General features: G+C 62.6%; 111 protein-coding genes and 3 pseudogenes (2 of these 114 only partly in view). 41 read left to right on the top strand and 73 right to left on the bottom strand.

Annotation, left to right across the window (positions count from 1 at the left end; all coding sequences use genetic code 11):
* Both ACSQ20_RS01035 and ACSQ20_RS01030 read left to right on the top strand, forming a co-directional pair.
* Positions 1–568, top strand: the 3' portion of a protein-coding gene (locus ACSQ20_RS01035; RefSeq protein WP_436016630.1) for an exonuclease. Its footprint begins 77 nt before the window's first position; only the last 568 of its 645 coding nucleotides appear in the window; its start codon lies beyond the left edge, outside the window; the stop codon is at positions 566–568.
* A gap of 89 nt (positions 569–657) precedes the next feature.
* On the top strand, positions 658–1,116 hold the full coding sequence (locus tag ACSQ20_RS01030) for an Lrp/AsnC family transcriptional regulator (RefSeq protein ID WP_121281195.1): 459 nt from the start codon (positions 658–660) through the stop codon (positions 1,114–1,116).
* A gap of 51 nt (positions 1,117–1,167) precedes the next feature.
* Here ACSQ20_RS01030 and ACSQ20_RS01025 read toward each other — a convergent pair whose 3' ends face one another.
* The 3 genes from ACSQ20_RS01025 to ACSQ20_RS01015 form a co-directional block, all read right to left on the bottom strand.
* Positions 1,168–2,364, bottom strand: a complete 1,197-nt coding sequence (locus ACSQ20_RS01025; protein WP_436016628.1) for a cation diffusion facilitator family transporter — start codon at positions 2,362–2,364, stop codon at positions 1,168–1,170.
* A gap of 307 nt (positions 2,365–2,671) precedes the next feature.
* On the bottom strand, positions 2,672–2,965 hold the full coding sequence (locus tag ACSQ20_RS01020) for an H-NS histone family protein (protein ID WP_436022824.1): 294 nt from the start codon (positions 2,963–2,965) through the stop codon (positions 2,672–2,674).
* A gap of 394 nt (positions 2,966–3,359) precedes the next feature.
* Positions 3,360–4,025: a HugZ family protein gene (locus ACSQ20_RS01015; RefSeq protein ID WP_436016626.1), complete on the bottom strand. Its 666-nt coding sequence runs from the start codon at positions 4,023–4,025 to the stop codon at positions 3,360–3,362.
* A gap of 182 nt (positions 4,026–4,207) precedes the next feature.
* Here ACSQ20_RS01015 and ACSQ20_RS01010 point away from each other — a divergent pair, with 182 nt between their 5' ends.
* Complete coding sequence (locus ACSQ20_RS01010; RefSeq protein WP_436016624.1) at positions 4,208–5,416, top strand: MFS transporter; 1,209 nt, start codon at positions 4,208–4,210, stop codon at positions 5,414–5,416.
* Between the two features lie 142 nt (positions 5,417–5,558).
* On the opposite strand, the gene ACSQ20_RS01005 is transcribed toward ACSQ20_RS01010, so the two are convergent.
* Positions 5,559–6,704 carry a branched-chain amino acid ABC transporter substrate-binding protein gene (locus ACSQ20_RS01005; protein ID WP_436016622.1) on the bottom strand — a complete coding sequence of 382 codons (1,146 nt, stop codon included), beginning with the start codon at positions 6,702–6,704 and terminating at the stop codon, positions 5,559–5,561.
* Positions 6,705–7,208: 504 nt separating this feature from the next.
* On the bottom strand, positions 7,209–8,315 hold the full coding sequence (locus ACSQ20_RS01000; protein WP_436016620.1) for an NAD(P)H-dependent flavin oxidoreductase: 1,107 nt from the start codon (positions 8,313–8,315) through the stop codon (positions 7,209–7,211).
* Positions 8,316–8,503: 188 nt separating this feature from the next.
* Between ACSQ20_RS01000 and ACSQ20_RS00995 the strand changes: the two genes are divergently transcribed.
* Positions 8,504–9,199 (top strand): dienelactone hydrolase family protein, encoded by a 696-nt coding sequence (locus ACSQ20_RS00995; protein ID WP_436022822.1) that lies wholly within the window; start codon positions 8,504–8,506, stop codon positions 9,197–9,199.
* Positions 9,200–9,269: 70 nt separating this feature from the next.
* On the opposite strand, the gene ACSQ20_RS00990 is transcribed toward ACSQ20_RS00995, so the two are convergent.
* From ACSQ20_RS00990 to ACSQ20_RS00980, 3 genes are all read right to left on the bottom strand, one after another.
* Complete coding sequence (locus ACSQ20_RS00990) at positions 9,270–9,581, bottom strand: high-potential iron-sulfur protein (protein ID WP_436016618.1); 312 nt, start codon at positions 9,579–9,581, stop codon at positions 9,270–9,272.
* 96 nt (positions 9,582–9,677) lie between these two features.
* The gene (locus tag ACSQ20_RS00985) at positions 9,678–10,922 is read right to left on the bottom strand and encodes an NAD(P)/FAD-dependent oxidoreductase (protein ID WP_436022820.1); all 1,245 of its coding nucleotides are present in this window, start codon (positions 10,920–10,922) and stop codon (positions 9,678–9,680) included.
* Between the two features lie 65 nt (positions 10,923–10,987).
* Positions 10,988–11,965: an AAA family ATPase gene (locus tag ACSQ20_RS00980; RefSeq protein WP_436016616.1), complete on the bottom strand. Its 978-nt coding sequence runs from the start codon at positions 11,963–11,965 to the stop codon at positions 10,988–10,990.
* A gap of 280 nt (positions 11,966–12,245) precedes the next feature.
* Between ACSQ20_RS00980 and ACSQ20_RS00975 the strand changes: the two genes are divergently transcribed.
* The 9 genes from ACSQ20_RS00975 (at position 12,246) to ACSQ20_RS00935 (ending at position 20,261) form a co-directional block, all read left to right on the top strand.
* The gene (locus tag ACSQ20_RS00975; protein ID WP_436016614.1) at positions 12,246–12,767 is read left to right on the top strand and encodes a hypothetical protein; all 522 of its coding nucleotides are present in this window, start codon (positions 12,246–12,248) and stop codon (positions 12,765–12,767) included.
* A 28-nt stretch (positions 12,768–12,795) separates the two neighbouring features.
* Positions 12,796–13,602: an endonuclease/exonuclease/phosphatase family protein gene (locus tag ACSQ20_RS00970; RefSeq protein ID WP_436016612.1), complete on the top strand. Its 807-nt coding sequence runs from the start codon at positions 12,796–12,798 to the stop codon at positions 13,600–13,602.
* 78 nt (positions 13,603–13,680) lie between these two features.
* Entirely contained in the window at positions 13,681–14,325 is a 645-nt protein-coding gene (locus tag ACSQ20_RS00965; RefSeq protein WP_436022818.1) for a LysE family translocator, read from the top strand.
* Positions 14,326–14,557: 232 nt separating this feature from the next.
* A complete protein-coding gene (locus tag ACSQ20_RS00960; protein ID WP_436016610.1) occupies positions 14,558–15,328 on the top strand; it encodes a ferredoxin--NADP reductase in 771 nt (256 codons plus the stop codon).
* Positions 15,329–15,819: 491 nt separating this feature from the next.
* The gene (locus ACSQ20_RS00955) at positions 15,820–16,629 is read left to right on the top strand and encodes a sensor histidine kinase (RefSeq protein WP_436016608.1); all 810 of its coding nucleotides are present in this window, start codon (positions 15,820–15,822) and stop codon (positions 16,627–16,629) included.
* A gap of 3 nt (positions 16,630–16,632) precedes the next feature.
* On the top strand, positions 16,633–17,328 hold the full coding sequence (gene rqpR / locus ACSQ20_RS00950) for a response regulator transcription factor RqpR (RefSeq protein WP_436016606.1): 696 nt from the start codon (positions 16,633–16,635) through the stop codon (positions 17,326–17,328).
* 128 nt (positions 17,329–17,456) lie between these two features.
* Positions 17,457–18,854, top strand: a complete 1,398-nt coding sequence (locus tag ACSQ20_RS00945) for an amino acid permease (protein WP_436016604.1) — start codon at positions 17,457–17,459, stop codon at positions 18,852–18,854.
* A gap of 127 nt (positions 18,855–18,981) precedes the next feature.
* Positions 18,982–19,512, top strand: coding sequence for a CoxG family protein (locus ACSQ20_RS00940; protein WP_436016602.1), 531 nt, complete (start codon positions 18,982–18,984; stop codon positions 19,510–19,512).
* 176 nt (positions 19,513–19,688) lie between these two features.
* Entirely contained in the window at positions 19,689–20,261 is a 573-nt protein-coding gene (locus ACSQ20_RS00935; RefSeq protein WP_436016601.1) for a hypothetical protein, read from the top strand.
* A gap of 17 nt (positions 20,262–20,278) precedes the next feature.
* Here ACSQ20_RS00935 and ACSQ20_RS00930 read toward each other — a convergent pair whose 3' ends face one another.
* The 5 genes from ACSQ20_RS00930 to fliE all read right to left on the bottom strand — a co-directional run bounded on the left by ACSQ20_RS00930 (position 20,279) and on the right by fliE (position 23,591).
* Positions 20,279–20,680 carry an EscU/YscU/HrcU family type III secretion system export apparatus switch protein gene (locus ACSQ20_RS00930; protein ID WP_436016599.1) on the bottom strand — a complete coding sequence of 134 codons (402 nt, stop codon included), beginning with the start codon at positions 20,678–20,680 and terminating at the stop codon, positions 20,279–20,281.
* Positions 20,677–22,248: a flagellar hook-length control protein FliK gene (gene fliK / locus ACSQ20_RS00925; RefSeq protein ID WP_436016597.1), complete on the bottom strand. Its 1,572-nt coding sequence runs from the start codon at positions 22,246–22,248 to the stop codon at positions 20,677–20,679. Before fliK ends, ACSQ20_RS00930 begins: the two co-directional genes overlap by 4 nt.
* A gap of 94 nt (positions 22,249–22,342) precedes the next feature.
* On the bottom strand, positions 22,343–22,672 hold the full coding sequence (locus ACSQ20_RS00920; RefSeq protein ID WP_436016595.1) for a flagellar protein FliT: 330 nt from the start codon (positions 22,670–22,672) through the stop codon (positions 22,343–22,345).
* Positions 22,669–23,103 (bottom strand): flagellar export chaperone FliS, encoded by a 435-nt coding sequence (fliS, locus tag ACSQ20_RS00915; RefSeq protein WP_436016593.1) that lies wholly within the window; start codon positions 23,101–23,103, stop codon positions 22,669–22,671. Before fliS ends, ACSQ20_RS00920 begins: the two co-directional genes overlap by 4 nt.
* A 134-nt stretch (positions 23,104–23,237) precedes the next feature.
* On the bottom strand, positions 23,238–23,591 hold the full coding sequence (gene fliE, locus ACSQ20_RS00910) for a flagellar hook-basal body complex protein FliE (protein ID WP_436016591.1): 354 nt from the start codon (positions 23,589–23,591) through the stop codon (positions 23,238–23,240).
* 301 nt (positions 23,592–23,892) lie between these two features.
* Here fliE and fliF point away from each other — a divergent pair, with 301 nt between their 5' ends.
* The 14 genes from fliF (at position 23,893) to ACSQ20_RS00840 (ending at position 37,118) form a co-directional block, all read left to right on the top strand.
* Positions 23,893–25,704 (top strand): flagellar basal-body MS-ring/collar protein FliF, encoded by a 1,812-nt coding sequence (gene fliF / locus ACSQ20_RS00905; protein ID WP_436016589.1) that lies wholly within the window; start codon positions 23,893–23,895, stop codon positions 25,702–25,704.
* The gene (gene fliG, locus ACSQ20_RS00900; protein ID WP_436016587.1) at positions 25,694–26,689 is read left to right on the top strand and encodes a flagellar motor switch protein FliG; all 996 of its coding nucleotides are present in this window, start codon (positions 25,694–25,696) and stop codon (positions 26,687–26,689) included. The genes fliF and fliG overlap by 11 nt, the downstream gene beginning before the upstream one ends.
* Positions 26,676–27,350, top strand: coding sequence for a flagellar assembly protein FliH (gene fliH, locus ACSQ20_RS00895; protein ID WP_436016585.1), 675 nt, complete (start codon positions 26,676–26,678; stop codon positions 27,348–27,350). Before fliG ends, fliH begins: the two co-directional genes overlap by 14 nt.
* A complete protein-coding gene (gene fliI, locus ACSQ20_RS00890; protein ID WP_436016583.1) occupies positions 27,344–28,936 on the top strand; it encodes a flagellar protein export ATPase FliI in 1,593 nt (530 codons plus the stop codon). The genes fliH and fliI overlap by 7 nt, the downstream gene beginning before the upstream one ends.
* A gap of 36 nt (positions 28,937–28,972) precedes the next feature.
* Complete coding sequence (fliJ, locus tag ACSQ20_RS00885; RefSeq protein ID WP_436016581.1) at positions 28,973–29,425, top strand: flagellar export protein FliJ; 453 nt, start codon at positions 28,973–28,975, stop codon at positions 29,423–29,425.
* A gap of 121 nt (positions 29,426–29,546) precedes the next feature.
* Positions 29,547–31,070 carry a flagellar hook-length control protein FliK gene (locus tag ACSQ20_RS00880; RefSeq protein ID WP_436016579.1) on the top strand — a complete coding sequence of 508 codons (1,524 nt, stop codon included), beginning with the start codon at positions 29,547–29,549 and terminating at the stop codon, positions 31,068–31,070.
* Positions 31,071–31,337: 267 nt separating this feature from the next.
* Positions 31,338–31,838: a flagellar basal body-associated protein FliL gene (gene fliL, locus ACSQ20_RS00875; protein WP_436016577.1), complete on the top strand. Its 501-nt coding sequence runs from the start codon at positions 31,338–31,340 to the stop codon at positions 31,836–31,838.
* 102 nt (positions 31,839–31,940) lie between these two features.
* A complete protein-coding gene (gene fliM / locus ACSQ20_RS00870) occupies positions 31,941–32,939 on the top strand; it encodes a flagellar motor switch protein FliM (RefSeq protein ID WP_436016575.1) in 999 nt (332 codons plus the stop codon).
* Positions 32,932–33,411 (top strand): flagellar motor switch protein FliN, encoded by a 480-nt coding sequence (fliN, locus tag ACSQ20_RS00865; protein ID WP_436016573.1) that lies wholly within the window; start codon positions 32,932–32,934, stop codon positions 33,409–33,411. Before fliM ends, fliN begins: the two co-directional genes overlap by 8 nt.
* Positions 33,408–34,007 (top strand): flagellar biosynthetic protein FliO, encoded by a 600-nt coding sequence (fliO, locus tag ACSQ20_RS00860; RefSeq protein ID WP_436016571.1) that lies wholly within the window; start codon positions 33,408–33,410, stop codon positions 34,005–34,007. Before fliN ends, fliO begins: the two co-directional genes overlap by 4 nt.
* Positions 34,008–34,781 carry a flagellar type III secretion system pore protein FliP gene (gene fliP / locus ACSQ20_RS00855; RefSeq protein ID WP_436016569.1) on the top strand — a complete coding sequence of 258 codons (774 nt, stop codon included), beginning with the start codon at positions 34,008–34,010 and terminating at the stop codon, positions 34,779–34,781. It abuts the gene before it with no gap.
* Between the two features lie 16 nt (positions 34,782–34,797).
* On the top strand, positions 34,798–35,067 hold the full coding sequence (gene fliQ / locus ACSQ20_RS00850) for a flagellar biosynthesis protein FliQ (RefSeq protein ID WP_436016567.1): 270 nt from the start codon (positions 34,798–34,800) through the stop codon (positions 35,065–35,067).
* A 34-nt stretch (positions 35,068–35,101) separates the two neighbouring features.
* On the top strand, positions 35,102–35,884 hold the full coding sequence (gene fliR / locus ACSQ20_RS00845; protein ID WP_436016565.1) for a flagellar biosynthetic protein FliR: 783 nt from the start codon (positions 35,102–35,104) through the stop codon (positions 35,882–35,884).
* 334 nt (positions 35,885–36,218) lie between these two features.
* Positions 36,219–37,118 carry a hypothetical protein gene (locus tag ACSQ20_RS00840; protein WP_436016563.1) on the top strand — a complete coding sequence of 300 codons (900 nt, stop codon included), beginning with the start codon at positions 36,219–36,221 and terminating at the stop codon, positions 37,116–37,118.
* A 123-nt stretch (positions 37,119–37,241) separates the two neighbouring features.
* Here the strand turns inward: ACSQ20_RS00840 and ACSQ20_RS00835 are convergent.
* A pseudogene (locus ACSQ20_RS00835) lies at positions 37,242–37,561 on the bottom strand (CoA transferase); the annotation flags it as partial.
* A gap of 315 nt (positions 37,562–37,876) precedes the next feature.
* Here ACSQ20_RS00835 and ACSQ20_RS00830 point away from each other — a divergent pair.
* Complete coding sequence (locus ACSQ20_RS00830) at positions 37,877–38,857, top strand: hypothetical protein (protein WP_436016561.1); 981 nt, start codon at positions 37,877–37,879, stop codon at positions 38,855–38,857.
* 168 nt (positions 38,858–39,025) lie between these two features.
* Here the strand turns inward: ACSQ20_RS00830 and ACSQ20_RS00825 are convergent, their stop codons facing one another.
* Complete coding sequence (locus ACSQ20_RS00825; protein WP_436022816.1) at positions 39,026–39,259, bottom strand: type II toxin-antitoxin system Phd/YefM family antitoxin; 234 nt, start codon at positions 39,257–39,259, stop codon at positions 39,026–39,028.
* A gap of 235 nt (positions 39,260–39,494) precedes the next feature.
* On the opposite strand from ACSQ20_RS00825, the gene ACSQ20_RS00820 reads away from it, so the two are divergent.
* On the top strand, positions 39,495–41,144 hold the full coding sequence (locus tag ACSQ20_RS00820) for a hypothetical protein (RefSeq protein ID WP_436016559.1): 1,650 nt from the start codon (positions 39,495–39,497) through the stop codon (positions 41,142–41,144).
* Between the two features lie 134 nt (positions 41,145–41,278).
* Here ACSQ20_RS00820 and flgL read toward each other — a convergent pair whose 3' ends face one another.
* The 12 genes from flgL to ACSQ20_RS00760 all read right to left on the bottom strand — a co-directional run bounded on the left by flgL (position 41,279) and on the right by ACSQ20_RS00760 (position 53,356).
* Positions 41,279–42,514, bottom strand: a complete 1,236-nt coding sequence (flgL, locus tag ACSQ20_RS00815) for a flagellar hook-associated protein FlgL (protein WP_436016557.1) — start codon at positions 42,512–42,514, stop codon at positions 41,279–41,281.
* Positions 42,515–42,525: 11 nt separating this feature from the next.
* Positions 42,526–44,496: a flagellar hook-associated protein FlgK gene (flgK, locus tag ACSQ20_RS00810; protein ID WP_436016555.1), complete on the bottom strand. Its 1,971-nt coding sequence runs from the start codon at positions 44,494–44,496 to the stop codon at positions 42,526–42,528.
* Positions 44,497–44,666: 170 nt separating this feature from the next.
* The gene (locus tag ACSQ20_RS00805) at positions 44,667–45,425 is read right to left on the bottom strand and encodes a flagellar brake protein (RefSeq protein ID WP_436016553.1); all 759 of its coding nucleotides are present in this window, start codon (positions 45,423–45,425) and stop codon (positions 44,667–44,669) included.
* 256 nt (positions 45,426–45,681) lie between these two features.
* Positions 45,682–46,683: a flagellar assembly peptidoglycan hydrolase FlgJ gene (gene flgJ, locus ACSQ20_RS00800; protein ID WP_436016551.1), complete on the bottom strand. Its 1,002-nt coding sequence runs from the start codon at positions 46,681–46,683 to the stop codon at positions 45,682–45,684.
* 35 nt (positions 46,684–46,718) lie between these two features.
* Positions 46,719–47,822, bottom strand: a complete 1,104-nt coding sequence (locus tag ACSQ20_RS00795; protein ID WP_436022814.1) for a flagellar basal body P-ring protein FlgI — start codon at positions 47,820–47,822, stop codon at positions 46,719–46,721.
* A gap of 71 nt (positions 47,823–47,893) precedes the next feature.
* Positions 47,894–48,619, bottom strand: coding sequence for a flagellar basal body L-ring protein FlgH (flgH, locus tag ACSQ20_RS00790; protein WP_436016549.1), 726 nt, complete (start codon positions 48,617–48,619; stop codon positions 47,894–47,896).
* 50 nt (positions 48,620–48,669) lie between these two features.
* Positions 48,670–49,458: a flagellar basal-body rod protein FlgG gene (flgG, locus tag ACSQ20_RS00785; RefSeq protein ID WP_436016547.1), complete on the bottom strand. Its 789-nt coding sequence runs from the start codon at positions 49,456–49,458 to the stop codon at positions 48,670–48,672.
* Positions 49,459–49,513: 55 nt separating this feature from the next.
* Positions 49,514–50,272 carry a flagellar basal-body rod protein FlgF gene (flgF, locus tag ACSQ20_RS00780; protein ID WP_436016545.1) on the bottom strand — a complete coding sequence of 253 codons (759 nt, stop codon included), beginning with the start codon at positions 50,270–50,272 and terminating at the stop codon, positions 49,514–49,516.
* A 42-nt stretch (positions 50,273–50,314) separates the two neighbouring features.
* Entirely contained in the window at positions 50,315–51,553 is a 1,239-nt protein-coding gene (gene flgE, locus ACSQ20_RS00775; protein ID WP_436016543.1) for a flagellar hook protein FlgE, read from the bottom strand.
* A gap of 46 nt (positions 51,554–51,599) precedes the next feature.
* Positions 51,600–52,337 (bottom strand): flagellar hook assembly protein FlgD, encoded by a 738-nt coding sequence (locus ACSQ20_RS00770; protein WP_436016541.1) that lies wholly within the window; start codon positions 52,335–52,337, stop codon positions 51,600–51,602.
* A gap of 11 nt (positions 52,338–52,348) precedes the next feature.
* A complete protein-coding gene (gene flgC, locus ACSQ20_RS00765) occupies positions 52,349–52,771 on the bottom strand; it encodes a flagellar basal body rod protein FlgC (protein WP_436016539.1) in 423 nt (140 codons plus the stop codon).
* A gap of 72 nt (positions 52,772–52,843) precedes the next feature.
* Positions 52,844–53,356, bottom strand: coding sequence for a flagellar basal body protein (locus ACSQ20_RS00760; RefSeq protein ID WP_436016537.1), 513 nt, complete (start codon positions 53,354–53,356; stop codon positions 52,844–52,846).
* Positions 53,357–53,624: 268 nt separating this feature from the next.
* On the opposite strand from ACSQ20_RS00760, the gene flgA reads away from it, so the two are divergent.
* From flgA to ACSQ20_RS00745, 3 genes are all read left to right on the top strand, one after another.
* Entirely contained in the window at positions 53,625–54,806 is a 1,182-nt protein-coding gene (flgA, locus tag ACSQ20_RS00755; protein ID WP_436016535.1) for a flagellar basal body P-ring formation chaperone FlgA, read from the top strand.
* Between the two features lie 119 nt (positions 54,807–54,925).
* The gene (gene flgM / locus ACSQ20_RS00750; protein ID WP_436016533.1) at positions 54,926–55,282 is read left to right on the top strand and encodes a flagellar biosynthesis anti-sigma factor FlgM; all 357 of its coding nucleotides are present in this window, start codon (positions 54,926–54,928) and stop codon (positions 55,280–55,282) included.
* Between the two features lie 76 nt (positions 55,283–55,358).
* Complete coding sequence (locus ACSQ20_RS00745) at positions 55,359–55,799, top strand: flagella synthesis protein FlgN (protein WP_436016531.1); 441 nt, start codon at positions 55,359–55,361, stop codon at positions 55,797–55,799.
* Between the two features lie 160 nt (positions 55,800–55,959).
* On the opposite strand, the gene ACSQ20_RS00740 is transcribed toward ACSQ20_RS00745, so the two are convergent.
* The 13 genes and pseudogenes from ACSQ20_RS00740 to flhB form a co-directional block, all read right to left on the bottom strand.
* A complete protein-coding gene (locus ACSQ20_RS00740) occupies positions 55,960–56,169 on the bottom strand; it encodes a type II toxin-antitoxin system Phd/YefM family antitoxin (protein WP_436022812.1) in 210 nt (69 codons plus the stop codon).
* A 33-nt stretch (positions 56,170–56,202) separates the two neighbouring features.
* Positions 56,203–56,751: pseudogene (locus ACSQ20_RS00735) on the bottom strand (cysteine hydrolase family protein); the annotation flags it as partial.
* A gap of 3 nt (positions 56,752–56,754) precedes the next feature.
* A complete protein-coding gene (locus tag ACSQ20_RS00730; RefSeq protein WP_436016529.1) occupies positions 56,755–57,147 on the bottom strand; it encodes a VOC family protein in 393 nt (130 codons plus the stop codon).
* 41 nt (positions 57,148–57,188) lie between these two features.
* Positions 57,189–57,392, bottom strand: a complete 204-nt coding sequence (locus ACSQ20_RS00725; RefSeq protein WP_436016527.1) for a helix-turn-helix domain-containing protein — start codon at positions 57,390–57,392, stop codon at positions 57,189–57,191.
* 184 nt (positions 57,393–57,576) lie between these two features.
* Positions 57,577–58,701 carry an NAD(P)/FAD-dependent oxidoreductase gene (locus ACSQ20_RS00720; protein ID WP_436016525.1) on the bottom strand — a complete coding sequence of 375 codons (1,125 nt, stop codon included), beginning with the start codon at positions 58,699–58,701 and terminating at the stop codon, positions 57,577–57,579.
* A 6-nt stretch (positions 58,702–58,707) separates the two neighbouring features.
* Positions 58,708–60,498 carry a LodA/GoxA family CTQ-dependent oxidase gene (locus tag ACSQ20_RS00715; RefSeq protein ID WP_436016523.1) on the bottom strand — a complete coding sequence of 597 codons (1,791 nt, stop codon included), beginning with the start codon at positions 60,496–60,498 and terminating at the stop codon, positions 58,708–58,710.
* Positions 60,499–60,546: 48 nt separating this feature from the next.
* Complete coding sequence (locus tag ACSQ20_RS00710) at positions 60,547–61,752, bottom strand: ferritin-like domain-containing protein (protein ID WP_436016521.1); 1,206 nt, start codon at positions 61,750–61,752, stop codon at positions 60,547–60,549.
* 203 nt (positions 61,753–61,955) lie between these two features.
* Positions 61,956–62,315, bottom strand: a complete 360-nt coding sequence (locus ACSQ20_RS00705) for a hypothetical protein (protein ID WP_436016519.1) — start codon at positions 62,313–62,315, stop codon at positions 61,956–61,958.
* A 140-nt stretch (positions 62,316–62,455) separates the two neighbouring features.
* Positions 62,456–63,184, bottom strand: coding sequence for an RNA polymerase sigma factor FliA (locus ACSQ20_RS00700; protein WP_436016517.1), 729 nt, complete (start codon positions 63,182–63,184; stop codon positions 62,456–62,458).
* A gap of 31 nt (positions 63,185–63,215) precedes the next feature.
* On the bottom strand, positions 63,216–64,094 hold the full coding sequence (locus tag ACSQ20_RS00695; RefSeq protein WP_436022810.1) for a MinD/ParA family protein: 879 nt from the start codon (positions 64,092–64,094) through the stop codon (positions 63,216–63,218).
* The gene (flhF, locus tag ACSQ20_RS00690) at positions 64,087–65,970 is read right to left on the bottom strand and encodes a flagellar biosynthesis protein FlhF (protein WP_436016515.1); all 1,884 of its coding nucleotides are present in this window, start codon (positions 65,968–65,970) and stop codon (positions 64,087–64,089) included. The genes ACSQ20_RS00695 and flhF overlap by 8 nt, the downstream gene beginning before the upstream one ends.
* A complete protein-coding gene (flhA, locus tag ACSQ20_RS00685; RefSeq protein ID WP_436016513.1) occupies positions 65,967–68,072 on the bottom strand; it encodes a flagellar biosynthesis protein FlhA in 2,106 nt (701 codons plus the stop codon). The genes flhF and flhA overlap by 4 nt, the downstream gene beginning before the upstream one ends.
* The gene (gene flhB, locus ACSQ20_RS00680) at positions 68,069–69,292 is read right to left on the bottom strand and encodes a flagellar biosynthesis protein FlhB (protein ID WP_436016511.1); all 1,224 of its coding nucleotides are present in this window, start codon (positions 69,290–69,292) and stop codon (positions 68,069–68,071) included. Before flhB ends, flhA begins: the two co-directional genes overlap by 4 nt.
* Positions 69,293–69,520: 228 nt before the next feature.
* Between flhB and ACSQ20_RS00675 the strand changes: the two genes are divergently transcribed.
* Complete coding sequence (locus ACSQ20_RS00675) at positions 69,521–69,856, top strand: helix-turn-helix domain-containing protein (protein ID WP_436022808.1); 336 nt, start codon at positions 69,521–69,523, stop codon at positions 69,854–69,856.
* A 96-nt stretch (positions 69,857–69,952) separates the two neighbouring features.
* Here ACSQ20_RS00675 and ACSQ20_RS00670 read toward each other — a convergent pair whose 3' ends face one another.
* From ACSQ20_RS00670 to flhD, 16 genes and pseudogenes are all read right to left on the bottom strand, one after another.
* Entirely contained in the window at positions 69,953–70,252 is a 300-nt protein-coding gene (locus ACSQ20_RS00670) for a HigA family addiction module antitoxin (RefSeq protein ID WP_436016509.1), read from the bottom strand.
* A gap of 163 nt (positions 70,253–70,415) precedes the next feature.
* Positions 70,416–71,636, bottom strand: a complete 1,221-nt coding sequence (locus ACSQ20_RS00665; protein ID WP_436016507.1) for a DUF3443 domain-containing protein — start codon at positions 71,634–71,636, stop codon at positions 70,416–70,418.
* 30 nt (positions 71,637–71,666) lie between these two features.
* A complete protein-coding gene (locus ACSQ20_RS00660) occupies positions 71,667–72,215 on the bottom strand; it encodes a DUF2844 domain-containing protein (protein ID WP_436016505.1) in 549 nt (182 codons plus the stop codon).
* A gap of 272 nt (positions 72,216–72,487) precedes the next feature.
* Entirely contained in the window at positions 72,488–73,198 is a 711-nt protein-coding gene (gene cheZ, locus ACSQ20_RS00655; protein WP_436016503.1) for a protein phosphatase CheZ, read from the bottom strand.
* 2 nt (positions 73,199–73,200) lie between these two features.
* On the bottom strand, positions 73,201–73,596 hold the full coding sequence (gene cheY / locus ACSQ20_RS00650) for a chemotaxis response regulator CheY (RefSeq protein ID WP_436016501.1): 396 nt from the start codon (positions 73,594–73,596) through the stop codon (positions 73,201–73,203).
* Between the two features lie 57 nt (positions 73,597–73,653).
* Entirely contained in the window at positions 73,654–74,739 is a 1,086-nt protein-coding gene (locus ACSQ20_RS00645) for a protein-glutamate methylesterase/protein-glutamine glutaminase (RefSeq protein ID WP_436016499.1), read from the bottom strand.
* Between the two features lie 5 nt (positions 74,740–74,744).
* A complete protein-coding gene (gene cheD, locus ACSQ20_RS00640) occupies positions 74,745–75,521 on the bottom strand; it encodes a chemoreceptor glutamine deamidase CheD (RefSeq protein WP_436016497.1) in 777 nt (258 codons plus the stop codon).
* Positions 75,518–76,495 (bottom strand): CheR family methyltransferase, encoded by a 978-nt coding sequence (locus ACSQ20_RS00635; RefSeq protein WP_436016495.1) that lies wholly within the window; start codon positions 76,493–76,495, stop codon positions 75,518–75,520. Before ACSQ20_RS00635 ends, cheD begins: the two co-directional genes overlap by 4 nt.
* 214 nt (positions 76,496–76,709) lie before the next feature.
* On the bottom strand, positions 76,710–78,650 hold the full coding sequence (locus ACSQ20_RS00630) for a methyl-accepting chemotaxis protein (protein ID WP_436016493.1): 1,941 nt from the start codon (positions 78,648–78,650) through the stop codon (positions 76,710–76,712).
* Positions 78,651–78,736: 86 nt separating this feature from the next.
* Positions 78,737–79,267 (bottom strand): chemotaxis protein CheW, encoded by a 531-nt coding sequence (cheW, locus tag ACSQ20_RS00625; RefSeq protein WP_436016491.1) that lies wholly within the window; start codon positions 79,265–79,267, stop codon positions 78,737–78,739.
* 33 nt (positions 79,268–79,300) lie between these two features.
* A complete protein-coding gene (cheA, locus tag ACSQ20_RS00620; protein ID WP_436016489.1) occupies positions 79,301–81,505 on the bottom strand; it encodes a chemotaxis protein CheA in 2,205 nt (734 codons plus the stop codon).
* A 73-nt stretch (positions 81,506–81,578) separates the two neighbouring features.
* Complete coding sequence (locus ACSQ20_RS00615) at positions 81,579–81,959, bottom strand: response regulator (protein WP_436016487.1); 381 nt, start codon at positions 81,957–81,959, stop codon at positions 81,579–81,581.
* A 37-nt stretch (positions 81,960–81,996) separates the two neighbouring features.
* Complete coding sequence (motB, locus tag ACSQ20_RS00610; RefSeq protein WP_436016485.1) at positions 81,997–82,995, bottom strand: flagellar motor protein MotB; 999 nt, start codon at positions 82,993–82,995, stop codon at positions 81,997–81,999.
* A 19-nt stretch (positions 82,996–83,014) separates the two neighbouring features.
* The gene (gene motA / locus ACSQ20_RS00605) at positions 83,015–83,875 is read right to left on the bottom strand and encodes a flagellar motor stator protein MotA (RefSeq protein WP_436016483.1); all 861 of its coding nucleotides are present in this window, start codon (positions 83,873–83,875) and stop codon (positions 83,015–83,017) included.
* A gap of 151 nt (positions 83,876–84,026) precedes the next feature.
* Positions 84,027–84,470: pseudogene (gene flhC / locus ACSQ20_RS00600) on the bottom strand (flagellar transcriptional regulator FlhC); the annotation flags it as partial.
* Positions 84,471–84,540: 70 nt separating this feature from the next.
* Complete coding sequence (flhD, locus tag ACSQ20_RS00595; RefSeq protein WP_436022806.1) at positions 84,541–84,861, bottom strand: flagellar transcriptional regulator FlhD; 321 nt, start codon at positions 84,859–84,861, stop codon at positions 84,541–84,543.
* 539 nt (positions 84,862–85,400) lie between these two features.
* On the opposite strand from flhD, the gene ACSQ20_RS00590 reads away from it, so the two are divergent.
* On the top strand, positions 85,401–86,468 hold the full coding sequence (locus ACSQ20_RS00590; protein WP_436016481.1) for a glycosyltransferase family 4 protein: 1,068 nt from the start codon (positions 85,401–85,403) through the stop codon (positions 86,466–86,468).
* Positions 86,469–86,565: 97 nt separating this feature from the next.
* Here the strand turns inward: ACSQ20_RS00590 and ACSQ20_RS00585 are convergent, their stop codons facing one another.
* The 3 genes from ACSQ20_RS00585 to ACSQ20_RS00575 all read right to left on the bottom strand — a co-directional run bounded on the left by ACSQ20_RS00585 (position 86,566) and on the right by ACSQ20_RS00575 (position 88,859).
* The gene (locus ACSQ20_RS00585) at positions 86,566–86,865 is read right to left on the bottom strand and encodes an H-NS histone family protein (protein ID WP_436022804.1); all 300 of its coding nucleotides are present in this window, start codon (positions 86,863–86,865) and stop codon (positions 86,566–86,568) included.
* Positions 86,866–87,076: 211 nt separating this feature from the next.
* On the bottom strand, positions 87,077–87,898 hold the full coding sequence (locus ACSQ20_RS00580) for a Cof-type HAD-IIB family hydrolase (protein WP_436016479.1): 822 nt from the start codon (positions 87,896–87,898) through the stop codon (positions 87,077–87,079).
* Positions 87,899–87,962: 64 nt separating this feature from the next.
* Entirely contained in the window at positions 87,963–88,859 is an 897-nt protein-coding gene (locus tag ACSQ20_RS00575) for a BadF/BadG/BcrA/BcrD ATPase family protein (protein ID WP_436016477.1), read from the bottom strand.
* Between the two features lie 309 nt (positions 88,860–89,168).
* Between ACSQ20_RS00575 and ACSQ20_RS00570 the strand changes: the two genes are divergently transcribed.
* The 3 genes from ACSQ20_RS00570 to ACSQ20_RS00560 all read left to right on the top strand — a co-directional run bounded on the left by ACSQ20_RS00570 (position 89,169) and on the right by ACSQ20_RS00560 (position 90,940).
* On the top strand, positions 89,169–89,600 hold the full coding sequence (locus ACSQ20_RS00570; RefSeq protein ID WP_436016475.1) for a DUF29 domain-containing protein: 432 nt from the start codon (positions 89,169–89,171) through the stop codon (positions 89,598–89,600).
* Positions 89,601–89,822: 222 nt separating this feature from the next.
* Entirely contained in the window at positions 89,823–90,455 is a 633-nt protein-coding gene (locus tag ACSQ20_RS00565) for a DNA-3-methyladenine glycosylase I (RefSeq protein ID WP_436016473.1), read from the top strand.
* Positions 90,456–90,511: 56 nt separating this feature from the next.
* Positions 90,512–90,940, top strand: coding sequence for a hypothetical protein (locus ACSQ20_RS00560; protein ID WP_436016471.1), 429 nt, complete (start codon positions 90,512–90,514; stop codon positions 90,938–90,940).
* A gap of 96 nt (positions 90,941–91,036) precedes the next feature.
* Here ACSQ20_RS00560 and rpsU read toward each other — a convergent pair whose 3' ends face one another.
* On the bottom strand, positions 91,037–91,249 hold the full coding sequence (rpsU, locus tag ACSQ20_RS00555) for a 30S ribosomal protein S21 (protein WP_436016469.1): 213 nt from the start codon (positions 91,247–91,249) through the stop codon (positions 91,037–91,039).
* 701 nt (positions 91,250–91,950) lie between these two features.
* Here rpsU and ACSQ20_RS00550 point away from each other — a divergent pair.
* The 4 genes from ACSQ20_RS00550 to ACSQ20_RS00535 all read left to right on the top strand — a co-directional run bounded on the left by ACSQ20_RS00550 (position 91,951) and on the right by ACSQ20_RS00535 (position 95,824).
* The gene (locus ACSQ20_RS00550; RefSeq protein ID WP_436016467.1) at positions 91,951–92,769 is read left to right on the top strand and encodes a flagellin domain-containing protein; all 819 of its coding nucleotides are present in this window, start codon (positions 91,951–91,953) and stop codon (positions 92,767–92,769) included.
* Between the two features lie 211 nt (positions 92,770–92,980).
* Positions 92,981–94,396, top strand: a complete 1,416-nt coding sequence (gene fliD, locus ACSQ20_RS00545) for a flagellar filament capping protein FliD (protein ID WP_436016465.1) — start codon at positions 92,981–92,983, stop codon at positions 94,394–94,396.
* Between the two features lie 42 nt (positions 94,397–94,438).
* Entirely contained in the window at positions 94,439–94,738 is a 300-nt protein-coding gene (gene fliT / locus ACSQ20_RS00540; RefSeq protein WP_436016463.1) for a flagellar protein FliT, read from the top strand.
* Between the two features lie 225 nt (positions 94,739–94,963).
* A complete protein-coding gene (locus tag ACSQ20_RS00535) occupies positions 94,964–95,824 on the top strand; it encodes a hypothetical protein (protein WP_436016461.1) in 861 nt (286 codons plus the stop codon).
* An 18-nt stretch (positions 95,825–95,842) separates the two neighbouring features.
* Here the strand turns inward: ACSQ20_RS00535 and ACSQ20_RS00530 are convergent, their stop codons facing one another.
* The 13 genes from ACSQ20_RS00530 to ACSQ20_RS00470 form a co-directional block, all read right to left on the bottom strand.
* Positions 95,843–97,837 (bottom strand): O-linked N-acetylglucosamine transferase family protein, encoded by a 1,995-nt coding sequence (locus ACSQ20_RS00530; protein WP_436016459.1) that lies wholly within the window; start codon positions 97,835–97,837, stop codon positions 95,843–95,845.
* On the bottom strand, positions 97,834–100,170 hold the full coding sequence (locus tag ACSQ20_RS00525; RefSeq protein WP_436016457.1) for a tetratricopeptide repeat protein: 2,337 nt from the start codon (positions 100,168–100,170) through the stop codon (positions 97,834–97,836). Before ACSQ20_RS00525 ends, ACSQ20_RS00530 begins: the two co-directional genes overlap by 4 nt.
* Complete coding sequence (locus tag ACSQ20_RS00520) at positions 100,167–101,948, bottom strand: O-linked N-acetylglucosamine transferase family protein (RefSeq protein ID WP_436016455.1); 1,782 nt, start codon at positions 101,946–101,948, stop codon at positions 100,167–100,169. The genes ACSQ20_RS00525 and ACSQ20_RS00520 overlap by 4 nt, the downstream gene beginning before the upstream one ends.
* A gap of 16 nt (positions 101,949–101,964) precedes the next feature.
* Entirely contained in the window at positions 101,965–102,648 is a 684-nt protein-coding gene (locus ACSQ20_RS00515) for a glycosyltransferase (RefSeq protein WP_436016453.1), read from the bottom strand.
* Positions 102,649–102,688: 40 nt separating this feature from the next.
* Positions 102,689–103,450 (bottom strand): WbqC family protein, encoded by a 762-nt coding sequence (locus tag ACSQ20_RS00510; protein WP_436016451.1) that lies wholly within the window; start codon positions 103,448–103,450, stop codon positions 102,689–102,691.
* On the bottom strand, positions 103,447–104,592 hold the full coding sequence (locus ACSQ20_RS00505) for a DegT/DnrJ/EryC1/StrS family aminotransferase (protein WP_436016449.1): 1,146 nt from the start codon (positions 104,590–104,592) through the stop codon (positions 103,447–103,449). The genes ACSQ20_RS00510 and ACSQ20_RS00505 overlap by 4 nt, the downstream gene beginning before the upstream one ends.
* A complete protein-coding gene (locus ACSQ20_RS00500; RefSeq protein WP_436016447.1) occupies positions 104,589–105,836 on the bottom strand; it encodes a DegT/DnrJ/EryC1/StrS family aminotransferase in 1,248 nt (415 codons plus the stop codon). Before ACSQ20_RS00500 ends, ACSQ20_RS00505 begins: the two co-directional genes overlap by 4 nt.
* Positions 105,833–106,579, bottom strand: coding sequence for a methyltransferase domain-containing protein (locus ACSQ20_RS00495; protein WP_436016445.1), 747 nt, complete (start codon positions 106,577–106,579; stop codon positions 105,833–105,835). Before ACSQ20_RS00495 ends, ACSQ20_RS00500 begins: the two co-directional genes overlap by 4 nt.
* A gap of 48 nt (positions 106,580–106,627) precedes the next feature.
* A complete protein-coding gene (locus tag ACSQ20_RS00490) occupies positions 106,628–107,854 on the bottom strand; it encodes a DegT/DnrJ/EryC1/StrS family aminotransferase (RefSeq protein ID WP_436016443.1) in 1,227 nt (408 codons plus the stop codon).
* A gap of 37 nt (positions 107,855–107,891) precedes the next feature.
* Positions 107,892–109,598, bottom strand: coding sequence for a glycosyltransferase (locus tag ACSQ20_RS00485; protein WP_436016441.1), 1,707 nt, complete (start codon positions 109,596–109,598; stop codon positions 107,892–107,894).
* 348 nt (positions 109,599–109,946) lie between these two features.
* On the bottom strand, positions 109,947–110,924 hold the full coding sequence (gene motB / locus ACSQ20_RS00480) for a flagellar motor protein MotB (protein ID WP_436016439.1): 978 nt from the start codon (positions 110,922–110,924) through the stop codon (positions 109,947–109,949).
* Between the two features lie 9 nt (positions 110,925–110,933).
* Positions 110,934–111,806, bottom strand: coding sequence for a flagellar motor stator protein MotA (motA, locus tag ACSQ20_RS00475; RefSeq protein ID WP_436016437.1), 873 nt, complete (start codon positions 111,804–111,806; stop codon positions 110,934–110,936).
* Positions 111,807–112,059: 253 nt separating this feature from the next.
* Positions 112,060–112,468: the 3' portion of a LysR family transcriptional regulator gene (locus ACSQ20_RS00470; protein WP_436016435.1), read on the bottom strand. 512 nt of this gene lie beyond the right edge of the window; 409 of the gene's 921 nt are visible here — the last part of the coding sequence; the start codon falls outside the window, past its right edge; the stop codon is at positions 112,060–112,062.

Raw genomic sequence — 112,468 nt, 5'->3', positions numbered from 1 at the left:
CGCCTCCGCCGCCTATACACCGGACAAGCAGCTGATCGGCACGTTTTCGGCGAATCTCGAAACGCTGCCCGGCGCCACAGCGCATCCGGTTCAGGCAGCCTGGTGGAAAACGCAGCGCGAAGCCTGGGCAGCCTGTCGGGCCGATCTGCGCACCCCCGAAGAAGCGCTGCCGGCCTATGTGGACTGGGTGGAGGCGTTACCCGGCAAGCCGGTGTTCGTCGGCATGCCGGCAGGGTTCGATTTCACCTTCATGTTCTGGTACATGATGCGCTTCGCTGGCCGCTGCCCATTTTCATGGTCCGCGCTCGATATCAAGACGCTCGCTTTCGCGATGACGGGCCTGCCGTATCGCAAGTGCATCAAACCGCGCATGCCCAGGCACTGGTTCGACGACCACCCGCATACCCACGTCGCACTCGACGACGCCATCGAGCAAGGCGCCCTTTTTTGCAACATGCTCGCCGACCTGAGGGTTTGGCAGCAAAGCCCAGCGCTCGCGGCGCTCAAAGCGGAAAAAACCGGGCCGGGCGGCCCAGGGCAAAACGACGCCGAGAGCCCACCAAATTAGGTAATCTCCCTCGCTTTTTGCTCATTCGATTGCCTTTTATTTCTCCGGCCACTAGTATTCGTGGATGTAGCGGCCGAACGGAGGCGCGGATGACACTCGATACCTTCTCACAGAAAATCCTGCGCTTGCTGCAGCTCGACGCGCGCCGCTCAGTGCAGGAGATTTCCGATCAAGTGGGCCTTTCGAGTACGCCATGCTGGCGGCGAATCAAGGACATGGAGCAATCGGGAGTCATTCAGCGTTATACGGCGCTGCTCGATCGCGAAAAGCTTGGCCTGCATGTCTGCGCACTCGCCCATATCCATCTCACGCGGCATACAGAAGGCGGCGTCGAACAATTCGAGCGCGAGATTGCCACCTGCCCCGAGGTCACCGAGTGCTACAGCACGACCGGCGAAGCAGACTACATCCTCAAGATCGTCGCCCCCGACATCAAGGCCTACGATGCGTTCCTGCACGAGCGGATTTTCAAGATCCCCGCGGTCGCGCAAGTCAGGACGAGCGTCGTGCTGCGCGAAATCAAGTTCGACACGCAACTGCCGCTTTGAATCGCGGCTCTAAACCGCCGCGCAAGCCGGGCTGCTCGACGAGCGTCACCCTTACGCCGAATGCTTCACGCAGCCCTGCGTTCGTGCCGTTGCCGGATCTACTCTGCGCTGCAATGTGATTCTGCTCGCGCCAAGCCGCGCTTTTAAACTCGTCAGGTCGAGGCGGTTGGCAAGGTCGGCGTCGTGCTCGCGATCAGCCAGCGCATCGGAGGCGAGCGTAATGTCGAGGTCGAGCCCGGTGCTCAAGTAGTGAACGGTGAGCGCCGCGGCGCGCAGGCCGTAACGTGCCAGTTCAGCGTCGACGAGCGCCGCCACGTCGGTGCGCGTCGGCAGAAGCACGCTCGTATGGGCAAGGGCGTCGTTTTCGGGATCGACGTGAATGAGCGCGTCGATGACGCGCTTGTCCGTCAACGCGCGACTACGGGCCGATTCAGCGATGTAATGCCCCTCCGATACGGAGATCAAAGGGTCGACGAGGATGTGCGCGTCGACGAGCGCGAAGTCCCCCATTTTGCGCGTGCGGAGCTCGTGCACGTCACGCACGCCGGGGGTGGCCATCAGCAGCGTCCGGATGTCGGCCGTGGCGGCTTCGTCGAGCGCGCGGTCGGACAAGTCCTGTAAAGCGTTCCAACCGAATACCCACCCCATGCGAGCGACCAGAAAGCCGACGATCGCCGCCGCGATCGGGTCCAGCAAGCGCACGCCAGCCAAGCTGCCGACGATGCCAAGCGCTACTACGAGCGACGAGGCGGCGTCGGAACGCGCGTGCCAGGCGTTGGCAATCAGCATGGCCGAGCGGACGCGTTGCGCCTCGCGCAGCATGTAGCGAAACAGGCTTTCTTTCGAGACGAGGACAAGCAGCGCGACCACGAGCGCGCTGACATGAACCGGCGGAATCGCATTCAAATCGGCCAGGCGCACGCCCGCGCGCCACAGCATTCCGATGCCTACCGCAACGAGCAACGCCCCTAAAAACAGCGAGGCAACGGTTTCATAGCGACCGTGCCCATAATTGTGATCAGCGTCGGGTTTTTCCGCACTCGCGCGATTGGCGAAGAGCACGATGAAATCGGAAATAAGATCAGCGAGCGAATGCACGCCATCAGCCACGAGCGCTTGAGAATGCGCGAAAACCCCGACCGCAATTTGCAGCGCCATCAGGACCAGGTTCAGCGCGACACTCACCAACGTGCTCTTGCGCGCGACGGCCTGTTTTTCGCCGGATTCGGCATTCAATTGTGCATGCATCGGAATGCGGTTCGACAAAGATCGCAGTAAACGGAGATTCTACCAAAGCCGCTCGCTCAAATGCCGCTTCGACGATGGAGAATTCACTTGTAAATCATGCGCTTATGAGAACACAAATTATTCGCGTTTCCCTTGTTTCGAAGCAGCGCGTCCGCCTGACGAAACGCATTGTTTAGCGCTGCGGGGCACGTATGCGAATTTCGTAAGACAAATAAAAAGCCGTGCGACCTTTCGGGGCACGGCTTTTATTGATCGAGGACCCGGGCGGCCGTTGGCGCAGCCCTAACTCTCGGAAATTCAGATTCGCTTATCGTTGGATAAGGAATTCGTCGCGATTTTGACCAGCGATCCAACGCGGCGGTTTACCGCGGCCGGACCAAGTGCTGCCCGTGTTCGGATCGCGGTATTTCGGTGCGACCCCTGCACGCGGACGCCCCACTTTACCTTGCTTGCGACCGCCGAGCTCAGCAAGCGAAATGCCATAATCGGCCATTTTCTGCTTGATTTCGTTCAGTACTTCGGCGTATTCGCGCGCCTTAGCTTCTTCGATCTGCTTCTCCAGCTTTTCGCGTTGCGCGAGAAGTTCCTTGTAAGAAGACATACGTTCCCTTGTGGTTTCGGTAAATGACACCGGTCTGATGCCGTTTGCCATTTGAATACATGGTGCCTCGGATATTTCGGAGCGAGATTAGCACAGAATTCAAGCTATCGAAAAGCCAGAATCAGAAATTTTAAAGTCGGCCTTTCAATTTCTTTCCATCATTGATGCTTCCCAAACGAACTATCGGGATTTACCCAATAGGACTCGCATTTGCATATTGCCCCCGAGATAGTGCGCCTGGCTACTATACCTTTCAGCCGATGAAATTTAGATAAGCAATCTCATAAAAAACTCTCACCGGATGACAGCTTCAGTCGCCGGCGCGGCGCGGAGCGCCAGTCAACTCGCGGAGAACGCGTGTGCTTTGCCCAAGGTTTTCCAATGGGCGAGCGAATCATCTAATCGAATCGCCCTCAATGACATTGGCGAGCGCCACTTCGAGTTCATCGAGTGTGGTTTTGGGCGCATCGAAGATTAGCCGGCGTCGAGTGCCGGCGACTTTCAAATCCGCACCATATCGGTCGATACCGAGCAATTCGAGCGTCGACGAACGTCGTGCGCGTGTATCGAAATACTCAGTCAATGCAATTTCGTCGTCGTCCGCGAGCGGCTCGAGCGGATCGAGGTCGTCGCCGCCGAGCCAGCCCATTGCACCGAAGCCGCCAATAAAACGCAACCGCTGCACTTGCATCGCGCGAAACGAGAAATCACCCAGCGCCAGGTAACGCGCGGCAGCCGGTTGGTAGCGCAAATAGCGCCGCACCAGTGCAGCCGACGCATCGACTGGCAGAAATTGCCCGATCAGCGTCAGACGCTCGCCGTTCAGAACGTCTTCATTCGGCGCATCGACCAGCAGGAAGCCTGCGCGCGCATCGACTTGCAGATTCCGGGTGTGCTCGGCGAGCCGGCTCACGACAATGACGGGGCAATGCCGGGCATCCGGCGCGAACGGCAATGTCGTCGGAAACGGAAAGCCCTCGGGTTCGCGCAGGTGGGTGGCGAGCGTGCCGATCGGTCGACGGTGCAGCAGATGAAGGGCAGCGTGGGCAGAAATATTCATGACATCTCCGTGCTGGGAAGACGGATTCTCCGCGCAGCTATCAGCGAGCGCGCAAATGGTCCGCTAAAATCCTCCATTCGCATTTTCATTTCCGTTTCGCGTTACGTTCATCGTAGTGGCTCATTGCGCGCTACGCCGGGGATTTTCCCGTTCGCCCTCGACAATCCATTTTTCGCCCACTTGTGTCGCAAACGTCCGATCGACCCGTTCTCCCCGCCGCGCACCGCGAGTTGTCATTCGGCGCACGTCAGCGCGCCCGCTACGCCACGATGGTCCTCTTCTTTCTCGTAGGAATGGCCTATGCGTCCTGGGGGGTACACGTTCCCACCGTGCGCGATAAGTTTCATCTCGATGCAGCCTGGCTTTCAGCGGCCCTCTTTGCGCTGACCGGCGGCTCGATCGCCACGATGACCGTCAGCGGCAAGTGGATAGCTCGCGTCGGCACGAGGCGCGCCTGCCTAGTGAGCGGTCTGGCGATGGCGGGCTGCGCCGCGTTGATCTTGATCGTACCCTACTATTGGTTGCTGCTGGTGGTGCTCGCGGCGTTCGGCGGTGCAATGGCCGCGCTCGACGTCGCAATGAACGCCGAGGCAAGCGCAGTCGAGTCGGCGCTTGGCCGCCCGATCATGTCGTCGCTACATGGCATGTTCAGCATCGGCGGTGTGGCGGGCGCCGCAGCCGGCGGCTTGCTGCTGTCGTCGGGCATGACACCGGCATCGCATCTCGCCCTCGCCGCACTCGTCAGCGCGCTGATGCTCTGCGCTGCCTGCCCCTCCGTGTTGCCGCATGTCCCGCACGACGAGCATCCGCACGCGTCCGATTCGCGCGTGAGCCACTGGCGCTCGCCGGCGCTCTGGGCGCTCGGCGCCGTCGCGCTGATTGCACTCGTCGCGGAGGGTGCGATGTACGACTGGGCGGCCGTCTATATGCGCGACGTCGTGGGCGCAACGCCTGCGCTTGCGAGCGCCGGTTACGCCGCGTTTTCGGGGGCGATGGCAGCCGGGCGTTTCGGGGGCGACGCCGTGCGAGCGCGCTTCGGTGCCGCGCAACTCGTTCTCGTCAGCGCGTCGATCGCCTGTGCCGGAATGATCGGCGCACTCGTGCTGCCCTTCACCGGCACCGCATTGATCGGTTTTGCAATGATGGGGCTCGGGCTCGCGAACATGATGCCGGTGCTCTTCGCAGCAGCCATGCGCGTGAAAGGCGTGCACGCAGCGGAGGGGATTGCGCACGTGGCCGGTGTGGCCTATGTGGGTATGCTGCTCGGGCCCGTGATGATCGGCGGCGTTGCACAGCTTACGAGCCTGCCGATTGGCCTTTCGGTCGTGGCGCTCTGCGCCGCGCTGGTCGCCGTGATCGGTCCGAATGTGTTGAAGCGGCTCGGGATTTGACGAGATACCGAATATGCTGCGGCAACAGCTGCAACGGGGGCAACCAACGAAAAAAGGCGCGCAGCCAAGATAGCGTTGCGCGCCTTTTCGCTTGATCGGACCGCCCGGTACGCGCCGCGGTCCGCCAAATGATGAAGCCGGCTTACATGCCGACTTCGTTCAGCAGCGTCTTCTTGCCGTCCTTATAGTGGTACAGCGAGATCACGCCGTGCTTGAGGTCGCCCTTCGAGTCGAACGTCGTCTCGCCGATCACACCCTTATAGTCGGTATTCGGCATCGCAGCGACGATCTTCGCCGGATCGGTCGAGTTCGCACGCTTCATTGCATCGACAATGATGTACACGGCGTCATACGTGAACGGCGCATAGATCTGAATCGGCACGCCAAAACGCTTTTGGAAGTTGGCCTGGAACTTCTTGCCGGCGTCGCCCATCTTCTCGATCGAACGGCCCGCTTCCGAGCACACGACGTTGCCCACAGCGTCACCCGCGAGCGTAGCGAGTTGGTCGGTACAGACACCGTCGCCGGCCAGCACCTTCGCACGCAAGCCAAGCTGCTTGGCTTGCTTGGCGAACGGGCCACCGGTGGCGTCCATGCCGCCGTACATGATCGCGTCGGGGTTTTCGCCCTTGATCTTCGTCAGAATTGCCTTGAAGTCCGTGGCCTTGTCGTTGGTCTGATCGTGCGACATGACATTCAAGCCCAGTACTTTGGCCTGTTTCTCGAATTCATTGGCTAGACCCTGCCCGTATGCCGTCGAATCGTCCACCACAGCCACGCTGTGGATCTTCAGACCGCGCGCGTAGTTCGCAAGCGCCGGACCTTGCTGCGCATCGGTTGCCACGACACGGTACGTCGTCTTGAAACCCTGCTGCGTATAAGCCGGGTTCGTTGCCGATGGCGAGATCTGCACGATGCCCGCATCGCTATAGATCTTCGATGCCGGGATAGACGTGCCCGAGTTCAAGTGGCCCACGACCGCAACGACCTTGTCGTCGACGAGCTTTTGCGCGACCTGCGTCCCCGTACGCGGGTCAGCCGCATCGTCTTGCGCGTCGAGCTGGAGCGTGACCTTCTGACCACCGATCGTCAAACCCTTTGCGTTGATCTCTTCCACGGCCAGGCGCGCGCCATTTTCATTGTCCTTGCCAAGGTGCGCGATCTGCCCCGTCAGCGGTGCAACATGACCGATCTTGACGACCGTGTCCGCCGCCGCGCCCGCTGCCATCGTAGCGAACAACATTGCCGCTGCGCTGATCGGTAACACCTTTTGCATCTTGATTTTCATGTAAGTCTCCAGTTTCGGTCCCAAAAACGGCGTCCCCGCCCGTACCCCCGCCTTCGTCCTGTCCGTGTCGATCGATCCGAGGGGCGCAAACGCCGGATGCATCGTCATGCACTTGGTCTGGCACGCGAACCGGCCAGTTCGTGACGAGCCGCACCTCGTGCTGCGCGCAAGTGTAGGACAACAAATTAAAATTGGGGATTTTTTTGAGAATCGGGATGACTACCAATAGCGCGCCGCCAAGTAATGGCGCGCGGCATTGAAGCCGATGCTCGAAGACGCCCCGCCTGTGCGGGTTTCGAAAGCAGGCGTGCGGTTTATGTACTGTATTTTGTTTCGATCTGCATAACGAGAATATGCGCGCCGAATTGAATGGCGATGGCAAATGGCAAATGACAATGGCCACAATCGGCGCATGTAACCGATATTGCCGAACGACACAATGCAAAACGTCGATACCTTTCATCGAACCGCTTCGATCGGCATCGATTAGGGGGTTTGTTCGGTTTATCCGGCCAGGCTGCCGATACGAAGCGAAGCCGCGCGCCATTCGGCTTCGAGCGCAGCGACGAGGTCGGCCACGCTCAAGCCCGCTCGGCGCGTGCGCCCGAGCGCCGCGGCCTGGCCCGCCCAGAGGGATAAATAATCGCCCTTCCCAGCCAAGCCCGCGACGCGACGTAGTTCCTGCGTCAACGCGTTTTGCACCGGATAAGGCGCGATGCGATCGGGTGTGGCGGCAAGCCGTTCCACCAGTGCGTTGCGTATGCCGCGCGCATAACGGCCGCTGATGGCGCGCGTCACCGTTGTCTCGTTGTCCGCGCAGCGAGCGAGCCGCTCCTTCCATGCCTGCGCGATCGGGTTTTCCGCACAGCTCAGGAAGGCCGTTCCCAACTGGGCAGCCTGCGCGCCGAGTGCGAGCGCGGCGGCAATGCCGCGTCCGTCCATGATGCCGCCGGCCGCGAGCACGGGCACGTCTTCGAGCGCGTCGACGAGTTGCGGCACGAGTGCCATCGTGCCGATTAGCGCGTCTTCGAACGTGCCGATGAAGGTGCCGCGATGCCCGCCCGCTTCGGCGCCCTGCGCGGCGATGGCATCCGCCCCCGCTGCGCGCCAGGCAACGCCTTCGGCGACGTGCGTGGCCGTGCCGATCACATAACTGCCCGCTGCCTTGAGGCGCGCCACGTCCGCCGCGCTGAGCACGTCGAAAGTGAAGCTCGCCACCGGCACGCGTAATGCGACGAGCATGTCGAGTTGCGCGCGAAAGTCGGGGGCGTAGCGATCGAGCGCATGGCCGGGTGGCAAGCCGAGCTCGGCCCGCAACGGATCGATGGCGTCCAACGCTCGCCGCACGGTTGCATCGTCTGGCAAGGCGGGCGGCAACACGAAGAGGTTCACGGCGAACGGCCGCGAGGTGGCCGCACGGATCGCGGCAACATCGACCGCAAGCTGTTCCGGCGCGAGCGCAGCAGCGCCGAGACTGCCGAGCGCGCCGGCGTTGCACGCGGCCGCGACGAGCGCCGGGCTCGTTGCACCCGCCATCGGCGCCTGCACGAGCGGCAGGCGCAAGTCGAAACGTTCGGCAAACGGCGACGGATGGCGCAATGCGTTGATCATGTTCGAACCTTTCCTTATGGATGCTACGGCTACTCTACGCGCGCCCGATGCAGCGGAAAAATGAATAATCGAGATCGTTTCAATTCCGGCTGGAGAACGATCGAGGCGCGCGGCAAGTACTGCAGTGCTTGCCGATCAGTGCCAAACTGTTGAATCCGAAAAGCCTACTCGAAGGGAATCGAATGAACGTGATTTCTCAATGGGTCGAAGTCGAAAGCGACGATGGCCAGCGCTTCGACGGTTACCTCGCGTTGCCCCGACCCGGGCACGGCCCCGGCGTTGTCATTGTCCCGGAGATCTTCGGCGTGAACGGGCATATCCGCTCCGTGGCCGAACAATACGCGCTAGCGGGCTACGTGGCGCTGGCGCCCGACATCTTATGGCGCAGCGAGCGACGCGTCGAACTCGGCTACGAAGGCGCCGATCGAGACAAAGCCTTCGCGCTTTTCAAAAAGACCGATGTCGACCAGACGGTGGCCGACCTAAGCGCCGCCGTGCAGGCGTTGAAACAACGCAAGGAGATGGTCGGCCGCGTCGCCGCGATCGGTTATTGCTTCGGGGGGCGCCTGGCGTACCGGCTGGCCGCCGAGGGCGTGATCGACGCCGCTGTCGCCTACTACGGCGGCGGCATCCAGAACGATCTCGATCAGGCCGATAAGATCAACGTGCCACTCGTGCTCCACTTCGGCGATCGGGACAATTCGATCCCACTCGACGCAGTGCGGATGATCGAAGCGCGTTTGGCCGGAAAACCGAACACCGATCTATACGTTTATCCCGGTGTCGGCCATGGGTTCAATTGCACCGATCGTTCGTCGTACGACCAGCGGGCGTCGGCGCTGGCGCTCGGCCGCACAATGAGCTTTCTCGCACACCACCTGTGACTATGCGCCGCTATGCCGCCGATGCGCTGCGGGCTGCCAGCACGTGCCTGGCAGCCCGCCATGCCGGGCGTTACGCCTTCTTGTTATAGGCGCTGCACCAGCCCTTGCCGTTCACCTGCTTGCCGCCGAACATCGGACACGGGGCGTACGCATCGCTCGCTTTGCCCTGGTAGAAAGAGCAGTTTGTGCATTCCTGGCCCGGGGCGTATTTTGCATACTTCGCCTTGTCGACCTTCGTGGCGTCTTCCTTGTATCCGAGCGCTTGCGCGGTCGGATCGCTTTCCGATACTTTGGGTGCGTCCGCGAGCGCTTCACGCGAGAGCGCAAGCGCCGACGCGGCGCCGAGACTGCTGATCAAAAACGTACGACGAGACTGTTTCATCGGGGGATTCTCCAAGTGTTGTAATGAACCACTTCGGGCGGCTGTTCTTGCGACAGCAGGTGGCAGCATACAACGAAGGCGCGGCGCGATGCCGAGTCAAGCGCAGCCAGCCAACGCGCACACGCGCTGCGCGATGGCGAGCGACGCCGTAAGCCCGGGAGATTCGATGCCGAACAGATTCACCAGCCCGCGCACCCCGTGCGCCGCCGGTCCCTGCAGCAAGAAGTCCGCTGCGCTCTCGCCCGGGCCGGAGAGCTTCGGCCGGATGCCCGCATAGGCCGGCTGCAGTGCGCCGTCGCGCAACGCGGGCCAATACTCGCGGATCGCGGCGTAAAAGCTGTCCGCGCGGCCTGGATCGATGTCGTAGTTGATCGACTCCACCCATTCGACGTCCGGGCCGAAGCGGGCCTGTCCGCCGAGGTCGAGCGTCAGATGCACGCCGAGGCCAGCCTCGTTCGGCATCGGATAAATGAGCCGCGAAAACGGCGCTCGACCTGATATGGTGAAATAGCTGCCGCGCGCAAAATACAGTGGCGGCACATGGCGCGCGTCCAGCCCCTTGATCTTGCGCGCCAGCGCGTTCGCGTAAAGCCCCGCACTGTTGACGACGCATGCCGCGTTGAGCGTGCTGGGCGCCGGCCCGCCCACCTGCACGACGAAGCATCCGCCTGTGGCCTCAACGGCCTGCACCGGCGCGTGAAATGCAATGGACGCCCCGGCGCGCTCGGCATCGCCTTGCAGTGCGAGCAGCAGTTGGTGGCTGTCGACAATGCCCGTTTGCGGCGAAAAAATCGCTTCCACGCATTCGAGCGCAGGCTCGAGCGCCTGGGCCTCGTGCGCGTCGAGCCGCAGCAGATCGAGCACGCCGTTTTCCTTGCCGCGCGCCGCAATCGCGGCGAGTTGCGGCAACTGGTTGCGCGCAGTGGCAACCAATAGCTTGCCGCAGCGCTGATGCGGCACGCCGCGCGCGGCACAGTACTCGTACAGCATCTCGCGCCCGCGCACACAGAGCGTCGCTTTCAGCGAGCCGCGCGGGTAGTAGATGCCGGAGTGGATGACCTCGCTGTTACGCGAACTCGTGCCGGTGCCGATGGCATCGGTCGCCTCGAGCACGATAACTTCGCGGCCACGCTCGGCCAGCGCGCGCGCTACCGCCAGACCGACCACACCCGCGCCGATCACTACGCATTCGATCTGATCCATGTTTGTCGCCGCGGCTCGTGGCCGCGCTTGGTCACCGGTGGAGGTGCTCGGGCCGTACGTCGGCCCGGCACCTGGGATGCACGCCTTGCCAGGCGCCGTGCGGCCGCCTCGTGCAGTGTGTCGATCAGGGCCGAACACTGTGCGCGATGCATAGTGCAAGCGCGATTGTACGACGAGCGGACGGCGTCGATGGACGGCGCAGGCTAAAAGCCGATTGGGCGGCGCCGGCCGCTGCGCTCGAGCCGGATATCGTCGGCGCGAATGGCGTCGCGCCCATCCACGCGCGCCGCGCCGAAGCCGTGCATCAGCGCGCGGCGCATATCGCGAGGCGAGGCCTGCGCGAGCGCATCGAGCGCGTCGTCACCGAGCACCGCCGCAAATCGTTGCCCCCAGCCGTGCGCCGAACGGATCTCGTCATAGATGGCCTGTGCGATACGCCGTGCGCCGTTCGCGTCGGGAGGCGTGATCTCATAGATGCTCATACGGCTGAGAATGGGCTCCGGAATCGCGCGTTCATCGTTGGCCGTGGCCACCCAGATCACCTGAGCCGCGTTGATCGGAATTTCGGCGAATTCGTCGATGAACGATTGCGCCGTCTCGTGTTCGAGCAGCGCATAGAGGGCGCCGAGCGGATCGTATTGCGAATCGCCATTGGCTTTGTCGATTTCGTCGACGACGATGACCGGGTTTGCGTAGCTGCCATTCACCAGCGTTTCGAAGACCTTGCCCGGCTTCGAGTTCTTCCATTGCGACGATGCGCCCGACAGAATCCAGCCGGCTGTCAGCGAACTCATCGCCACATACTGATAAGCCGTGCCGAAGATGCGGGCGAGCGCCTTGGCAAAATGCGTCTTGCCGATGCCCGGATCGCCCAGCAGCAGCATCGGCATCAGCTCGAGCCGATCTTCCGTCTCCATGCACAGCGCAACTTGCCGCCGCACGTCCTCGAGCGGGTCGGCGAAGTTCGGCAAGATATCGATGAGTGCGTCGATCGCCGGCATCCGCGTTGGCTTCACGCAAAAGCGCAGATTGCCGACCTTGAGCATCTTCTCGTACGTTGCGCGCAATGCATCGTTCGCGCTTTCTCCCAATTCGGTCAGCGCAGTTTCGACCTGCTCGAGGTCGTACACCTTGCTGAACGACGCAACTGCAATTTCCTGCTTGACCATGGCTGTTGTCATTGTCCACCTCATTCGTGCGAACGGAGCTCGCCGCCGTCGGTCTTCCCCCCGAACATCAGCGCCCTGAAGGCGGCGCGAGTTTCGCTTGCTGCGTTACAACGATTCCAATTTCAGTGTAGACACGCAAGTTCCGTGCGCAAAGCAAGCAGCCGGGCACCTTTGCTGCTGACAGGCCCCAAGGTGGCTACAGCGCCCCGGGCGAAAGCGCCCCTCGGCATCGTTAGGCGTAAGATGGGCGCTTGTGGTTTTGGGGCAACGAAACCCAAAGGAGACGTTTCGGATGAGAGGCAAAACCGGTCTCGCGGCCTTACTGTGGCTTGTATGGTTGATGTCGTGCGTGCCGCTCGGTGCACAGGCGCAAACGGCTCCCCAAACAGCCGCGGAGCCGCTCACGGTACAGTGGCAACTCGAAGTCGTGCGCGACGGCAAGCCGATCGACACATTCAGCGGCACGACCGCCGTCGGCCAGGCGGTAACGGCCACGCACCATCACGACACCCTCCATGACGTCGGCTGCCAGAACCGGCCGGCGGCGCGCATCGATCTGGCGCGCACGCTGACGATCTCCCCAATCTCGACCGACACGTCCGGCATCATGTTTGCAATCGATGCTCAAGAGACGATCGAGGACGAAGGCCAGCAACGCACCCCCGATGGCTGCACGCTGCCGCCCCAGCCGCGGCGCGTCTCGGCGAACCACCCAGGGCTCATCGTGCCGCCCGGTCAGCGGGCGAGTTGGACGATCGTCGAAGGCCATCCAATGCTCGTCTACCGCGTGCAGGCGAGCTTGGTTTCTCACTGACGATATGACAGAGGCAGAGCTGCGCAGCATGCGAAACCCCGAAGAACTGCTACAAGAAGCCGCTCAAAGCGCGAAAAAAGAGTTCGTCGCGGTGAGCTGGAACCTGCACAAGGGGCGCTCTCCGCTCGGGTTCACCGCCTGGAAGGCGATGCAGCGCTGGGTCGAATCGACCCATGCCGACGCGTATTTCCTGCAAGAGGCGATGGCGCGGCGTATGCCGGGCCCCATGCTCGCGACAAGCTTCGGTGCGCCCGTGCACGAGCCGCTTGCCGATGTCTGGGAATGTCAGGCGACCGAACTCGCCCATGCGCTCGACCTCGACATCGCGCTCGGCCCGAATGTGTTCAAGCCATCCTGGCGCCACGGCAACGCCATTCTTTCGCCGCATCCGCTCGACCTCGGCGGGCGTTGGGACATTTCAGCGCACCGTTTCGAAAAGCGCGGGCTGCTGGTCGCGCGGGCGTCATTCGCTGGCCGCTCGGTCACGCTGCTGTGCGCGCATCTGGCGCTGACGCGCTCCGCGCGGTTGCGGCAGATGAACTGGATCGCCCACTGGATCGCCCGCGAGGCGCCCGATGGCCCGCTCGTACTCGCAGGCGATTTCAACGACTGGCGCAATGACTCCATTCCGCTGTTCGCGGAACACGGCTTGAAAGAAGTGGCGACCGAACTCGGGCAGGCAGCGCGTACGTTTCCGGCGTTCTCGCCCGCGCTTGCGCTCGACAAAATGTTCGTCCGCGGCATGCGGCCCGTCGATTGGATCGCCCCGACGCAAGCCACTGCCTGGCTCTCGGACCATTTGCCCTATGTCGCGCGGCTGCGGCTCGACGATTGAGTGAGCAACGAACCGATACAACCGGTACAGTAGCGCCGATAAGCCCCGCCCCCCAGAGCCGACCGCCCCATGCATTCCATGCATTACGTACCGATCCTGTTGCAGCTCGCCATCATTTATCTCGTCGCGGCAGCCAGCCCCGGCCCCAATTTCTTCATGGTGACGCAGCTTTCGCTGTCGGGGCGGCGCGGGCTCGGCGCGATGTCGGCGCTTGGCGTGGCGACCGCCTCAATGATCTGGGTGACGCTCGCGATGGCCGGGCTCGCGGCACTGCTGCATCGCGTCGAATGGCTCTACGAGACCATCCGCGTGGCCGGCGCCGTCTATCTGGTCTATTTCGGCCTCAAGCTCTTGCGCGCGAGCACGCGCGTCGCCGAGACGGGGGCCGCAAGCGCGGAGCTGCCGGCCGACATGCCCGTTGCACCGAACGCGCTCGCCTATTGGCGAGCCTATCGTTCGGGACTGGTCACATGCCTCACCAACCCGAAATCGTGTGCGTTCTGGACCAGTGTGTTCGCCGCTGTATTTCCGATCCATCCGCCGGTTTGGTTCTATGGCGTCGTACTTGCGCTGATCGGCTCGCTGTCCGCCGGCTGGTACCTCTGCGTGGCGCTGCTCTTCGCGGCCGAGCGTACCCAGCGCGGCTATCGTCGGTTGCGCCGGCCCATCGACGGCCTCTTCGGCGCGGTGCTGGTCGGGCTTGGCGCGAAGCTCGTCGCGTAAGCGCCGAGCGGCACCGCGTACGTCCCTCGTACTTCCCTCCGGGCGCCCGTGATACATGCCGGTATGCGTCGCAGACAATGCGGGCTGCACGCGCTGGCCGCGAGCGCGCTAAAATAGCAGATTCAGCGTCTTACAAGCTGTTTTTTCGCGAAAGCGCATGGCTCTCGCCGCCGAAGGCCGGGGGGTTCGTGCGCAGGTGCGTTCCGCCTTTTCTCGCATTGTCCACGTAGCCATGAGCAACCTTAATCCGCAGACTGTCCTTTCCGTCCACCACTGGACCGACACGCTTTTCAGCTTCACTTGCACGCGCGACGCGTCCTTTCGCTTCGAGAACGGTCAGTTCACGATGGTGGGACTCGAAGTGGACGGCAAACCGCTGATCCGCGCCTACAGCATGGCCAGCGCGAACTACGAGGAAAACCTCGAGTTCCTCAGCATCAAGGTGCAAGACGGTCCGCTCACATCGCGGCTGCAGCATTTGAAGGTGGGCGACCAGGTTTTGATCGGCAAAAAGCCGACCGGCACGCTGATGGCCGACAATCTGTTGCCGGGCAAAACACTCTGGCTGCTTTCCACGGGCACGGGTCTCGCGCCGTTCATGTCGATCATCAAGGACCCGGATGTCTACGACCGCTACGAGAAAATCGTTCTGACGCACACCTGCCGCTTTGTCGACGAACTTGCCTACAAGGACTACATCACCGAGCACCTGCCGGCGCACGAACACATCGGCGAATTGGTGCGCGACAAGCTGATCTACTACCCGACCGTCACGCGCGAATCGTTCCAGAACCGCGGCCGGATCACCGAGCTCATCGATACGAAAAAGCTGTTTGCCGACCTGAACGTGGCGCCTTTTTCGATTGAAAACGACCGCGTGATGCTGTGCGGCAGCCCGCATATGCTGCGCGATACGCGCGAGTTGCTCGACTCCTTGAGCTTCAAGGAAGGCAGTAATAACGAGCCCGGCCACTACGTCGTGGAAAAGGCGTTCGTCGGCTAAACGGTAAAGCCAGTGGTCAGGTTGGTTGTGGTGCGCGCGCGGCTTTTTTGGCAACGCGTGACGCGTCGATTCGATCTGCAAAAGGGAGCGCTCACGGCGCTCCTTTTTTTTGCCCCCTGCCAGCGGCGAAGGTAGCGGTTGTTACATTCAGACGAATCACACGCCCGTTTTATAGTCGGATTTTTTCCTACAACCATCCCACCCCGATTGTCAATTAGTGGTTGAACAACCTGTTGCAACTCCTTTCTGACACTAGATTTTTTAAATTTTGAGATATCATCGGCGCGAACAATCCACGGACTGAAATCGATTTCTGATCGACAAGGGCGATGTTACTAAATGTAAATTTCGTTACTTCGCGCGCCAACGTTTTCATCTGGCGGGGCAGTCTTGACGCGGTTCGCGTCATCAGTCGCTTGAAGGTCTTCGATTACGCGATGCATTAACGTCTGACTAATTAGCACGGGGCGGGGAAAAACATGGACTCGTCGATGATCGTCTCGCTTGACGCAAGCGTGCGAGCTTCCGAGCTGCGCGCCGCGGAACTTGCGCGTTTGCGCGCGCGAGTGCGGGAACTCGCCAGCGAACTCGTGGTGGCCTGCGAAGCGGCTCGCGTGCATTTGGCCCGCGAACTGCATGACGGCGTCGGCGCCGAATTGACGGCGGCACGTTTTGCGCTTGCGGGCCTGCAGCCGAGCGTCGCGGCAGCGGCGAACGCGGGTTCTCACAATGCGTTCGACGTCGCGCAAACCTCGCTCGAGGCCGCCTGCGAAGCGACGCACCGGGTCGTCTCGGAGCTGCATGCGCCGCATTTCGATGGCGGCGTCCTCAGTGCGCTTTCGCAATGGACGCGCGCCTTCACTGAACGCACCGGCTTGCGCACAAGCTTTGTCTGCTCGGCCGACTTGCGGCTCACGCAGGTGTCTCAGGGCGCCGCGCTCGCCATTTTTCGCGTCGCGCAAGAAGCGCTCAGCAACGTCGCCAAGCATGCGGGCGCCGCGTGCGTGGATGTGCGGATTCAAACCGATGCCCGTTACTTGACGCTGATCGTTCGCGATGACGGCCGCGGCATGCGCCGCCGTCATCGTGCGGCGGCTGACGCGCTCAGTGTGGGCTTCGGGCTCGCGGGCATGCGGGCGCGCTGCGAGGCATTCGACGGCAGCTTGCGCATCGTCGCGCATCGTGCCGATGCCGCGGGCACAACGGTGCGGGCGCGCTTCGGCTGGTCGGCGATTCTCGACCTCTACGGCGCGGCTACGAGCGCAGCATCAGGCACGCGCGGCGCCACGGCGGTGAACTAAGGAATGACATTGCGCATCTTGCTCGTGGACGACCATGCGATCGTGCGCCAAGGCGTGCGTCAGTTGTTGCTCAATCACGGCGTGGCGCACGAAGTCGTCGAAGCCGACAGCGGCGTACACGCACTGTCGAGCCTCGATAGCGACCATCCATTTGACGTCGTGCTGCTCGACATTTCGCTACCTGACATGAACGGCGTCGAGGTTCTCAAGCGCATGAAGCGCCGAGCACCACGCACGCCGGTGATGATGTTCTCGATGTTCCGCGAGGACCAGTACGCGGTGCGCTCGCTGAAAGCGGGTGCGGCCGGTTATCTTTCCAAGGCGGTCACCGCGCCGCAAATGATCGAGGCGATCCGCCAAGTGGCGGCCGGCCGCAAATATGTGAGCCCGGCGCTTGCGGAAGCGCTCGCCGATTACGTGTCGTTCGATAGCGACCAATTGCCGCATGAAAAACTCTCGGACCGTGAATATCAGACGCTTTGCCTGCTGGCGTCGGGCAAACGGCTGACCGACATCGCGCATGCACTTTCGCTGTCGGTGAAAACCGTCAGCGTTTATCGCACGCGGCTGCTCGAGAAAATGAAGCTGCGTAATAACGCCGAGTTGACTTTTTACGTGATGAGCAACCGTCTCGTTGATTTCAACCCTGTCATGAATGGCTTGAGTGGCGAGCCGTCCGCTTCGCATGCACCTCTTTAGTGCCCGACTAGCCGAATATTCTAGTTTTTCTGCTTTTGGCGCGTCTCTCCACCAACATCCGCTAGAATGCCAGCCTTCCGCGTGGCCAGCGCGCGCACCTTCCCGGTGCATTCCGGAGACCGCCTTTCATGTCCCTTTTTCGTAAAAAGAATGTCGAGCAGATGATCGCCGGCGCCGAGCAAACCGGCCTCAGAAAGGCGCTCGGCGCGCTCGACCTGACCTTCCTCGGCATCGGCGCCATCATCGGCACCGGCATTTTCGTGCTGACAGGCACCGGTGCCGTCCAGGCCGGCCCCGCGCTAATGGTTTCGTTCGTGATCGCCGCGATCGCCTGTGGGCTCGCGGGCCTTGCCTACGCCGAATTTGCCTCGACCATCCCCGTCGCCGGTTCCATCTATACCTACTCCTACGCGACGCTCGGCGAGCTCGCGGCCTGGATCATCGGCTGGGACCTGATGCTCGAATACGGCCTCGCCACATCGGCCGTTTCCGTCGGGTGGTCCGGCTATCTGCAGTCGCTACTGGCGGGCTTTGGCCTGAAAGTGCCCGTCATACTGAGCGCAGCACCCGGCACCGTGCCTGGCACGTTCACGCTTTTCAATCTGCCGGCCTTCCTGGTCATGATGGTCATCACCACGTTGCTGTCCGTCGGCGTGCGCGAGTCCACGCGGATCAACAACGCGATGGTTGCGATCAAGGTCACCGTGGTGCTCGCCGTCATCGCGGTCGGAGCATTCCACGTCCAACCGGCCAACTGGCACCCGTTCATGACTAACGGCTGGCACGGCGTGTTCGGCGCGGCTGCCGTAATGTTCTTCGCGTTCATCGGCTTCGATTCAGTCTCGTCCGCGGCCGAAGAAGTGAAAGACCCGAAGCGCGATCTACCGATCGGCATCATCGCGTCGCTGGGGGTTTGCGCGGTGCTCTATGTGGCCGTGGCGGCCGTCGTGACGGGCATCGTGCCGTCCGCGCAGTTCGCGGGCGTCTCGCATCCGGTGTCGTACGCGCTGCAAGTCGCAGGCGAAAAATGGGTCGCGGGCTTCATCGACCTCGGCGCGGTGCTCGGCATGCTCACGGTCATCCTCGTGATGAGCTACGGCCAGACCCGCATCATCTTCGCGATGTCGCGCGACGGCCTGTTGCCGAAGTCGCTCTCGAACGTGCATCCGCGCTTCGCCACGCCGTTCAAGACGACCTGGATCGTCGGCCTCTTCTTCGGGTCGATCGGTGCCCTCGTGCCGCTCGACGTACTCGCCGAACTGATCAACATCGGCACGCTTGCGGCCTTTTCGATGGTCTCGATCGCGGTACTCATCCTGCGGCGCACGCACCCCGAGCTGCCCCGCGCATTCCGTTGTCCAGGCGTGCCCGTGCTGCCGATGCTTGCCGTCGCCGCCTGCGTGTTCCTGATGGCGAATCTGCAGTGGATCACCTGGGTCGCATTCCTGGTCTGGCTCGCCATCGGCCTGACGATCTATTTCGGCTATTCGCGCCGTCGCTCGCTGCTTGCGGTCAGCGCGCATTAAGCCTCGCGCGCACGAAGCGAGCAACGTGCGGCAACCGGCTGCGAACCAGCCGCCCGAGCAAAGTTCATAATGGGGGTGTCCGGCGCTTGCCGGTCGCCCCTTCATGACCTTGACGAGGGAGACAGCAATGGAATTAACGCAGAGCTACAAGCTGCCCGTGCCTGCCCAACGCGCGTGGGACGCGCTCACCGATGCGGAGGTGCTTCGCGCATCGATCCCGGGGTGCGAGCAACTTCATGCGGATGGGACGAAGGCGTTCGCGTTCACCGTCAATACGTCGCTCGACGGGGTCAGAGCGCGATTTGCGGGACATGTCCGCATGACCGACGTCGAAGCGCCGCGCGCCTGCACGCTGCGCTTTCAGAACGACGCGGGCAGCGAGGCGGGCGCCCAGTTGCAACTCGAAGCCGACGGCGAGGCTTCGACAACGTTATCCTGCACGGCGCAGGATCAAATGAGCGGCTCGGACGGCTCGCTGCTCAAAGTGGCTGACGCTTTCGTCAAGCGTTTCGCCGCGCGCATGGCGGGCGACGACGCAGGCTCGGCGGGCGATGTTCCGTTGCCACCCGAGCCGTCGGTGCTCCATGCGGCTGTGGCTGAATCGGCGCCCCCCGGCAAAGGCGCGAAATCTTGGAAGGCGTGGGGCGCCAAGTTCTGATCTGATTGCTCACTGATTGTTCACCCGTGCGCGCGAGGTCGTTTGGCGGCACCGCGCGCCGCCAAACCGCCGCTTCTGGCTTCTGTTCGGTTTGTCGGAAATTTCACCTAGAACACGGTTGCTCCCGGCGCTTAACATCGGCGGTTCTTTGAACTACTGCCGTCACGAGACAATCGATGAAATGGGAAAAAGCGATCCTGCTGCTGCTCGACCCCCGTGATCGGATCATCCGATGGGATGCGAATAACTGGAAAAACCGATACCTGATCCCACCGCACTTGTGCTTTTCCACTCAGCCCACGCCGGGCTATACGCCACTGAGCGGCAATTGCCTCGACATCGCGGACGCCGAAACGAAGCTGATCGTTGTCAGTCACGGCAGCCCCTACACCCTGACGATCAACGGACAGCACCGCGGACCCCAAGCACTCGCCGCCTTGTTGCATCGCTACGGGTTGCGCCGCGCCGGGCTGATCGCGCTCAAGGGCTGCCAACTGGGCAAACAAGACTTTCTCGAGGATCTGGTCGCGGAACTAGCCAGCGATGGTGTCCTCGTCGACTGGCTGCTGGCCTACAAGCATTCGTCGATGCAGGTTCCGCTCACGAGCCATGAAGGTGTTGGCGTAGTCGATGCGTTGTTGCGCATGGCGAGCGCAGGCCGCGCGAAGCGGGCTGACGAACGCAGAGTCACGGTGATCAAGGGGCACGTGCACGCCGCGCATCGAGCAGGCTCGCAGCGTTATTGCTGAGCCGCGCGCGGCCTTTGTCAGTCTGGCGCAAGCAGCGGGTATCGCCCGGTGCCGTCATCCGGCCTTGGGTGCGCAGCCTGCACGGGCGGTGTGCGCGGCGCTGCCGCGGGCGCCGACGTTTCCGGTTCGGCGGGTTCCACCGGTTCAGCCGCACCGCTTTCGAGACGGTAAAGCCAAGCCAGCAACTCGGCCACGGCTTGGTAGAGCTGCGGTGGGATCTGCGAATCGAGATCGACCTGCATCAGCAGCGACACCATTTCCGGCGCGCGATGCACGTAGAGTCCGGCTTCCTGCGCGCGCTGGACGATCATGTCGGCGACGAGTCCGTAGCCCTTCGCCACGACACGCGGTGCGCCGTCGGGTGACTTGGCGTCATAGGCAAGCGCTGCGGCACTGTGGCGGCGCGTGCGGCGACTCATGCGCCCTCCCAGTCGAATGGATCGCCCAGCAGACGATCGAGGGGCGACGCCCCGCGCGCCCCGCCCGCGGCCGGCGGCGCCGCACGAGCCGATGCGGTCTCGCCGCCGGCCACGCTTGCCGCTTGGTTCGCTTTGCTGCTGGCATCGGCGTTATTCGCGTTACTCACGTTATCAGGTTCATGCACTTCGTGCGCTTCGGCATCGGCCGCAGCCGCCCGCGCGTACGCAGACGTCGCTGCAACCCCGGCGCCGCCGGCCGGCGTGCCACCGCCGATCTCGCGAATCGACAACCCCGCCAGCTCGATGCCCGCCGCCTGTAAGCGACGTCCAAAGGCGGCACCGCCCGTTGCAAGCCGAGCCGCACCGGTCGGGCTCGCCTGGACGCGGACGATCAGTTGGGTCCCTTTGAGCACAAGATCGGCATCCACGGTGCCAAGCGTCGGCAGGGCCAGCGTCACGCGCGTGCGCCACGCCCGATCATCGGCATCGTCTTGTTCGCCCCGTGGACGACGACGACGGTCCGGTTCCGGTTCGATCATCCAGTCAAGTTTCGCGCCGGGCCACACCTCCCCGGTCCAACGAAATTGCTCCGTTGCAAGCAGATCGAGCTGCTGACGCACCAGCGCAATCGTGGCCGGATGAATGGACGCCGCAATCGACGCAGGCGCCGCCAACGTCTCGCCGGCCCGCGTGCCGGTGCCCGAAGGTCCGCCGCCCGGCCCGTCGTTCTGACCAGCGAAGCCCGGCAGCTGCCGCGCACCCGCGTAGGCGCCGGCATCGGCGCGGGCCTGTGCGGCCAGCGTCGAAGCAAGCGATTGCGCAGCGGCGGCATGAGGCGGCACGAACGAGCCGGCAGCACCCGCGTTCGCCGTCGCACTGCTCCACCCGCTCAATTGCGCATCGGATGACCATGGCGAGCCCGCATCCGACTCGGCCCAATCGAGCGGAAGCTGAACGGCTTGCGCAGCGATGCGGGTTTGCGGCTCGTTGAGGAGCGCTTCGGCGGGATAGCTGCCCCCCAGCCACTGCGCGAGATGCGATTCGTAAAAGAGGCCGGTTTCGGCAACGGTGCGCGCCAACGCAGTAGCGAGTGCGCCGACCGGCAAGCTTGCGGAGGTCGTTGCGGCGGCAGTCGTCGCTGTAGCCGCAGTGCCCGTGGCACGCGCCGCCGCTGCGTCTGCCCGCGCCCCGGTTTCGGGCGGATGGGCCCTGGCCTGGCCGGCGGCCGCCTGAGCGAAGAGCCCGCTTTGCCCCGCCAACGGCGCTTCGATAGCTGGTGGCGCGGGCCAGATCGGCGCCTCGCCGACCACGACCGGCGTTGCCTCGCCGCCAAGCCGGGAAATGGCATCGAGCGTCAGGCCGACTTCGGAGAGCGTAGCTTGCGCGGATGCAGGCGGCGTCGTATCGACAATCGGGGCGGCACCCGCCGGCGCCGCACGCAGGTCGCCCGCTTGCGTCGAGGCGCCGGTTTGCGTCGCGCTCGTGCGGGCGCCCGCCGCGACGTTGTCGATAAGGCTATCGATGCGACTGGCCAGCACGGCGGCGAGCGCGGAGTCGATTCCTGTCATACCGCGTCCTTTACGAGCCCGTCTGATAATCCGAACGGGCGGCGCGCAAAGCGTCGATGGTTAGCGGAAAAAAGCTGAAAAAGCGCACCAACGCCTAGCGCATGCCGAACAATTCCTTGAGCAGATACGCTGGGCGACGCGATGAGAAAAATGCGGACAATCGCGCCATGCTCGGGTTGGCCAAATCGCGAATGGCGGCATCGTCGGCGAGGATCTTGCGAATCAGATCGTACTTGCGCAAACGCTCGTGCTCGTCGAGCGGCACGCCCGGATCGATATCGCGCAGCATGTCGACGAGCGCACGGTACTCCTGTTGCAGCTCGATCAAGTCGTTCCATAACGCCGCACGCGCCGCCGCGAGCATCCGGGCCGATATGGCAGCAATCGCCTCGTAATGCTCGAAATAGTCTGCTTTGACTTTCATCGTTGTACTTCCGGGAGACCTTGGCTTGCAGTTCGGGCCACTTCCGCGCCGATGCCGATCCATGCCTCCTCGAGTGTCGCCAGCAGACCATCCACCTCGACGAGCATCGTATCGCTTTGCTCGATGTTGGCCTGCAAAAGACGCCGGGTCATGTAGCTATAGAGCGCGTCCAGCCGCATAGCGACTTCGCCACCCACTTCCTGGTTCAGCGAGGCCTGCAGCCCGCTGCCGATAATGGCGAGCGCCTTGCTGATCGCTTCGCCGCGAGGGCCGATATTGCCCTGCTGCAAATGCATGCGGGCCTGCGCGATCGCCTGCCGAGCGCCCTGGTAGAGCATCAGGATCAGACGATGCGGATTCGCGCCCATCACCCCTGTCTCGACGCCGACGCGCGCGTACGCGCTCGCTCCAGCGTGTCCTTGGGAAAACATCGGCGCCTCTCCTTTAGTTCAACGGTTGCGGTAATTCCGCGGGCACGCTTCACGCGCCGCACAGATAACGCTGTTATCGGATTAACCGGGAGAAAGCTTTAGACGAATGAGAACGGCTTGACGTCAAACCAACGTCAAACCGACATCTGCATGATCTCGTTGTAGGCCGTGACGAGTTTGTTGCGCACCTGCAAGCCAAATTGGAACCCGACATTGGCCTTTTGCATATCGACCATCACGTCATTGAGCGACACATTCGAGGCGCCCAGCTCGAAGGCCTGCGCTTCGCCGATCGCCTTTTGCTGATCGCCGCTGATCTTGTCGAGCGAGCTCTTGAGCGCGGAAGCGAAACTGCCGACGCCGCCAGCGCCCGCCGCCTGGCCGGACGCAGCCGCGGACAAGGCCGAATTCGCGCCGCCGGCCGCTTCGGCCGCCATCGTCCGCATCTGTTGGAGCGCCGATGCGAGCGGATTGACTGGCACAGTCATGCTGTCTCCATGAAGGAAAAAGAGAAAACGAAAGAGAAAACGTGCCTCGGCCAACCCCTCGCACGCTGCGCAGGACACTACCGATCACGGAAAAGAGCATAGCAGCGGCCCGTTTCGCAAACCCGCGAAACTAGGGGGAAAACCCGGCTCTATTCGACTGATGGCCGCCACTTGCCGCTGGTGATAATCCTCTTCGTGAAAGTGTCCGTCCGCACCCGCTTGCCGTACTTGCCGCATTTACCGGGCACTTACTGTATACGGCGCCGACCGGCCACCCCCGCATCCCGGAGAACCCCGACGCATGGATTCGCAGGCCAATTCTTTGATTAACCCCGACGCTCGCATGAGCCTCGCGGGCGCTCAGCCAGGCGCAGCGGCAGCCGCCGCGTTGCCAGGCTCGGCCGTGGCAGGCGGCGCCGATGCCGGCGGCTTCGCGCAGCGCCTGTCGTCGCTTTCGCAGATGCGCGGCAACCCGCGTGCGCCGCTCATTTTCGCGGTCGCCGTTCTGATTGCCGTCGTCGCCGCGCTGATCCTGTGGACCCGCTCGCCCGATTACCGCGTGCTCTACAGCAATTTGTCCGATCAGGACGGCGGATCCATCGTTGCCGCATTGCAGCAAGCCAACGTTCCGTACAAGCTGTCCGATAGCGGGAGCGCGATCCTCGTGCCGTCGGAACAAGTTGCGGAAGTGCGTTTGCGGCTCGCCTCGCAGGGCCTGCCCAAGAGTGGCTCGGTCGGCATGGAGTTGATGGACCACGAAAAATTCGGCATCAGCCAGTTCGCCGAGCAGATCAACTATCAGCGCGCGCTCGAAGGCGAACTGGAGCGGACCATCCAATCGATCTCCGTCGTGCGTCAGGCGCGTGTGCACCTCGCTATTCCGAAGCCGACCGTGTTCGTGCGCGAACGGGAAGCGCCGTCGGCCTCGGTGCTCGTCAATTTGTATCCGGGCCGTACGCTCGACGAAGGTCAGGTCGCCGCCATCACGCGGATGGTCGCCTCGAGCGTGCCGCAGTTGCCGTTCAAGAACGTCACCGTGGTCGATCAGGACGGCAACCTGCTGACTCAACCGTCGTCGGGCAACGGCCTTGACGCCACGCAACTCAAATATGTCCAGCAGGTCGAGCACAACACGCAGCGACGCATCGACGCGATCCTTGCGCCCCTTTTTGGTGCGGGCAATGCGCATTCGCAAGTGAGCGCTGACATCGATTTCTCACAGACCGAGCAAACGGCCGAAACCTACGGCCCGAACGGCAATCAGCAACAAGCAGCCATTCGCAGCCAGCAAACGAGTTCGGCGACCGAACTGGGCCAACAGGGCGCCGGCGGCGTACCGGGCGCACTGTCGAACACGCCGCCGCAGCCGGCATCTGCACCGATCGTCGCTGCCAGCGGCACGAGCGCGGCGAGCACGGCCGCTCCGCTGTCCGAACGCAAGGACGCGACGACCAATTACGAACTCGACAAGCATATTTCGCACGTCGAACAGGCGATGGGCAGCGTCAAGCGACTGTCGGCGGCGGTCGTCATCAATTACAAGCGCGTGGTCGATGCGAAGGGTCACGTGACGATGCAGCCGATCTCGGCTGACGAGCTTGCGAAGGTCAGCCAGTTGGTGAAGGACGCGATGGGCTACGACGCGAAGCGCGGCGATTCGGTCAACGTCGTGAACAGCACGTTCTCGACCGAGGAAGATCCGCTTGCGAACGTGCCGTGGTGGCGCCAGCCCGACATGATTGCGCTGGCGGTTCAAGTGGCGAAATGGATCGGCATCGGCATCGTGGCGCTCGTGCTCTATCTGACGATGGTCAAGCCCGCGGTGCGGCGCGCCTTTGCGCCGCAGCCGGCGCACGGCGAAGCCGGGGCGACGACGGGCGCCAACGGCATCGGCTCGCCCGACGAGCCAGTCCTGCTCGACGGCATTCCGAATGCGCCGTCGCCGGTCACGAACGCGATCGAGCATAGCGACGAAATGGAAATCAACCTGCTCGCGTTCGAAAACGAGAAGCAGAAATTCGAGCGGAACCTTGATTACGCGCGGACCATCGCCCGCAAGGATCCGAAGATCGTAGCAACCGTTGTCAAGAATTGGGTGTCCGATGAGCGCTGAAGGCGTCAACAAAAGCGCGCTTCTTCTGATGTCGCTCGGCGAAGAAGAAGCCGCTCAGGTATTCAAGTTCCTCGGCCCGCGCGAGGTGCAGAAGATCGGCGCGGCCATGGCGTCGCTCAAGAACGTGACGCGCGAGCAGGTGGAAATCGTGCTGCAGGATTTCGTGAAGGAAGCCGAGCAGCACACGGCCATGTCGCTCGATTCGGGCGACTACATCCGCTCGGTGCTGACGAAGGCGCTCGGCGAGGACAAGGCCGGCGTGCTGATCGACCGCATCTTGCAAGGAAGCGACACGAGCGGCATCGAAGGGCTCAAGTGGATGGATTCGCCCGCCGTGGCCGAACTCATCAAGAACGAGCACCCGCAGATCATCGCGACGATCCTCGTGCATCTGGACCGCGATCAGGCCTCGGAAATTCTCTCGTGCTTCACGGAGCGGCTGCGCAACGACGTCTTGCTGCGTATCGCGACGCTCGACGGTATTCAGCCGCAAGCGCTGCGCGAGCTCGACGATGTGCTCACGGGCCTGCTCTCCGGCAGCGACAACTTGAAGCGCAGCCCGATGGGCGGCATCCGCACGGCGGCCGAAATCCTGAACTTCATGACGAGCGTGCACGAGGAGTCCGTGCTTGAAAACGTCAAGCAATACGATGCGGATCTGGCGCAGAAGATCGTCGACCAAATGTTCGTGTTCGAAAACCTGCTCGATCTCGAAGACCGGGCGATCCAGTTGCTGCTCAAGGAAGTGGAGTCGGAAGCGCTGATCATCTCGCTGAAAGGCGCGCAACCGGCGCTGCGGCAGAAGTTCCTCTCGAACATGTCGCAACGTGCGGCCGAGCTGCTCGCGGAAGACCTCGACGCGCGCGGCCCGGTGCGTGTGTCGGAAGTCGAAACACAGCAACGGCGCATTTTGCAGATTGTGCGCAACCTCGCCGAAAGCGGGCAGATCGTGATCGGCGGAAAGGCGGAAGATGCGTATGTCTAACTCTGGACAACCGGTCAAGGGGCAAGTCTCGGCGTACCAGCGCTGGGAAATGGCTTCGTTCGACCCGCCTCCGCCGCCCGCGCCCGTCGACGACCGCGCACTCGAAGCCGAGCTGCGACGTGTTCGCGACGAGGCTCATGCGCAAGGTTTGGCCTCGGGGCATGTGGCCGGCCAGGCACTCGGCTATCAGGCCGGTTTCGATCAGGGCCACGCGCAAGGCTTCGAAAAAGGCCGTCAGCAGGCGTTGAGCGAAGCAGCCCGGCTCGCGGGGCTCGCCGATGCATTCAAGACGGCGCTCGGCGGCGTCGAGGCGGAGCTGTCCGAGACGCTCGCCGCGCTCGCGCTCGATATCGCCCAGCAAGTGGTCCGCCAGCATATCGCCCATGACCCGGTGGCGCTGGTCGCCTGCGCACGCGAGGTGCTCACCGCCGAGCCCGCGCTGATCGGCGCGCCGCAATTAGTGGTCAACCCGGCCGATTTACCGGTTGTCGAAGCCTATTTGAAGGAAGAACTCGAAGCGCTCGGCTGGCAAGTGCGCACCGATCCGGCCGTCGAGCGCGGCGGCTGCCGCGCGCAGGCAGCGAGCGGGGAAATCGACGCGAACATCGGTACGCGCTGGGAACGGGTCGCGGCCGCGCTCGGCAAAGTGAGCAAATGGTGAAAGAACGAACGGCTGATGCCCTGCGTGCAAGCGGCATGTCACCGCTCGAGGTGGAGCTCGCGCTCGCCTCGTTCGGCCCGGACGAGGCGGCTGAGATAGCGCATGCCGGAGCTGCGGCAGCGCATGGGCATCCGCATGCTCATACGCATGCTAATCAGGCGATCGCCGCCCCGTCGTTGCGGATGCCGCTGCACACGCCTGACCTCGCGCTCGCCGCGAACGAGCATCTCGCCGCCTGGCGTGCCCGCCTGAACGGCCTTGGCCAGCGCAACGCCCTCGCCCGGCCGCTGTCGGCCTGCGGGCGGCTCACGCGCGCGGCGGGGCTCGTGCTCGAAGCCGTCGGGCTGCGTCTCGGCGTCGGCTCGGAATGCATGATCGAGTTGCCGCCGGGCAGCCCGATCGCGATGGCCGAGGCCGAAGTGGTTGGCTTCGCCTCGGACCGCCTGTTTCTGATGCCGACCACCGAAGTTGCCGGCCTGCTGCCCGGCGCACGCGTGTTCCCACGCGAGAGCGTGCCGGGCGCCGATCCGCTCGCGGGCGCCAAGCGTCTGCCCGTGGGCTGGGGCATGCTCGGACGCGTCGTCGATGCATCGGGTCGCCCGCTCGATGGGCTCGGCGAACTCGATTCGAACGCCGACGCGCCGCTGTCGGCACCGTCGATCAACCCGCTGCAACGCGAGCCGATCCAACAGGTGCTCGATGTCGGCGTGCGCGCGATCAACAGCCTGTTGACCGTCGGCCGCGGCCAGCGCATGGGGCTCTTCGCGGGCTCGGGCGTCGGTAAATCGGTGCTGCTGGGGCAAATGGCGCGTTATACGAGCGCGGAAGTCATCGTGATCGGCCTGATCGGCGAGCGGGGCCGCGAAGTGAAGGAGTTCATCGAGCAGATTCTGGGCGAAGACGGACTCGCGCGCTCGGTAGTCGTCGCCGCGCCCGCAGATGTCTCGCCGCTGCTGCGCATGCAAGGCGCGGCATACGCCACGTCGCTGGCCGAATACTTTCGCGATCAAGGCAAGCACGTGCTGCTGCTGATGGACTCGCTCACGCGCTATGCGATGGCGCAGCGCGAAATCGCACTGGCCATCGGCGAGCCACCGGCCACCAAGGGTTATCCGCCATCGGTGTTCGCCAAACTGCCGGCGCTCGTGGAGCGCACGGGCAACGGGCCGGCCGGTGGGGGTTCGATCACGGCGTTCTATACGGTGCTGACCGAGGGCGACGACCAGCAAGATCCGATCGCCGATGCCGCGCGTGCGATTCTCGATGGCCATATCGTGCTGTCGCGTTTGCTCGCGGAAGCAGCACATTACCCGGCGATCGACATCGAAGCATCGATTTCGCGGGCGATGACAGCACTGATCGACGACAAGCATCTGGAACGCGTGCGTGTTTTCAAGCAGATGTTGTCGCGTTATCAGCGCAATCGCGACCTGATTAACGTGGGCGCTTATGCGAGCGGGCGCGATGCGCTGCTGGACCGGGCAATTGCGCTTTATCCGCGCATCGAAGCGTTCTTACAGCAGGGTTTTCGCGAATGCGCACCGTTCGATTCGAGCCTCACGATGCTGGATGCGCTGTTCGAGTAAAGAATCGGAATCAGAGTTGAATCAAGGAGCCACACGATGCCGAAGCATTTCCCGATCAAAACGCTGATCGGTCTCGCGCAAGACGACCTCGATGCTGCGGCCAAGCAGCTCGGACGCGTGCAGCGCGAGCGGGCCGACGTCGAAGCGCAGCTTGCCGCTCTGATCCGTTATCGCGACGAGTATCACGCAAGCTTCTCGAACTCGGCTCAAGCGGGCATGCCCGCCGGAAACTGGCGCAATTTCCAGGCATTCATCGATACGCTCGACTCCGCCATCGACCAGCAGCGGCGGTTGTTGACAACGGCCACCTCGCGCGTGGAGGCAGCCAAGCCGGAATGGATCAGACAAAAACAAAAGCTCGGTTCGTATGAAGTGCTCAAGGCGCGCGGCGACGCGGCCGATGCGCGTGTCGCATCGCGGCACGAGCAGCGCGAAGCCGACGAGCACGCCGCCAAAACACTGCGGATGCGGACCAGCGACGTGAACTGAATGTGAACCGCCGGTTGAAGTCGTCCGGCTGCAGTACCTACTTTGAAACTTATTGAGACGCAGCATCGCGGTTCGATCGATCGATCAATCCATGACGATGTCGCGCAATTTAGAGGCTTACATGTCGCTCTTCTCCTTTATCGGTTCGTCAACGGGCGCGAGCGCCGGCAGCGCTGCCGATGCGCTTCGCCAGCCGGCGAACGCCACCGCGCCGGCGACGCCGTTCGCACAAACGCTGCAAAACAGCATCATCGCGCAACGCCCGCCCGCCAACGTGAACTCGAGCGCCGACGCATCGAAGTCGAAATCGAAGTCGACGAGCGCGGCGGATAGCGCCAGCCAAGCTGCTTCGAACGATGCGGGCGCGTCGAGCAGCACGACCGCTGGCGACGCCGCAAACGAGAGCGCGGACTCGGACACAACTTCAAGCACCGGCACGACGGACGGCACGTCGTCGAGCGCCAAAAGCGGCAACGGCAAACGCGCGGACGGCGCCCGCGACGCTGGACAAAGCGATGCCGCCCAAGGCGCGGGCGCGGCCAGTGCCGCCGACCAAGCCGCCGCCGCAGCTCAAGCTCAAGCTCAAGCTCAGGCACTGGCTCAAGCACAAGCACAAGCAAACGGCGCGCAGCCCAGCGCCGCCGCGAGCGATACCGCCGCGGGCGGCGACCCCGCGCTTGCGGGCGTGTCGGCGACGGGCGGACAGAAGTTGACGACGGCCCAGCCGAAGTCGGTCCGCGCGGCGCTCGAAGCCGCGCTTGCCGCGCAAATGGGGACGCAAGCGGTCGCGGCCACCGCACCGGGCGGCATGGCCGCACTCGGCAATACCGGCAACGCAGCGCTCAGCGGCAACCTGACGAATGGCATCGACGCCCCTGCGCTCGCCTCGAAGGGCCTCGCCGCGCTGACCGGCGACGGCAAGAACGGCAACGCCGCGCTGAACGCCGCGGCGCAACGGGCCAAGGCGATGCAAGGCGGCGCGAACGGCCAGGACGCCACCGCCGCCGCGGCGCAGGCGCTCACCGCGGCAGGCGCTTCGAACCCGGACGCCGCGGCGAGCTTCGCCACGCTGAAAGACACGGCCGACGACGCACGCGCCGCGCTGGCCGCAGCGCAAGCTGCCCAGGCCTCGCAAGCCGCGCAAGCAGCCACCGCAGCGGGCTCGGCGGCCACGACGAATGCGGGATCGACCGTGGCGGCGTCGCTGGCCCCGCAGGTCGGCACACCCGATTGGGAAGATGCGCTGAGCCAGAAGATCGTGTTCTTGTCGAATGCGCACCAGCAAAGCGCCGAACTCACGCTCAATCCGCGCGATCTGGGCCCGCTGCAGGTGGTGCTGCAAGTGGCCGACAATCACGCTCACGCTTTGTTCGTCTCACAGCATCAGCAAGTGCGCGAAGCGGTGGAGGCCGCGCTGCCGAAACTGCGCGACGCGCTCGAAGCGGGTGGCCTGGGCCTGGGCAGCGCAAGCGTCAGCGACGGCTTCGCCCGCCAAGCGGGACAGCAGCAAGGTGACCAGCAAGGCAGCGGCAGCAATAAAGGGCGCGGCAGCCGGTATGGCGCGAGCGACGGCGGCGAGGCCATCGCGACGACAAGCACGATCAACACGCGGCGCACGGTAGGCCTCGTCGACACGTTCGCGTAAGCGCGCGCTACCGACGACGCGCCCTTGCCCCTTATCGCGGTATTGCGCCGCATGCGTTTTGTCCGGGCGCTTTCGCAAGCTCACAGCACCACAGCGAAAACAAGCTACCGGGCGGGCTCGCTCTTTGCTCACACGAAAACCGTATCCGGCGGCGATGCGGTTGCAGCAAACGCACGAGATGGCGTCGAATGTCCCTTCTTTTCGGCTTATCGCGAAAGCCCGCTTTAGCCAACAATCCAACCTACCGAATACACGCAACACATTGCCATGGCCACCACGACCGCAACCCAGCAGCCCACAGTCACGCCCTCCAAGCCGGGCAAATTGAAACGCATGGTGCTGATCGTGCTCATCGCCCTCGTGGCGGCAGGCGCTGCGGCGGGCGGCACGTACTTCTTTCTCGCGAACGGCAAGCATGGCCCGACCAAGCCCGCCGCACCGCCGCCGCCTCCGCCGCCCGTGTTCGCGGCACTTGATCCGATGACGGTAAATCTGCTCTCCGATGACGGCCAGCATTATCTGCGCGTGGGCCTCACGCTCAAGATTGCCGATGAAAAGATGCAGGCGCGTTTGACCGAGCACATGCCGGAGCTGCGCAGCCGCATTTTGTTGGATCTGTCGAACAAGCATCCCGAAGAGCTCTCGACGCTGGAAGGCAAGCGCAGCCTCGCGCAAGAACTCAAAACACTGATCAGCCAGCCCACGGACACAGGCGCACCGCCGGTCCGTGTGGAAGAAGTGCTGTTTACGGAATTCGTGGTCCAGTAGCGCGATGCGTCGTCCGGTCTGCCGCGACGCGAACGCACCGGAGCTCACGAGTCACGCAACCTGAACCGAAACTCATAACCGCAACGAGGCACGAGAAAAGGAATGGGCCACGAAGAGTTCATGTCCCAAGAGGAAGTCGATGCACTCCTCAAGGGCGTAACCGGCGAATCCGATTCGGATGCCGAGCATGGCGACAAGGCGGGCGTTCGCCCATACAACATCGCCACGCAAGAACGCATCGTTCGCGGCCGGATGCCCGGCCTCGAAATCATCAATGAACGGTTCGCGCGTTTGATGCGAATCGGCATCTTCAACTTCATGCGCCGAACGGCCGAGATTTCGGTCGGCCCGGTGAAGGTGCAAAAGTACAGCGAATTCACGCGCAACTTGCCGATTCCGACGAACCTGAACCTGGTTCACATCAAACCGTTGCGTGGCACATCGCTCTTCGTGTTCGACCCGAACCTCGTGTTCTTCGTGGTCGATAACCTGTTCGGCGGCGACGGGCGTTTTCATACGCGGGTCGAAGGGCGCGATTTCACGGTCACCGAACAACGCATCATCGGCAAGCTGTTGAACCTTGTTTTCGACCACTACTCGGCCGCCTGGAAAAGTGTGCGGCCGCTACAGTTCGAATTCATGCGCTCGGAAATGCATACGCAGTTCGCCAACGTCGCGACGCCGAACGAGATCGTCATCGTCACGCAGTTTTCGATCGAATTCGGCCCGACCGGCGGCACGCTGCATATCTGCATGCCGTACTCGATGATCGAACCGATCCGCGACATCCTGTCCTCCCCGATCCAGGGCGAGGCACTCGAAGTCGATCGCCGCTGGGTGCGCGTGCTCTCGCAACAAGTGCAGGCAGCCGAGGTCGAGCTCACCGCCGATCTGGCCGCGATCCCCGTCACGTTCGAGGACATCCTCAACATGCGCGCGGGCGATGTGCTGCCGATCAACATTCCTGAGCATATCGTCGCGAAAGTGGACGGCGTGCCGGTCATGGAATGCGGCTACGGAATTTTCAATGGTCAATACGCGCTGCGCGTACAAAAGATGATCAGCGCGGCAGAAACGATGAAGGAAGGTGGATATGAGTGACCTGAACGTGACGTCCGGTGACGGCGCCCGAGAACTCGAAGCGCAGTTGGCGGCCGCGGCGCAGGCCGAGAAAGCCGCTGCAGCCGCGGACGACGAGACCAGTCTTGACGACTGGGCCAGCGCGCTTGCCGAGCAAAATTCGAACGATACGCCGACGGCCGCTGCTGGCGTATTCCAGCCGCTGTCGAAAGTCGCGCCCGCCACGACGCGCAACGACATCGACATGATCCTCGACATCCCGGTTCAGATGACCGTGGAACTCGGGCGTACCAAGATCGCGATCCGCAACCTGCTGCAACTCGCGCAGGGTTCGGTCGTCGAGCTCGACGGCCTCGCCGGCGAGCCGATGGACGTGCTCGTGAACGGCTGCTTGATTGCGCAGGGCGAAGTGGTGGTCGTCAACGACAAGTTCGGCATCCGGCTGACCGACATCATCACGCCGTCCGAACGCATTCGGAAGCTGAATCGATGAAATCACTCGTGCGTCGGCACAGGGTCCGCGCGGCGGTATCGGCGGGCTTGGCGATCGGTACGGCCGTGCTGGCCGCACCCCTCACCGCAGGCGCCGCCGATCTGAACGCGGTGAATCACGCCGCGCGTATAGCGTCCGGTGTCGGCGCCGGCACGGCTGTGCCCTCGCTGGGCGTCGGCGCGGTGCTGCAAACACTCGTGGGCCTCGCCGTTGTCATCGGCCTCGTATTCGCCTGCGCGTGGCTCGCTCGCCGCTTTGGCTGGCAGCCGTCCGCGCGCGGCAACATCGTAAGAACGATCGGCGGCGTGTCGCTCGGCGGTAAAGAACGCGTGGCCGTCGTGGAGATCGGCGACACCTGGCTCGTGCTGGGCGCCGCGCCCGGCAGTGTCAGGCTGTTGCATACGCTGCCGGCCGGCTCCGTGAGTGTCAGTGTTACCGGCGATGTCAACGCGACGCAGGCGGGTGCTGATGGATCGGGCATCTCCGCCGAAGCCGAAACCGCCGCACAGCAGAGCACGTTCGGCTCGCGGTTTCGCGCCGCGCTTGGCAGTGAGGCCAAAAAGCATTTTTCCCGGCCTTCGGGCGGAGGCAAGTAAATGTCGTTGTGCCGCATTGCGCGGCTCGCGCGCGCTGTCGCGCCCGCGCTGCCGCTTCTCGTATTGATCGTGGCGCCCTCGTCGACGTTCGCGCAAGCGACCGGCTTGCCGGCGTTCACGACCAGCCCTGGCCCGGGCGGCGGCACGACTTATTCGCTGAGCGTGCAGACGATGCTGCTGCTCACGATGCTGTCGTTCCTGCCGGCCATGGTGCTGATGATGACGAGCTTTACGCGCATCATCATCGTGCTGTCGCTGCTGCGTCAGGCGCTCGGCACGAGCACGACGCCGCCGAACCAGGTGCTCGTGGGCCTCGCGCTCTTTCTGACGCTGTTCGTGATGTCGCCCGTACTCGAGCGCGCCTACCAGGACGGCTACAAACCGTTTTCGGACGGCTCGATCCCGATGGAAACGGCTGTGCAGCGCGGTGTCGCGCCGTTCAAGACGTTCATGCTGCGCCAGACACGCGAATCGGATCTGGCGCTCTTCGCCCGCATCTCGCATGCGCCGGCTATGCAAGGCCCGGAGGACGTTCCGCTGCCGCTGCTCGTTCCGGCATTCGTGACGAGCGAACTGAAGACCGGTTTTCAGATCGGCTTCACGATCTTCATTCCGTTTCTGATCATCGACATGGTTGTGGCAAGCGTGCTGATGTCGATGGGGATGATGATGGTGTCGCCGGTCACGATCTCGCTGCCCTTCAAATTGATGCTGTTCGTGCTCGTCGACGGATGGCAGTTGCTGATCGGCTCGCTCGCGCAGAGCTTCGTCTGATCGAGGAATCATTGTCATGACGCCCGAATCCGTCCTTACCCTCGCACATCGCGCGATGTACGTGGCGCTGCTGTTGACCGCGCCGCCGCTGATCGTGTCGCTGGTTGTCGGCTTGCTGGTCAGTTTCTTTCAGGCCGCCACGCAGATCAACGAAGCGACGCTTTCGTTCATTCCGAAGCTCGTGGCCGTGACGGTCACGCTCGTCATTGCTGGCCCGTGGATGCTTTCCATCGCGCTGGACTATATGCGCCAGATGTTCACGAGCATTCCATCGCTGGCCGGATGACGGGCACGCTCTGCGCTGGTCAGGCGTTCTGACGATGTTCACCGTTACTTATGCGCAGTTGAACGCGTGGCTCACGGCCTTTCTCTGGCCGTTCGTGCGCATTGCAGCGCTCGTTGCGACCGCGCCGGCATTCGGCCACACGTCCGTGCCCACGCGCGTCAAGATCGGGTTGGCCGCGTTCGCTACGCTGATCGTCGCGCCGACGCTCGGCGCGATGCCGCAAGCAACCGTTTTCTCGGCTGCGGGCGTGTGGATCATGGTGAATCAGTTCTTGATCGGCGCGGCGCTCGGATTGACGATGCAGCTCGTGTTTACCGCCGTCGAGATGGCCGGTTCGCTGATCGGCTTGCAAATGGGCTTGGGCTTTGCCACGTTTTTTGATCCGAGTTCCAACTCTTCGGCCGAAGTCATCGCGCGTTTTCTGAATACGATTGCTTTGCTCGCTTTTCTTGCGTTCGACGGACACTTGCAAGTCGTCAATGCGTTGATCGCTTCGTTTGAGTCGGTGCCGATCGGTGCGGGCGTGATCGGCGCAACAGGCTTGCGCACGCTCGTGCAGTGGGGCGGCGCGATCTTTTCTGCCGGCTTGTTGCTGGCGTTGCCGGTTGTCATCGCACTGCTCGTCGCCACTCTCTCCCTCGGCATTCTCAACCGCGCGGCACCGCAAATCGGCGTGTTTCAAGTCGGCTTTCCGGTCACGTTGCTCGTCGGGCTGCTGCTCGTTCAGCTGATGCTGCCCAATATGATCCCGTTCTTCTCGCATCTGTTCGATATGGGCGTCGATGCGATGGAGCGCGTGGCGGGATCGATGCGTTGATGCGCGACCAGCGCCTTTCCAGACCCGTCTGATTTCCACATCCTCTTTGTCGAGGCGACGCACACGGCGGTGTGCAAACACGAATCCGGACGCGCCATTGGTGCCGGCGACGACGGCAAAATGAGCCCAACGCGTCTTCTGCCTATCATGCGAGTTCTCTCAACACTTCCTCAATAAATTCATGCGTGCCCTCTTCTTTTCGCATGATGCCGGCGGTGGCAACGTGTTACGAGTCGTCGCCGAGCGCATCAAACGGCGTGGACACACGTGCTTGGGTATAGGCTTCGGGCCGTCGCGCGATATCTGGGCAAGTTCCTGTCGAGAGCATGTCTGCTTGTCGAAGCACACGCTCGCCCAAAAACTCCACCGCCAAATAAAGCGATTTCGCCCAAACATCATTGTCACGGGTACAAGCGTGCGGACCGACGTTGAACAGTTAGCTTGGACAGCCGCACGAGCAGCCGGTGTTCCATCGCTGGCGCTAGTGGATGGTTGGGTCAAGATCCCCGATCGCTTTTTACAGAAAAAACGTAGATCGACCAGACCTACTCGCTATGGCGTGGTCGATTCCGGGATCAAGCGAGTTCTTGTCAGAACATGCAAGGCCGCACCCTCGGATGTCGATATCGTCGGGCATCCGCATTTGGAAAAAATCTCCGCCGATGTCGGCCTCGCCAGGCTGCAACGAAAACGTGCTGCATCGCTGAAGGTCGCATTCTTCTCGACGCCGGCTGAGGACATCGAAGCAGACCACGGCATCGAGGCGATACAGGCCCTACTACCGCATCTGGCCGCGCATGCCCCGCTTGAATTGTTGATCAAGCCACACCCTCGGGAAGCGCTCGATCCGTGGCGGCAATGGCTAGCGCTATTCCGCGTCCAGCAAGATGGCAATTGCATTAACGCTGCCCTGGTCGCCGATAAGCCAACATTCGATATCCTCGTTACCGCTGATGCGGTCATTGGCTTGCCCACATCGGTTCTTGTCGAGGCCGCGTTTGCAGGCATTCCTGTCATGGTGGTCAGCCCGGAATGGTGGCCAAGCCGCAATGTCGTAATCGATCGCTATTTATCCGAGCGCATCGCAAGCAACGCGCAAAGCATTCCGCTCAAGCTGTCCGAGTTGTTCAAATGCATTCGCGCCGATGCGCCAATACACCGAGACGGCAGTGTAAAAAACGCCACGGATCGCGCCGTCAAGGCAATTCAACGTCTGTCAGTCAGACATCGATGAGTGCGGACTCGCGCACGAGCGACAGCGGGCGCGAGTTCGATGCTCCTGGCGAGCCCGGCGCGAAAGCCATCTAGCTTCGGCTCAGAGAAGTTCATGTCGCAGCAAAGACTCTACGAGCATTACGAGCCCGTATTTCGCGAGCTGTCCGACCTTGTAGTTTTCGAGAACCACGCCGCTTTGCGCGGCGAGCTCGCGGACAATTCGTTGCTCGTCGGGCGAGGCGATGTCGACGGTGACCGTGCGCTTGTTGCAATTCGCGCACAGATAGTAAGCGGCCTCGCGCGTGTCCGCGCCGTCGGTGTCTTCGAGTAGGGCGGGCCTCAGTGCCGGATGTCGGCACCTGCGCCGGGCTGCTCGATCTTGATGACATCGGCACCGAAATCCGCGAGCGTTTGCGTCCACCAAGGACCGGCGAGCACGAGGGTATGACTGAGCGCTCCCATGTCGCTCGATGGCTCCTCGAATCAGTCGCCGGCTCGAATAGCCAGCATCGCGAGCATGTTAAGCGCTTTTCGCTGCGTCATGGCGCGCAGGGCCGTGCGGCCTGCCACTAGCTGTCATATCCGCTAGTGCGGCCGTGTCGAGGCGGGTAGAGCCCGGAGCACGAGCAGGTGACCGGTCAAGCGAAGTCTGCGCGATTTCGCGCGTCGGCCGTCCCGATTCAGTGCGCGCCACCCGGACCCACTTCGCATGCAGCCGCGAAGCCCCCCATGATTTGCCCTAAATTTTGAGCCATTCTCGTTACGTCAAACAGGAGCATGTTGATCATGAGTGGTATTCAAGGAGCTACCTCGGGCGCCGGAGGAGTTGATCCGAGGCGCATCGGCGATTTGGCTGACGCTCAGTCAGACGAAACCGGCTCGCTTTCAGACCCATCCCTGCCGCCGGTTCAGCCGGATATAGACTCGCTTCGCACCGGGATGGCGCCCGGCCAGCGTACGGGAGCATCTTTCAAGAGCCCGGTGGATACTACGGACGCGGGGCAAGCAGCCACGACGACAGGTCGACAGAGTCAAGAGCGCCCGATAAGGGAGGAATTGAACAACCTCGTGAGTAGCCTGAAGGACCTGGGCTTTTCGAGCGACCAAATCGACCAAATTGTCGGCAGCCGCGGTAAGACCGAGGATACTCTCGGTATTTTTAGGCGGTTGCAGCAGTTCTGCAATGCCTTACGGATTGACCGCCACCGTACCGATCAACAGGTGCCCGAACAGCTCGGCCTGCTGCCTGCGCAACTCGTCACCCTCGTAAAAGCAGGCGGTGCCGATGCGCTCGATGCGCTAACGAACGCATACTCCGACCAGACGGAGCTGCCCAATGCCGGCGAACTGTGCGGGCTTCTACAAGTGCTCGGGACGATATTCGGCCATTCGTACAAACAACTGGCGAACATCAGTCTCGACAACGCTGATGCGCTGTCCGCGCTGCGTGACGTTCACGAAGAATTAGAGCTTCTAGAGATCTTAGGGACGACAGACATCGGCCACGACAACTCTGAGGCGCTGCAAGAGCAGCGTGATATCGAAGAAAACGAACTCGGGGACCCCCGCATCAATGAGATGCGAAAGCGTACCAATAAGTTGGGCGCACTGGCACACCGCGGTGGCGTCGCCGCACTGAGAACTTTAACGAGCGTAGCTTTGACGGGCCCTTCGCCCTCGCTCCTTCACTTTGACGATTCGCTTGTGCAGGCCCTCCGCGCGACTGGATTGAAGCCGCGTGAAATCGAGCGCCTTTAGCGCCTCGTTGCGGCCGCAAATCCCTCTCGGGCGCGCCGGGTGAGGCAACCATGCTCGACGCTCCGATCAGCACTGCTGATGACCTCGACGCAAGCATTCTGCTTTTCCAGCCGAGATTGCAGACACAACGATTCGCCCACCAAACCAGCGCGTGCGTATCCAGGACGATCACCGTGCAGCTTCCCACTCGATGTCAACGGGCTCTGTTGGGTCGTCGTAACGAACAACGGAGCCGCGCAAAACGTCAAAAGGATTCCGCTCGTTGTTGCGGTACCGCCGGACTTCCAACGTCGGTTTGCCGTGGTCGGTCACGACGACGCTTTCGCCGGATGCCTCAACCTGGCGAAAAAGTTCAAGCGCCTTCGCCTTGAATTCGGACTTCGATACTTGATTGCTTTCCATCTTTACTCCTATGGCCACATGACCATCGTCATTACCCTGGCAAAAGGTGACCATTCATACAAGTCATTTTTAAACTTCCGAGATAGGCCATCGGCGCTTCTGTAGATTGATCGCCTTGCAGGTAGCAACGAGCGCGCAACCAGTGTTTCGGTATCCGGAACCGCGCTTCGCCTTTGGAAAGGCATGCGCCCCGCCCATGCTATGGAATACCGCTTCCATCACGGATGCCAGAAAAATGGACGCACCTCGCATCGGCGCGGGCGGCACAGCTCCCGAGCCCGACCCGACACAATCCCCTAAGACCCCGCCCGCCGATCCCGCCACGCCTCGCACCCAAGACGCTACAGGCGTGCTGGGCGGCCTCAGTCAGCTCGGCTCCAAGGCCGAATCCGGGGAGCCTGGCCGCGCCAGGACGTCGGTCTCATTCGGCAGTAGCGCTCCATCTGCGCAACCCAATGTTTCCCAGAAACAGGTTGACGATCTGATTGATTCCGCCCGCCAGATCGGGGATCTACCGGAAGCCGAGCAGCTGCGGGCGTTCGAACGCGTCTACATTCAGGCTCTGAAGCTGCCCGACCACCAACGCGCCGGGCCGCTGGCCGAACTCGTCGACCAATTTAGCAGGCTGCCGGAAGCCGACATCCAGCACTTGCAGCCGCTATTCCGAATGCTCTTCGATGAGATCCTCAGCCTGCCCGAAAGCCAGCGCGACGGACTGCCGGCCAAGCTGATCCGTAAGATCTGGTCGTTGCCGTTTCCCGGCAAGCCGCGGGAGTTCCAACGCGTCTTCGAGCGGATCATCGACCTACCCGATCACCAGCGCGGCGAGCCGCTGGCTGCGCTCGCGAACCAGATTTACTACTCGCTGGAGGACGTCGACCAACCGGCGATGTACGAGCGCATCTTCGACGAGACCCTCCGCCTGCCCGCCAAACAGCGCAGCGAGCCGCTGGCCGCGGTTGCCTATATGGTCCCGCGCCAAGCCGAAGCCAAGAAGCTGCCGGCGTTCAAGCGCGTCTTCAATGAGATCCTCCGGCTGCCCGATAACCAGCGCAGCCTGCCACTGGCCGCGCTCGCGCGCCAGATCACATGGTTGCCCAAAGCCCAACGGCTACCGGCATTCGAGGACATCTTCGCTCAGCACTTTCGCGTGCCCGACATTCAACGCGGCGAGCTCCTGGCCGAACTCGCCGGCGCGCTCGGGCAACTGCCGGCAGCGGCCATGTCACCGGTTTTCGGGCGCGTCGTCGATCAGACCATCCACCTACCCGACGACCAGCTCGGCAAGCCGCTGGCCGAGCTCGCCCGCCAAGTCAAGTATCTGCCGCCAGTCGTCCAGCTGCCGGCACACGCGCGCCTCATCGATCAGGTCGTCCGCGTGCCCGAGGACCAGCGCAGCGAGCCGCTGGTCGAGCTCGCTTGCGTGGTCGGGTGGCTACCGATAGCTCACCGGCAGCGGGGGTTCGAGCGCATCCTGGATGAGATCCTCCACGGCCCGCCTGACGGCCGGCCGCTGGCCGCGCTGACCAGCCAGATCGGATTGCTGCCGGAAGCCCAGCGGCGGCCGGCGTTCGAGCGCGTCATTGACTCGATCCTCAACCTGAGCGACGACGAGTTGTCGGCGTTCGAAGACTATTACGAAAAGATCCGCTTCGGTCTACCGTCCGAGCGCATCGATCTGTTGGCCGCGCTCGTCAAACGAGTCGCGAAACTGCCGGAAGCCGCCCTGCAGCCGGCGTTCGAGAGGTGCGTCGATTCGGTCGCCCGCTTGCCCACCGATCAACAAGGGCAGTGGCTGCCCGCGCTCCACAAACTCGTCACGGAGTTGCCCGCCGCTCATCAGCAGAAAGCAAGAGCCATGCTGGCGCGCTTCGACACAGCATAGCGATCGCTATGCTGTGTCAGCGATTAGATGATGAAGATGACGGATTCGGTTTCGTATAGGTACGAGCCGAATCTCGCGCCGCGAGTAAGACACCTTCAAGGCGTCAAGTAAGGGGCGCCTAGGGAAGGCCCCGCTCAGTTGATGTACTGAAACAGCGACATCCCCTGAATCTTCACGAAGCTCTGCTGCGCGGCCTGCAACGTATTTTGCGTGAGCTGATACTGGCTAATCGCCGTCACCATATCCACGCTCGTCACATTCGCCAAATCGCTCGACGCTTGCAACGCGTTGTTCTTGGTCGTCGTCTGCAACGCCTGTAATTCCTGCTCGCGCCCACCCACTGACGCCTGTACCACCGTCACGGCCGTCAGCGAATTCTGAAAACGCGTGAGGCCCGTTGCCAGATCGTTCGAAAGCGTCGCTTTAGCCGCATTATTGCCATCAGCCGGCGTTTGCAGTGCGGCGATGATCGAATCGATCGTCGAAAACACGCTGCTGTTGGCCGGGGTCGTTGACGGCGTCACCGAAAACGTGTCGCCAGGGTTAGGCGCGCCTGAAACCGTCACCGTCATGCCCGCGCCAAGCGCAATCGGCGCATTGCCCGCATACGCCGCGGCAGGTGTCGTGGTCGGCGGCACCGCCGTATTGTCCGTCACCGTATAAGTAGGCGCCGCTGCGGTTCCACCGAACGTAATCGTGTAATGGTCGCTATTGGTCGCAACGGTCGGGTCCGTCACCGTCGCCCGTCCGATCGTGCCCGTTCCCGTATTGCTCGACGAGCCCGCCGACACGGGTGCGGTGCCAATCGCCGGCACCGACAAAAACACGTTCGCCCCGCTATCGTTCGTCGCCACCTGACGCGAGTCGGCCACCTGCATTTCGCGAATGCCGTTGTCGCCAACATAATTCACGCCGCCCGACGGATTGTTCGTAAACGGCTGCGTCGAAGCCTGAAAACCCGAAAACAAATAATTCCCGCTGCTGTCGCTCGTATTGGCAAGCGTCAGCAGTTGGTCGCGGTAACCTTGCATCGTCTTCGCAATCGAAACACGATCCGAATCCTGCATGGTGCCGTCGCCGGCCCGCACGATCAGCGAGTTGATGCCCTGCATCACGCTCGTCACGCCGCTTAACGTGGTGTCCTCAAACTGCAACGACGAGAGCGCCGCGCTCTGATTGCTCGTGTACTGCGAAATCGTGGCCGAGGTCATCGTCAACTGCACGGCCTGCGCCGCGTTGAGCGGGTTGTCGGCCGGGGTCTGCAGCAACTGCCCCGTCGAAATCTGCTGATACAGCTGATTGAGCTGGCTTTGCTGGTTGTCCATCGTCTGGACACCCTGGCTGTAAAACTGCGACGTGGAAATACGCATCGTATGAACCTTTATCCGAAGATGCCCATCAGGGTCTGGAACATCGACTCAGCGGTCTGGATTACCTTGCTGTTCGCCTGGTAAAGCTGTTGGAACTGCATCAAGTTCGCCGCTTCCTCGTCGAGATTGACGCCTGACACCGACTGCTGCGAAGCCGAGATCTGCGAGACGAGCGCCGTTTGCGCGGTGTTCGCCGATTTGAGCTGGCTCGCCGCATTGCCGACGTTGTTCACGTAATTCGCGTACGCGCCGGTGAGCGTCGCGGTGCCGTTGCCAAGCGTCGTCTGCGAGATCAGCTTCGACATCGTCAACGCGTTGCGGCCATCGGCGGTGCCAGTGTTCTTCGCAATCGTGAAGGTGTCGCCATTCGCCGGCGCGCCGCTGATCGAGAAGCTGACCGCATTAGGGCCGGCGGTGGAAGGCGTCGTGTTGATCGTGAAAGCGTCGCCCGTCGAATACGGAATCGTCGTCGTGGCGGTAATCGTCGTCGGCGCACCGCCGTTGACCGACACCGTCGAGCCGACTGGCCAACCCGACAATGTGCCCGTCGTGGCGTCGTAAGTCAGCGTCGTCGGTGTGTTCGGCATGTTGTAGCCGGCCGTCACCGTGCCTTGCGTGATCGCACCGGAGCCCGTATTCGATGCCGATGCCGAGGCGAGCACGGGCGAAGCAGCTGCGATTTGCGATGCGTTCGTCGTGGTCAACGCGAAGGTATTGAGCGCGCCGCGTGTCGGCTGGATCGTGAACGAATCGCCGGCATTCATGGTGCCCGCCGCGCTCAGTACGAGACCGCCGATCGTCGCGCTCGGCGCGAGCGATGCGGCCGTGCCGATGGTCGTGCCCGTGGCGCTGTCGGTCAACGTGTATGTCGTGCCGTTGTACGCCAGCGTGTAGTCGCTCGTCGTCGGCTGCCCCGCGTTGACAAACGATGCCGTGAGCGTTGCCGTGCCCGTGTTGTTCAGGTTCGAGTAGACGGCCGGTGCGCCGACGGAGAACAGGTTGCCGCCGGCATTGCCGGACAAGTCGAGCCCGAGCGCGTTTTGTCCGTTCACCTGCGCGGCAAAGCTCGTCGCAATGGCACCGAGCTGCGCTTCGGCCGGGTCGAGCGTCTGGCTGCGAAACGCGAGCAGCCCGCCCACCACACCGCCCGACAAAATCGAGCCCGCCAGATACTGCGTCGTAGGCGAGGCGCCGCCCGGGCTGCCCTTGTAGGTCACCGCGAGTTCGCTCGGGTCACCCGAGGACACCGCCGTGCCAAGCTCGAAGTTCTGGTTGGCGACAACAAGCGGCTGCCCGTTGCTCAAGAAAATGCTGTAGCCGCTCGCGTTTTGCACGACCGAGACGCCGGTTTGCTTCGCGAGATCGGCAACGGCCTGGTCGCGCTGGTCGAGCAACTGATTCGGCGGCTGACCTTGCGAGCTCGCGCTGGCGATCTGGCTGTTCAGATCGGCGATTTGCTTCGAATAGCTGTTGATCTGATTGACCGCCGTCGTCAATTGCTGATTGATCGACTGACGCAACTGATCGTATTGCGAGCCGGCCGCGCTGATTTGAGTCGCAAGCGTTTGCGCGGCGCTCATCGCGCCTTGGCGCGAGGCAAGGCTGCTCGGGTTGTTCGCGACGCCTTGCAGCCCCGTGAAATAGCTGGTGATCGCGGTCGAAATGCCGGCCGTCGGGTTGCCGATCAGGTTGTTCAGCTGCGACGCCATGTTGTAGTTGGTCGTCAGCGCGCTGCTCGCCGATTGCGCGTTGTTGAGCTGCGTCGACAGATACTGGCTGTAGTTGCGCTGAACCGTGACGGTGGCAATACCGCCGCCCGCATAGCCCGAACCGGTGAACTGTCCGTTCGCTTCGGCGTAGACGGGGTTTTCGACGGTGTAGCCCGGCGTCGACGCGTTGCTGATGTTGTTGCTGGTCGTCGTCAGGCCCCACTGCGAGGCGGCGAGCCCCGAGAGACCGATGCTGAAAATGTTGGTGGACATGCGTCTTCCTGAAGGGCGCACAGCAACCATGCTGCCGCCGCGTTGAGGGAACACATGTATATCGGCCGCGCGCGGAAAACTTGAAGGGCAATCGCGCCTCGATTCACCTCGATTTGCATCGAAAATGCGGCACGCCGCCGCCCGCTCGCTCGCGAGCCGCCTAAGCGGGCTTACGCCTTCACGAGCGAGCGCCGCTTCATCTCGAGTTGCGTGATCAGGCGCTGCAGCGTGTTTTCGGCGCTGCCCGGCAGGCAGACAAAGCGCATGCCGAGCTGAAAGCGTCGACCGCCTTTCGGCAGTTCAGTGGCGCGCAGCGAGACGAGTTCGAGATCGAGCGAAAGCGTACCGTAGCCGGTCAGGTTGACTTCGACGTCTTGCAGTGTCGCGCCCATCGGCAGTTCGACCACACGTTCGTCGGTCGTGCGCAGGCCGATGCCGCCCAGCGAGATATCGTGGATCTCAAAGCGAAAAGTATCGCCGTCGGGCAACAAGCCGCGGCAGAAATAAGGGTCGAGAATCGGTGCATCGACGCGGAAATACTCGCGACGCTGCATGTAAAACAGGATTTCGGGGAACGGCGCTTCGAATGCGGCAAGGCCCTCGAAGCGGGTTTCAGTCGGCGTTACTGTGGAGAATTCAACGCGCACGCCTTCGGGTGACGCGCGAAAGGTGCAGCTGGGCGAAGCCAGCATGCCCCGGTTCTGCTCGGCCAGGGCGCCCCAGTCGAAGACGAATGTGCGCTCGCGTACATCGACGTCGAGAATGCGCGTGACCAGCTGCCCGTTCTTGTATTGGACGGTCAGGAAGTCGCCGCGATTGGCGAGGTTACGCAATTGCACACCGATTTCGAGCGCGTTGCGCCGGCCGAAATCATAAGCGGCTTGTGCTGCAGCGTCCTCCGTCGAAGTGCTCGACTGATTGGTTTCCATGGCTTGCCATATGCGTGAAACGCGCGGCGCGATGAAGGCGCCGACACACGTACTTTCGGATCCGTTACAACGAATCCAAACAGGGACTGTCTGATTAGCGGCATCAAACGTGCAAAGTTTAGAGGCATTTCGGAAATATTTTTTTTAACTGCACACCTCAAGCGGCTTCGGCCAGCCGCCATCTGGCAGCCGGCCGGCACCGTCTTCTGCTAACACGCCCCGCGCTTGAATGCGCTCCCCGTGAGCTTTCGCTGCGTCACACCATTTGCTGCATGATGGAAATCAATTTCTTCGCGTAGTGCGGGTCGGTCGCGTAGCCTGCGCGCTGCATGCCGTGGGCAAAACTTGCGGCATCGCGCGAGTGGTTGAGCACCGACGCGTAACGCGGGTTGTTGCGCAACGTATTCGCGTAGTCGGTCATGGCATCCGCGTACGAATCGTAGGCGCGGAATTTTTCGACGACCTTTTGGGGCTTGCCGTTCACGTATTCGGTGGTGACGGTGGACACGGTCTTGCCGGTCCAATCCTTGGTCGCCTTGATGCCGAACACGTTGTGGCTCGTCGTGCCATTCGCATTCTTGATTTCGCTCTTGCCCCAGCCCGATTCGAGCGCGGCCTGGCCGACGATGAAACGCGCCGGGATGCCGGTGGCCGCGCTGGCTGCCTGCGCCGGGCCGGCCATCTTCTCGACGAAGGCGTTGACCTTCGACGAATTGCCGTTGCCGTGCAGCGGCGGCGTCAGCGCGCTGGCCGCCGAGTAGCCCGAACCCTTCGCCAACGCGCCGTTGGCCGATGCATTCGAATAGGCCCGCGCGAGCGCGTTCACCATCGCGGTGTTGCCCTCGCTGCCGATGCCGCCCGCGTTGCCGCTCAACGCGCCGAGCGCATGCGACGTACCGGCCGCTCCCGCTGCCCCGCTGGTGTTGGCCCCCGTCAAACCTGCCGCGCGTGCAAGCTGCTTGGTCAGCGCATCGGCCACGCCGACACCCTTGGCCGACATTTGCTGGGCAAGCTGCTCGTCGAGCATCGACGTGAATTGCGCGCCATCGCGCGAGTCGAGCGGGCCTTCTTGCGGCGTCGCCTCGCGCATGCTCTTGAGCATCATCTGCAAGAACACGGCATCGAACTGCTTGGCGACCGTCTTGAGGCCTTGCTGCGGCGAGGCCGCAGCCTGCGCACGCAGGCTGTCGAAGCCTTGCACGTCGAGCGCGAAGCGCTGCGAGAGATCGCCGGCCGTGTTCTGTACATTCGATTGCATCTTGCCTCCTGGGGACGAGTCGCCGCGGACCCGCCCTAAATAATTTCGAGGTCGGCGCGCAGCGCGCCTGCCGCCTTCATCGCTTGCAGGATCGACATCAGGTCCGCCGGCGTGGCGCCAAGCGTATTGAGCGCCTTGACGACCTCCGCCAGATTCGCACCGGCCGTGACGAGCTTCAACGCGCCGTTGTCCTGCTTGAGTTGGATCTGCGACTGCGGCACCGCCACGGTCGAACCGTTCGAGAACGCATTCGGCTGGCTGACCGCCGTCGTCGTGTTGACGATGACCGACAAGTTGCCATGCGCGACCGCGCAGCTTTGCAGCGTCACCATCTGGTTCATCACGATCGAGCCGGTGCGCGCGTTCAGAATGACCTTCGCCGCGGCCTGCGCCGGACGCACTTCGATGTTCTGCAACTGCGCCATGAACGCGACTTGGGAAGCCGGATCGGTCGGTGCGCGCAATTGAATCGTACGGCCGTCGAGCGGCGTTGCCGTGCCGCTGCCGAACGCGTTGTTGACCGCGGCCACGATGCGCTGCGTTGTGTCATAGTCCATCTCGTTCAGCTCCATTTGCATGGTGCCCGCTTGCGAAACCTGCGTCGGCACCGAGCGCTCGATGATCGCGCCGCCGGTGATACGCCCGGCCGCGAGCTGATTGACCTGCACCTTGCTGCCGTTGGCACTGGCGCCCGCGCCGCCGATCGCGACGTTGCCTTGTGCCAACCCGTAGACCTGGCCGTCCGCGCCCTTGAGCGGCGTAAGCAGCAACGTACCGCCGCGCAGGCTCTTGGCGTTGCCGAGCGACGAAACCGTCACGTCGATCGCCTCGCCGGGGCGGGCAAACGGCGGCAGCGTGGCCGTCACCATCACGGCCGCCACGTTCTTGAGCTGCATGTTCGACGACGACGATCCGCCCGAGCCCGTGCTGTTGAGCGAAATGCCGAGGTTCGCCAGCATGTTCGTCAGCGTTTGCGTCGTGAACGGTGTTTGCATCGTCTGGTCGCCCGTGCCGTCGAGCCCGACCACCAGGCCATAGCCGATCAGCGGGTTATCGCGCACACCTTGAATCTGCACCAAGTCCTTCAGACGTTCGGCATGCGCGGGGGCCGCGCAGAGCATCAGCATGCCAAGCCCCATAACTAAAACGGCGAACGCGGCGAACGAACGGACGCTGGCGACAACGCGCTGAGTGAATACGGTATGCATGATTACCACGGCGCGATGTTCAGGAAAAAGCGTTGTAACCAGCCCATGGTCTCGGCCTCGTTGATGTACCCCTTCGACGAGTACGAGATGCGGGCGTCCGCCACGCGGGTGGAGAGCACACTGTTGTCGCCCGCCACGGTATTCGGATTGACGACGCCCGAGAAGCGCACGAACTCGTTGCCCTGATTGATCAGCATCTGCTTTTCGCCGCTCACGACGAGGTTGCCGTTCGGCAGCACGTTCGTGACCGTCACGGTGATCGTGCCGTTGAACGTGTTCGATGCGTTCGCGCCGCCCGTGCCGGCAAACCCGTTCTTGCCCGATGCGTCGAGGTTCACCTTATTGAAAAGGCCGCTCAGAAAGCCCGCGGTCGGCACCGACAGGTTAGTCGAGCCGCTGCGGTTCGCGTTGGCGCCCGACGACTTCGTGGCGTTGACGTTTTCAGCGATGACGATCGTCAGGATGTCGCCGATATTGCGGGGCCGCTGATCTTCGAAAAGAGGCCGGCCCGCAAAGCCGGCGTTGTAGATCGAGCCCGTCGGCTGCGGCTGCGGCGGCACAGGCGGCATGGCCGTCATCGGCTGTTGCGTGATCGGTTGACGCTGCTCGACATACGCGCAACCGGTGAACGTGCCCGCCAGCACGCCGGCGAGCGCGCCCGCATGAATCAGCGAAAGCGCCGCACGCAGCGTGCGTATGCGAGAGGGATTGGGGCTCGTGCGCAACATCTTCGTCTACCGCCTGTTCTTCAACTAAAACTTCAATCGTCAAGTCGGGCTTAGACCGACATGTTGCTCAAGGTCTGCAGCATCTGGTCCGAAGTCTGGACCGCCTTGCTGTTGATCTCGTATGCGCGCTGCGTCTGAATCATGTTCACGAGTTCCTGCACGACGTTCACGTTCGACGCTTCGATGTAACCCTGGTTGAGCGTGCCAGCGCCGTTCAAGCCCGGTGTCGATACGTTCGCCGCACCCGACGAAGCCGTTTCCATCAACAGGTTCTGGCCTTTCGACTCGAGACCGGCCGGGTTGATGAACGTGGCCAGTTGCAATGTGCCGATCGTCTGGTTCGTCGTCGAGCCCGCCACGGTGATGCTGACAGCGCCGTCGGTACCGACCGTAAACGACGTGGCGTTTTGCGGAATCGTGATCGACGGGACGATCTGATAGCCGCTCGACGTCACGAGTTGCCCTTGCGCGTTCGTCTGCAACGAGCCGTCACGCGTGTAGGCCGTCGTGCCATCGGGCATCTGCACCTGGAAAAAGCCAGCGCCGTTGATGGCGAGATCCTTCGAGTTGCCGGTTTGCTGCAAGCTGCCTTGCGTGTAAAGGCGCTCGGTTGCGACCTGCTCCACGCCTGTGCCGATCTGGCTGCCCGACGGCAACTCGGTTTGCTGTGTCGAGTTCGCGCCGGGCTGACGCAACGTTTGGTAAATCAGATCCTGGAATACGGCGCGCGAGCCCTTGAAACCCGTCGTACTGACGTTCGACAGGTTGTTCGAGATCACGTCCATCTGGGCCTGCTGGGCATTCATGCCCGTGGCGGCGATATAGAGCGAGCGGTTCACGGTAAGACTTCTCCTGAGAATATCGGTCCGGTTACGTCGAAATCGAACGAACCGGTCAGCTGAACTGCAGCAGCTGATTGGCCGTCTGCTCGTTCTGGTCGGCGGTCTGAAGCAGCTTGGTCTGCATCTGGAACTGCCGTGCATTGGTAATCATCGAAACCATCGCCGCAACGGGGTTCACGTTGCTGCCCTCGAGCGCGCCCGAGGCCACGACGACGGTCGGGTCCGGGTCGACCGGTTGGCCGTCGGCCGCACGAAAGAGGCCGTCGTCGCCGCGCTGCATCGATGCCGCAGCCGGGTTCACGAGTTTGAGTTGGTCGATGACGGCCTTGGCCGTCGGGGGGTCGCCCGGCATCAGCGCGGAAATCGTGCCGTCCTTGCCGATCGACACCTCCGCGCCCGGCGGCAGCGCAATCGGCCCGCCGCTCCCGATCACTTGTAAATTGCTCGCCGTCACGAGCTGCCCGTTCTGATCGACGTGCAGATTGCCGGCGCGCGTATACGCCTCTTCGCCACCAGCCGTTTGGACGGCGAGCCAGCCCGGGCCTTGCACGGCGACGTCGAGCGGGTTGCCCGTCTGCGAAATCGGGCCCGGCTGAAAATCGGCGCCGGGCGTCGACGACAGCACAAACGTGCGCGTCGTGTCGGGGTTGATCGTCGTGCCGTCGCCGAAATTCATCGGCGCTGACCGGTACGTCGCAAGCTGCGCGCGAAAGCCGGTCGTCGACACGTTCGCCAGATTGTTCGCGACAACAGACTGCTGTTCGAGCGTCTGGCTCGCACCTGTCATCGCGGTATAAATCAGTCGGTCCATGATTCGCTAAGTCCGATGGGATGGGCGGCGGCTAAGCGTCGCTTACAGGTTGATGACCGCTTGGTCGACCGCCTGCTGCGTTTTGATCGTCTGCGCGTTCGCCTGATAGTTACGCTGCGCGGTGATCAGATCGACGAGCTGATTCGTCAAATCGACGTTCGACGATTCGAGCGCGCCGCCTTGCAGCGTGCCGTGGTTCGTCGAGCCCGGCGCCGAGATTTGCGGCACGCCCGAACCCGACGTTTCGGCGAACTGGTTGCCGCCGAGGTTCTGCAGACCGTTCGGATTCGAGAAGTTCGCGAGCACGATCTGGCCGAGTGCCTGCGACTTGCCGTTCGAGTAGTTGCCGGTGATCGTGCCGTCCGCCGCGATCGAGAAGTTCGACAACTGACCGCTCGCGTAGCCGTCTTGCGCGAGGTTGTTCACGCCGTCCTTGCTGCCGTACTGCGTCGTGCCGGTCAAATCGAGCGTGAGCGGTTGCGGCGTCGTGCTGCCGTCGGTGTTCACGATGTTGAACGTCAGCTTGCCCGTGGTCGCGGTGGCCGCACCTGCGGCGTCCGTCGTACCCGAGATCGAACCCGACGAGCTGAACGAGACGCCGCCGATCTTGCTGATGGTGCCCGACGACGGACCGGAGTAGACGTCCCACGCGTTCGAGGCTGTCTTGACGAAGTACATGTTGACTTGCTGTGCGCCGCCGAGCGAGTCGAAGGTGTTGATCGACGTCGAGTAGTTGTAGGTCGACGAATCGGTCGCCGAGAACGGCGTAACCGACGGCACCGCATCTTGCGAATTCAGATTCAGCTGCGCCGTGATGCTCGTCGTCGACAGCGGTGCGATATTGGTCGTCGGCACTTGAATCGGCACCGTCGAGGCCGTGTTGATGATTCCGGTCGAACCGGCCGCATAGCCCATCAACTTGAGACCTTGCGCGTCGGTGATGTAGCCGTTCTTGTCGAGCTGGAACACGCCGTCGCGCGAGTAAGTGAGCGAGCCGTTGTTCGACATCTGGTAAAAGCCCGTGCCGTTGATGGCGACATTGAGCGCCTGGCCCGTCGTGCTGATCGTGCCTTGTGAAAAGTCCTGCTGGACGCCCGCAAGCCGCGTGCCGATACCGATCTGGTTGGTCACGGTCGTGGCGATCGTATTGGCGTAGACGTCGGCGAACTGCGCCGTGCTTTCCTTGAAGCCCGTGGTGTTCGCGTTTGCGATGTTGTTGCCGATCACGTCGAGGTCGTTCGACGACGCGGACAAGCCGCTCAAGCCTTGTTGGTAGCCCATTTATCTGGTCTCCTGCGCAAGTGTTCTGAAAGTGTTCAAAGGTGAATTAAAGGATCGCCGCGACGCTCGTCGTGTCGACCGTCGTGCCGTTGCGCAGGAGCAGCCCCTGCTTGCCCGAGCTTTGCTGAACCACGCTGACAACCTGCTGGCCCGATAGCGTCGTGACGCCCGAGCTGACACCGCCCGTGCCTGTGATGCCTTGCGCCGAAATCGTGTAAGTGCCGTCCGGCAGCGCATTGCCGGCCGAATCGGTCGGCTTCCAAGCGACTGGCACGGTGCCGGCCGTTTGCGCGCCGAGATCGACGGAGCTCACGACGTTGCCCGAGGAATCCTTGATCGTGACCTTGAGATCCGATACGGCCTCGGACAGCGAGAAGCCGAAGCCGGACGAGCTGCCGCTCGACACCGTCGCCGTGTTGCCCGGCACGAGCACGTTCTGCCCGATCAGCAGCGAGCTCTGCGCGTTCTGGCCCGCCGACAGCTGCGAGGCGAGCGAGGTCAGCGTCGTATTCAACTGGCTGATGCCCGTCACCGTGTTGATCTGGGCCAGCTGCGATGTCATTTGCGAGCTGTCCATCGGGTTGGTCGGGTCCTGGTTCTTCAGCTGCGTGACAAGCAGCCGCAAGAAGGTGTTCTGCAGATCGTTCGTCGAGGTGCCCATCGACGAGCTCGCGCTGCTCGATGCGCCCGACGAGGACGATGAAGAAGACGCCCCATTCATCGTGTTGAGCAGCGATTGCGATACGGTGCCGCCGGAGGCGATGGTCGTACTGGATGAAGTCACGAAGTTTCTCCTCAGGTGCCGATCGTGAGTGTTTTCAGCATCAAATTCTTGGCCGTGTTCAATGTCTCGACGTTGGCCTGATAGGAGCGCGACGCCGAAATCATGTTGACCATCTCCTGCACCGGGTCGACGTTCGGGCGCGTCACATAGCCGTTTTCGTCGGCCGACGGGTTGCTCGGGTCGTAGGTCGTTTTCATCGGCGTGGGGTCGTCGATGACGTTGCTCACCTGCACGCCGCCCACTTGTTGCCCGGAGCTCGTGTGCGGGCCGCCCACCGGCTTGACCGCGAACACGACTTGCTTGCCGCGATACGGCTTGCCGTCCGGTCCCGTCGTGCTGTCGGCGTTCGCGAGATTCGACGCCGTGACGTTGAGCCGTTCGGACTGAGCCGATAGGGCCGAACCCGCGACGGTGAAGATGTTCATCAATGACATGGCGGCATGGCCTCCTCGTTGTTAGCCCCGTAGCTATTCATTTGTGCGCGCTGTGGCGAATCGGATGCGGCATCAGCCGCCCGACGTGATCGCCGCGAGCATCGTCTTGATCTGCTGGGTCAGCACGGTCAAGCCCGATTCGTAATGCAGAGAGTTATCCGCGAACTGCACGCGCTCGGTGTCGAGATCGACGGTGTTGCCGTCGAGCGCGGGTTGCGTCGGATTGCGATATTTGAGCTGGCCGTAGTCCTGCGTCGTGCCGCCCGTTGCCGCGAGCCGCGCGTTGCCGGCCATATGGCCCGCCTCGGTGGCATTCATCGACATGCCGCTCGTCACGCCGACCGGCTGCGCCATCGCAAGCGGCGCGGCATTCGACGTGCCGGCGAGCGTCGCGGATGCGGCCGTGCCTGGCGCGCCCGTTTTTTTCAGCGCGCCCGCGAGCGATGAAGCGAAATCGACATCGCGCGCCCGATAGCCAGGGGTATCGGCGTTCGCGATATTCGACGACAGCAGCTCCTGCCGATGAGCGCGCACATCGAGCGCTTCACGACCAAAAGCGAATTCGGCATCGAGTTTGTCCAGCATCGAGCGTTTCTCCGTTGCCACGCGGGTGGGCCAAGCGGTTGAGTCAAGCGGTTGGCGGGCTTCGCCGCAGCACCCTGTCCGGGCACGCCGCAAAGACTTTTTTGCATGGAGTGGATCTTAGGGGCGGCACGCAAGCGGCAATCGGACGAATAACCGGGGAAGCAGGCCTCTATTCAACGTTTGCGCAACGGAGCGGACTTCTAGAATGCGTTGACGTAACGGGACCGACATGCGGCTTTTCGCGTGGCACCCGAGGGAGAAACAACCGATGTCGCTTTTCGCCACTACCGAACGCTCACGCACCGCCCGGCCGCGCACCGCGGGGCGCAGCGTCGCCGCTTTGCGTGCATGGCGCACGGCCGCCGCCGTTTTGGCGCTCGGCGCCGCCGCGCTGATTCCGACCGCGGCGCAGGCGCAAGCTCAGGTGCAGCCAAGCGCTGGCGGCCAGATCTTCATTCCGGGTCCCGGCGAGCATGCGGCAGCCGGAGCAGACCGCATGATCACGATTCCGGGCGCAGGCGAGCGGGCGAGCCAGCCGGCCACTCAGAGCGGCGTCATCGTCATTCCGGGCCCGGGCGAGCGGGCGGCGCCCGTTGCCGCTGCGTTCGCGAAGCCGGCCGGCCCGGCTTCGGCGCAAGTGATGCCCGTCGTCGTCACGTCTGCGCCGCGCGCACCGAAGGTGGCACAGCCGATTCCGGTGGATCGCCCGGCCAGTGCGGGTGGACCAGCGACCGTGCCGACGACGCTTCAGTCGACCAAGCCTGCCGTTGTCAGCGCTGCCGCGGTCGCCGCATCGCCTGCACCGATCGAAGCCGCCGCACCGGCCGGCCAGCAAGACGGTGAATCGATTCGCCGCGCCGCCCTTGCGTTTTTGCAGCAACAGTCAGCCGGTTTGCCCGGCAAGATCACGATCACAGTGGCACCCGCGTTTCCGCGCGGGCTTGCCGCCTGCACGACGCTCGAACCGTTCATGCCGCCTGGCGCACGCCTGTGGGGCCGCACGACGGTTGGGGTGCGCTGCTCGGGGGCGCGCCCGTGGACGCTTTATCTGCAAGCCCGCGTCTCGCTGGAGTCGGCCTACTATCTGGCCGCGCGGCAGATCGAGCCGGGCGCCGTGCTCAGCGCCGCCGACCTGACGACGCGCGAAGGCGACTTGGCGAACCTGCCGCGCACGATCATCACGGATCCGTCGCAAGCGGTGGGCGCCGTCGCACTGGCGCGGATCGGCGCCGGGTTGCCGCTGCGCCAGGATATGTTGCGCAGCGCGACGTCGGTGACGATCGGACAAACGGTGCGTGTCGTGGCCGTCGGACATGGATTTTCGATTTCGGCGGAAGGCGCGGTCATGAATAACGCCGCGCCGGGCGAGCAAGTGCGCGTCAAGACCGCTGCCGGGCAGATCATTTCCGGCATCGTGAAGGACAACACGACCGTGGAAATCCAGATGTAACGGGGAATCGACGAAGAAAATTGAATATTGGGGGCGGGAAGGGGTCGAACCGATTGCGCTAAAGTTTGATTTGGGTGTGCCGATATCACATTCAAATCGAGCAACTTTGGAAGCCAATCGTGAAAGTCGTCTCATCAACCAGTTCCAACCTGTCGTCGCCTAAGGGCGGCGTGCAGGGCGCGCGCTCGGGCGATACGTCCCCGGTGGCCAACCGCAGCACGTCGGGCACGTTAGCGTCCAGCACTGGCGGGGCGGAAGGCTCGGCCGGCGACGCGAACGTCAACTTGTCGGCGTTGTCGTCGCAGTTGCGCGCGTTGGCCGCGTCTGGTGCGGCCGATATCGACGTTGCGCAGGTCGAATCGATCAAGCAGGCCATCAAGGATGGCACGCTTTCGATTGACACCGGCAAGATCGCCGACGGCATCCTCGAAACGGCGCGCAATTTGTTGCACAAACCTCAATCGTCAGGCGACTGAGGCCGTTCTAGCACGGCGTGGTTGCAGGGCGATTCATTTAATGCGCGCTCAGGCGCGAATTTTGGCGAATCATCCGATGAAAGACGCCCTGCTTGGCACCGTGACGGAAGAATACGCAACGCTCGAAGCGTTTGCGTCTTTGCTGGTCTACGAAGAAAAAGCGTTGGCGGCCGCGTCGCCGCTCGACACGCTGCCGACCATTCTCGAAAAGAAAACCGAATTGACCGACAAGCTCGCGTCGCTCGAGAAAGCGCGTGATGCGCAGTTGTCGGCTATCGGGCTGCCGAGTGGCGCCAAGGGCCTCGAGCTCGCGAGCGCCGACGACACCCGGCTCGCGCAGCAATGGCAGCGCGTTCAAGAAGTGGTCGATCGCGCGCGGCGCGCGAATCTCACGAACGGCCTGATGATCCGCGTGCGGATGAATTACAACGAGAAGGCGCTGGCTATCTTGCGGGGCGCAACGGGGAATAATTCCGTTGGCGTGTATGGGCCGGATGGGCGGGTGGCGGCGGTTTAAGCGATCGGGCGAGCAAACGTGAGTCGAACGACAAAAGGCACCGTTTTCTGTGCCTTTGAACGGATCACGCGAGATTTCCTCGATGAAACACTATCCTGTGTCGTGCTTTTACCAGTACAGGTAGTCGTCCCATCCATTCGTGCTCCACGCAACCTTGCAGTTATTTATGGCTGCGGCTTTTTTCGCTTTCTTCTGCTGCGACATTTTTCGGCAGGTCTTCTACTAACGTCTTTCCAGCCCTAAATTCAGCAATGGATTGGCGCAGTCGATCAGCATTTGTAGGCGTCCCCAGAAGATGCAGCGTTTCCTGCATGCTGTTGTAATCGTCCAATGAAATCACGACCACATGTTCGCCGCGCTGCCGCGTAATAACGGTCGGCTCGTGATCCTTGCATACTGCATCCAGAATCTGTTCAGCCGACTCTATCGACGCATAGTCCTGCGCCAAGTTGGTAAGCGACAGCATGTGGACGTCTTCCGCGCACCACAACTTCCCCGTTAGATCACGGCAATCGAACGTAAAAGTGGCGTCCGATGCGACCGTCGTCGCAAAACCGAGATTGCCTGCCGTTCTCGCCGTGGATTCCACTGAGTTATTCGTCGCCACCCCAACGATCACGATCTGTGCGATATCCCGCACGCGTAACCATCGTTCCAGACCGGCTGCCGCGAATGCGTCGGGCACGTTCTTCTCGACCACGTGCTCATCTGCGAGCGGTGTGAAGCGCGCCTGAAATTCGGCACCCGGCTGACCGGGCCGGAAGACGGATTCTGGCGAGCGCGAGATATGCCTCACATGCACGACAGGGCGCTGCGTTTCGCGCCATGCGGCCAACAACGCGCCGATGTTGTCTTCGGCTTTGGGATTGTTGCGCCGGCCGAGGTTCTCCGATTGCATGCCTTGTTGCATGTCGATGATGAGAAGCGCGGTATTGTTGTCGATCGGCTGCATCGGCTAACCTCGATCTTCTTCAGCGAAATTCAACTCGACGCCGTTGCCAGCCGGGTCAACGAAGAACAACTGTCGCTGTCCGGTAAGCGGCACATTCGAGCTTCGATAGCGGATGGCGCGCGACTCGAGATGCGCTTCGAAAGAAGCGCGATCGGTACAGGCGAACGCCACATGGTCGAACGTGCCCGCCGCGTTTGCTTCGCGCACTTCGCCCGGGCGCGCCTCGCTCAAGTGCAGCACCGCTTGTTCGTCAATGTAAAGCCAATAGCCGAAATGCGCGAACGGCGGGCGCTCGCCGAGTTGCAGCCCGACGACGTCGATATAAAAATCGCGCAGCGCGTCGAGCATGCGACGATCGCCGCGCAGGTTGTAGTGGCTAAAGGCGATTACGGGCATAGATTTTCTCTGCTAGCAGTTGAGACGTTGAGCATATGCGGCTAGATCAGCCCCAATTCGCGCGCGTTGGTGGCCATGCGCTCAAGTGCCGCGGCCTGTTTCTCGCGCATCTTGTTCGCGTACGTTACCAAATCCTCAAACGCAATCCGCCGATGCGTACCGATCATACGATGTGGCAGTCTGCCTTCTTCAATCTCGTTGATAACGAACGGCCGCGATACGTTAAGAAAATGGGCCGCTTCCACCTCCGTCATCGACGGAGGCGTTCCCTCTCGGACTCGATCCACGGTACGCATATCAGTGATCCTTTTTCTTCAGGTCAAATTGCAATGGATGCATCAGCGACGCTTGCTTTTGGTTTTTTGTAGCTGCGCCGAACACGAAGCGTAGCGCATATAGACAGGCAGCATTGAGCCCACCAAGGAAAGATCAGCGTTGCAATCTCAAATTCCCCGCCGCCGCTTGCGGGCACTGCCCGCGCCGCGCCCAAAACGCACTGTCCCGCCACCTCGGTTCAGCACCATAGCGTTGCAAACGCTCCATTAGATAGCGTCCGAACACTACGTTGGCACGATCAACATATGCCCGCGCACCATCGCACCCGCCCTCGAGCATGTCGATGATGGCAGGCGCGGCTGCCAATCCGTCGCTTAGCGCGCCCGAGATTCCCGATGACGTCAGTGGGTCCCAGCCCATGAGCGCGTCGCCTACGGCGATCCAGTTCGTTGCCGCACCGCGTTCGAGACATCCACTGTGTGCCGCAAACGCATGAATCGCAGCAGGCGGCTTATCCGGTGGCGGCACGTGGCTCGCGAGCAACCGCGTCTCCCGCCACGCGCGAACATAGGCACCCCAATCGTGAAAGCCGCGCGCCACCGCAATGTCCCGATCAGTCATCAAGGAGACCAGCGTATGCCCGTCCGGCAGGACGACCGCATACCACCACCCGTGCGTGAACGCTTCCACGAGCGAGAGGCCCGTCAGGTTTAGCGAGTGAGTCGTGCGTATCGTCAGCGCAACGAGCTTGTCGAGCTTTCGCCGACGAACGCCGAGTTGCGTGGCCAATGGCGAGCGACGGCCGCCCGCGTCGGCCACCACACGCGTCGATACACTCCCCAATCCGCGCAGCCGCACGCCCCAACCATCGTTCAAAGGCAAAATCGCCTCGATGCCCGCGCAACGATGCAATTCGATACCGCGTTCGCGCACTTCGTTGCATAACTGCGCGTCAAACGCTGCGCGATCGAGGTGCCAGCCGTGCCCGACACCGCGTGACAGAAAGTGATCGAAACGGGGTTCGTCGCCGCCCCATAGCGAGAGGTCGCCCTGGTACGCACGGTGCCCGCGCAGACCGAGCCGGCCCTCCACATCCAACCGGCGCAGCAGCGCGCTTACGTCGGGCGTAGCCGATTCGCCGATTTGAAAGGGCTGCGCCGAAGCGCGGTCCACGACGACAACGCGACACCCTGGCGCGGCCAGCGACAGAGCCAGTGCGCTCGCGCAACCGGCTGGCCCGGCGCCGACGATCAGCACATCGCAGTACGTGGACAACACGGCGTCTCACCGAGTGGGCGGCGGCGGAAGAAAAGGCCTCGGGAGCGTCCGCTCGACTTCGACAAAACGCGGTGCGCCGTCGATGGATTTCTCAATGACGAAGCCCAGCTCCGACCAATACCGGACCATATCGACGTCGTCAGCGAACCCGATATAGTCCTTCGCCAATTGGTCGAAGTCCGTGCCGATCCACGGCACCTGCGAGCCCGGCTGCGGGCTCGGCGGCACCGAAGGCGAAGCGATAACCGTTTCCCGTTGCGGCTCCAGATAAACAAACGCAGGCCGATGCGCCGGCCACCACCAAATCAGGCGATCGTCGATCGGGTAGGACGAACATTCGTTGAAATCGCTTTGCCACGGTATGGCCATATAACGCGTCAAGTCGCCGGGCTCCATGCCGGACGCCGGTTCATAACCGAGCCGCAGCGGTCCCGTCTCGACAAAGCGATTCCGAATTCGAAACGGTTCCGCATAAATTTCGGGAACACGCGCAATCCAAGTCATTTCGATGCCCGGACAAAGCGGCGCCCCGACGCAGTTGTCGAGCGCTGCCCGCGTGAATGCGTCGGCCGCATTGGCATCCGGGTATCGATCGACAAAATACCCCTCAGCCCATTGCTGCAAAAAGAAGTACTGTGTGTCCGTCACGCGCATGTATTTGGCCGTGGCCGTATCGGCAGCGGAATCGTCGCCGCCCAAGAACGGCATCATCGACGCGCCGGCCGCGTTGTATAAGCTGTTCTCCGCACCGGGCGGCCGCAGTACGTCGACGAGGTAGCGTCTCAGTCCTTTGAATTCATCGGCGCCGTCGCCGCCTGCGCCGATCGCCCGCAGTTTTGCAATGTCGAATGTGTGCGGTTTGGGCGGCATCGCCGTGACCCACGGATACAGCGTCGCGCGCTCGAGAAAAGGCTGAATGTCGGTCTGGAAATTTGGCCGATAACCGTCGCGGCCGGACTGCCACATACTGCTCTTGTAAATGTCCGGATAGCGGCCCGCACGCACCATCACGTCGAACATCAAGTCGTACAGCGTGACGAGGTTCGGGATTTCGGGCGCATATTTGGGCGGTGCGACGAGCACGCGGGCACTCGCCGCGTCGATCACCGTGCCGTCCGAAAATTCGATGGTCGCCCCAACGGGGCCGTCGGATGTGTCGTCCCACCAACCGTCGTTGTTGGCATAGTCCGCAAGCTCTGGGTCCGGGTCCGTGGTGCCGGAAATGCCATAGCCGCCGAGCACCAGCAACCGTCCATCGGCGTCTGTTTGCAGTTCGCCAAGCGTGTCGATCGAACCCATCGTCGGATAGAGAGGCCCCGGCGGAAAGTGCGCGCCCCGGTACCCGGCCGGCACCTGCTCTCGGTTGAAATGCACACCGCGTTGATTGCGGCCCGCGATGCGACGCGGCCCGGCATCGATCAGCAACTCATGGCGGTTGGACACGCCCGCGTTGCGCAATCGATGGTTCGGCGCAAAGCCATCCTGTCCTTGCAAAGGCACAAACTCATACCAACTGGGCTTCTTGTTCGCAAGGTGAACCGTCCACCGGATCGACTTGACACTCGGCGCGCTCAACGTCACTTCCTCGACGGTGTCGCCATCGATGCGATAGACGCGAAACCGCGCGGCCTGCCGGCAAAGCCGCGACGCTTCATCGCGAAGATCCTGTTGCTGAAACGGACGGCCGTCGGGATTGATGGGCAACCCTCGATAGACCTCCGGCCCGATGTAAAACTGCTCGGGCGCGTTGCCGACTCGCGCAATCCCGATAGACGGATGGATCTTGTATTCGATCATGGTCGTTTCCGCCGAAGTAGCCAGCAATCATCGATCACTAAGCAAACATTAGTCAGTAGTACTAACGAGTGCTGTCGTATGCCTTCTGACATCGTCCAGCATCGTCATCAATTCGTCGCGCGCGGTGCGATTCCTGATTGTCGACGCAGCCTCACGCGCCTTCGCATGCTGCCGCTCGAATGTGAGTACGTCGCAGCCTGGTTGATAGAGATAGGTCGGCGCCGCGTTCGGCCCCACGGTGCTGTCGCCGTCGGCCAGCATCGGCGTGCACGCGAGGCCACGCGCGAGTGTCGGCATGACGTGGTGCATCAACGGCAAGGCCCGCGCAAAGAACGGGTCCGGGGCACCGCTCGCGCTGGGTGCAGCAGCGGCGAAACTGCTTTCCAACGCATCGAGCATCATGCTGTAGGCCACATCGAAAGTCTCGACTAACCGAAGCGCGACCTCATTGGAGAAATCGGATCGCTTCGGATTCGAGGCGATCGGATACGTTGCGGGAAAGTTCGCGACATCGAGCGCGGCCATGCGGAACTTGCGGAAGTGCGACATCTCGTACGGCGTGCCGATAATGGGACCGTAAGTACCGTCGACGCGGTCGCCGAAATAGTTGTAGGTTCCGAATGCGCTGGTCGCGACGAGCGCTGCGGCAGCAGGCGCACTACCCTCGCCTTGCTGGACGATTTGCTCGATGCCGTCCAGCGCGCTCGCGACATCGTGTACGACCATCGACTTGCCGCCGAATTTTCCCAAATAGATATCGGTGCGTTGACGCGCATTCGGGTTCGACTGGAACAGCGGTGGAGCGAAGGTCGCGCGGCGGTACGCTACGATCCCATCGCGCAGAAACTCGTAGAGTTGGGCCACCGTGTCATATTGATCGCCCTGCGCGGCGGCATGCGGGGGAGCGGGGGCCTCTATTGCGGCAAACGTGTTCTCGAAAACTGCGGGCGACGCCGGGCAAAGGCCAATGTATGGCGTGCGGTTCGGGTTGGCGTGGGGCAGGTAACACGGATACGTCGGGGCGGCCACACCGGTAAATCTCGGTTGCCCGCCGATTCCGACGAGGAGATTGGCTGCCTGGTTGACATGGAACATTTCCTCCATCACCACCGAGCGCAGCAGTTGATATGCCTTGCTGCCCACGTCGACGATCGAATACAACGCGCTCAGGTAGGGAGGGATCGTCGTGAACTCGACTTCGATCGCCAGTTGAGCTGCCTGCTGCAGTCTTTTGCGCGGAGCGTCTGCCCCCAAGGCGCCTGCCTGATCACCGTCACAATTGCTGAACAGGTTTCCGAACGGTTTCTTGGAATCGACGAGTCCCGGCATTTTTCCCTCGACTGCTTGCGCCCTCGGGTTAGAGGATAGTGGCGCCTGTGGGCAGTAAGGCTATGAGAACTGCTAGGACCGCATGCCGAGAAAACAACGATAAATGCATGATGCGACATCGTCGCGCGTCACCCCCGTGAGATAGCTCCGGGCGTGACGCTCATGTACTGTTTTAAGTGTGGCTTGCCCAGAGCAATCAGATTGAGCATCGCCACCCCGAGACGGCGTGCGAATTCGTCGTCAATCTTGTAGTCGAACTCGTCCAGTAAGATCGGCATATCGAGTCGACCGGCCAGCAGCGAGGCGAGCTCAGCTGAATCACCCGTCTGAACGTTGAATTTTTGTTCATCGTCGTCGTATGTCAAGACGACCGAGTAAGGCGGGTGCGTTGCCATCAATATCCCCTGCATTGCCGCCTGATGGATCGACCGTATCCGCGGCCAGCGCCGCAAGAATTCTTCGGCGTCCCGCATTTTGACCGGAGCCATCGACTGATCTCCCTGGGAGGACGGGACGCAATCGTAGTCGCATCTCGCCGCCCAGGTGAACTGGTCGGGTTATCAGGTCTTCGTCATTACAATGCGAAGCGCCCAATAACGGCGCAATCGCATGACGTCACTCGATCAAATCAATCAACACTAGCCCAAGCCATCTCGCGCAACCGCGTACGCAACCGCGCCACCGCTTGGCTATGCAACTGACACACACGCGATTCGCTCACTTCCATCACCGCGCCGATTTCACGCAGATTCATGCCGCGCTCATAGTAGAGCGACATCAAAAGTTTCTCGCGTTCCGGCAGCTTTTCGATTGCTTCAACGAGCGCCGAGCGCAGGCTGTCGTCGAGCAGCGCCGAGAGCGGGTCCGTATGGTCGACGCAGTAGCGATCGAGAAACGGCTCGTCGTCGGCCGAGCGGTCGAAGTCTTCGTAATAGATCAGTTGCGAGCCGTGCAGATCCTGCAGCATCGACTGAAACGTATCGAGCGGCATCTTCAAATGATCGGCAACTTCCGTTTCACTCGCCGAGCGGCCCAGCCGCTGTTCGACCTGATGCACAGCCGACTCCACTTCGCGCGAAGTCTTGCGCATGCTGCGCGGCAACCAGTCGTTGTTGCGCAGCTCGTCGAGCATCGCGCCCCGGATGCGCTGACTCGCGTACGTTTCGAACTGCGCGCCCTGGTCTTCCTTGTATCGACTCGCCGCATCGAGCAAGCCGATCATGCCGGCTTGGATCAAATCGTCGAGATCGACGCTCGCCGGCATCTTCGCCACGAGCTGCAACCCAAGCCGGCGCACGAGCGGTGCGTACTGTGTCAATACATCCGTCTGGGACATTTTCCCTTGAGCGTTGTACATCGAGGGCCCCCTTTTCCTTGTCCCTATCGTTTCAAGCATGTTGATGCGCAGCCGTCGCGTCGGCGTTTGCCGAACTCGAGACGGTCGAACGCACCGTGGTGGTTGCCGTGGCGCGCGGCGCAAGCGCCGGGCGCATCGGCCAATAAAGCATTTCAGCGGCGACCTGCCGGTAATCGCGTGCGGATGGCGCCGACGGAAACGCATCGACGACGCAACGGTCCAGTTCGAGCGAGCGCTCCATGAACTGATCGGCCGCCACACATCCTGCATTCGCAATCGACACCGTCAGGTAGCGCGCAGCGACCTCTGCCAGGTTGTCGAACGTCGTATGCGCGTCCGACAAACTCGATACGTGGTTCACAAGCACGCGAAACTGCGCAATCGCATGCTCGTAGTGCAGCCGTTTCATGCACGCATAAGCCTCGGTAATCGCCTGAGCCGCCACACGCGTGACGATCAGCACGTCGTGCGACTGCGTGGCCAGCGCCGAGAGCGCACCGCGGCGATCGAGCCGCGCGTCGATCAGCACGACATCGGCCGGCCCCGCGAGCATCGTGCCGAGCTGCGCGGCGCTGTAGCCCGAGCAGTTCTCGCGCGACGCGGCCAGCACCGAAAATCCGAGGTGATGGCGCGGCGCAGCGTCTTCGATGCCGATGTCTCCTGCGAGCAACGCACGCAGATTTCCCGCACCGTGCACGCCGCCCAGCATCGATGAGACCGAATTCGCGCCGAGGCACTCATCAATGACGAGCACGTCTTTGCCAAGGCCCGCCAGTGCGGCGGCAAGGTTGACGATCGTCGACGTGCAGCCGACGCCGACCGGCCCGCCGGTCACGGTTACGACGCGCGAACCGCTTTTCGCGAGCAGGCGGCGCAGCCCTTCGGCTTGATCGGTGACGTGCTTATCCAAAGCGAACCTCATGCAGGTCGGCGTTCGCACGGCTCGAGAGCGCGGACAGCAAAGCCGGAATGTCGTCGTCGTGCGGCACAAATGGCGAATGGTCGCGCGGAATGCAGAACGCGCTCTTGATCAAAAATTTCCGGGTCGCGACGTACAGGTTCTCCGGCACTTTCTGCCCGGTCGAGACGTAATGCACAGGCAGCTTGTAGCGGATCACGGCATCGAGCACGCCGCCCAGGTTCGTCGCTTCGTCGAGCTTCGTCAGAATGCAGCCCGCCAGATCGGGTTGCCCCTCGGCGCTGCGATACGCCTGCACGACTTCGTTCAAAGTATCGCCGTGGCTCGTCGCATTGAGCAGCAACAGGCGCTGCACGGGCAGGCCGGCGCCGCAGAGCATGGCGATCTGGTCCGAGACGGTGCGATCGCGCTGGCTCATGCCGATCGTATCGATCAATACGATGTGTTTGTTGCGCAGCTCGGTCAGCGCAAGTTGCAAATCGGCGGCGTCCTTCACCGCGTGCACGGAGACGCCGAGAATCTTGCCGAAGATGCGCAATTGTTCATGGCCGCCGATCCGGTAGCTGTCCGTCGTCAGCAGTGCAACCTTGCTCGCGCCGAAGCGCATCACGCAGCGCGCGGCGAGCTTGGCGGTCGTCGTGGTCTTGCCGACGCCCGTCGGCCCCATCAGCGCGAACACACCGCCGCGCTCCATCAACGCATCTTCGTTTTCGAGCACGGGCAGATTCGCACCGAGCACCGATTGGACCCATTGCATGCCCGCTTCGACGTTCTCGAACTCGGGCATGTTGTCGACCATCATCCGCACCAGCTGCGCGGAAAAACCCGCGGCAAAGAGCTGTTTCGTGAGCGTGCCTTGCACCGGGTTGCGGCGTTGACGCTCGCCCCACAGCAGGCCGGCAAACTGCTCTTCCATCATCCCGCGCATCGACGACAGTTCGCTCATTACGGTCTGGCTGACGACTTCTTCGATACGTGCGCGAACCGCATCGGCCATCGTGGCTGCGTCCGGCGAATGCTCGTGGCCTTGCTCGGCCTTTGCACCAACGCCGTCGAAAGCGGGCGTGACGCGCGGCACGGCGCGGCGGGCAGCCACCTGTGCAGCCTCGTGTGCCCAGTCAGGCAACGAAGCCGAGGCGAGTTCCTCGGGCGACAAAATCTTGCCCGGCGCGCCCAAGCCTTTCGCTGCCGCCGCAGCCGGCGTCATCGCATGCGTTTTCGCCGTGTGGGCAGCCGGCGTCGCGTGGTCGCCACGCTGCTGCTGTGAGCCCAAGCGCTGCGCGTGATCGATGAGCCAAGGGTTCGACTCGGCCATTGTCTGTGCCGCTTCGGCCGCACCGGTCGCGCTGCGCGCGGCGGGCATCGTGCCGGCAGGCTTGGCGTCGGTGTGCCGCTCGCGTGCAGCGAAGGCCGATGGCCGGGCCGACGTGACATTCGGCGCAGCCAGCGAGGCCGCGCCGGGCGCGAAGCCGCGCGCATCGGCCGCATTGGCATTGGCGCCGATTTCGGGGCTCGCGCCGAACACCGCCGAGAACACGTCCGGCATGCCGTTGGCGTAGGGGTTCGCGAATGCCGCGTTCGATGTCGGCGCAGCTAACGCTTGCGACGGCTGCGCATCGTATGCCGCAGGCGAACGCTGCGAATGGTGTTGCTGGGACCTACCGGCACCAGCACCGATACCCGCATCCGAGCCGTCACCGCCGGCAGGCGCGAGCGCAGCCAGATCAGTGTCGGCCAGCGCGACAATTTCGACGCTGCCGTCTTCGTTCGTGCGATTCGACAACACGACCGCATCGGCACCGAGGGCCTCGCGCACGAGACGTAAGGCGTCGCGGCTCGTTGCGCCAACAAATTTACGAATATTCAAGCTAGACCCCCGATGAGGTTAACGACTTTGATCGTGCGTGTCTCGGGCACTTCGGCATACGAGAGCACTTTCAATTGAGGCAGGCTGCGGCGCAGGAATCGCGCGAGCATGGTGCGCAGCGCGTGCTGCACGAGCAGCACCGGCGGCAGCCCGGCATTTTGTTGACGGGTGATCGCACGCTGCGTCTCCGTCAAAAGCGAGTGGGCAAGGCCGGGTTCGAGGCCCGGGTTGACGCTGGTCGAAAGCGCCTGCGAAAGCACACGTTCGAGATTGGAGTCGAGCCCCATCACCTGCATTTCGCCATTGCCCGGATACCACTGCTGCGTGATCGCGCGGCCCAGCGCGAGGCGTACGGTGGAGGTCAGCTCGTGCGCGTCGCCCGACTTGCCCGATTGCTCGCACAGCGCTTCGAGAATCGTGCGCATGTCGCGAATCGGCACACCCTCTTCGAGCAGGTTTTGCAGCACCTTTTGCAGCGTGGCGAGCGACAGCGTCTTCGGCACGAGATCTTCGACGAGCGATGGCGCGTCCTTGCCGATGCGCGTAATGAGCGCCTGCACTTCCTGGCGGCCAAGCAACTCGGCGGCATGCTGCACGACGAGATGGTTCAAATGCGTCGCCACCACCGTGCTCGCGTCGACCACCGTGTAGCCGTACACCTGAGCCTGCTCGCGCAGATTGGTGTCGATCCAGACCGCCGGCAGGCCGAAGGCCGGATCTTGCGTCGGCGTGCCCGGCAGCGCGGCCGTGACCTGCCCCGGATTGATCGCGAGCCACTGGCCCGGATACGCTTCGCCCACGCCGACGTCGACGCCCTTGAGCGTGATGCGATAGCCGTTCGGACGCAGTTCGAGGTTGTCGCGAATATGAATGACGGGCGGCAAGAAGCCGATTTCCTGCGCGAACTTCTTGCGGATGCTCTTGATCCGCTTGAGCAACTCGCCGTCGGTGTTCTTGTCGACGACCGGAATCAGGCGGTAGCCCACTTCGAGACCGAGCGCATCGATCAGCGTCACGTCGTCCCAGCTCGCTTCGTTCGATTCGGCAGGCGCCGCAACCGCCGGTGCCGCGTCGAGCAGCACCGCACTCGCCTTGGCCTGCTCGGCACGCTTTTTCATCGCGCGGCTGAGTTGGATCGCCCCGCCGCCAAGCAAAATGAAAGCGAAGTGCGGCATGCCCGGAATCAGGCCGAGCACCCCGATGATGACGCCCGTGATCATCAGCACGCGCGGGTTCGTGAACAGCTGTCCGGTCAGTTGCGTGCCGATGTCTTCATCGGTCGCCACGCGCGAGACGATCACACCTGCCGCCGTCGAGATGATCAGCGAGGGAATCTGTGCCACGAGCCCGTCACCGATCGTCAGCAGCGTGTACGTCGTGCCGGCAGATTCGAAGTCCATGCCGTGCTGAACCATGCCGACGATGAGCCCGCCGAACACATTGACGACCATGATGATGAGGCCGGCAATCGCATCGCCGCGCACGAACTTCGAGGCACCGTCCATCGCGCCGTAGAACTCGGCTTCCTGCGAGACGGCGAGACGGCGCTTGCGTGCGCCTTCTTCGTTGATGAGGCCCGCGTTCAGATCGGCGTCGATGGCCATTTGCTTGCCGGGCATCGCGTCGAGCGTGAAGCGTGCCGCCACCTCCGCGATCCGGCCCGCGCCCTTCGTGATCACCATGAAGTTGATGACCATCAGGATGGCGAACACGACGATGCCCACCGCGAAGTTGCCGCCGACGAGAAAGTGCCCGAACGATTCGATCACCCGCCCGGCCGCAGCCGGTCCGGTGTGGCCTTCGAGCAGCACGACGCGCGTCGAGGCCACGTTCAGCGAGAGCCGCAGCAGCGTGGAGAACAGCAGCACGCTCGGGAAAGCCGCGAAGTCGAGCGGCTTCATCGTGTACATGCTGACGAGCAGCACCATCACCGACAGCGCGATGTTGAACGTAAAGAGCAGATCGAGCAGGAACGGCGGCAACGGCAGGATCATCATGCCGAGGATCATGCAGATCAGCACGGGGCCTGCCAGCGCGCGCAAGTTCGTCCCGGCCAGCGCCTGCGGCCGTTTGGCGAAGAAGGTTCCGACGCGCGCGTTCATGCCGACGCTCCGTTGGCGCTGCCGTTGCCGTGGCCGTCATTTGCGCCAAGCGCTTCTTGTTCTTCCTCGCGCATCTCGTCGTCCGAGATCGGGCCGTGGTCCATATCGGCCGGCACATCGAGTTCGGTCGGCGCGGCGGGCACGTCGCCACCGTCTTCACGGAAGCGCCGCAATTGATAGACCCATGCCAGCACTTCGGCCACGGCGTTATAAAGCAGGCCGGGGATTTCGCGGTTCAGTTCGACGTTGTGATAGAGCGCACGGGCCAGCGGCGGGGCTTCGAGCAGTGGCACGTTATGTTCGTTCGCGAGTTCGCGAATGCGCGCGGCCACGAGGTTCACGCCCTTGGCGACGACCTTCGGTGCGCGCATCGCGCCATCCGCGTATTGAAGCGCCACGGCGTAGTGCGTCGGATTCGTCACGACGACATCGGCCGTCGGCACCGCGACCATCATGCGGCGGCGCGCCATCGCACGCTGTTGCTGGCGAATGCGGCCCTTCACGTGCGGGTCGCCTTCGTTTTCGCGGTGTTCGCGCTTTACCTCTTCCTTCGTCATCCGAAGCTTCTTGTGGTACTGCCAGAGTTGATAAGGCACATCGAGCGCGGCGATGACAAAGAGGCCGCCGATGGTCCAGGCACAGCAGGTGGCGATCAGCGCCATGCCGTGGCCGAGGGCGCTCGTGAGCGATTCCGTCGCAAGCGCCAGGATCTCGTCTTTGCGGTGCCAGACGGCCGCGCCGCCGATGCCGCCCACGAGCAGCACCTTGGCGAGCGACATACCCACCTGAACCGGCCCGTTGAGCGAGAAGATGCGGCCGAGGCCGGCAATGGGGTTCATGCGTTCGGGCTTGAACTGGAGCACGTTGCCGGTCAACAGCCAGCCGCCGATGGCCATCGGCGCGAGCAAGGCGGCCACGCCCGTCAGGGCGAGTACCGGCAGCACGGCGAGGATGCCTTCGCGGCCAGCCGCACCGGCGCCAATCAACATGCGGTTCGGATCGACGACGCTTGCGTGATTGAACGTGAAAGCGCCGCGCATCATCGTTTGCAAGTGGGTGCCGATCGGGCCGGACAAGCCCCAGACGCCGAAAAATCCGGCCGCGAGCAACGCGAACGACGCCAGTTCTCGGGAACGCGCAACCTGCCCTTCCGCACGCGCCTTTTCAAGACGCCGGGGAGTGGCTGATTCGGTTTTCTCGAGGTCGCTGTCCTCTGCCACAGGGTTTCTCCGCTCCGGTCACGGCAACATGCCGCTTTTCATTGAGAGCGATTATTCCTGGAGGCGTCAACCGACGATCGGCGGATAAAGACCTGGAAAGGGGTGTATTTCGACTGATGGGGGGACGGGTGGGTAGGAATGACCGATGGAGGCTGCTTGGGCTTCGGGTTGCGACGTTACCCGAACAGGTATAATCCCGGCGGCACGCTTCGGCACGGGAACCAAGAAATGCGAAAACGGATCGTTGAAAGCATGGACGTACAACGCGGCTCGGGCAACGTCTACGCCGATCTTGGCTTGCCCGATGCAGAAAAGCTGAGGATTAAGACCGGCCTGGTGATCGAAATCAGAAAGGCCATGCGTACCCTTGGACTCACCCAGCAAGCCGCTGCGAAACGCATGGGCGTGCCGCAGTCGAAGGTGTCAGGCATGATGCATGGCAACTTCACCAACCTGTCTGAACGCAAGCTGATGGACTGCTTGAACCGGCTCGGCTACGACATCGAGATCAAAGTGCGGCCAGCCGTCGAGCCGATCGGACATCTCACGCTTACGATCGCTTGATGAAAGATTTCCTGGCGCAGGATCTCGCCAGCAACTATTTGATCGGAGTCCATCGCAACTGGCACGCGGTGAGGCATTGCGCCGCCGGGCGCCTGTCTATGCAGCAATGGCGATCGGATGGATTTTTTCGAGTTCCGCAGCCAACGCTTCCTTTGCCACCGCCGTCTCATAATCGAGTTGCAAGCCGGTCCAGAACGCGTCGCTCGTTCCGAAGTAGCGAGACAGGCGCAAGCCTGTGGCGACCGTGATCGCGCGCGTGCCGGCAATGATTTCGCCGATACGGCGTTGCTGCACACCAATGTCCTTCGCGAGGCGGTAGGCAGTAATGCCCATCGGGCGAAGAAACTCTTCTTGAAGGATTTCGCCCGGAGTCGGGTACATGACTTCGCGTGCCATGACAGTTCTCCAATTAGTGATAATCGACAATCTCGACGTCGGAAGCGCTGCTACCCTCAAACCGGAAGCACACGCGCCATTGATTTCAAGACAATATTATTGATTGCGGGCGACAGCTCAAAGCTGCCGCCCGTGACCGGTCCAGCGCGAATACGCCGGAAGACTAAAACGCCACGTAGGGCGTTTGCGTGCGGCCGAGCTGGGTCAAGTCATAGCCGAAGTAGACGGTACGGCCATAGAAGAACGGCATGCCGACGTCGACGACGCCTGACAAGCCGAGATCGCCGGCCAGATCGTTAAACGCGAAGTTGCCGCTGGTAAGCAGCGTTTGGCCATTTTGGATCGACATGGCAACCGTCGCGGTAGCCGCGGCGCCCGACATATTCGAAACCGTGACATTGCGCGATGTCAGCGACGATGGGCAATAAAACGCTGCGTAGATGCCGCTGCACGCTGCCAACGTCGCGTCCTGGAAGAAATATCCGTTGGAGCCGGAATCGAAGAATGCGGCCCCCGACGTGGTGCCAAACGTGCTGTTGACGAGCCCGGCTGAGTTCGTGCCAAACGTCGTGGCCCCCGTCAGCACATTGTTGGCCTGTGTCCCGATGCCGAACGTCATCGTGCCCGAGGCCGACGTTGCACCGTTCGCACCTATCGCCGGCATAGTCAGGACGACGCCGTTGTTATCGCTCGCAAACTTCACCACCGGGTTGGTGACCTGGTCCACGAGCGCGATCGTCGTCGCCGTGCAATTCGCGCCGCCCGGGCAGATGTAATAAGGCGGGTTGGTCGGGATCGACGTCGCGCAACTCTCGCAATCGTACGGCGCCACGCCAATACCGAGCACACCGTTGGCGCCGAAAAGGGCAACCGTGTTCTCGGCCGTACCCGTTGCCGCGCAATTGGACGGCACCGATGATGACGACATATCTCCGATGATCGCAACAGGTACGTTGCCGGCGGTTTTGCTGCCGATCGTCAAATCGGCCCTGCGCACCGAGCCCCATGTGTAGCCGTCGGCGAATTGGGTGCACTCGGCAATCTGATTGCCGCTGCCGTCGGTTTCCGGAGCCAGGTTCGGCAGCACCCCAGCCGCCGCCGTATTCACGATGCGCAGCCCGTACGACATCGTATCGACCTGGATGTTGTCGATCGTCTGGCAGTGGGCCGTGCTGCCGGGCGGGCAGACCGTGACGCTCACGGTGGGAATGTTGGCCACGCCGCCGGTGCCCTGAGCAACGTTGATCGCCACCTGATTCGCCGGAGTGACCGGAGCCGGACTCCCGCCTCCGCCCCCGCTCCCGCCCCCACCACAACCCACGACCACCGCCGCCATCACAACGGCCCCAAGCACGCCCAACGCGCGCGCGAATTGGCTTGTCATTTGCAAGATCGTTCTCCTTCGGCGGCGCGGTTATTGGATCTGATCGGCGCTCACGCCCGACGGCAACGCGTTGCGCAGGTAAGCCTGCCCGAAGAACGCGCCCATGTGGCCGACCGAATAAACGACGAGCCCGGATTCATCGACCGCGGCTGGGCGACGGCCCGCGCGCTGGGCACGCTGGGCCTCCAAAGCGCTCTTGTATTGCGAGAAGTAGGTGCCGAGCAGCGTGGAAAGATCGGGTATGCGCGGCCCGCGCCAGGCGATGCCGAACACGTTGCCATCCTGAGCGACGTACTCGCGCACGACCGTGCCGCCTGACAGCATGGTTTGCTTGATCGTGTAGCTGGCCGAGCTCGCTGCCGCACTAGCCGCACTAGCCGCACTAGCCGCGCTGGCCGTGCCCGACGCGCCCGTGGACGAAGCCGCGCGCGCAACCGGCGTAATGGTTTTAGCGACAGCGCCGGACGGCGTAGCCATCGGGGCCCCCCCGAGCTCCGCGTACGCGGGCGCCGCCGCGCCGAGTAAACCGCAGACCGCGAGCATCGTCGGCAGCGCGGCACGAATCAAACGAATGGACATAGAAAAGGTTCCTCCTTTTGGAAGTGTTTTTATCGCGCCCCTCGGCACGGACGGTCCTCTACTGCGTATGTCTCTCTCAAGCTCATGACCTTCGCAAATCTAACCCACTCGCGGCCTCGCGGATACTGTCGCCCACCGCAAAATTCGCGCCGCACCCCGAATAACCCGCCATCTGGACGGCAAAGCCAGGCCACCAAAATGAAGAAGGGCGGCTCCGCTGACACGGACCGCCCTTAACCAAAATCCCAGCAATATCAATAACAAACCCGCATTCAGAACCCAAGACTAGCCAGCAGATCGTCGACTTGCGACTGATCCTGAACGACATCCGCCCGCCCTTCCGGGTTGATCTGCGGGCCATTGAGCAGCGAATCGGGCGAGCCCGTCGCGCTCGGCTCGGCGGCAAGCTGCGCCGCCGTCGCAGCGAATTGCTCGCGCCGCTCCGGCGCAATGTTCTCGACCAGAACGCCAAGCAATTGCTGCTCGATCAAATAAACGACATCCATGATCTTCTTGATGACCTGCCCGGTCAGATCCTGGAAGTCCTGCGCCAGCATGATCTCGAGCAACTGCGCATTGGTCCCGGCCGTGGCCTCGGGCACGCTCGCTAAAAACGCCCGCGTGTCGGTCATCAGCGTGCGCACTTCCTCGCGCTCGATCGGGGCGGCAAACCATTGCGCCCAGCGCGCGTCGAGCGCGCCCGCGTCGGCTCGCAGGTGTTCCTGTATCGGCTTGGCGACGTCGATGGCGCTCAGCACGCGCTCAGCGGCCTGCTCGGTCATCGCCGCCACGTACTTGAGGCGGTCGCGCGCGTCGGGCACGGCTTCGGCCGCACGCTCGACATGTTTGTCGAGGCCAAGCTCGCGCATCGAGTCACGCAAGGTCCGCGTCAGCGAGCCAATGCGCGCCAGAATGCGGTCCGTGTGCAGATCGGTGCTGCTGTCACCACCCGTACCTACGCTTACGTTTGTCAACTGATCCATGATCAGCTCCCGGTCTTCGTCATCTTCTCGAGGATCTTCGTGAGCTTTTCATCGAGGGTTGCTGCGGTAAACGGCTTCACCACGTAGCCGCTCGCGCCAGCTTGCGCCGCCGCGATAATGTTTTCCTTCTTCGACTCGGCCGTCACCATCAGCACCGGCAGGTGCGTGAGCGAGGCGTCGGCGCGGATCTCCTTGAGCATCGCGAGACCGTCGAGATTCGGCATATTCCAGTCGGAGATGACGAAGTCGTAGCCGCCGCCGCGCAGACGCGAAAGGCCCGCTGCGCCGTCTTCCGCTTCGTCGACGTTGCCGTAGCCGAGTTCCTTGAGCAGGTTGCGGACGATCCGACGCATCGTCGGAAAATCGTCCACCACCAGAATTTTCATGCTTTTGTCCATCTCGATCCCTTTATCCCAATTTCGCGGCGCGAAGTGCACAGTGGCCCACTCGCCAACCTACACGCGCTGCACCCGGTCGCCCATCGTCGCGAGGCGTGTCATCACGCGCCGGCTCATTTCCGACAAAGACACAATTTCATCGGCGCCACCCATCGCAATCGCTTCGCGCGGCATGCCAAACACGATGCAACTGGCCTCATCCTGCGCGAGAGTGTATGCGCCCGCATTTCGCATGTCTAACAAACCTGCTGCGCCATCACGCCCCATGCCCGTCAAGATCACCCCCACCGCGTTCTTGCCGGCATGCAGCGCGGCAGAGCGGAACAACACGTCCACCGAAGGGCGATGCCGGTTCACCGGCGCCTCGTCCGACAGGTGGGCGATATAGTTCGCCCCGCTGCGTGCGAGCAACAGATGTGCATGCCCCGGCGCGATATACGCGTGCCCGGGCAGCACGCGCTCGCCGTGCTCAGCCTCTTTAACGGTAATTCGACACAAACCATTTAGGCGTTGAGCAAATGATTTTGTAAATCCCGGCGGCATATGCTGCGCGATCATCACTGCCGGCGCATCGGGCGGCAGCGGCACGAGCACCTCGCGGATCGCCTCGGTGCCCCCCGTCGACGCACCCACGATGATCAGCTTTTCCGTACTGACGAGCGGATTGTTCAGCATCGGCGCGTGCGCGGCCGGCGAGGCGCCAACTCCCGCCGCATGGGCGGCCGGCGCGCTCTGGCGCACGCGGGCGCGCGAAGCGGCGCGAATCTTGTCGGCGAGCTTTTCCGAGTAGTCGAGCATCCCATCGCGAATGCCTACTTTCGGCTTCGTGACGAAATCGACCGCGCCCAGTTCGAGTGCGCGCAACGTGATCTCAGAGCCACGCTCGGTCAGCGACGACACCATGACAACCGGCATCGGCCGCAGCCGCATCAACTTTTCGAGGAAATCGAGCCCGTCCATGCGCGGCATTTCGACGTCGAGCGTCAGGACATCCGGGTTGTGCTGCTTGATCAGCTCGCGCGCGACGAGCGGGTCAGGCGCGGTCGCACACACCGCCATATCGGGCTGGGCGTTGATGATTTCGGTCATCAAACTGCGAATCAGCGCCGAATCGTCGACACATAAAACTTTGATTTTCTGCACAGCTCTCACGCCTCCTTCACGGTCTTAGCGCTGTCGTTCATGCCGGTAGCGATGCCGCCGCCGAATGGGCGGGAATCGAACGTCTCGATGCGCGGCCTGGGTGCCGAACTGAAGAGTTCGATATGCGGGCGGCGCTGACCAGACACCACAGGTGACGTGAACAATTCCGCATTTTCTTTTTCACGCGCACGCGCATGCCGGGCCGCGCGCGCTTCGGCTACCTGCTTGGCCAGCGCCTGCTCGCGCTCGGCCACATTCGGTTCTTGCTGCAAACGCAGCTTTTTCACCATCGCCTGGCCGGTGGCGGGCATGAACGCGACCTTGCGCGGATGCACACCCTGCAAATCCTCGGCGGCGATGCGGATCTTCTCGAGCCCCAGATAACGCCGCACGAACTCTGCGTTGCGGTCCCCGATGTTGATCGTCGTCATCCCGGCCAGCACGGCCGCGCCGCCGAACACCTTGGCTTCGAAGCGCTCGCGGCGGCCGCCCATCTTGATCAGCTCGTTGATCAGCAGTTCCATCGCGAACGCGCCATAGCGCATCGAATCGGACGCGGCCGCGTTGGCTGATTGGTCGCCGTCGTCGGGCAGCATGAAGTGATTCATGCCGCCGATGCCGGCCGTGCGATCGTGAATACACGCCGCCACGCACGAGCCGAGCACGGTGACGAGCACCATGTCTTCGCCGGTCGTATAGAACTCGTTCGGCAATAACTTCACGCCCGAACGGTTGAAGTGATTGTCGAAATACAGATTGGTGGCAATGGGCAGCCGGCTCATGCTTCGGCCTCCTCTCCGTGCCTCGTGGCCGCGCGCGCATGCCCGTGGCCATGGCTTTGACCGCGCGCGCCGGCAGCGAGGTCGCGCGTGAGCTCGTAGACCGTCTGCCCACGCAGACGGAACGCCTGCGTCACATAAGTGAAATTTTCCGAATGGCCGGCAAAGAGCAGCCCGCCCGATTTCATCAGCGGATCGAAGCGCGAGAGCACCTGCGACTGTGTCGGTTTATCGAAGTAAATCATCACGTTGCGGCAGAAAATCGCATCGAATTGCGTACGCAAGCCATAGTCCGCATCGGTCAGATTCAATTGCTGAAAGCGGATCATCGCGCGCAGTTCGGGGCGCACCTTCACGAGCCCCGCCTGCGGCCCGGTGCCTTTCAAGAAGAAGCGCTTGAGACGCTCTTGCGAAAGCGGCTTGACTTGATCGAGCGAATAGATACCGGCTTCGCATTTGGCGAGCACTTGCGTATCGAGATCGGTGGCGAGAATGCTCGCCTGGCGCGCCGCCGACTCGCCGAGCGCCTCGACGAGCGTCATTGCGATCGAATAGGGCTCCTCGCCGGTGGAGGCCGCCGAGCACCAGATCGACACCGGCTGTTGGCGCCGCTTGACGAACTCGGCAAGAATCGGGAAGTGATGCGATTCGCGAAAAAATGCCGTCAGGTTGGTCGTCAACGCATTGGTGAACGCTTCCCACTCGGCCGGATCGTTTTCGGCCTCGAGCAGCGCCAGATAATCGCGAAAGTTGTCGAGCCCGCGTGCGCGCAGGCGCCGGGCAAGGCGGCTGTATGCCATGTCGCGCTTGTGCTCGGACAGCGAAATGCCCGCGCGCCGATGGATCAGCCCGCGAATGCGTGCGAAATCGGCTGCGGTGAATTCAAAATCGCGTTCGGCGAACGCGGTACGCTCGGCCACGCCGGCGCCGCCGGAATCGGCCCGCTCGAGCCGTTGTGTTGCGCGCGCTGTCGTCATGTTGCTTGTCTCGCTTTCAGCAATGTCGGGCCGCGCGTCATGCGCCCCGGCGCACGATCTGCGTGGCCGTGTGCGGCATCGTTGGCGTCCTGCCGGCGCCGGGTGACGCGCGGCGCAATGTGTCGCCCGGGTGCGGGCAGGATGCCTTTATGCCACATGCTCGTTACCTGCACTACACGTCGCACGTTGCCGCGCGACGCCTTTCGAACTGCGTTTAGAACGTTTCCCAGTCGTCGTCGGATTTGCTCGACGACACCGCGGCGGCCGGCATCGGCTTAGCCACAGGTTGGGGTTTCGCGACGGGTGCCGGCTTGGCCGCGGCGGCCGGCTTTGCTACGGTCGATGATTTTGCTGCAGGTGCCGCCGTACCGGAGGTTGCCGCCGGCACAGAGCGCGACGAGGGCGATGCCTGCGATGCCTGCGATACGTGCAACGTTTGCGAACCGTGCGATGCAAGCGGCGCGTTCGGCGCTGCGCCCGCTGCCTTCGCCGGTGCGGGCAACGGCTTGGCAACGGGCAGCGCAGGCTTGCGCAGCGCGCTTGTCACCGGTTTCGTCACCAGTTTCGACGCCGGCTTCACCGCTGCTGCCGGTGCATAGGTGCCGTCGATTCGCCACCGGCCCACGACCGCCTTCAGCTGACGCGTCTGCTCTTCGAGCGACGCGGCGGCTGCCGCGGCTTGTTCGACGAGCGCCGCGTTTTGCTGCGTGACGTCGTCCATCTGCACCAAGGCGCGATTCACCCCTTCGATGCCGGTCGACTGCTCTTCCGACGCCGCGCTGATCTCGCCCATGATGTCGGTGACACGCCGCACAGCCTGGACGATCTCGCCCATCGTCGTGCCGGCACGCTCGACGAGCGCCGAGCCGCTTGCAACCTTGTCGGTCGAATCGCCGATCAACGATTTGATTTCCTTCGCTGCCGCCGCGCTGCGTTGCGCGAGGCTGCGCACTTCACCGGCCACCACGGCAAAGCCGCGGCCCTGCTCGCCCGCACGGGCGGCTTCGACTGCCGCGTTCAGTGCGAGGATGTTGGTCTGAAACGCGATGCCTTCGATCACGCCGATGATGTCCACCACCTTGCCCGAACTCGTCGCGATGTCTTGCATCGTCGTCACCACCTGATGCACGACCTCACCGCCACGCGTGGCGATATCGGACGCATTGACGGCGAGCTGGCTTGCCTGCCGTGCATTCTCGGTGTTTTGACGAACGGTACCGGTGAGCTGCTCCATGCTCGATGCCGTCTGCTGCAAAGACGAAGCCTGCTCTTCCGTGCGCTGCGACAAGTCGGTGTTGCCGATGGCGATTTCATGCGCGCCCACGTCGATCGACTCGGTGCCGCCGTGCACGGCTTTCACCATCGAGGTGATGCTGTCCTGCATTTGCTTGATGCCGGCAAAGAGCCGCCCGATTTCGTTGCTGCTCTTCACGTCGACGACACGCGTCAGGTCGCCTTGCGCGATATGGCCGAAGTGCGCAATCGCGTCATTGATCGGCTGCACGATCAGGCCGCGCAGCGCGAAGCGGATCAGCACCACGAGCACGATCGACAGCGCGACGACCGCGATGATCAGCGAGCTCATCAACGAGACTTGCGAGGCCGACTCGGCGCGCAAATCTTCGGCACGCTGCTTCAATGAGTTCAACACCTTCTCGGACGACTCGCCGAACGCGACGAACATCGGGCTGATCTTCGTATCAGCAAGCGCGTGGTAGGTGGCCATGTCGCCCGCGCGTACGGCCTCGAACTCCTTCTCAACGCCGTCGTGCAGCAGCGTGGCTTGGTGCGCGGCCAGCTCGCTTGCGAGCGCCGGATCAAGACCTTGCTTTGGCTCGCTCTGGTACGCCTGCCAAGCTTCGTTTGCCTTGTTGAGCAGCACTTGCGAACGCTCGATGACCTTCTTCGCCTCGTCGGGGTTGTTCGCCTCCATCAGCGCGCGGTAACGGTCGAGCGAAATCCGCGTGCGCAGTAAATACGAGCCGGTGTTGTCGAGCGCGTGAATCGCCGGCAAGTCGTCGCCGGAAAGCGTATCCACGGCGCGCCCAGCATGCGATAAAGCCGTGAGCCCGAGCCCGCCGACCACGAGGATCAGCGCTACGAACACCGCGCCCATGGCCGTGAGCGTCGTGCGAATCGACCAGTTCTGCAGCATCTTTGAAACTCTCCATCGTCGGTAGCTGGCAACGCCCGAGCACGGGGCTGGGCTCGCCGCCCGCTACCCTATTGGTTGCAGCCTTGTTACTGCGTGAGCGCCTCGATCAGCGCCATTTCCTTGCTGACCATCAGCTTCTCGATGTCCATCAGAATCAGCATGCGGCCTTCGACCGTGCCGAGGCCGGTCAGGTACTCGGCCGTCAGCGTCGCGCCGAATTCGGGCGCAGGCATGATCTGATCCGTCGTGAGCGTGAGCACATCCGAGACGCCGTCGACCACCATGCCCACCACGCGATGCGCGACGTTCAAAATGATCACGACGGTTTGATGGTCGTACTCGACGCGGCCCAGATGAAACTTGATCCGCATGTCGACGATCGGCACGATGATGCCGCGCAAATTGATGACGCCCTTGATGAACTCGGGCGCATTCGCAATGCGCGTCACGTTGTCATAGCCGCGAATCTCCTGCACTTTCAGGATATCGATGCCGTACTCTTCCGCGCCGAGCGTGAAGACCAGGAACTCTTGCCCGGCCGCCTCGGCTTGTTGCGCGTTACGGCGCCCGCCTGCGACGAGCGCGGTATTCGAATTGGTGGTTTGAACTTCTGCCACGTTAGCCCCCAAACGGTTGGGAATTACTGCAAGTTACGAAAAGGTCAGAGCGCCGTGCATGACACGGGACTCACGGTTCAGTGCTGCCACGTCGACGATCAGAGCGACGCTGCCGTCGCCGAGAATCGTTGCCGCCGAGATCCCGCGCACCTTGCGGTAGTTCGTCTCGAGATTTTTCACGACCACTTGTTGCTGCCCGACCAGCTCGTCGATCAACATTGCAAAGCGCCGGCCTTCGGTTTGCATGATCGTGACGATGCCTTGCGTCGGCTCGGTGCGCGCACCTTCCACCGAGAAGATCTCGTGCAGCGCGACGAGCGGCAGGTACTCACCGCGCACGCGCACCACGCGCTCGCCGTTGGCGACCGTGTAGATATCCTCCGGCACCGGCTGCAGCGACTCCATCACGAAGTTCAGCGGCAAGATGAAGATTTCGCTGCCGACCTTCACCGACATGCCGTCGAGAATCGCCAGCGTAAGCGGCAAGATGATCCGCGTCGTCGTGCCCTTGCCTGCGTGCGAGGTGATTTCGACGTGTCCGCCCATCGCCTGGATGTTGCGCTTGACAACGTCCATGCCCACGCCGCGGCCCGATACGTCCGTGACCTGCTCGGCCGTCGAAAAGCCCGGCATGAAGATCAGATTCCAGACTTCCTCGTCGGTCATCGATTCGCTGACCTGCATGCCCTGTTTCATCGCCTTCGCGAGAATCTTGTCGCGACGCAAGCCTGCACCGTCGTCGCTGACTTCAATGACGATGTTGCCGCCGTGGTGCGCGGCCGAGAGCACGAGTTGCCCGGCCCCTTCCTTGCCCGCCGCGCGCCGCGCTTCGACGGTCTCGATGCCGTGATCGAGACTGTTGCGCACGAGGTGCGTGAGCGGATCGATGATGCGTTCGATCAGACTCTTGTCGAGTTCCGTCGCCTGACCGAATGTGACGAGCTCCACTTGCTTGCCGAGCTTCGATGCAAGATCGCGCACCAGACGCGGGAAGCGGCTGAAGACGTAATCCATCGGCATCATGCGGATCGACATCACCGCTTCTTGCAGATCGCGCGCATTGCGCTCGAGCTGCGCCATGCCATTGAACAGCCGATCGTGCAAGGCCGGATCGAACGTGCTCGTCGTCTCGGCCAGCATCGCTTGCGTGATGACCAGTTCGCCCACGAGGTTGATCAACTGATCGACCTTCTCGACACCCACGCGAATCGAGCTGCCCTCTGCGCCCGCCGCGGCCGCGGCAGGACGTGCCTTCTTTTCTTCGCCCGCGCTCGCCGCCGCGGCCGCTGGGGCCGGTGCCGGCGCGCTTGCGCTAGTGCTGGTGTTAGTGCTCACCTCGGGCTTCGGCTCAGCGGCCGGCTGAACCGGGGCGGCCGCGACTGCGGTCTTCGCGGGTTCCGGTTGCACCGACGGAGCCGGCGAAGGCACACCAACTGCTGTGCCCTCGCCGGGCGCGGTGCCGCGGCCGATTGCGATCTGACTTTCATCGATCACGAAGCAGCACACGGCAGTAATGTCGTCGGACGACACATCGCTTTGCAGATAGACGACGAGATCGTCGCCCGTCTTCACCCGCCCGACGATATGACCCAGGTTGCCCAACTCTTCGGTCAGCAGCACCTGGTCCTTCTCCCCCACCCCCCGTAGCGTAATTTTCAGGTGAGGTCCTGCATCTGCACCGATATTGGTATTGGCGTCGGCGCCTGCCGGGGCCGAGCCATGCGCCACCTCTAGCGCCTGCGCAACGACGTGCTCGGGCACGCCTTGCGTATCGGTCTCGTTCGCCGTGCCTGTGGGCTCGACGCTCACGGCCGGTGCTGCCGCCGGGGCTGCCACGGGTGCCGCTTCACCGTCGGCCTTCAGTCGTTCGAGCTTGGCGCAAATCGCGGCCGCGCTAGCCGCATCGGGCTCGGCACTGGCGCGATAGGCTGCCAGTTGGTCCGCCAGCACGTCCTTCGTTTCCAAAAACGTGTCGATCATGTCCTTGCGCAACGTCAATTCGTTGTTGCGCGCGCGATCGAGCAGCGACTCGAGAATGTGCGTCGTTTCCGTGAGCGCCGTGAAGCCGAAGGTCGCCGCGCCGCCCTTGATCGAATGCGCCGCGCGAAAGATCGCCGCCAGATCCTCGGGGTCGGGCGTACCGATGTCGAGGTTCAACAGAAGCTGCTCCATCTGCGCGAGCAGTTCGTCGGCCTCGTCGAAGAACGTCTGATAGAACTGTGTAATGTCGAGTGTCATGCTGAGTCACCGCGAAAAATCTGCGTCTGGCCGCTGCGCTGGATAGTCCAGTATTCGTCTGCTCGTGGGTCCGTCATCGTTGCGCGCCCGACCCTTGCATTGCCGCGATCAGGTCCGTGAGCGTATCGAGGTCGAGCGGCTTCGCGATCCAACCTGTTGCGCCTGCCGCGCGGGCTGCGTCCTTGAAGGCGTCGCCGTCTTCGGTCGTCAGCACGAAGATAGGCGTTGCCTCGTAAGCCGGCTCGGCGCGCAGCGCCGCAATCACATCGAGACCGCTGCGTTTCGGCATGTACTGATCGGTCAGAATCAAATCGAACGATTGCGCGCGCGCGTTCGCCAGCCCCTCTTCACCGTCCACCGCAACGCTGACCCGGTAGCCCGCTGCACGCAGCGTCGCCGCCAGAATTTCGCGCATGGCGGCCGAATCGTCGATCGCCAAAATGTCCTTGATCATGAATGCCTCTTTGCGTCTCGTTGCGCTCACCGCGCGCTTATTGCTTACCCGCCGCGCCCGCTGTCGGTTCGGCGCCGGCTGCCGGCACACGCTGCACGAGTGATTTCACTCCCGCGGCATCGTCCGACAACGTCGTGGTCGTCGTATCGTCGCGCGTCATCGTCTCTTCCGATTTCCGGTTCAGCACGATCACGCTGATGCGCCGGTTCTCCGGATCAAGCGGATCGGCCTTGTTCAGGTTCTGCGTCGAAGCGAGCCCGAGCACGCGCAACACCTTGCGCTCGTCCATGCCGCCTGCGATCAACTCGCGGCGCGACGCGTTGGCCCGATCGGCCGACAATTCCCAGTTGCTGTAGCCATGGCCGTTGCCTGCATACGGCACGGCATCGGTGTGGCCTTGCACGACAATGCGGTTCGGCACGTCGTTGAGCGTCTGGCCGATGGCGCGCAGGATGTCGCGCATATACGGCTCGACCGCGTCGCTCGCCGTGGCGAACATCGGCCGTTTTTTCGTATCGACGATCTCGATGCGCAGCCCTTGCAGCGTCGAGTCGATGCGGATTTGCTGCCTGAACTGGCGCAACACCGGATTGGCCTCGATGGCCGCCATCAACTTCACCTGCAAATCATGCAAGCGCGCCTGCTCACGACGCTCCAGCGCACCCGTGAGCGCATCGAGCGCCTGATCGTCGGCTTTGGCCGTGCGCGAGGCCTTCTCGATCGTGCCATCGGGCCGGTGCGTGACACCCGCCATGTCCGTCGAGATATCGCGCCCGCCGCCCTTCAAAATGCTCGACGCGTCCGCGCTGCGATCGCCGCCGAACATCGCCGCCTTGAGCGGCTGACTGAAATACTCGGCGATGCCTTTCAGTTGAACCGGCGTCACGGCGCTCAGCAGCCACATCAGCAGAAAGAACGCCATCATCGCGGTCATGAAGTCCGCGTAGGCGAGCTTCCACGCACCGCCGTGGTGCCCCTTCTTTGCGGGCGCCACGCGCTTGACAACGATCGCCCTGTCTTTACCCTTGTTCGTCATCGCGCGATTTCCCTGCTGCTCACTTGGCCTTCACGCGGCGCACGTGCTCTTCGAGCTCGGTGAACGACGGCCGCTCGGTCGAAAACAGCACCTTGCGTCCGAACTCGACGGCAATCGCCGGTGCATAACCGTTCAAACTCGCAAGGATCGTCACCTTGATGCACTGAAACATCTTGGTCGATTCGGCCACACGCTGTTCCGCGAGGCTCGACAGCGGACCGATCAGCCCGTACGAAAGCAAGATGCCGAGGAACGTACCGACCAGCGCCTGCGCGATCATCGCGCCGAGCACCGCGGGCGGCTTGTCGGCCGAGGCCATCGTGTGCACGACACCCATCACCGCAGCGACGATGCCGAACGCGGGCATCGCGTCGCCCACGCGCATCAACGCATGAGCCGGGCCCTCGCCTTCGGCGTGGTGCGTCTCGATTTCCTCGTCCATCAGGCTTTCGATTTCGAACGCATTCATGTTGCCGCCCACCATGAGCCGCAGGTAGTCGGTCAAAAACTCGACAATGTGTTTATCGGCAAGGATCTTCGGGTATTGCGTGAAGATCGGGCTCTTGTCCGGGTCGTCGATATCGGCCTCGAGCGTGAGCGTGCCTTCCTTGCGCGCCTTCGCAAGCAAAACGTAAAGCAACGCCATCAGCTCCATATAGAGCTCTTTCGTGTATTTCGAGCTCTTGAACAACGTCGGCAGGATCCGGAACGTCGCCTTGATCGTCTTGAGCCCGTTACCAAGGATGAACGCACCGACCCCGGCGCCGACGATCATCAAGATCTCGACCGGCTGCACGAGCGCGCCCAGATGGCCGCCCGCGATTGCGTATCCGCCGAAGACGGACAGCACGGTCACGAGTGTTCCCAGGAAAATCAGCACTGCGGTCCTCACAATGGTCGGCGAACAGACCGCCGTTAGTCTGGTTTACGGCATGCAAATCAAAACTTTGAGGACAAACGCGTGGAGCGGGACGGTCGCGTAAACCACGAGGTCGGCGGAAGGTCACGCAGGCGGGCCGCCCGTTTCAAGCGGCCAGGCCGGCAAAATCGCTGTCGGCCAGCTTGCAGGCGGTCATCTGGAGCATGTTCGAGTCGAAAAAGCGCACGAGCGTCCAGGCGCACGTGAGGCTCAGGAGCGGCTCGTCGCCGTGCAATTGCGCGTGCTCGCGGTAAAGCCGGTAACTCTTGACGATGGCCTGAATGGCTTCGCAGTGGCCGTGCCGGACATGAATCGGTAAATATTGAAGAAAAGCGACGAATGGATATTCGGTTGCCAGGTCATGAACCAATCCGCCGAAAACGGCAGCATGCCCTTCGGCGGCGAAACGCCTTTCAATTCCTTATAAAGCTTGATGAGCCTGTCTCGCGACAGACTCGTCTCGGCTTCGAGCAATTGCAAACGCGCACCGAGTTTCGATGAGCTCGATCGCCAGTGTGATTTCCTTCACTTCGAGCACGACGCTCTTTGTTGCCATATCGGCCGTTTGCTCCGCCTGCTGAAGGCTTATTACTTATTACTTATTACTTACTGCTTGAAGTCGGGTCTTAGCCGACTGTCTCGGCCGGCTGGCTCGCCATCAGGATGGCCGAATGCGCGCGGGCGAGCGTGCCGGGCTTGTCCTTGTCGGCCAACGCCGAAAGCACCGTATGGTCGTCGAATCGAAAACGGCAAAGCAATTGATTCGACGCCGCCAGCTTCACCGTCTGCGCAAGCGACAAATTGGCGAGCACGTCGGCAAGCTGATCCCGGATGCCCATTCGGAACATGCCCATCGCACGGTCTTCGCGCAGCAGACGTTGAACCAATAACAGATACGAGAGGTTGATTTCCTTGATCTCACTGAGCATTTCGCTGGTGGCACTCATCATTCCCCCGGGTCGATCAAATGGTCAGTCTTCGGAAACGTTTGCTCGGCGAGACATAGCTTGCCCCGCACGCGCCGGCCGTTTTTTGGTCTTTGGCGAATTGTGTCGAAATGTAAAAAGAGTGGAAATCGGAAGAAGACCCGCAAGCGCTGTCGGAATTATCTATTAACCATGTAGGAATTTTTCCTACATGGCCGGGTCAACTATGCCGAGGGGTGGCGGGGCACGCAAAGTATCGGAGCGTGTGTGTCCGATAACAACTGTGCAAAGGCGTGGCAAAGGGGCGTGCCCATTATAGGTGAGCGTCGTCATCAAGGCGCAACAAGTGCCGGCTTGCATAATGCGCAAGGCGAGCTAATTACCGAATCTTTACCGAATCCGCATTTCGCGAGGTGGTTTGCTGTTTCGGCCTGTAACAAGGCTTAAAGGTTTGAAAATGCGCTAATAACAAGCGCGCCACCTCCCGATAATGGTACTCAACGAATTCATGCGGCGCGGCGAACTGTCGCGCCGCCGTTTATCAACAAGGAGGTTGACGCATGCGCATCGCCCAAATCGCGCCGCTTTACGAGGCCGTGCCCCCGAAGTTCTATGGCGGCACTGAGCGTGTCGTGTCGTATCTGACTGAAGCGCTCGTCGAGCTCGGACACGATGTCACGCTCTTCGCAAGCGGCGACTCGGTCACATCCGCGACACTCGAAGCGGCCTGGCCGCGGGCCTTGCGGCTCGACCCGTCGATCCGCGACCCGCTCGCGCCGCACATGTTGCTGCTCGAACAGGTGCGCCGCGTGGCATCCGATTTCGACGTCCTCCACTTCCACCTCGACTATCTGCCGTTCGCGCTGTTCGCGGGCGCCGAGGCGCCCTCCGTGACGACGCTACATGGCCGGCTCGATCTGCCCGAGTTGCAACCTGTTTTTGATACGTTCTCGGACTCGCGCGTGATTTCGATTTCAGAATCACAGCGCGCGCCGCTACCGCAAGCGAATTGGCTTGGCACCGTCTATCACGGGCTGCCTGAGCGGTTACTGACGCCGCAGCCGCATTGCGAGCCTGAATATCTGGCGTTTCTCGGACGGATTTGTCCGGAAAAACGCGTGGATACCGCCATTCGGATCGCCGCGATGAGCGGGTTGCCGCTCAAGATTGCCGCAAAGGTCGATAAAGTCGATCGCGATTATTTCAAGGCTGAGATCGAGCCGCTCCTGGATCACGCGAACGTCGAATTCATCGGCGAAATCGACGAGAAGCGCAAGCCGGAGTTTCTCTCACGCGCAAAAGCACTGCTTTTCCCGATTGACTGGTGTGAGCCCTTCGGGCTCGTCATGATCGAAGCGATGGCTTGCGGCACGCCCGTCATTGCATTTAACCGCGGCTCGGTTCCCGAAGTCATCGATCACGCCGTAACGGGCTATATCGTCGAAGACGTGCAAGGCGCGGTCGCAGCATTGCAGCGGCTTGATGAATTGTCGCGCGAGGAAATTCGCGCGCAGTTCGAGCGTCGCTTCACCGCTCAAGCAATGGCCCGCGAATATGTGAACAAGTACACGGCATTGATCGAAGAGCGCGCACGCCGGCCGGTGCTGCGCAGCGTTGCTGCGGGATAGCGTGGCATGAATAGGCTTGGGTGGCCTGCTTATACCTGTGTTCCCTGCTTGCCGGCGCCGCACGTCAGCCGTTGAATGCGGCGCCGGTTTCCCCGGTTTATTTTTCAATCAGAAAGCGATCCCGGTTTTTTCCCGCGATCCACCGCGGCGGCTTGCCGCGGCCGCTCCAGGTCGTCCCGGTTTTTGGATCTTGATATTTTGCCGGCAACGGCGCTTTCTTCGGCGGGCGGCCGCGACGTCGGGATTCAGCGAACCCGAGATCACTGGCCGAGAGCCCGAACTCGGTTATTTTTTGCCGAATTTCGGCAATTACGTTGGCGAGCTCCGCCCGTCGCGCTTCATCGGCCTGCGCCTGCAGTTTTTCGATTTGCGCCTTCAGTTCTGCATATTGGGACATCGTGGTCTCCCTCATTAAAACAAATGATTTGGTCCGAGACTAGACGGAACAAACACCGCTGGCAATGCTCAATTCGCCTAGGTCTACCCGGGAAACCATATGATAATTCGTAAATCGGCTTACACCGTCAGTAAAGCCACATTAAAAACTAAATAGTGCGAGGCGCGGAGTTCGGGAGGCGTAGTAATCGTGAATACCGAACGTGAAGCGCTCAGCAAGCAAGCTCGTCGGCTATGGAGAAAAGTTTTCGCAACTGGTGGGCCACACCGGCTTCAAAATTATTACCGATGCGGGGAACGTGGGGAAGTCGCGCAATCAGATCAGGATTGGCGTTACTCATCATGAACGGATGGCCGGCCGTTTCGAGCAAATCGATATCGTTCATGTTGTCGCCGAATGCCACGCACTTCGAGGCGTCGAAGCCAAGCTGTCCGAGAACGAATTGCAATGCACGCCCCTTCGAGACAGTCGATGTCATCACTTCCAGGCAATCGGGAAGTGAATACGTCACGTAAAGCGCACTACCGAATTCGCGTTCGAGATTGGCCGCGATCTGTTCGAGATCGGCAGGCGCGCCGATATAAAGCACCTTGGCGATATCGCTGCCGTCATGCCCGTGCAAATCGGCGACGTCGTAGCAAAAGCCCGAATCCCGATGCAAAGCAAGCAGATGCGGCGCATGCCGATCGATCAGCCAGGCATCGTTTGCAAACAGATTGACAATCACACGGCCGTGGGCGCCCGTGATCTCGGGCCGCACCAGCCTTCGCACCGTTTCGCACGGCAGGCTCTGCGCGTGGACCATTGTGTCGTCCGGCGCATGCACGCGTGCGCCATTCGACGTCACCAGATAAGGACGGATACCGAGCAGGTCCCGAATGCCGGCCACATCGCGGAAGTGCCGCCCGGTCGCTACGACGAAGTGAACACCCGCGCTGGCCAGCCGGCGCACCGTCGCGATGGTGAAGGGATCGAGCTGGTGCTCGCTATTGAGTAACGTGCCGTCGAGATCGGTGGCGATGACTTGATACATGGTTTAGCAAGCGAACGGCGGGCAGAACGGCCGATAAGAAAGAGGGAGCGGCAAGGCCGCCATTCTAGCGCTCCTTGGCACGCGCCATGGCCCGGGCCGCCAGAAGCAAGGCGCCATGCGCGGAATCGGCCATCGGTGGGACGAGCCTTACGCGGTGTGATGGCGGCACATAAGCCGCGAGCGGCTCAGCAAGGCCGCCGCATAGCGCGACCGGCAAACGTGCCGCCGGATCGAGCGCATCTATCAGACGGGCGATATCGGCCCCGGCCCGAGCGAGCAAGGCTGCGGCGACCGGATGCGCCGCGTGCGCGAGCACCACCGGGGCGAGGCTCGCATACGCCGTCTGGTTGGCCGCGCAACACCAGACGACGAGCCCGTCGCGATCTGCGGCGCCCATACGGGCAAGCAGTGCCGCGGCGAAAGCATCGAGTGGCGCCCGCCCGTCGAGCGCCTGCTGTGCATGCACGACAGCGCGCAGGCCGAGCCAGGCGCCGCTCGCCTCGTCACCGGATGGAAAGCCGTACCCCCCAGCGATACGGATGTTGCCGTCGCCGCCAAGCGCAGCCGCAATGCTGCCGGTGCCGAGCGCGACGATGACTCCGGGTGCGCCGCTATGCGCGCCGACGAGCGCCGTGCAGGCATCGCTTTCGACAGCCAGCACCGCCAGCTTCGGCGCGCTGGCGATGAAGGCCGCGAGCCATGCGGGATTGTTGACGCCGGCAAGCCCGCAGCCGAGCGCGCAATGCGACCAGTCGAACGTCTGCTGCGCGTTGTCGAACGCTTGCCGGACAGACGCCGTGATCGCCTCCCAGGCGCGGTCGACGCCAAGGCCGAGGCCCGATGCGCCGCCCGCGGCCTGCGCGAGTTCGGCGCCGTTTGCGTCGGCCAGCACCACCCGCGTACCCGTGCCGCCACCGTCCACGCCGATCAGAAACCGCACCGCGCCTTTTTGATCTGCCATATCGCCGCTACCCGCCATGTTGCCTTCACTTCCATTCGAACTTTCGAGTCAGTCAAGGGTATCCGCAATATCGTGCGACGCCAATTGGCCAAACGGCCAATCGATTTGTTCGTCGGAAACCAGGCGCTGAAGGATATCCATTCGGCCAGGTGTCTGGCGCGGCTCACGCGTGCCACATTGACGTCATCAGCGGTAGCCGACTTACTGGATGCGCGGATCCCGAGGCGCAGGCCGGAACTAGGAGGAACGAAGTGATCTATGGGAGTGGTTAAAATGGCGCCATGCGTGACTGAGCTTAGGGGCCGGGAAATGGGAACGAGCTACGAGGAAGACGTGGTGGCATGGGCCAACGAACAGGCCGCGTTGTTGCGCGCGGGCAAGTTCTCCGCGCTGGACATCGAACACATCGCCGAGGAAATCGAGGACGTGGGTAAGAGCGAACAACGCGAGTTAGCGAGTCGCATGGCACTGTTGCTGGCATACCTGCTCAAGTGGCAATGCCAGCCGGAGCGTCGTGGCGCGAGCTGGCAGCGCACGATCAAAGAGCAGCGGCGAGCCTTAGTGGAACACATCGAAGAGACGCCGAGCCTGAAGCGCTCATTGACCGATGAGCATTGGATGCGTAAGACCTGGGCCGACGCCGTGGCCAAAGCTGTCGAAGAAACGGACCTCACCACATTTCCCGAAGCCTGTCCGTGGCCGATGGAGCAAGCGACGAATCCCGAGTTCCTGCCGGCGTGAACGCCGAGCTAATCAGGCAGTCTTGAATATGCACGCCAGCCTTCGGGCTGGCTTTTTCACGGCCGTCGCGGGCGTCGTGCGAGATGATCTCCTTCTTGGCCGATCGATGCGCCGCATCAACCCTGGCCAAACGGACGACTTGCCCGTCGCAACCGTTGCGCTATGCTTCATCCCCGAGCGAAACACATCGCGCGTTTTCAGCGAACCAAGACGGGGCCACGCATGGCAGAGCGCTGCAACTGGGTACGAACACCGGCAGACGAGCATTACCACGACACCGAATGGGGCGTACCGTCATACGACGACCGCCATTTGTTCGAAATGCTGTTGCTGGAGGGCGCGCAAGCGGGCCTCTCGTGGTCGACCATTCTCAATAAGCGCGAAGGTTATCGTCGCGCCTTCGCCGATTTCGACGTGCAAGCCGTAGCACGCTTCACGCCGGAACAAATCGAAGCGCTCGTAAGCGATGCGAGCATCGTGCGCAACCGAGCCAAGATTGAAGCGGCCATCGTCAATGCGCGCGCCGTACTCGCGATTCGCGCCGAGCACGGCTCCCTGGCCAATTTCGTCTGGTCGTTCGTCGACGGCAAGCCCATTCAAAACAATTGGGCCACTTATAAACAGCATGCGCCGGCCTCGACACCGGTGTCCGATGCGCTCAGCAAAGCACTCAAGGGCTACGGCTGCAAATTCGTCGGCTCGACCATCTGCTATGCGTTCATGCAGGCGGTCGGCATGGTCAACGATCACCAGACCGACTGCGCATGGCGCGCGTCATGTGCCGCACTCGCCGAAGGGGGTGGTCCATCGCGGCCCTCAAAATCCTCTCCAGTGCCGCCGACTTCCAGCCGTTAACTCGGCTAAGACGTACAACGAACGATCCGCCCGCGTCGCTCGGGCGGCACAAGACGATGAAAAACCTGCACTTCCTGACGCACCAAGACCTGTTCGATCACGCTGTCGAGCACCTCTTCAATCAAGGCCGGGCGGCCTTGCTGCCGAGAGGCGGTGGCGCCTATCGCGGTTACCGCGGCGGCTGCCCGGTAGGCAGCCTGGTGAGCCCGCGCGACTATATGACAGCAATGGAAGGGGTGCCCGTGCGTTATATCGGTCACCTGCCCAACACCGCGCCGGCCTATATGGATGCAGGCATCGCCGCGCTCAAACGGGCGCTGCTGCGCTCGCGCGTCAACATCTTCGACCCGGTCGCAATCAACCTGCTGAGCTGTCTGCAGAACGTTCACGACGCGTTCGGTGTATGGGAATGGCACGAGCGGCTGACGTCTATTGCACGCCAGTTCGACCTGTCCACAGCACGGCTCGAAAAACACGCCGCATAAATGCAAATAGCGGTGAGGCTTCTTTCGAAGCACACCGCCATTTGCTCAAGCATGTAGGGTACGTCGTCGTGCTGCCCGTCGGGCGCCGCGCGTTCCTTAGTGGAGCTTTTTCGGCAACGTTTGGCTACGCAGGCGCTTGTGCAGGCGCTTGACCGCGGCAGCCTTCTTGCGCTTGCGCTCAGCCGTCGGCTTTTCGTAGCACTGACGCTCGCGCAACTCGGCAATCAGGCCGTTCTTTTCGATCGCGCGACGAAAGCGGCGAATCGCCACTTCGAACGGCTCGTTTTCCTTCAGAACAATCGTCGTCATGTAATTTCCAAGGTTACAGTCAAGTGCGTGGCGGCAGGGCGCACGCGCGATTGCCACCGGGCAGGTCGCCTGGCGGGCCGCATCGGGCCCAGCTGCGAAACGACTGCGGAGGCCGGAAAAGAGAGAGTGGCGAATTCACCGGACTCACCACTGAATTCGCCGCGAGTCCGCCGCAAATCCACCATGAGTCCACCACGAGTCCACCAAATACGCCGGCCGGCAACAAACACAATCCGACTCAATCCTGAAACGAGGACGACAGCGATCTCAATTCGACCCGGGATAATAACAGAAAAATTCTGCCGCGGCCATTTCTCCAAACTTTGACAACGCGCGCTCGAATACGGCCACGCGCCGCGTGTGCGGCTCGAAATCGGCTCCCAGTTCGCCCCAAGCCCCTTCCTCCAAATCTGCTGCCAGGTCGCCCTGCCCCATCTAGCAGTGCCGTACTCGGACCCTACCCCCTAATGCCGCGCAAACGTTTACCGAAAAACGCACACGCAGGAGAGCCCCGCCCCGTCGGCCTTTGCGCCCATGCATCGACTATTCGTCGGTGAATTTGCCATCCCTTCCCTAAAGTTTTTTCCCCGCTTCGCCGTCATCCAGGACAGGCGGGCAGCGCCATTCGCGAAAGCGCGACGCCGAACCCCGAACCCCGAACCACCCTAGTCCCTGGACCGTTTTCCAAACGAGGAAGCAAAATGCTGAACATCAACACCAACATCCTGTCGCTGACGACGCAGTCGAACCTGTCGGGTTCGCAAAGCGCCCTGTCGCAAGCGATCAACCGCCTCTCGTCGGGCAAGCGCATCAACACGGCTGCGGACGACGCCGCCGGCCTCGCGATCGCCACGACCCAAACGGCGTCGATCAACGCGCTGAACCAAGGCGTGATGAATGCCAACAACGGCATCTCGATGGTGCAAACCGCTTCGGGCGCGATCTCCGCTACCGTCGCCAACTTGCAACGTATCCGCCAGCTCGCCGTTGAATCGGGCGACGGCTCGCTCGGCTCGGCCGCGCAAGCGAACCTGCAAACGGAAGTTTCCACCCGTCTGACGGAAATCAACCGCGTCGAATCGCAAACGTCGTTCAACGGCCAAAACGTGCTGAGCGGTCTGGGCAGCGTGAACTTCCAGGTCGGCGCGAGCGCCAACCAAACGATCACGGCGAACTTCGGCACGACGTCATGGACGACGACGGGTCTGGCCGTGTCGGGCGTCGACATCTCCTCGACCTCGGGCGCACAAAACGCGATCACGGCGATCGACGCAGCGCTGGCTCAAGTGAACAACTTCCAAGCAACGCTCGGCGCAACGCAGAACACGTTCCAAGCGGCTATCACGAACACGCAAACGCAATCGACGAACCTGTCGGCTGCCAAGTCGCAGATCGAAGACGCCGACTTCGCGCAAGAAACGGCCAACCTGTCGAAGGCGCAAGTGCTGCAGCAAGCCGGTATCTCGGTGCTCGCGCAAGCGAACTCGCTGCCGCAGCAAGTGCTCAAGCTCCTCCAGTAATACCAGCGGAGCAACATCGCATGGCGCGCCGGCAACACGGCTCGCCATGCACTCGAAAGCCGCCCAACGCGTAGCGCTACGCGTTCGGCGGCTTCGGCCAAACCACTCGGCCATTGCGTAAGCGGGAGCAATGCCTCCCGCTTACGCAATGGTAGAGAACCTGCATCACGAGCCTGCACCCCGTTTCCCGCGGTAACGCACGGAGCCTGACATGAGTACCACCGCCACAAGCACGACCGCTCTGCTGCAGCAAGCGGCGCAATCTATCCTGAGCGGCGCAACCAAATCGTCGCTCGACGTGAATTCACTCGTGACGGCGCTCGTCAATGCCAAGACCGCGGCCCAAGCCTCGACGATCGCCAATCAGCAAGCGAGCGACAACACCACGCTGTCTGCGATCGGCCAGATGAAGTCGTCGCTGACCGCCTTGCAAAATTCGATCTCCGGGCTCTCCGACGGCAGCATCTTCACGCAGCTCGCCGCCACGATGAGCGGCACCGGCATCACGGCGACAACCTCGACGGGCGCCGCCGCCGGCTCCTACGCGATCAGCGTGCAGCAGCTCGCCACGTCGAATCAAATTTCGTCCACCGCGTACGCCGCGAACGCGACGCTCGGCACCGGTAACCTGACGATCGGCGTCGGCACCGGCTCGATGACGATTGCATTGAGTTCATCGAACAACACGCTCGCCGGCGTTGCGGCCGCGATCAACGGCGCGACGGACAACCCTGGCGTGTCGGCAACGGTCGTCACGGCGGCGGACGGGCAGCATCTCGTGCTGAGCTCGACGGCGACGGGCGCGGCCAATACGGTGACGGTCTCGGGCGCAGCCGGCGTCGACGCCGGCATGGCAACGGCCAGCTTCACGCAAGTGACGGCCGCGCAGGACGCCAAGCTCACGATCAGCGGCAACAGCGTCACCAGTCCGAGCAACAATGTCACCAGCGCGATCACGGGTGTCACGCTGAGTCTCAGCTCGAGCGCTGTCGGCACGACGCAAACGCTGGCGGTCGCCTCCAATACGTCGGCGATCACGACGGCCGTGCAGAACTTTGCCAACGCCTACAACGGTTGGATCGCCACCGAAAAATCGCTGTCTTCGTACAATTCGAGCGCATCATCCGGTTCACAAGCGGGGCCGCTGTTGGGCGATGCGATGCTGAACTCGGCGGTCAACGGCATCGCCTCGATCATGGCCAGCGGTGTGAGCGTCGGCGGCACGACGTACAGCTTGGCGCAAATCGGCATGAACCTGAACAACGACGGCACGGTCACTTTCAGTTCATCGACACTGGCCTCGACGCTCGCTTCGACACCGACGATGGTATCGAACGTATTCAACAGCACCAACGGCATCGGGCAGCAACTGACTTCGTTCATTACGTCGTACACGACATCGACGGTCGGCCAGATCGATCAGCGCAGCGCGTCGATCAATTCGGACCTCACGAACATTCAACAGCAAACGACGTCGTTGCTGGCCTACCAGGCAACACTGACGTCGCAGTACAACGCGCAATTCACCGCGTTGAACAACTTGATGACGACGATGCAAAACAATACGTCGTATCTGAACCAATTGTTCGGCGGCAACGGCAGCGCCGGTACGCTCAACGCCAAGTAAAACGCAGCGCCGGCGCGGCCGGCTGAATAAAGGATGCAAGCCATGTCATCAGAATCGCTCTCGCGCGCCTACGAACTGACGCGCACGCTCGTGGCCGCCGTTGAAGCGGGCGACTGGCAGTTCGCGTCGGACCTCGCCGATGAACGTTCGCCGCTCATCATGGCGCTCGAGGCGACGCAAACGGACGAGGCGCTCGCCACAATCCGCGCGATCCAGGCCATGGACGCGACGATCACGCTACAAGCGCGCGACATACACGAAGCAATGGCCAACGAATTCAATCACGCCAACCAAAAGATTTCGGCCGCGAGCTTCTATCAGTCGACCGGCCAACTTCGCTGAACCGAATAACGAAGAACAACCGCACGCAACTGGTGCGGCAGCATGACTCTCGAGCCGCGGCAACGCGGCTTTTTTATTGCCGCCTGCTCCTGCGCCCGCAGCTCGTCATGGACGCAAACTGAGCGCGAATTCACCCTCTCTTCATCGAATGGGAATCGGGCGGCGGCAGTCATACTGCTTTTGCGCTAAATTGCCAACGTTACCTTCTATCGAACGAAATACGTCATGCACGCACCGTCGACGCCACCTCACGGCACACGGCCCATCGAAATTCGCCAGATCTTCTACTCGGAACAAACGCGGCTGCAACTCGATCGCGGCTTCATCGCGCTCGACAATTGCGGCGAGCGGCCCGATTGGCGCGAATATTGGCCGATCCGCCGGTTTTTGCTGTCGCATACGCTCGACGAAAACACGCGCTACGGGTTCTTTTCGCCGAAGTTCGGCAGCAAGACGACACTCGACTCGGCCACTGTTCATGCGTTTATCGCTCGCGCGCCGGCCGAGGCCGATGTCATAGCGTTTTCGCCATTCTTCGACCAGGGCGCAGTTCACCTGAACGTGTTCGAGCAGGCCGCCACGAACCATCCCGGCATTTGGCCGACCTTCGAGCAACTCACGCAACTGATTGCACCGAGCATCAATCCGCGCACCGTGCCGATGGATTCGCGCCATAGCATCTTCTGCAATTATTTTGTGGCGACACCTGCGTTCTGGCGTCAATGGCTCGGCGTGTGCGAGCGGCTCTTCGCCATCGCCGAAGACGGCACGAGCGTGCTCGGCCAGCAGTTGAATGCGCCGGTTGCGTATGGGCCGGGCGCATTGTCGTCGAAGGTGTTCGTCATCGAGCGGATGGCCGCGCTCGTGTTGGCTGCCGAGCCGCGCTGGCGCACCCATCACTTCGATCCGCTCCGACTGCCGATGTCAGGGTCCATCGTAAGTGGCTATCCAGCGGATCTGCTGGTGCTCGATGCGCTGAAAACCGCGGCGATCGAAACCAGACGCGGTCATTATCTCGAGTTGTTCGCTCAGCTTCGCGCGACCCTCATGCAAAACGCGCGCAACGCCGCCGCTGCGCGCGCCTGACGAACGACGCTTGCCCGCTTACACGTGGACGCGGTGCGCCTGCCACATCTCGGCGAACGCGCGCTCGAGCGTAAGCGCAAAGCGCTTCGCATCGGCAAGCGTCGAGCCGAGCACCCGCTCGCGCAGTCCGTCGACCAGTGCATCGAGCGCGGCGCGATCGCGTACGAACGCCACTGCCTTCGCGACGTACTCGTCGTCATCGGCTGCGATCCAATCGTCAAGACCTACACTTTGCAACACGCTTTCGCATAAATGACCGAGGAATCGCTCGCCGCGACGACAGAGCACCGGCACCCCCATCCAGAGGCTTTCGGCTGTGGTCGTGCCGCCCGGGTACGGAAAGGGGCTCAGCGTCACGTCGATGCGGTTATAGGCCGCGAGATAATCGGGACGCGCAGACGCGCCTTCCATGATCAACCGTTCGGCGCCGATACCTAGTGCCGTCAAACGGGTGCGCAATGTCTCACGCGCGGTTTCATCGCCGAGCTGCTGAGCCTTGAGGAATAAACGCGCACCAGGCGTCGCCGCAAGAATCCGCGCCCATACGGCCAGCACGCGATCGTTCACTTTCACCAAGTCGCCAAAATAACCGTACGTCGGCGCCGCCTGCGGCTCCCGCCGCCGCGCCGGGTCGATCGCGACAACTGGCCGTGGAGGCGTGAAGCAAAGATATCCGTGCGGCAGCCGCCAAGGACGTTCGACAAAATGATCGGCCTCGCTCGCGGGAAGCACCCATTCGTCGCCGATCACATAGTCGATGGCGGGCAAACCGGTCGAGGCGAAATAGGCAATCCAGCTTGCCTGCACCGGCGCCGGCTTCCAGGCGAAAACCGGCAGGCGGTTGCCATCGGTGTGTCCCGACAGATCGAGCAGAACGTGAACGCCGTCGTCGCGGATAGCCCGTGCCGCCGACGCGTCGTCAAGCTCCACCACGCTCGTCCATTTGGCGAAGTGCGGCTTGATTCGCGTCGTCAGCGCATCCTCATAGTTACGCGTGGAATAGGCGTAGAGCTGCACGCGCGAAGCGTCCAGATGCGCAATGACGTTTTCGAGGAAAAAGCCGACCGGATGGGTGCGCAAATCGGCCGTCATCAAGCCCACGCGCAGCGGCGCATCCGGTGCCGTATCAACGCACCAATCGGTATACGGCTTGGCTGAGGCAGCGACGACATCTCCGTATCGACGCGCTTCGCCAAGGTAATCCGCCGGTGCCACATCTTGCGCGAAGCTCAGCGTGAACAGCAGATTGCTCCATGCTTCATGCCAGTCCGGCCGCAGTGCGATCGCGTGTCGAAAGCAAGCAATGGCTTCATCGTGACGCCCCATTTCGCGGCGAACGATGCCGAGGTTGAGCGGTACTTGCGCCTCGTGCGGCATCAACCGCTGGGCATCGAGATAGCACTGAGCCGCCTCGTCGAGCCGGCCTTGCGTTTTGAGCGCGTTGCCGAGATTGTTGTGCGCCTCGCCTAAGCGCGGCGCCAGCGCGATGGCCTGATGGCAGTGCTCGGCTGCAGACGTCGCGTCGCCTAGCTCGCGCAACACGTTGCCGAGATTGCAATGCGCCTCGGCGAACGCGGGATTGAGCGCGACCGCCGTGCGAAAACTCGCCGCCGCGGCGGCCGGCAAACGCATGCGATGCAACACGTTGCCGAGATTGTTATGAGCGCGGTAGGCTGCTGCATCGAGCGCGATGGCCTGCTGATGACATTCGGCTGCCGCGGCCAGCTTGCCCCAGCCAAAAAGCGCGCAACCGAGATTATCGAAGAACACGGCCTGCGGACTGATTTCAATGGCCCGGCCGATTAGATCGAGCGCATCGGCGTAACGTCGTTGCTGCATGGCGACGACGCCAAGCAAGTGCAGCGCATCGGCATGAGCTGGCGCCAGTGTCAGCGCATGGGCATACGCTGCGCGCGCTTCATCGAGTCGGCCCATCCGATGCAGCGCGAGCCCGCCCTCCACAGCCTGCGATACGGTTTGAAAATCCGGCGCACCGCTCATTGCACTATTCATTGCGCCACTCCCGCAGTGTGAGCCACGCGAGCCTGCCACATCTGCTCGAGCGCCGTCGAGAAATGCGCGGCAAAGCGCTCGGCATCGCATAGCGGCGAGCGCTCCACACGCTCGCGCAGCCCCGCACGCAGCCGGGCCAGCGCCGGCAAATCGGCGGCGAATGCGATGGCGCGTGCCAGATAGTCTTCATCGTCGAGCGCGATCCAATCATCGAGCCCCACCGTTCGCAAGACCATCTCGCCCAAGTGAGCGAGGAAGCGGCCTCCGTGCCGGCCGAGCACCGGCACGCCCATCCAGAGCCCCTCGACACTCGTCGTGCCGCCCGGGTACGGAAACGGATCGAGCGCGAAATCGACGCGATGGTAAGACGCAAAATACGCTTCGCGCGACGATGGCCCATCGAGTGTCAACCGCTCGGCCCCGATGCCGTGCGAGGCGAACCGAGCAAGCGTCTCGCTGCGAATCACCGCTTCGCTCAACTGATAATTCTTGAGCAGCAGGCGCGAATGCGGTACCGCGTGCAGCAGCCGTGACCACAAGGCCACCACGGGACCGTTGAGCTTCTTGTGATTGTTGAAACAGCCGAACGTGACATAGCCGTTAGTCAGCGCCGGCAGCGGCGCGACCGGCACCGGCGCATCGGGCAACGTAAAGCAAAGATAGCAATCGGGGAGTCGCCAGATGCGTTCGACGTATTGCGTCTCCTCTTCGGGCGGCACCACATGCGGATCGGCAAGGATGTAGTCGATCTCGGCCAGGCCCGTCGTGGCGAAGTAGCCGAGCCAGCTCACTTGTAGCGGCGCCGGCCGCCAGGCAAACATCGGCAGCCGGTTGCGGCCGGTGTGGCCCGACAGATCGATCAGGATGTCGACACCTTCGTCGCGAATCGCCTGCGCGAGCGAGGCATCGTCCATATCGGCGACGTGGCGCCAGGCAGCGAAGCGCGGCTTGAGCCGCGCTGTCAGCTCGTCGCTTTGCAAGCCATTCGAATAAGCAATCGGCTCGATCCGAGCGCGGTCGAGACGCGCGAGCACGCACTCGAGAAAATAGCCGACCGGATGCTTTCTGAAATCGGCCGATACGAACCCGACTTTGAGAGGCCGCGAGGCCCGTGCGGGCTGAGCGAGCACCGGCCAGTCCCGATACGGCTTCGCGCGTGCCGCCATCCGCTCGCCGAAATAGCGCGCGTCCGCCAAGTGCGTCTCGCCCGACCAATCCGCGATATAAGACTGGCCAAACAGCACGCAGGTATGCGATTCACCAAAATCGGGGTTCAGCGCGCGCGCTGTGCGATAGCTTGCGAGCGCCGCGTCGAACTGATTGAGGTCGGCCAGAATCGCGCCGAGGTTGTTGTGAAACGACGGTGTATCGCCGCGCAGCGCGATCGCCCGTTGCGCGTTCGGCAGCGCGCGCGCCGGTGCACCGAGACGCCGGAACGCATTGGCTAGGTTGTGCCAGGCATCGGGAAACTCGGCGTCGAGTGCAAGCGCCTGCTCGTAGATGGGCACGGCCTCGCCGACACGCCCCGCGCCGTTGAGCGCATTGCCAAGCGTGTTAAACGCTTGCGCCGAGCGCGGTTCGAGCGCCACGATGCGCCGGTAGTGCTCGATGGCCTCATCCACCTGGCCGCGAAACAGCAGCAAGCCGGCGAGGCTGTCGTGGGCCACCGCCATCTGCGGCGCAAGCGCGACGCTCGTTCGATAGCACGCGAGCGCCGCGTCGAGATCGCCTTGCAATTGATGCACGCGGCCGAGGTTCAGATGCGCTTCGACAAAACGCGGGTTTGCAGCGATCGCCTTGGCGTAGCTCGCGGCAGCCGCCGCGAATTCGCCGAGATCCTTTAACGCATTGCCGAGATTGTTGTAGGCCTGCGCATAACCGGGCTGCAACTCGATGGCCCGCGCGCAATGGTCGAGCGCGCCACGCGCGTCGCCGGCTTCGCGCAGTGCATTGCCGAGATTGTTGTAAGCGTCGGCATAATCGGGATTCAGCGCAATCGCGCCGCGGTATGCATCGAGTGCGTCTTCGAGCGCGCCGGTCTCGCGCAGCATATTGCCGAGATTGTTGTGATAGATCGGGCTCGGGTGCAAAGCAATCGATTCGCGGATCAACGTGAGCCCGGCATCGTGCTGGCCGATTTGGCAGGCGAGCAGCCCCATGAAGTGCAGCGCGTCGGCATGTCGTGGTGACAATTCGAGGATGCGTGTGTAAAGCGTCTTCGCTTGCGCGAGCCGGCCGGCCTGGTGATGTGCTAAGGCCTCATTCAGCAGCTGTGCGCTCTGTTGCACAGTGCCCGTGTTCGTGTTCGCCTTCGCCTGATGACGCGTTTTCATTGCCCGCCTCCGACGCGCTCGCGCCACATGCCTTCGAACGCATCTTCGAGGTTGCGCGCAAAGCGCGGCGCGTCGACAAGCGGGGACACGATCAACGCGTCGCGCAAACCGTCGCGCAGCACAGCAAGCCGCATCGGGTCGTTCGCGAATGCGATCGCTTTGGCGACGTACTCGTCTTCATCCTCGGCGATCCAATCCGCGAGGCCTGCCGCATCGAGCATGCTCGCGCAAATGTTCGACACGAAGCGCTCGCCGCGCAGGCAAAGTACCGGCACGCCCATCCAGAGACCCTCGACGCTCGTCGTGCCGCCCGGATACGGAAACGGGCTCAGCGCGATATCGACGTTGCGATAGGCCGCGAAATATTCGCTGCGTGGCGAACGGCCCTCGAGAACCAGCCGCCGCGCATCGATGCCCGCCGCAGCGAAACGCGCAAACGTCGCCTCGCGCGTTTCGCGAACATCCAACTGCTTCGCCTTGAGGAACAGCCGCGAACCCGGCACCGCATGCAGGATGCGCGCCCAGACGTCGACGACCCTGTCGTTCATCTTCATCAGATGATTGAAGCAGCCGAACGTAACGTGCCGGCGCGTGAACATCGGCAGTGCGCCGAGAGCGACGTCCTCGGCCGGCGGCGTAAAGCACAGGTAGCTGTCGGGCAGCCGCCAGAGCCGCTCGACGTATTGAGCCTCGGCGCCGACTGGCAGCACGTGGGCATCGCCGAGCAGATAATCGATGGCGGCCACGCCCGTGCTCGCGAAGTAACCGAGCCAGCTCGCTTGCACAGGCGCCGGGCGCCACGCGAACAGCGCCAGACGGTTGAAGTTCATGTGCCCCGAGAGGTCGACAAGGATATCGATGCGGTCTTCGCGAATACGGCGCGCTGCGGCTTCGTCTGATAGCGACGCGATATTCGTCCATTCGGCGAAGTGCGGCTTGATGCGTTCGGTCAATGCATCTTCGAGCCGGCGCGTCGGATACGCGACAAGCTCGATGCGGCGACGGTCGATATGCGCCAGCAGGCTTTCGAGGAAGTGCCCCGTCGGATGCACCTTCAAGTCCCCCGAAACGAAGCCCACCCGAAACGGCTGCTGCCGCCGGACGGTGAGCGGCACGTGCCAGTCCTGCCATGGCGTGGCACGCTCGGCGGCGACACGGCCAAAATCGCGCACCTCGCGCAGATAATCGGCGGCATCGAAACGCTCGCGATAACTCAGGATGAACAGCAGGTTACTGCGCGCTTCGAGCAGATCGGGCCGCAATGCAATCGCGCGACGATAGTGATCGATGGCCGACTCGAGCTCGCCCAGATCGACGAGCACGTTGGCCAGATTGTTATGACCTTCGGCGTAATCAGGCGAAAGCCCGATGACGGCTCTGAAGCAGGCAACCGATTCGACGAATCTGCCTTGCTCGCGCAGCAGGTTGCCGAGGTTGTTATGCGCGGGCACGTAATCGGGGCGCAGGCTCAGCGCGTGGCGAAAGCTTTCGATCGCCGCGGCTGGCATGCCGCGCGCGGCGAATGCGTTGCCCAAGTTGCCGTAAAAAATCTCACTCGCGTGATGACTGAGCGCGGCCATGATGAGTTCGGTCGATGCGACATAGTCGCCCTCCCGATACGCAATGAGCCCAAGCAGATGCAGCGCATCGTGATGCTGCGGTGTCACCGCCAAAATCTGCCGATAAACGGCCGCCGCTTCGGCCAGACGGCCCGCCTGCTGCAGCGCGAGTCCCGCTTCGATCGGTGGCGGGCACTGCGCATCGTTCACCATCGTCATTGTCATCGCCATCAACTCACTCGCCGTATTTGCGCAGATATCGCTCGTATGCATCGCGCCATGCGGGCGTGCCGTAGGCGCCGCCGCTCTCGTGCACGACGCTGATCGGCCAGGTCCCCATCGTCAGCCCCTTGAGTTCGGCCTGCCGGCAAAAGTCGAGGTCGTAAAAGTGGAAGTCGAATTGTTCGTCGAAGCGCAAGCCGCTTTCGATCAAGCGCTCGCTGTCCGCCGCGAGCATCAGGCCGTCGAGCAGCTTGCAGGCTTGGCCCGCCGGGCCGAAATGCGAAATGATGTCGCACGGAAAACCTTTGCCGTGCCCGACCGTGCCACTGAGGAACTCAGGGCGGTCCCACTTCATATCGGGCGCGAATGCCCAAGCCGGCTGGCGCGGCATCCGCCGCGTGTTGCCGGCGAGCCCGACGATATCGAAACGCGCGAGTGCTTCGCGGATTCGCTCGACCCAGAAGAAGTCGCACAGCGACACGTCGTCGTGGATGAAGACGAGCACTGCAGGATGCGCCTTCGCATGCTCGATCGCGCGGTTATAGATCGTCGAGAGCCCGGTCCTATTGTTGTCGAACAACAGCAACTGCTGGACAGGCGGGTGATCGTAGAGCTTGAGCGAGCGGGCGAGCGCGGCTTGTTCGACGAATTGCGCTTCGGTGTGTCGGGTGCCACAGACGAGTCGGATCGGTTTCATCGGTGTGAGCGGGAAAGTAATTGAGCGGCGACGGTGCGCGTCAGGCCGCCGCGAGTGCCAGATGCGAGCGCAACGCTTGCGCGACGCGCTCGGGAGGATTCCAAAGCAGCACGTCGATGATCGACAGATGCGGCTCGTAGCGGTAAGGCGCCGGATCATAAGCGAACGCGGCGACCTCGGCGAACTGCAACGCGACGTCGATGCGCGCGAAGCGCGCCGGGTCGAACAGCGAGCGGCCGCTGGCGGGGTTGACATAGCCCGTCGCGCCCAGCGCTTCGCAGATGAACGGTGCCCAGTCGCCTGCTTCCATGCGCTGCGGGAATTCCAGTTCGAGTGTCGAGCAAATTCGATACGAAAACGGCATGCCTAGATAGCGGCACACCGTGCGCAACGTGCTGACGTTGAGCGCGACAAGCGAGGCGTCGCCCGGCGAGTCGTCGCCCGGCGAATCGTCGTGCGCACCGGCGAAGGCCTCGCGCACGAGTTCGCTCACCTGCGCGTAAAACGGTGCGTGCCGACGAAAAGCCGAGAGCTTGCCGAGCATGCTCGCTTGCGTACCCGCAAGATCGAGCACGCGCGCCTCGTGCGTGCGAATCGAAATCGATCCGTTCGCAAGCGGCACGCTCAGGTATTGCCAGGTTTCTTTCGCGTTCGGGTTCGGATGCAGGATGCGGTTGCGGTTCATCCAGGTCTTCGGCGTATATTGCGTGACGTCGAAGACGATCCATTCGTCGACCGCCGCAATCAGCGCGAAATGGCCGAAATACGGAAAAAAGTAAGGCTGCATGATGCCAAGCTTCATGCCGCGGCTCCCTCGCGGTGCGCGCCTTGCGCCAGGGCAGCGTCGATCACCTCGCATACGCGGGCAATGGCAGCGGCGTCGACATGCGCGCCCACCGGCAGCGTCAGCCACGACGACGCGATGTCGGCACTTCGCTTGCATGATGCCGATGCACCCGCGCTGGCCGTCATGCCGATGGCGCGCGCTTCGATGTTGTGTTGCGCGAGCGCAGCGACGAGCGCGTCGCGCGCCGCGCCTGCGTCGAGCGCGCAAACGACGGTTTGGTGGTTCGAGATCTGCACGCCCGCGGGCGCCACGACGCGAACGCCGCGCACCATGCGCAAGCCGCTCTCATAGGCCTCGAACAGCGCGTGATTGCGTGCCCGATTGGCCTCAAAATCTTCGAGCGTGAGCAGGCCGAGCGCCGCTTGCGCTTCCGACATCCGGCCATTCGATGTCTTGACCACCGACACGGGGCGGCCCGCGCCGTAACTACTGCGGATATTGCGCAGTCTCGCGGCCAGTTCGTCGTCGTCGGTGGCCACGCAGGCGCCGCCGCCAGCATTGACGATGTCCTCCGCATCAAACGAAAACACTTCGAGCGCGGCAAATGCGCCGGGCCGCTTGCCCGCCGCCATGCAGCCCATCGCATGCGACGAATCGAGCATCAACGGCACGCCGCGTGCGTGCGCGAGCGCGGCAAGCGCGGCGGCGTCGCAAGCGTCGCCCCATAGATTGGCGCCGACGATCGCACCGGGTTCGTCAAGCCAGCACGCCGATGCAAGACGCGCTACATCGAGCTGGCCACTCGCGGGGTCGACATCGGCATGCACGGGCGCCACACCGCACCAGCGCAGCGCATGTTCGAGTGCCCGCGTGCCGATGGCCGGCACAACCGCGTGAGAACCGACGCCGAGCGCTTCGCTCGCCATCATCAGTCCGATCGTGGCGTTCGTGACGCAAACGGCGTGACGAACGTTCAGAAACGCCTGCAACCGCTCCTCGAAAGCGCGCGTGAGCGGCCCTTGATTCGTGTAGTAGCGACGCTCGAAGATGCCGCGCATGGCCGTCTCGAAGCGCTCCCATGACGGCAGATTGTGCTGGCCGAGCCGCAGCGGCGTCGCAAATGCGGGCGCGGTACTGATACGGAAATACGCGTTCATCGAGTCGCCTCCCGCGCCGCCTCGGCGGCGAGAATCGCCGGTGCGTGGTTGCGCATGAATGCGAGCAGATCGACGACCGCATCGATATCGTCGAGCGTCACAAACGCGCCGCACGGCAGCAGCATGAAGCGCTTGGCGAGCTGGTCGGTGATCGGCAAGCGCGCCGGAACGTAGGGGTACGCCATCGGTTTGCTGTGCAACGGCGGCGCGTAGTAAGCGCGGGCGAGCACGTTGTCGGCGTTGAGGATGTCAAGGGTCAGCGTGCGCGACAGCGGCCAGTCGTCAAGCAGCTCGACCACGATGTTCTTGTAGCTCGTCGAGAGTGATTCGTCGAAAGCGAGCAGGCGAATGCCGGGCACCGTGGCGAGCGCCGTGCGATAACGTGCGTACCGGCTCCGGTTGTCGGCGACTTGCGCATCGAGTTCGTCGAGATTCGCGAGCGCCATCGCAGCGTGCATGTCGGTAAGCCGCGCGTCGAGCGAGCCGGCCTCCATCGCGCGGCCGTCACGCAGCGTGACGAGCCGGTCGGCCAGCGCTGTGTCGTTCGTCGTGACGTAGCCGCCCTCGAAACCGTTCAGCAACTTGCTCGCGTGCAGCGAGAAGACTTCCGCGTCGCCGAACGTACCTACCCTGCGCGCCACACCGCGCGCATCGGCGCAGCGCTCGTAGACTGATTCGACGCCATCGAACAGCAACGGCAAACCGCTCTCGGTGGCAAGTTCAACGAGGCCGCTTGCATCGCAGCAGTTGACGATCGGGTGCACCGCCAGCAGCAATGCGGTGTCCTGCCCGATGCAAGCGGATGCGGTTTCGGCACTGATGGCAAGCGAGCTCGGGTCGACTTCGCAAAACCGCGGCACGAGGCCGGTCCACGCGACCACATCGGCCATTCGCCGGTAGGTCAGCGACGGCATCACCACCTCAGTGCGTCCCGGGCGCGCCAGCGCAACGACCGATGTGGCGAGCGCCCAAAAACCGCTGCAAAACGTCACGCAGCGAGCGACCTCATGAAAAGCGGCCAGCCGCGCCTCGAGCTGCGCGGCGACGATGCCTGGGCCGCCAGTCAGCCCCGGGGTCGTCGCGGCGGCGAACATCGGCCGAGCATAGTCGAGAAACCGCTCGAACGCCGGCTGTACGAGGTTCGACGTCGATTTCGGCACGTCGAACCGTTTTCGGCCGCCGAAGCGGGCGAGATCAACGAAATCAACGAGCGCCGGCTCCCGCCGCCCGAGATCTGGGTTCATCGCGACGCCTCCACGCTGACGGCGCCCCGGCGGCGCAGCAAAACATCGTAGCGGTAGTGCACGGAAAAGAAGCCGCCCGGCATCGTCGAGAAGGTTGCCTCCCATCCCGCTTGCGCCGCCATCGCCACGAACGCTTCGCGCGTGCGCCAGATGCCGATTTGCGCGCATGGGTCATCGAGTTCGCCCGGCATCGGCTCGCGCGGCGCATAAAACGCGGCGGCACGGTCGCGGTCCGGCAAATTGCCGATAAAAACCGACTGCACGTTGATAAAGCGCTCGTTTAGCAACGCGAACGTCGCGCGTGCATCTTCACCGGAGAAATAAGCGAAGCTGCCATAGCAAAGCACCTTCGTAAAGCGCTCCGGCGCCGGCTCGGCGCGCAGATATTCGGCGGCGCCGTCGGCCACAAAAGCTACACGCTCGGGAACGGCAAAGTATCGGTTCGCGACTTCGATCAGATACGCCGAAATATCGACGCCGAGCAGCCCTGCACAGGCATCGGCGAGCCGATGCGAAAGCGCGCCATTGCCGCACGCGAGATCGAGCACGACGTCATCGTGGGTAAGCGACAGCTGCCGCTTGATTTCGTTGACGATGAGCTCGATCTGCTCCTCGGGCACAGCCTTGCCGTGCACCGTCCGCTTGACTTGCGCCCAGAATGCATCGGGGGCGCAGGTGCGCGCGTGCGCGTCGTAGTCGACGGTCGGATAGCGGCGCTCAGCGGCAGGGGAAGCGTTTGACATGATGACGTGCGTTGGTAAGGAGGTTTAACGAACTGACGAATTAACGACCTAACGGCCCGCCGCGCATGACAGCACCACATCGATGATGCGCTGCTGGTCCGCGCGCTCGAGGCCTGGATAGATCGGCAGGCACAGCACTTCGCGCGACACGGCGGTGGAAACGGGCAGATTGGCCGGGGCGGACGACGGCAACCCGCGGTAGGTCGGAAATTCGCTGATCAGCGGAAAGAAGTAGCGGCGCGCCGCGATCTGATGATCGCGCAACGCCTGATAGAGCGCATCGCGGCTGACCGGGAATTCGCGCATGATGCGCACCGGAAAATAAGCATGATTGCGCGTGCAATCCGCCGCCGTCGCCGGCAGCCCGATGCCGGGCACATCGGCAAAAGCCTCGCGATACCGTGCATCGATACGCGCACGTTCCTCGATGAGGTGATCGATATGCTCGAGCTGAAGCAGACCGAACGCAGCCTGAACCTCGTTCATTTTTCCGTTGATACCGGGCGCGACGACGGTCGTCTCGTCGATGAAACCGAAGTTCTTCAGGTTATCGATGCGCCGCTTCATTTCCGCGTCGCGGCAAACGATCGCACCGCCTTCGAAGGTGTTGAACACCTTCGTACCGTGAAAGCTCAGCACCGACATATCGCCGTATTCGAGCACCGAACGCTCGCGCACGCGTACACCGAACGCATGCGCCGCGTCGTAGACCACGCGCAGCCCGTAAGTGTCCGCGAGCGCGTCGATGCGCTCGACGTCACAGGGGTTCGCATAGACATGCACTGGCATGATGGCCGTCGTATTCGACGTGATGGCGGCTTCAATGCGGTCCGGATCGAGGTTCAGGCTCACCGGGTCGATATCGGCGAACACTGGCTCGATGCCATTCCAATGCAATGCATGCGTGGTCGCGACGAAGCTGAACGGCGTCGTGATGACTTCACCGGTGATCTCGAGCGCCTGCAATGCCGTGATCAGCGCGATCGTGCCGTTGGTGAAGAGCGACAGATGCTCGACGCCAAGGTAATCGCACAGAGCCGCTTCGAGCCGCTGATGAAACACGCCGTTATTGGTCACCCATTTGCGCCGCCAGATTTCCTCGAGATACGGAATGAATTCGGCGAGCGGCGGCAAGTGCGGCTGCGTGACCGGCACGAAGCCTTGCTTCGGGTCAGCCAGTGCCAAAACGCGCGTGTTAATGGCCTCAGGCACATCGGCGCACGCATCGTCGGACAAAACGCGCAGAGGCAATTCGTTGGTTTCGCTGGAATTCATCAACACGATGCTCCTTGAAGAAACGTCAAGCGGGCAATCAAGCGGCGAACGCGGGTGCCGGCCCCTTCGAAAACAGGAAGAACGGTTCCCGCCCGTTACAGCCGAACATCTTCGGATCGAGGTCGGCCAAAACAGTGGAATGCGCATAAAGCTCGCCTGCCAAGCCCGCGGCGCGGAACCGGTCGGCGATGTCGGCACCGAAGAGCCGCACGTGATCGCTTTGGCCGAAGTAGCGCGTGGCAAACGGAGCGGTGACGGGCTTGTTCAGTTCGAACGTGTGTCGCAATACCGGGGAATACGGCGTTTGTGCGATCAGATGGCCATTCGGCGCGAGACACCGGCTCAGTTCGGCCAGCGCTTGATCTGGATGCTCGACATGCTCCAGCACATGGTTACAGATGATCACGTCGAAATAGCCATCGGGGAACGGCATCTTTTCCACGTTGATCGTGCGATGGTGCGGCGCACGCGGGGACAGCTCGCCTGCAACGTACTCGAGCGGCTCGAGCCGGCGAATCCGCGGCTCGATGCCTGCCTCGGGCGCGATGTGCAGGATGCGCTTTTTCGGCGCATCTTCGAGCGTGCGCGAGAACGCCAGATAAAGCCACAGATGCCGCTCGCGATCGTTGCAGCCACAGCTCGGACACAGATGATGCTCGAGCGTCGAGCCCACCGACTCAACCTGCTGCATGAACGTGCGGTCGAGCTTGCCCGCTTCCGGATGGGGCAGCCAGCCGGACACAGGCTGCTCGCAGACCACGCAAAACGGCTGCGGCGCCGGGCGCTGCGCGCCTTTGCTGCGTTCGGCCACGCGCGCGGCGACGGTTGCGCGCGCTTGCGCGAGGTCGGCGAGAAAACGCTCAGACGTATAAAGCTGGTGCGCAGGCAACTCGGTCAACTCGCCGAGGTTGGCCAGCAAGGGAGCGATTTCCGGCACAGCCGGCGCGAAATGCGCGTAGGTATGTCGCAGCGCTTTCTGTGCGGTTTCGAGCGCCTCTCCTTTGAGGTAGCCTGCGGCCGCCTCGCCGCGCACCATCAGCTCCCATTCGTAAAGGCCCGCCAGGAAGTTGGCGCTGCGCGTGGCCGACGCTTGCTGCGCGTGCCGGCGAAACGCGCTCAGATACCCGCCCACCGCCAGCAGCGGAGCCTGCTCCGCGCAGTTCAGATAAAGTGCCACGTCGCCGAGAAAATCGAGCACCCAGGAACGGTAGTCGAATGCGCGCGTGATATCGACGCGATCGCGCACCAGCATGATGTTGCTCGGCTCGCCGATGAAGTTTTGAATCTTCCCCACCATGTTCGCCACGATCGACGGCCGGTCGATCAGTGCGGCCTGCCCCGCGGGCAGCAGCGGTGCGGGGGTGTGGATCACCGCATCGTTGCCGTCGATGGTCACCCGCTCATGGAATGCCAGCACGACGCCGGGGTTCGCACGCAGCGCGTTGACGAGTGCCTCGACCGACGTCGGCATCAGCATGTCGTCGTCGAACAGCCACTTCACATACTGGCCGCTGGCCTTTTCCCACAGCGCGCGCGCGTTACGCGTGCCTTTTTGAAAACCGTGATGGAAGTACCGTACGCGCGGGTCATCGAACCGCTGGACGATTTCCCGCAGCGACCCGTTCGGCGTATCGTCGCCGACGAGGATCTCGGTATCCTCGAACGTCTGGCCGAGCGCGCTGAGAATGGCACGGCCCAGGAATTCGGCCTTGTACGCGGGAATGAGGATGCTGACAGTTGGCATTGAAGCGGTCCTTCGACGATTGAGCCCAGGCGCGGCGGCCAGCCTGGCATTCGACCCAGGTCACGGCCGCGACGCCGCGCGGTTTTTGCGATGGTGGAAGATTAGCGGCGCACGCGTTGCTTCAATCGGCCAAATAGACGCGGGTTTGGCCGCTATATTGCCACTTGAGCCGGCGCGGCCGGGCGGGCGGGCGGGTGCGGCGCTTCGCGATATGTCGGACGTTTTGACACTTAGTGGGACGCGCGCCGGTTTGGCGGGACGCAAAGCCGAGCACCTTGCTCCAGCCTCATTTGGAGGGCCAGAGCCTGCTGGCGCTGCGCAAGGCAGGCGCCGATTTGAACGTAACGTTTAATGTTTGACGTTCGCAGCCGACACCTGCATAGCGTCGTGAATCGACTGATCGGCCGGTCGTGATTCGTCGATCGATGTGCGTCCGCCGTCCTTGAAGAAAGCGCGCTCGGCAGCCTTGTTCATGACGAGAATGCTGATGCGGCGGTTCGTCGGCTCGTTGGCGCTGTTGCCTTGGAGCGGCAGCACGTCGGCGAGGCCGCGCACCTGCAGCACTTTCTCGTCGTGCAGGCCGCCCGATACAAGCGCCCGGCGCGCCGCATTGGCCCGTTCGGACGAAAGCTCCCAGTTCGTGTAACCCACCTGACCGCCGCCATAGGGAACGTCATCGGTATGGCCCGCAATCGAAATGCGATTCTCGACATCATTGAGGGCCGCACCGATTTGCGCGAGGATCGTCGCCGCGTAGCTTTCGAGCCGCGTACTACCGAGGGCGAACATCGGCCGCTTTTGCGAATCGACGATCTCGATGCGCAGCCCTTCGGCCGTGATCGAGATGCGGATTTGGTCCCGGTAAGCGTTCAGCGCTGGCGTGTGCTCGATCAACGCCGTCAATTTCGCCTTCAGTTGTTGCAAGCGCTGCAAATCGGCCGCGGCCATCGAAGCGGGTGTCGGTGCCTCCTGCGCCTGCGCATGGGGCTGCGTCATCGCGCCGACGCCCGGGCGTGTCTCGGCCAAATCGTGCCCGCCGCCCTGTATCACGCTCGGGCGAACCGTATCGGCGCTTTCCTTACCGCCGAGCACCGTGGAAAGCGGCGTATTGAAGTATTCCTCGATACCTTGCTTGTCGTACTTGGACGTCGAGCCCAACAGCCACATCAGCAAAAAGAACGCCATCATCGCCGTGACGAAGTCGGCATAGGCGATTTTCCACGCGCCGCCATGATGGCCGCCGTGATCGTCGCCCTTCTTCGTGCGGCGCACGACGATGCTCATCGGCCGCTTTTCCGCAGCGTCGCGTGAAAGTCTGTCGCCCATATCGCCCCCTTACGCCGGTGCCTTGGCAACTTTCGTCGCCCGCACCGCATCGTCGAGTTCCTGGAACGTCGGACGATCGGACGTGAAGAGCACTTTGCGACCGAATTCGGCCGCGATCGACGGCGCATAGCCGCTCAACGATGCGAGCAATACCGCCTTCACGCATTGGTACGGCTTTGCCGCGGCGCGTCCCTTCGCATTCAGCAAGTCGGCGAGCGGCCCGATGAATCCATAGGACAACAAGATGCCGAGGAACGTACCGACGAGCGCACCGGCGATCATCTCGCCGAGCACCGCGGGTGCCGCACCCACCGAACCCATCGTATGCACGACGCCCATCACCGCCGCGACGATGCCGAATGCCGGCAACCCGTCGGCCATTTTTTGGATCGCGTTGGCCGCAATCGATTCTTCGGCGTGATGAGTGACGAGTTCCTCGTCCATCAGGTCCTGCATCTCGAGCACGTTGATGTTGCCGGTCGACATCATGCGCAGGTAGTCGATGATGAAATCGAGCAGATGATGGTCCGCGATGATGTGCGGATATTTTTGAAAGAGCGGGCTTTGTTCGGGCGCGTCGACGTCGGCTTCGAGCGCCATCATGCCTTCCTTGCGCGCCTTTTGCAGCAGCTCGTAGAGCAGCGCGATCAGCTCGAGATATTTTGCCTTGTCGTACGCGCGGCTATGAAAGCAGGTGGGCAGACTCTTGATGGTCTTTTTCAACGTCGAGACCGGGTTGCTCACGACAAAGGCCCCCATCGCCGCCCCAAAAATACACAGCAGTTCGAACGGTTGCAGCAACGCGAGAAGGTGCCCCCCAACGCCGACAAAACTCCCGATAACCGAGCCCAACACCATAAACCAACCAATTGCGACAAACATGTTCTCTCCCGTTGCGGCGAGTGCGCACTCGCGTGCCTGGCCGCGCGGATGTCCTAGTGTGAATTCGCACCGTGTGCGATGGTCCGAGCCTGGCACGCCTCGCTCGCATCAGCGATCAAAGCACGCGGTTTGGCGCGGCATAGAATTCGACCGCCGCAGCGGCACGGCTTCGTTTCCTTCACACGTGCTATCGGCGCAAAGCACTCAGGTCTGAAGAGTGCGCATACGCGAAATTACGCCGAGGGATGCGGACCTAATTGTGTGAACCACCGCTGCGCGTGTCTGATTCCTGACCGAACGTTTCAATCAGGAAGTCGAGGAAGGCGCGGATTTTCGGCGCGACGTGTTGCCGCGATGGATAGACAGCGTAGAGCGTGGTGTCGACCGTGTCCCAGTCTTCCAATGCGCATTGCAGCCGGCCCGTCTTCAAGTCCGCGTCGACATAGGGATACGGCGTCAGGCTCACGCCGAATCCTTCGCGTAGGGCGTCACGAATCGCGAGACTCGAATTGACCGAATATCGCGCATTGATCGCAATCCTTTCGGTGCGCTCGCCGTTGCGAAATTCCCATATATCCCCATGCATCGACAGCCCGAACCGAAGGCAATTGAGCGATTTCAGATCGGCGGGCGTTGCGGGCTTGCCATGCGCCTCGAAATAA

It is taken from the genome of Trinickia sp. LjRoot230 (genome assembly GCF_964253315.1).
GTDB lineage: Bacteria > Pseudomonadota > Gammaproteobacteria > Burkholderiales > Burkholderiaceae > Trinickia.
Note: the sequence above shows the minus strand (reverse complement) of the source record. Positions and strands in the feature narration are given on the sequence as shown.

What these genes read in the sequence shown, in the direction of transcription:
- ACSQ20_RS01030 (WP_121281195.1), top strand. Translation starts at nt 658, where the DNA reads ATGACACTCGATACCTTCTCACAGAAAATCCTGCGCTTGCTGCAGCTC.
- ACSQ20_RS01025 (WP_436016628.1), bottom strand. Translation starts at nt 2,364, where the DNA reads ATGCATGCACAATTGAATGCCGAATCCGGCGAAAAACAGGCCGTCGCG.
- ACSQ20_RS01020 (WP_436022824.1), bottom strand. Translation starts at nt 2,965, where the DNA reads ATGTCTTCTTACAAGGAACTTCTCGCGCAACGCGAAAAGCTGGAGAAG.
- ACSQ20_RS01015 (WP_436016626.1), bottom strand. Translation starts at nt 4,025, where the DNA reads ATGAATATTTCTGCCCACGCTGCCCTTCATCTGCTGCACCGTCGACCG.
- ACSQ20_RS01005 (WP_436016622.1), bottom strand. Translation starts at nt 6,704, where the DNA reads ATGAAAATCAAGATGCAAAAGGTGTTACCGATCAGCGCAGCGGCAATG.
- ACSQ20_RS01000 (WP_436016620.1), bottom strand. Translation starts at nt 8,315, where the DNA reads ATGATCAACGCATTGCGCCATCCGTCGCCGTTTGCCGAACGTTTCGAC.
- ACSQ20_RS00990 (WP_436016618.1), bottom strand. Translation starts at nt 9,581, where the DNA reads ATGAAACAGTCTCGTCGTACGTTTTTGATCAGCAGTCTCGGCGCCGCG.
- ACSQ20_RS00980 (WP_436016616.1), bottom strand. Translation starts at nt 11,965, where the DNA reads ATGACAACAGCCATGGTCAAGCAGGAAATTGCAGTTGCGTCGTTCAGC.
- ACSQ20_RS00975 (WP_436016614.1), top strand. Translation starts at nt 12,246, where the DNA reads ATGAGAGGCAAAACCGGTCTCGCGGCCTTACTGTGGCTTGTATGGTTG.
- ACSQ20_RS00970 (WP_436016612.1), top strand. Translation starts at nt 12,796, where the DNA reads ATGCGAAACCCCGAAGAACTGCTACAAGAAGCCGCTCAAAGCGCGAAA.
- ACSQ20_RS00965 (WP_436022818.1), top strand. Translation starts at nt 13,681, where the DNA reads ATGCATTACGTACCGATCCTGTTGCAGCTCGCCATCATTTATCTCGTC.
- ACSQ20_RS00960 (WP_436016610.1), top strand. Translation starts at nt 14,558, where the DNA reads ATGAGCAACCTTAATCCGCAGACTGTCCTTTCCGTCCACCACTGGACC.
- ACSQ20_RS00955 (WP_436016608.1), top strand. Translation starts at nt 15,820, where the DNA reads ATGATCGTCTCGCTTGACGCAAGCGTGCGAGCTTCCGAGCTGCGCGCC.
- rqpR (WP_436016606.1), top strand. Translation starts at nt 16,633, where the DNA reads ATGACATTGCGCATCTTGCTCGTGGACGACCATGCGATCGTGCGCCAA.
- ACSQ20_RS00945 (WP_436016604.1), top strand. Translation starts at nt 17,457, where the DNA reads ATGTCCCTTTTTCGTAAAAAGAATGTCGAGCAGATGATCGCCGGCGCC.
- ACSQ20_RS00940 (WP_436016602.1), top strand. Translation starts at nt 18,982, where the DNA reads ATGGAATTAACGCAGAGCTACAAGCTGCCCGTGCCTGCCCAACGCGCG.
- ACSQ20_RS00935 (WP_436016601.1), top strand. Translation starts at nt 19,689, where the DNA reads ATGAAATGGGAAAAAGCGATCCTGCTGCTGCTCGACCCCCGTGATCGG.
- ACSQ20_RS00930 (WP_436016599.1), bottom strand. Translation starts at nt 20,680, where the DNA reads ATGAGTCGCCGCACGCGCCGCCACAGTGCCGCAGCGCTTGCCTATGAC.
- fliK (WP_436016597.1), bottom strand. Translation starts at nt 22,248, where the DNA reads ATGACAGGAATCGACTCCGCGCTCGCCGCCGTGCTGGCCAGTCGCATC.
- ACSQ20_RS00920 (WP_436016595.1), bottom strand. Translation starts at nt 22,672, where the DNA reads ATGAAAGTCAAAGCAGACTATTTCGAGCATTACGAGGCGATTGCTGCC.
- fliS (WP_436016593.1), bottom strand. Translation starts at nt 23,103, where the DNA reads ATGTTTTCCCAAGGACACGCTGGAGCGAGCGCGTACGCGCGCGTCGGC.
- fliE (WP_436016591.1), bottom strand. Translation starts at nt 23,591, where the DNA reads ATGACTGTGCCAGTCAATCCGCTCGCATCGGCGCTCCAACAGATGCGG.
- fliF (WP_436016589.1), top strand. Translation starts at nt 23,893, where the DNA reads ATGGATTCGCAGGCCAATTCTTTGATTAACCCCGACGCTCGCATGAGC.
- fliG (WP_436016587.1), top strand. Translation starts at nt 25,694, where the DNA reads ATGAGCGCTGAAGGCGTCAACAAAAGCGCGCTTCTTCTGATGTCGCTC.
- fliH (WP_436016585.1), top strand. Translation starts at nt 26,676, where the DNA reads ATGCGTATGTCTAACTCTGGACAACCGGTCAAGGGGCAAGTCTCGGCG.
- fliI (WP_436016583.1), top strand. Translation starts at nt 27,344, where the DNA reads ATGGTGAAAGAACGAACGGCTGATGCCCTGCGTGCAAGCGGCATGTCA.
- fliJ (WP_436016581.1), top strand. Translation starts at nt 28,973, where the DNA reads ATGCCGAAGCATTTCCCGATCAAAACGCTGATCGGTCTCGCGCAAGAC.
- ACSQ20_RS00880 (WP_436016579.1), top strand. Translation starts at nt 29,547, where the DNA reads ATGTCGCTCTTCTCCTTTATCGGTTCGTCAACGGGCGCGAGCGCCGGC.
- fliL (WP_436016577.1), top strand. Translation starts at nt 31,338, where the DNA reads ATGGCCACCACGACCGCAACCCAGCAGCCCACAGTCACGCCCTCCAAG.
- fliM (WP_436016575.1), top strand. Translation starts at nt 31,941, where the DNA reads ATGGGCCACGAAGAGTTCATGTCCCAAGAGGAAGTCGATGCACTCCTC.
- fliN (WP_436016573.1), top strand. Translation starts at nt 32,932, where the DNA reads ATGAGTGACCTGAACGTGACGTCCGGTGACGGCGCCCGAGAACTCGAA.
- fliO (WP_436016571.1), top strand. Translation starts at nt 33,408, where the DNA reads ATGAAATCACTCGTGCGTCGGCACAGGGTCCGCGCGGCGGTATCGGCG.
- fliP (WP_436016569.1), top strand. Translation starts at nt 34,008, where the DNA reads ATGTCGTTGTGCCGCATTGCGCGGCTCGCGCGCGCTGTCGCGCCCGCG.
- fliQ (WP_436016567.1), top strand. Translation starts at nt 34,798, where the DNA reads ATGACGCCCGAATCCGTCCTTACCCTCGCACATCGCGCGATGTACGTG.
- fliR (WP_436016565.1), top strand. Translation starts at nt 35,102, where the DNA reads ATGTTCACCGTTACTTATGCGCAGTTGAACGCGTGGCTCACGGCCTTT.
- ACSQ20_RS00830 (WP_436016561.1), top strand. Translation starts at nt 37,877, where the DNA reads ATGTTGATCATGAGTGGTATTCAAGGAGCTACCTCGGGCGCCGGAGGA.
- ACSQ20_RS00825 (WP_436022816.1), bottom strand. Translation starts at nt 39,259, where the DNA reads ATGGAAAGCAATCAAGTATCGAAGTCCGAATTCAAGGCGAAGGCGCTT.
- ACSQ20_RS00820 (WP_436016559.1), top strand. Translation starts at nt 39,495, where the DNA reads ATGGACGCACCTCGCATCGGCGCGGGCGGCACAGCTCCCGAGCCCGAC.
- flgL (WP_436016557.1), bottom strand. Translation starts at nt 42,514, where the DNA reads ATGCGTATTTCCACGTCGCAGTTTTACAGCCAGGGTGTCCAGACGATG.
- flgK (WP_436016555.1), bottom strand. Translation starts at nt 44,496, where the DNA reads ATGTCCACCAACATTTTCAGCATCGGTCTCTCGGGGCTCGCCGCCTCG.
- ACSQ20_RS00805 (WP_436016553.1), bottom strand. Translation starts at nt 45,425, where the DNA reads ATGGAAACCAATCAGTCGAGCACTTCGACGGAGGACGCTGCAGCACAA.
- flgJ (WP_436016551.1), bottom strand. Translation starts at nt 46,683, where the DNA reads ATGCAATCGAATGTACAGAACACGGCCGGCGATCTCTCGCAGCGCTTC.
- ACSQ20_RS00795 (WP_436022814.1), bottom strand. Translation starts at nt 47,822, where the DNA reads ATGGGGCTTGGCATGCTGATGCTCTGCGCGGCCCCCGCGCATGCCGAA.
- flgH (WP_436016549.1), bottom strand. Translation starts at nt 48,619, where the DNA reads ATGTTGCGCACGAGCCCCAATCCCTCTCGCATACGCACGCTGCGTGCG.
- flgF (WP_436016545.1), bottom strand. Translation starts at nt 50,272, where the DNA reads ATGGACCGACTGATTTATACCGCGATGACAGGTGCGAGCCAGACGCTC.
- flgE (WP_436016543.1), bottom strand. Translation starts at nt 51,553, where the DNA reads ATGGGCTACCAACAAGGCTTGAGCGGCTTGTCCGCGTCGTCGAACGAC.
- flgC (WP_436016539.1), bottom strand. Translation starts at nt 52,771, where the DNA reads ATGTCATTGATGAACATCTTCACCGTCGCGGGTTCGGCCCTATCGGCT.
- ACSQ20_RS00760 (WP_436016537.1), bottom strand. Translation starts at nt 53,356, where the DNA reads ATGCTGGACAAACTCGATGCCGAATTCGCTTTTGGTCGTGAAGCGCTC.
- flgA (WP_436016535.1), top strand. Translation starts at nt 53,625, where the DNA reads ATGTCGCTTTTCGCCACTACCGAACGCTCACGCACCGCCCGGCCGCGC.
- ACSQ20_RS00745 (WP_436016531.1), top strand. Translation starts at nt 55,359, where the DNA reads ATGAAAGACGCCCTGCTTGGCACCGTGACGGAAGAATACGCAACGCTC.
- ACSQ20_RS00730 (WP_436016529.1), bottom strand. Translation starts at nt 57,147, where the DNA reads ATGCCCGTAATCGCCTTTAGCCACTACAACCTGCGCGGCGATCGTCGC.
- ACSQ20_RS00715 (WP_436016523.1), bottom strand. Translation starts at nt 60,498, where the DNA reads ATGATCGAATACAAGATCCATCCGTCTATCGGGATTGCGCGAGTCGGC.
- ACSQ20_RS00705 (WP_436016519.1), bottom strand. Translation starts at nt 62,315, where the DNA reads ATGGCTCCGGTCAAAATGCGGGACGCCGAAGAATTCTTGCGGCGCTGG.
- ACSQ20_RS00700 (WP_436016517.1), bottom strand. Translation starts at nt 63,184, where the DNA reads ATGTACAACGCTCAAGGGAAAATGTCCCAGACGGATGTATTGACACAG.
- flhA (WP_436016513.1), bottom strand. Translation starts at nt 68,072, where the DNA reads ATGAACGCGCGCGTCGGAACCTTCTTCGCCAAACGGCCGCAGGCGCTG.
- ACSQ20_RS00675 (WP_436022808.1), top strand. Translation starts at nt 69,521, where the DNA reads ATGCGAAAACGGATCGTTGAAAGCATGGACGTACAACGCGGCTCGGGC.
- ACSQ20_RS00670 (WP_436016509.1), bottom strand. Translation starts at nt 70,252, where the DNA reads ATGGCACGCGAAGTCATGTACCCGACTCCGGGCGAAATCCTTCAAGAA.
- ACSQ20_RS00665 (WP_436016507.1), bottom strand. Translation starts at nt 71,636, where the DNA reads ATGACAAGCCAATTCGCGCGCGCGTTGGGCGTGCTTGGGGCCGTTGTG.
- ACSQ20_RS00660 (WP_436016505.1), bottom strand. Translation starts at nt 72,215, where the DNA reads ATGTCCATTCGTTTGATTCGTGCCGCGCTGCCGACGATGCTCGCGGTC.
- cheZ (WP_436016503.1), bottom strand. Translation starts at nt 73,198, where the DNA reads ATGGATCAGTTGACAAACGTAAGCGTAGGTACGGGTGGTGACAGCAGC.
- cheY (WP_436016501.1), bottom strand. Translation starts at nt 73,596, where the DNA reads ATGGACAAAAGCATGAAAATTCTGGTGGTGGACGATTTTCCGACGATG.
- cheD (WP_436016497.1), bottom strand. Translation starts at nt 75,521, where the DNA reads ATGAGCCGGCTGCCCATTGCCACCAATCTGTATTTCGACAATCACTTC.
- ACSQ20_RS00635 (WP_436016495.1), bottom strand. Translation starts at nt 76,495, where the DNA reads ATGACGACAGCGCGCGCAACACAACGGCTCGAGCGGGCCGATTCCGGC.
- ACSQ20_RS00630 (WP_436016493.1), bottom strand. Translation starts at nt 78,650, where the DNA reads ATGCTGCAGAACTGGTCGATTCGCACGACGCTCACGGCCATGGGCGCG.
- cheA (WP_436016489.1), bottom strand. Translation starts at nt 81,505, where the DNA reads ATGACACTCGACATTACACAGTTCTATCAGACGTTCTTCGACGAGGCC.
- ACSQ20_RS00615 (WP_436016487.1), bottom strand. Translation starts at nt 81,959, where the DNA reads ATGATCAAGGACATTTTGGCGATCGACGATTCGGCCGCCATGCGCGAA.
- motB (WP_436016485.1), bottom strand. Translation starts at nt 82,995, where the DNA reads ATGACGAACAAGGGTAAAGACAGGGCGATCGTTGTCAAGCGCGTGGCG.
- flhD (WP_436022806.1), bottom strand. Translation starts at nt 84,861, where the DNA reads ATGAGTGCCACCAGCGAAATGCTCAGTGAGATCAAGGAAATCAACCTC.
- ACSQ20_RS00590 (WP_436016481.1), top strand. Translation starts at nt 85,401, where the DNA reads ATGCGCATCGCCCAAATCGCGCCGCTTTACGAGGCCGTGCCCCCGAAG.
- ACSQ20_RS00585 (WP_436022804.1), bottom strand. Translation starts at nt 86,865, where the DNA reads ATGTCCCAATATGCAGAACTGAAGGCGCAAATCGAAAAACTGCAGGCG.
- ACSQ20_RS00580 (WP_436016479.1), bottom strand. Translation starts at nt 87,898, where the DNA reads ATGTATCAAGTCATCGCCACCGATCTCGACGGCACGTTACTCAATAGC.
- ACSQ20_RS00575 (WP_436016477.1), bottom strand. Translation starts at nt 88,859, where the DNA reads ATGGCAGATCAAAAAGGCGCGGTGCGGTTTCTGATCGGCGTGGACGGT.
- ACSQ20_RS00570 (WP_436016475.1), top strand. Translation starts at nt 89,169, where the DNA reads ATGGGAACGAGCTACGAGGAAGACGTGGTGGCATGGGCCAACGAACAG.
- ACSQ20_RS00565 (WP_436016473.1), top strand. Translation starts at nt 89,823, where the DNA reads ATGGCAGAGCGCTGCAACTGGGTACGAACACCGGCAGACGAGCATTAC.
- ACSQ20_RS00560 (WP_436016471.1), top strand. Translation starts at nt 90,512, where the DNA reads ATGAAAAACCTGCACTTCCTGACGCACCAAGACCTGTTCGATCACGCT.
- rpsU (WP_436016469.1), bottom strand. Translation starts at nt 91,249, where the DNA reads ATGACGACGATTGTTCTGAAGGAAAACGAGCCGTTCGAAGTGGCGATT.
- ACSQ20_RS00550 (WP_436016467.1), top strand. Translation starts at nt 91,951, where the DNA reads ATGCTGAACATCAACACCAACATCCTGTCGCTGACGACGCAGTCGAAC.
- fliD (WP_436016465.1), top strand. Translation starts at nt 92,981, where the DNA reads ATGAGTACCACCGCCACAAGCACGACCGCTCTGCTGCAGCAAGCGGCG.
- fliT (WP_436016463.1), top strand. Translation starts at nt 94,439, where the DNA reads ATGTCATCAGAATCGCTCTCGCGCGCCTACGAACTGACGCGCACGCTC.
- ACSQ20_RS00535 (WP_436016461.1), top strand. Translation starts at nt 94,964, where the DNA reads ATGCACGCACCGTCGACGCCACCTCACGGCACACGGCCCATCGAAATT.
- ACSQ20_RS00530 (WP_436016459.1), bottom strand. Translation starts at nt 97,837, where the DNA reads ATGAATAGTGCAATGAGCGGTGCGCCGGATTTTCAAACCGTATCGCAG.
- ACSQ20_RS00525 (WP_436016457.1), bottom strand. Translation starts at nt 100,170, where the DNA reads ATGAAAACGCGTCATCAGGCGAAGGCGAACACGAACACGGGCACTGTG.
- ACSQ20_RS00520 (WP_436016455.1), bottom strand. Translation starts at nt 101,948, where the DNA reads ATGACGATGGTGAACGATGCGCAGTGCCCGCCACCGATCGAAGCGGGA.
- ACSQ20_RS00515 (WP_436016453.1), bottom strand. Translation starts at nt 102,648, where the DNA reads ATGAAACCGATCCGACTCGTCTGTGGCACCCGACACACCGAAGCGCAA.
- ACSQ20_RS00510 (WP_436016451.1), bottom strand. Translation starts at nt 103,450, where the DNA reads ATGAAGCTTGGCATCATGCAGCCTTACTTTTTTCCGTATTTCGGCCAT.
- ACSQ20_RS00505 (WP_436016449.1), bottom strand. Translation starts at nt 104,592, where the DNA reads ATGAACGCGTATTTCCGTATCAGTACCGCGCCCGCATTTGCGACGCCG.
- ACSQ20_RS00500 (WP_436016447.1), bottom strand. Translation starts at nt 105,836, where the DNA reads ATGAACCCAGATCTCGGGCGGCGGGAGCCGGCGCTCGTTGATTTCGTT.
- ACSQ20_RS00495 (WP_436016445.1), bottom strand. Translation starts at nt 106,579, where the DNA reads ATGTCAAACGCTTCCCCTGCCGCTGAGCGCCGCTATCCGACCGTCGAC.
- ACSQ20_RS00490 (WP_436016443.1), bottom strand. Translation starts at nt 107,854, where the DNA reads ATGAATTCCAGCGAAACCAACGAATTGCCTCTGCGCGTTTTGTCCGAC.
- ACSQ20_RS00485 (WP_436016441.1), bottom strand. Translation starts at nt 109,598, where the DNA reads ATGCCAACTGTCAGCATCCTCATTCCCGCGTACAAGGCCGAATTCCTG.
- motB (WP_436016439.1), bottom strand. Translation starts at nt 110,924, where the DNA reads ATGGGCGACAGACTTTCACGCGACGCTGCGGAAAAGCGGCCGATGAGC.
- motA (WP_436016437.1), bottom strand. Translation starts at nt 111,806, where the DNA reads ATGTTTGTCGCAATTGGTTGGTTTATGGTGTTGGGCTCGGTTATCGGG.